143 protein-coding genes, 2 tRNA genes, 1 riboswitch and 1 other annotated feature (1 of these 147 only partly in view) are annotated in these 114335 nt (G+C 28.3%); of the genes, 25 read left to right on the plus strand and 120 right to left on the minus strand.

Features of this window, described 5'->3' with window-relative positions:
• Window positions 1-159 precede the first annotated feature (159 nt).
• The 4 genes from EQF90_RS06115 (at window position 160) to EQF90_RS06130 (ending at window position 3161) form a co-directional block, all read left to right on the plus strand.
• Complete coding sequence (locus tag EQF90_RS06115) at window positions 160-1098, plus strand: FAD:protein FMN transferase (RefSeq protein ID WP_134711836.1); 939 nt, start codon at window positions 160-162, stop codon at window positions 1096-1098.
• Window positions 1098-1715 (plus strand): NADPH-dependent FMN reductase, encoded by a 618-nt coding sequence (locus EQF90_RS06120; protein ID WP_134711837.1) that lies wholly within the window; start codon window positions 1098-1100, stop codon window positions 1713-1715. The genes EQF90_RS06115 and EQF90_RS06120 overlap by 1 nt, the downstream gene beginning before the upstream one ends.
• On the plus strand, window positions 1715-2368 hold the full coding sequence (locus EQF90_RS06125; RefSeq protein WP_134711838.1) for an NADPH-dependent FMN reductase: 654 nt from the start codon (window positions 1715-1717) through the stop codon (window positions 2366-2368). Before EQF90_RS06120 ends, EQF90_RS06125 begins: the two co-directional genes overlap by 1 nt.
• A 235-nt stretch (window positions 2369-2603) precedes the next feature.
• Window positions 2604-3161, plus strand: a complete 558-nt coding sequence (locus EQF90_RS06130) for a hypothetical protein (RefSeq protein WP_134711839.1) — start codon at window positions 2604-2606, stop codon at window positions 3159-3161.
• 78 nt (window positions 3162-3239) lie between these two features.
• Here EQF90_RS06130 and EQF90_RS06135 read toward each other — a convergent pair whose 3' ends face one another.
• From EQF90_RS06135 to pip, 3 genes are all read right to left on the minus strand, one after another.
• On the minus strand, window positions 3240-4781 hold the full coding sequence (locus EQF90_RS06135; RefSeq protein ID WP_134711840.1) for an ABC transporter transmembrane domain-containing protein: 1542 nt from the start codon (window positions 4779-4781) through the stop codon (window positions 3240-3242).
• A 618-nt stretch (window positions 4782-5399) separates the two neighbouring features.
• The gene (locus EQF90_RS06140; protein ID WP_134711841.1) at window positions 5400-6659 is read right to left on the minus strand and encodes an HlyC/CorC family transporter; all 1260 of its coding nucleotides are present in this window, start codon (window positions 6657-6659) and stop codon (window positions 5400-5402) included.
• 48 nt (window positions 6660-6707) lie between these two features.
• A complete protein-coding gene (gene pip, locus EQF90_RS06145) occupies window positions 6708-7646 on the minus strand; it encodes a prolyl aminopeptidase (protein WP_245152914.1) in 939 nt (312 codons plus the stop codon).
• A gap of 160 nt (window positions 7647-7806) precedes the next feature.
• On the opposite strand from pip, the gene EQF90_RS06150 reads away from it, so the two are divergent.
• Window positions 7807-8640: a thymidylate synthase gene (locus EQF90_RS06150; protein ID WP_134711843.1), complete on the plus strand. Its 834-nt coding sequence runs from the start codon at window positions 7807-7809 to the stop codon at window positions 8638-8640.
• 9 nt (window positions 8641-8649) lie between these two features.
• Window positions 8650-9153 carry a dihydrofolate reductase gene (locus EQF90_RS06155; protein WP_134711844.1) on the plus strand — a complete coding sequence of 168 codons (504 nt, stop codon included), beginning with the start codon at window positions 8650-8652 and terminating at the stop codon, window positions 9151-9153.
• A gap of 211 nt (window positions 9154-9364) precedes the next feature.
• Here EQF90_RS06155 and EQF90_RS06160 read toward each other — a convergent pair whose 3' ends face one another.
• Both EQF90_RS06160 and EQF90_RS06165 read right to left on the minus strand, forming a co-directional pair.
• Complete coding sequence (locus EQF90_RS06160; RefSeq protein ID WP_134711845.1) at window positions 9365-9781, minus strand: histidine kinase; 417 nt, start codon at window positions 9779-9781, stop codon at window positions 9365-9367.
• A 52-nt stretch (window positions 9782-9833) separates the two neighbouring features.
• A complete protein-coding gene (locus EQF90_RS06165) occupies window positions 9834-10046 on the minus strand; it encodes a hypothetical protein (protein ID WP_134711846.1) in 213 nt (70 codons plus the stop codon).
• Between the two features lie 352 nt (window positions 10047-10398).
• Here EQF90_RS06165 and EQF90_RS06170 point away from each other — a divergent pair, with 352 nt between their 5' ends.
• The gene (locus EQF90_RS06170) at window positions 10399-10629 is read left to right on the plus strand and encodes a hypothetical protein (RefSeq protein WP_134711847.1); all 231 of its coding nucleotides are present in this window, start codon (window positions 10399-10401) and stop codon (window positions 10627-10629) included.
• 110 nt (window positions 10630-10739) lie between these two features.
• Here the strand turns inward: EQF90_RS06170 and EQF90_RS06175 are convergent, their stop codons facing one another.
• From EQF90_RS06175 to rlmD, 4 genes are all read right to left on the minus strand, one after another.
• Window positions 10740-11723 (minus strand): alpha/beta hydrolase, encoded by a 984-nt coding sequence (locus tag EQF90_RS06175; RefSeq protein WP_134711848.1) that lies wholly within the window; start codon window positions 11721-11723, stop codon window positions 10740-10742.
• A 99-nt stretch (window positions 11724-11822) separates the two neighbouring features.
• On the minus strand, window positions 11823-12794 hold the full coding sequence (locus EQF90_RS06180) for a tagatose 1,6-diphosphate aldolase (RefSeq protein ID WP_134711849.1): 972 nt from the start codon (window positions 12792-12794) through the stop codon (window positions 11823-11825).
• Window positions 12795-12856: 62 nt separating this feature from the next.
• Complete coding sequence (locus tag EQF90_RS06185) at window positions 12857-14461, minus strand: Na/Pi cotransporter family protein (RefSeq protein ID WP_134711850.1); 1605 nt, start codon at window positions 14459-14461, stop codon at window positions 12857-12859.
• Between the two features lie 186 nt (window positions 14462-14647).
• Entirely contained in the window at window positions 14648-15961 is a 1314-nt protein-coding gene (gene rlmD, locus EQF90_RS06190; protein WP_134711851.1) for a 23S rRNA (uracil(1939)-C(5))-methyltransferase RlmD, read from the minus strand.
• A gap of 159 nt (window positions 15962-16120) precedes the next feature.
• Between rlmD and EQF90_RS06195 the strand changes: the two genes are divergently transcribed.
• From EQF90_RS06195 to EQF90_RS06205, 3 genes are all read left to right on the plus strand, one after another.
• The gene (locus EQF90_RS06195) at window positions 16121-16477 is read left to right on the plus strand and encodes a DUF2089 domain-containing protein (protein WP_134711852.1); all 357 of its coding nucleotides are present in this window, start codon (window positions 16121-16123) and stop codon (window positions 16475-16477) included.
• A 9-nt stretch (window positions 16478-16486) separates the two neighbouring features.
• Window positions 16487-17659 (plus strand): DUF4097 family beta strand repeat-containing protein, encoded by a 1173-nt coding sequence (locus tag EQF90_RS06200; RefSeq protein ID WP_134711853.1) that lies wholly within the window; start codon window positions 16487-16489, stop codon window positions 17657-17659.
• A 164-nt stretch (window positions 17660-17823) separates the two neighbouring features.
• Window positions 17824-18990 (plus strand): G5 domain-containing protein, encoded by a 1167-nt coding sequence (locus EQF90_RS06205; RefSeq protein ID WP_134711854.1) that lies wholly within the window; start codon window positions 17824-17826, stop codon window positions 18988-18990.
• A gap of 130 nt (window positions 18991-19120) precedes the next feature.
• On the opposite strand, the gene EQF90_RS06210 is transcribed toward EQF90_RS06205, so the two are convergent.
• The 8 genes from EQF90_RS06210 to mvk form a co-directional block, all read right to left on the minus strand.
• Entirely contained in the window at window positions 19121-19750 is a 630-nt protein-coding gene (locus tag EQF90_RS06210) for an ATP-binding cassette domain-containing protein (RefSeq protein ID WP_134711855.1), read from the minus strand.
• Window positions 19747-20382: a hypothetical protein gene (locus EQF90_RS06215; RefSeq protein ID WP_134711856.1), complete on the minus strand. Its 636-nt coding sequence runs from the start codon at window positions 20380-20382 to the stop codon at window positions 19747-19749. Before EQF90_RS06215 ends, EQF90_RS06210 begins: the two co-directional genes overlap by 4 nt.
• A complete protein-coding gene (locus tag EQF90_RS06220; RefSeq protein ID WP_134711857.1) occupies window positions 20382-21179 on the minus strand; it encodes a hypothetical protein in 798 nt (265 codons plus the stop codon). Before EQF90_RS06220 ends, EQF90_RS06215 begins: the two co-directional genes overlap by 1 nt.
• A gap of 995 nt (window positions 21180-22174) precedes the next feature.
• Window positions 22175-22420, minus strand: coding sequence for a hypothetical protein (locus EQF90_RS06225; protein ID WP_134712037.1), 246 nt, complete (start codon window positions 22418-22420; stop codon window positions 22175-22177).
• Between the two features lie 289 nt (window positions 22421-22709).
• Complete coding sequence (gene fni / locus EQF90_RS06230; RefSeq protein ID WP_134712038.1) at window positions 22710-23759, minus strand: type 2 isopentenyl-diphosphate Delta-isomerase; 1050 nt, start codon at window positions 23757-23759, stop codon at window positions 22710-22712.
• Window positions 23752-24822 carry a phosphomevalonate kinase gene (locus EQF90_RS06235; protein WP_134712039.1) on the minus strand — a complete coding sequence of 357 codons (1071 nt, stop codon included), beginning with the start codon at window positions 24820-24822 and terminating at the stop codon, window positions 23752-23754. The genes fni and EQF90_RS06235 overlap by 8 nt, the downstream gene beginning before the upstream one ends.
• The gene (gene mvaD, locus EQF90_RS06240) at window positions 24822-25790 is read right to left on the minus strand and encodes a diphosphomevalonate decarboxylase (protein WP_134712040.1); all 969 of its coding nucleotides are present in this window, start codon (window positions 25788-25790) and stop codon (window positions 24822-24824) included. Before mvaD ends, EQF90_RS06235 begins: the two co-directional genes overlap by 1 nt.
• A 2-nt stretch (window positions 25791-25792) precedes the next feature.
• Window positions 25793-26719, minus strand: a complete 927-nt coding sequence (gene mvk, locus EQF90_RS06245; protein ID WP_134712041.1) for a mevalonate kinase — start codon at window positions 26717-26719, stop codon at window positions 25793-25795.
• Between the two features lie 351 nt (window positions 26720-27070).
• Here mvk and asnA point away from each other — a divergent pair, with 351 nt between their 5' ends.
• The 4 genes from asnA to EQF90_RS06265 all read left to right on the plus strand — a co-directional run bounded on the left by asnA (window position 27071) and on the right by EQF90_RS06265 (window position 30546).
• Window positions 27071-28084 carry an aspartate--ammonia ligase gene (asnA, locus tag EQF90_RS06250; protein ID WP_134712042.1) on the plus strand — a complete coding sequence of 338 codons (1014 nt, stop codon included), beginning with the start codon at window positions 27071-27073 and terminating at the stop codon, window positions 28082-28084.
• A 741-nt stretch (window positions 28085-28825) separates the two neighbouring features.
• Window positions 28826-29002 (plus strand): hypothetical protein, encoded by a 177-nt coding sequence (locus EQF90_RS06255; RefSeq protein ID WP_167554065.1) that lies wholly within the window; start codon window positions 28826-28828, stop codon window positions 29000-29002.
• Window positions 28986-29459, plus strand: a complete 474-nt coding sequence (locus EQF90_RS06260; protein ID WP_134712043.1) for an IS3 family transposase — start codon at window positions 28986-28988, stop codon at window positions 29457-29459. Before EQF90_RS06255 ends, EQF90_RS06260 begins: the two co-directional genes overlap by 17 nt.
• 193 nt (window positions 29460-29652) lie before the next feature.
• Window positions 29653-30546 carry a YitT family protein gene (locus tag EQF90_RS06265; RefSeq protein ID WP_167604129.1) on the plus strand — a complete coding sequence of 298 codons (894 nt, stop codon included), beginning with the start codon at window positions 29653-29655 and terminating at the stop codon, window positions 30544-30546.
• Between the two features lie 59 nt (window positions 30547-30605).
• Here EQF90_RS06265 and EQF90_RS06270 read toward each other — a convergent pair whose 3' ends face one another.
• The 47 genes from EQF90_RS06270 to EQF90_RS06500 all read right to left on the minus strand — a co-directional run bounded on the left by EQF90_RS06270 (window position 30606) and on the right by EQF90_RS06500 (window position 69258).
• Window positions 30606-31286 (minus strand): ABC transporter ATP-binding protein, encoded by a 681-nt coding sequence (locus EQF90_RS06270; protein WP_245151219.1) that lies wholly within the window; start codon window positions 31284-31286, stop codon window positions 30606-30608.
• Complete coding sequence (locus EQF90_RS06275; RefSeq protein WP_134712045.1) at window positions 31283-32368, minus strand: FtsX-like permease family protein; 1086 nt, start codon at window positions 32366-32368, stop codon at window positions 31283-31285. The genes EQF90_RS06270 and EQF90_RS06275 overlap by 4 nt, the downstream gene beginning before the upstream one ends.
• Entirely contained in the window at window positions 32365-33615 is a 1251-nt protein-coding gene (locus EQF90_RS06280; RefSeq protein ID WP_134712046.1) for an ABC transporter permease, read from the minus strand. Before EQF90_RS06280 ends, EQF90_RS06275 begins: the two co-directional genes overlap by 4 nt.
• A 67-nt stretch (window positions 33616-33682) precedes the next feature.
• On the minus strand, window positions 33683-34078 hold the full coding sequence (locus EQF90_RS06285; RefSeq protein WP_134712047.1) for a hypothetical protein: 396 nt from the start codon (window positions 34076-34078) through the stop codon (window positions 33683-33685).
• A gap of 441 nt (window positions 34079-34519) precedes the next feature.
• Window positions 34520-35224 carry a purine-nucleoside phosphorylase gene (gene deoD / locus EQF90_RS06290; RefSeq protein ID WP_134712048.1) on the minus strand — a complete coding sequence of 235 codons (705 nt, stop codon included), beginning with the start codon at window positions 35222-35224 and terminating at the stop codon, window positions 34520-34522.
• A gap of 97 nt (window positions 35225-35321) precedes the next feature.
• Window positions 35322-36605 (minus strand): M18 family aminopeptidase, encoded by a 1284-nt coding sequence (locus EQF90_RS06295; RefSeq protein ID WP_134712049.1) that lies wholly within the window; start codon window positions 36603-36605, stop codon window positions 35322-35324.
• 56 nt (window positions 36606-36661) lie between these two features.
• A complete protein-coding gene (locus EQF90_RS06300; protein WP_134744878.1) occupies window positions 36662-38371 on the minus strand; it encodes a hypothetical protein in 1710 nt (569 codons plus the stop codon).
• 70 nt (window positions 38372-38441) lie between these two features.
• Window positions 38442-38621, minus strand: coding sequence for a hypothetical protein (locus EQF90_RS06305; RefSeq protein ID WP_134711464.1), 180 nt, complete (start codon window positions 38619-38621; stop codon window positions 38442-38444).
• A gap of 43 nt (window positions 38622-38664) precedes the next feature.
• Window positions 38665-38844, minus strand: a complete 180-nt coding sequence (locus EQF90_RS06310) for a hypothetical protein (RefSeq protein WP_134711465.1) — start codon at window positions 38842-38844, stop codon at window positions 38665-38667.
• A gap of 226 nt (window positions 38845-39070) precedes the next feature.
• Window positions 39071-39502: a hypothetical protein gene (locus tag EQF90_RS06315; protein ID WP_134711466.1), complete on the minus strand. Its 432-nt coding sequence runs from the start codon at window positions 39500-39502 to the stop codon at window positions 39071-39073.
• Between the two features lie 612 nt (window positions 39503-40114).
• Entirely contained in the window at window positions 40115-41080 is a 966-nt protein-coding gene (locus EQF90_RS06320; protein WP_134711467.1) for a GH25 family lysozyme, read from the minus strand.
• 131 nt (window positions 41081-41211) lie between these two features.
• Window positions 41212-41589, minus strand: a complete 378-nt coding sequence (locus tag EQF90_RS06325) for a phage holin family protein (protein WP_134711468.1) — start codon at window positions 41587-41589, stop codon at window positions 41212-41214.
• Between the two features lie 14 nt (window positions 41590-41603).
• A complete protein-coding gene (locus EQF90_RS06330) occupies window positions 41604-42182 on the minus strand; it encodes a hypothetical protein (protein WP_134711469.1) in 579 nt (192 codons plus the stop codon).
• Entirely contained in the window at window positions 42160-45483 is a 3324-nt protein-coding gene (locus tag EQF90_RS06335; protein ID WP_134711470.1) for a phage tail spike protein, read from the minus strand. Before EQF90_RS06335 ends, EQF90_RS06330 begins: the two co-directional genes overlap by 23 nt.
• The gene (locus tag EQF90_RS06340; protein WP_134711471.1) at window positions 45480-46157 is read right to left on the minus strand and encodes a hypothetical protein; all 678 of its coding nucleotides are present in this window, start codon (window positions 46155-46157) and stop codon (window positions 45480-45482) included. The genes EQF90_RS06335 and EQF90_RS06340 overlap by 4 nt, the downstream gene beginning before the upstream one ends.
• Window positions 46154-49027, minus strand: a complete 2874-nt coding sequence (locus EQF90_RS06345; RefSeq protein ID WP_134711472.1) for a phage tail tape measure protein — start codon at window positions 49025-49027, stop codon at window positions 46154-46156. The genes EQF90_RS06340 and EQF90_RS06345 overlap by 4 nt, the downstream gene beginning before the upstream one ends.
• On the minus strand, window positions 49024-49326 hold the full coding sequence (locus EQF90_RS06350) for a hypothetical protein (RefSeq protein ID WP_134711473.1): 303 nt from the start codon (window positions 49324-49326) through the stop codon (window positions 49024-49026). Before EQF90_RS06350 ends, EQF90_RS06345 begins: the two co-directional genes overlap by 4 nt.
• Window positions 49327-49334: 8 nt before the next feature.
• Window positions 49335-49631 carry a hypothetical protein gene (locus EQF90_RS06355; protein ID WP_134711474.1) on the minus strand — a complete coding sequence of 99 codons (297 nt, stop codon included), beginning with the start codon at window positions 49629-49631 and terminating at the stop codon, window positions 49335-49337.
• Between the two features lie 18 nt (window positions 49632-49649).
• On the minus strand, window positions 49650-50228 hold the full coding sequence (locus EQF90_RS06360) for a hypothetical protein (protein WP_134711475.1): 579 nt from the start codon (window positions 50226-50228) through the stop codon (window positions 49650-49652).
• 2 nt (window positions 50229-50230) lie between these two features.
• Window positions 50231-50587, minus strand: a complete 357-nt coding sequence (locus EQF90_RS06365) for a hypothetical protein (protein ID WP_134711476.1) — start codon at window positions 50585-50587, stop codon at window positions 50231-50233.
• Window positions 50587-51087, minus strand: a complete 501-nt coding sequence (locus tag EQF90_RS06370) for an HK97 gp10 family phage protein (protein ID WP_134711477.1) — start codon at window positions 51085-51087, stop codon at window positions 50587-50589. The genes EQF90_RS06365 and EQF90_RS06370 overlap by 1 nt, the downstream gene beginning before the upstream one ends.
• On the minus strand, window positions 51081-51392 hold the full coding sequence (locus tag EQF90_RS06375; RefSeq protein ID WP_134711478.1) for a head-tail adaptor protein: 312 nt from the start codon (window positions 51390-51392) through the stop codon (window positions 51081-51083). Before EQF90_RS06375 ends, EQF90_RS06370 begins: the two co-directional genes overlap by 7 nt.
• The gene (locus EQF90_RS06380; protein WP_134711479.1) at window positions 51389-51691 is read right to left on the minus strand and encodes a head-tail connector protein; all 303 of its coding nucleotides are present in this window, start codon (window positions 51689-51691) and stop codon (window positions 51389-51391) included. The genes EQF90_RS06375 and EQF90_RS06380 overlap by 4 nt, the downstream gene beginning before the upstream one ends.
• Window positions 51692-51705: 14 nt before the next feature.
• Entirely contained in the window at window positions 51706-52596 is an 891-nt protein-coding gene (locus EQF90_RS06385) for a hypothetical protein (RefSeq protein ID WP_134711480.1), read from the minus strand.
• Between the two features lie 13 nt (window positions 52597-52609).
• Complete coding sequence (locus EQF90_RS06390) at window positions 52610-53101, minus strand: phage scaffolding protein (protein WP_134711481.1); 492 nt, start codon at window positions 53099-53101, stop codon at window positions 52610-52612.
• A 278-nt stretch (window positions 53102-53379) separates the two neighbouring features.
• Window positions 53380-54642, minus strand: a complete 1263-nt coding sequence (locus tag EQF90_RS06395; protein ID WP_134711482.1) for a minor capsid protein — start codon at window positions 54640-54642, stop codon at window positions 53380-53382.
• Entirely contained in the window at window positions 54632-56032 is a 1401-nt protein-coding gene (locus EQF90_RS06400) for a phage portal protein (RefSeq protein ID WP_134711483.1), read from the minus strand. Before EQF90_RS06400 ends, EQF90_RS06395 begins: the two co-directional genes overlap by 11 nt.
• The gene (locus tag EQF90_RS06405) at window positions 56029-57273 is read right to left on the minus strand and encodes a PBSX family phage terminase large subunit (protein ID WP_134711484.1); all 1245 of its coding nucleotides are present in this window, start codon (window positions 57271-57273) and stop codon (window positions 56029-56031) included. Before EQF90_RS06405 ends, EQF90_RS06400 begins: the two co-directional genes overlap by 4 nt.
• The gene (locus EQF90_RS06410) at window positions 57263-57697 is read right to left on the minus strand and encodes a terminase small subunit (RefSeq protein WP_330167158.1); all 435 of its coding nucleotides are present in this window, start codon (window positions 57695-57697) and stop codon (window positions 57263-57265) included. Before EQF90_RS06410 ends, EQF90_RS06405 begins: the two co-directional genes overlap by 11 nt.
• Window positions 57698-57756: 59 nt before the next feature.
• Window positions 57757-58158 carry a type II toxin-antitoxin system HicB family antitoxin gene (locus EQF90_RS06415; RefSeq protein ID WP_134711486.1) on the minus strand — a complete coding sequence of 134 codons (402 nt, stop codon included), beginning with the start codon at window positions 58156-58158 and terminating at the stop codon, window positions 57757-57759.
• A gap of 34 nt (window positions 58159-58192) precedes the next feature.
• On the minus strand, window positions 58193-58396 hold the full coding sequence (locus EQF90_RS06420; protein ID WP_134711487.1) for a type II toxin-antitoxin system HicA family toxin: 204 nt from the start codon (window positions 58394-58396) through the stop codon (window positions 58193-58195).
• Between the two features lie 182 nt (window positions 58397-58578).
• A complete protein-coding gene (locus tag EQF90_RS06425) occupies window positions 58579-59025 on the minus strand; it encodes a hypothetical protein (protein WP_134711488.1) in 447 nt (148 codons plus the stop codon).
• A 109-nt stretch (window positions 59026-59134) separates the two neighbouring features.
• Entirely contained in the window at window positions 59135-59419 is a 285-nt protein-coding gene (locus EQF90_RS06430; RefSeq protein WP_134711489.1) for a hypothetical protein, read from the minus strand.
• Between the two features lie 11 nt (window positions 59420-59430).
• A complete protein-coding gene (locus EQF90_RS06435; protein ID WP_167604067.1) occupies window positions 59431-59598 on the minus strand; it encodes a hypothetical protein in 168 nt (55 codons plus the stop codon).
• Window positions 59595-59801, minus strand: coding sequence for a hypothetical protein (locus EQF90_RS06440; RefSeq protein WP_134711490.1), 207 nt, complete (start codon window positions 59799-59801; stop codon window positions 59595-59597). The genes EQF90_RS06435 and EQF90_RS06440 overlap by 4 nt, the downstream gene beginning before the upstream one ends.
• A complete protein-coding gene (locus EQF90_RS06445; protein WP_134711491.1) occupies window positions 59798-60028 on the minus strand; it encodes a hypothetical protein in 231 nt (76 codons plus the stop codon). The genes EQF90_RS06440 and EQF90_RS06445 overlap by 4 nt, the downstream gene beginning before the upstream one ends.
• Window positions 60021-60179: a hypothetical protein gene (locus EQF90_RS06450; RefSeq protein ID WP_167604069.1), complete on the minus strand. Its 159-nt coding sequence runs from the start codon at window positions 60177-60179 to the stop codon at window positions 60021-60023. The genes EQF90_RS06445 and EQF90_RS06450 overlap by 8 nt, the downstream gene beginning before the upstream one ends.
• Window positions 60180-60652: 473 nt before the next feature.
• On the minus strand, window positions 60653-61060 hold the full coding sequence (locus EQF90_RS06455; protein WP_134711492.1) for a RusA family crossover junction endodeoxyribonuclease: 408 nt from the start codon (window positions 61058-61060) through the stop codon (window positions 60653-60655).
• 399 nt (window positions 61061-61459) lie between these two features.
• A complete protein-coding gene (locus EQF90_RS06460) occupies window positions 61460-63700 on the minus strand; it encodes an AAA family ATPase (protein WP_134711493.1) in 2241 nt (746 codons plus the stop codon).
• Complete coding sequence (locus tag EQF90_RS06465) at window positions 63687-65297, minus strand: DEAD/DEAH box helicase (RefSeq protein WP_245152883.1); 1611 nt, start codon at window positions 65295-65297, stop codon at window positions 63687-63689. Before EQF90_RS06465 ends, EQF90_RS06460 begins: the two co-directional genes overlap by 14 nt.
• The gene (locus tag EQF90_RS06470; RefSeq protein WP_134711494.1) at window positions 65297-65722 is read right to left on the minus strand and encodes a DUF669 domain-containing protein; all 426 of its coding nucleotides are present in this window, start codon (window positions 65720-65722) and stop codon (window positions 65297-65299) included. The genes EQF90_RS06465 and EQF90_RS06470 overlap by 1 nt, the downstream gene beginning before the upstream one ends.
• An 11-nt stretch (window positions 65723-65733) precedes the next feature.
• Window positions 65734-66912, minus strand: coding sequence for an ATP-binding protein (locus EQF90_RS06475; protein WP_134711495.1), 1179 nt, complete (start codon window positions 66910-66912; stop codon window positions 65734-65736).
• Complete coding sequence (locus tag EQF90_RS06480) at window positions 66912-68204, minus strand: AAA family ATPase (RefSeq protein ID WP_134711496.1); 1293 nt, start codon at window positions 68202-68204, stop codon at window positions 66912-66914. The genes EQF90_RS06475 and EQF90_RS06480 overlap by 1 nt, the downstream gene beginning before the upstream one ends.
• 8 nt (window positions 68205-68212) lie before the next feature.
• Entirely contained in the window at window positions 68213-68401 is a 189-nt protein-coding gene (locus tag EQF90_RS06485; protein WP_134711497.1) for a hypothetical protein, read from the minus strand.
• Window positions 68402-68474: 73 nt separating this feature from the next.
• Window positions 68475-68669 carry a hypothetical protein gene (locus tag EQF90_RS06490; protein ID WP_134711498.1) on the minus strand — a complete coding sequence of 65 codons (195 nt, stop codon included), beginning with the start codon at window positions 68667-68669 and terminating at the stop codon, window positions 68475-68477.
• Window positions 68666-68851, minus strand: a complete 186-nt coding sequence (locus EQF90_RS06495) for a hypothetical protein (RefSeq protein ID WP_134711499.1) — start codon at window positions 68849-68851, stop codon at window positions 68666-68668. The genes EQF90_RS06490 and EQF90_RS06495 overlap by 4 nt, the downstream gene beginning before the upstream one ends.
• Window positions 68852-69042: 191 nt before the next feature.
• Complete coding sequence (locus EQF90_RS06500) at window positions 69043-69258, minus strand: helix-turn-helix transcriptional regulator (RefSeq protein ID WP_134711500.1); 216 nt, start codon at window positions 69256-69258, stop codon at window positions 69043-69045.
• 65 nt (window positions 69259-69323) lie between these two features.
• On the opposite strand from EQF90_RS06500, the gene EQF90_RS06505 reads away from it, so the two are divergent.
• The gene (locus EQF90_RS06505; protein WP_134711501.1) at window positions 69324-69677 is read left to right on the plus strand and encodes a DUF2513 domain-containing protein; all 354 of its coding nucleotides are present in this window, start codon (window positions 69324-69326) and stop codon (window positions 69675-69677) included.
• On the opposite strand, the gene EQF90_RS06510 is transcribed toward EQF90_RS06505, so the two are convergent.
• Entirely contained in the window at window positions 69672-69914 is a 243-nt protein-coding gene (locus tag EQF90_RS06510; protein ID WP_134711502.1) for a hypothetical protein, read from the minus strand. The genes EQF90_RS06505 and EQF90_RS06510 overlap by 6 nt on opposite strands.
• A gap of 126 nt (window positions 69915-70040) precedes the next feature.
• Window positions 70041-70172, minus strand: coding sequence for a hypothetical protein (locus tag EQF90_RS06515; protein WP_280633467.1), 132 nt, complete (start codon window positions 70170-70172; stop codon window positions 70041-70043).
• 166 nt (window positions 70173-70338) lie between these two features.
• On the opposite strand from EQF90_RS06515, the gene EQF90_RS06520 reads away from it, so the two are divergent.
• The 5 genes from EQF90_RS06520 to EQF90_RS06540 all read left to right on the plus strand — a co-directional run bounded on the left by EQF90_RS06520 (window position 70339) and on the right by EQF90_RS06540 (window position 72691).
• A complete protein-coding gene (locus tag EQF90_RS06520) occupies window positions 70339-70968 on the plus strand; it encodes a LexA family transcriptional regulator (RefSeq protein ID WP_134711503.1) in 630 nt (209 codons plus the stop codon).
• A complete protein-coding gene (locus EQF90_RS06525) occupies window positions 70946-71206 on the plus strand; it encodes a LexA family protein (protein ID WP_245152881.1) in 261 nt (86 codons plus the stop codon). The genes EQF90_RS06520 and EQF90_RS06525 overlap by 23 nt, the downstream gene beginning before the upstream one ends.
• 10 nt (window positions 71207-71216) lie before the next feature.
• Window positions 71217-71741, plus strand: a complete 525-nt coding sequence (locus EQF90_RS06530; protein ID WP_134711505.1) for an HIRAN domain-containing protein — start codon at window positions 71217-71219, stop codon at window positions 71739-71741.
• A 124-nt stretch (window positions 71742-71865) separates the two neighbouring features.
• Window positions 71866-72246, plus strand: coding sequence for a KilA-N domain-containing protein (locus tag EQF90_RS06535; RefSeq protein WP_134711506.1), 381 nt, complete (start codon window positions 71866-71868; stop codon window positions 72244-72246).
• Window positions 72230-72691: a DUF6978 family protein gene (locus tag EQF90_RS06540; protein WP_134711507.1), complete on the plus strand. Its 462-nt coding sequence runs from the start codon at window positions 72230-72232 to the stop codon at window positions 72689-72691. Before EQF90_RS06535 ends, EQF90_RS06540 begins: the two co-directional genes overlap by 17 nt.
• Here the strand turns inward: EQF90_RS06540 and EQF90_RS06545 are convergent.
• Complete coding sequence (locus tag EQF90_RS06545) at window positions 72684-73436, minus strand: DUF1829 domain-containing protein (RefSeq protein WP_134711508.1); 753 nt, start codon at window positions 73434-73436, stop codon at window positions 72684-72686. The two genes, EQF90_RS06540 and EQF90_RS06545, sit on opposite strands and share 8 nt — an antisense overlap.
• Before the next feature lie 203 nt (window positions 73437-73639).
• Between EQF90_RS06545 and EQF90_RS06550 the strand changes: the two genes are divergently transcribed.
• On the plus strand, window positions 73640-74689 hold the full coding sequence (locus EQF90_RS06550; protein ID WP_167604071.1) for a tyrosine-type recombinase/integrase: 1050 nt from the start codon (window positions 73640-73642) through the stop codon (window positions 74687-74689).
• A 126-nt stretch (window positions 74690-74815) separates the two neighbouring features.
• Here EQF90_RS06550 and rpsI read toward each other — a convergent pair whose 3' ends face one another.
• The 39 genes from rpsI to EQF90_RS06745 form a co-directional block, all read right to left on the minus strand.
• Window positions 74816-75205: a 30S ribosomal protein S9 gene (rpsI, locus tag EQF90_RS06555; RefSeq protein WP_134711510.1), complete on the minus strand. Its 390-nt coding sequence runs from the start codon at window positions 75203-75205 to the stop codon at window positions 74816-74818.
• A gap of 10 nt (window positions 75206-75215) precedes the next feature.
• Window positions 75216-75644 carry a 50S ribosomal protein L13 gene (gene rplM / locus EQF90_RS06560; RefSeq protein ID WP_134711511.1) on the minus strand — a complete coding sequence of 143 codons (429 nt, stop codon included), beginning with the start codon at window positions 75642-75644 and terminating at the stop codon, window positions 75216-75218.
• Between the two features lie 198 nt (window positions 75645-75842).
• Window positions 75843-76571: a tRNA pseudouridine(38-40) synthase TruA gene (truA, locus tag EQF90_RS06565; RefSeq protein WP_134711512.1), complete on the minus strand. Its 729-nt coding sequence runs from the start codon at window positions 76569-76571 to the stop codon at window positions 75843-75845.
• The gene (locus tag EQF90_RS06570; protein WP_134711513.1) at window positions 76568-77365 is read right to left on the minus strand and encodes an energy-coupling factor transporter transmembrane component T family protein; all 798 of its coding nucleotides are present in this window, start codon (window positions 77363-77365) and stop codon (window positions 76568-76570) included. Before EQF90_RS06570 ends, truA begins: the two co-directional genes overlap by 4 nt.
• On the minus strand, window positions 77358-78218 hold the full coding sequence (locus tag EQF90_RS06575; protein ID WP_134711514.1) for an energy-coupling factor transporter ATPase: 861 nt from the start codon (window positions 78216-78218) through the stop codon (window positions 77358-77360). The genes EQF90_RS06570 and EQF90_RS06575 overlap by 8 nt, the downstream gene beginning before the upstream one ends.
• Complete coding sequence (locus tag EQF90_RS06580; RefSeq protein WP_134711515.1) at window positions 78215-79021, minus strand: energy-coupling factor transporter ATPase; 807 nt, start codon at window positions 79019-79021, stop codon at window positions 78215-78217. Before EQF90_RS06580 ends, EQF90_RS06575 begins: the two co-directional genes overlap by 4 nt.
• Window positions 79021-80463, minus strand: a complete 1443-nt coding sequence (locus EQF90_RS06585) for a L,D-transpeptidase family protein (protein ID WP_167604073.1) — start codon at window positions 80461-80463, stop codon at window positions 79021-79023. Before EQF90_RS06585 ends, EQF90_RS06580 begins: the two co-directional genes overlap by 1 nt.
• 111 nt (window positions 80464-80574) lie before the next feature.
• Window positions 80575-80916 carry a 50S ribosomal protein L17 gene (gene rplQ / locus EQF90_RS06590; RefSeq protein WP_134711517.1) on the minus strand — a complete coding sequence of 114 codons (342 nt, stop codon included), beginning with the start codon at window positions 80914-80916 and terminating at the stop codon, window positions 80575-80577.
• Between the two features lie 12 nt (window positions 80917-80928).
• Entirely contained in the window at window positions 80929-81900 is a 972-nt protein-coding gene (locus EQF90_RS06595; protein WP_134711518.1) for a DNA-directed RNA polymerase subunit alpha, read from the minus strand.
• Between the two features lie 26 nt (window positions 81901-81926).
• Complete coding sequence (gene rpsD, locus EQF90_RS06600) at window positions 81927-82514, minus strand: 30S ribosomal protein S4 (protein ID WP_134711519.1); 588 nt, start codon at window positions 82512-82514, stop codon at window positions 81927-81929.
• 16 nt (window positions 82515-82530) lie between these two features.
• Window positions 82531-82941, minus strand: a complete 411-nt coding sequence (gene rpsK / locus EQF90_RS06605) for a 30S ribosomal protein S11 (RefSeq protein WP_134711520.1) — start codon at window positions 82939-82941, stop codon at window positions 82531-82533.
• Between the two features lie 10 nt (window positions 82942-82951).
• Window positions 82952-83296: a 30S ribosomal protein S13 gene (gene rpsM / locus EQF90_RS06610; protein ID WP_134711521.1), complete on the minus strand. Its 345-nt coding sequence runs from the start codon at window positions 83294-83296 to the stop codon at window positions 82952-82954.
• Window positions 83297-83308: 12 nt separating this feature from the next.
• On the minus strand, window positions 83309-83422 hold the full coding sequence (gene rpmJ, locus EQF90_RS06615) for a 50S ribosomal protein L36 (RefSeq protein WP_005398614.1): 114 nt from the start codon (window positions 83420-83422) through the stop codon (window positions 83309-83311).
• A 9-nt stretch (window positions 83423-83431) separates the two neighbouring features.
• Entirely contained in the window at window positions 83432-83650 is a 219-nt protein-coding gene (infA, locus tag EQF90_RS06620) for a translation initiation factor IF-1 (protein ID WP_134711522.1), read from the minus strand.
• A gap of 3 nt (window positions 83651-83653) precedes the next feature.
• Entirely contained in the window at window positions 83654-83947 is a 294-nt protein-coding gene (locus EQF90_RS06625; RefSeq protein ID WP_134711523.1) for a KOW domain-containing RNA-binding protein, read from the minus strand.
• Window positions 83948-83952: 5 nt separating this feature from the next.
• A complete protein-coding gene (locus EQF90_RS06630; RefSeq protein ID WP_134711524.1) occupies window positions 83953-84594 on the minus strand; it encodes an adenylate kinase in 642 nt (213 codons plus the stop codon).
• Window positions 84595-84604: 10 nt separating this feature from the next.
• Window positions 84605-85888 (minus strand): preprotein translocase subunit SecY, encoded by a 1284-nt coding sequence (gene secY / locus EQF90_RS06635; protein WP_134711525.1) that lies wholly within the window; start codon window positions 85886-85888, stop codon window positions 84605-84607.
• Window position 85889: 1 nt separating this feature from the next.
• The gene (gene rplO, locus EQF90_RS06640; protein WP_134711526.1) at window positions 85890-86339 is read right to left on the minus strand and encodes a 50S ribosomal protein L15; all 450 of its coding nucleotides are present in this window, start codon (window positions 86337-86339) and stop codon (window positions 85890-85892) included.
• A 10-nt stretch (window positions 86340-86349) separates the two neighbouring features.
• A complete protein-coding gene (gene rpmD, locus EQF90_RS06645; protein ID WP_134711527.1) occupies window positions 86350-86532 on the minus strand; it encodes a 50S ribosomal protein L30 in 183 nt (60 codons plus the stop codon).
• A 9-nt stretch (window positions 86533-86541) separates the two neighbouring features.
• Window positions 86542-87045, minus strand: a complete 504-nt coding sequence (gene rpsE / locus EQF90_RS06650) for a 30S ribosomal protein S5 (RefSeq protein ID WP_134711528.1) — start codon at window positions 87043-87045, stop codon at window positions 86542-86544.
• A gap of 12 nt (window positions 87046-87057) precedes the next feature.
• Complete coding sequence (gene rplR / locus EQF90_RS06655; protein ID WP_280633468.1) at window positions 87058-87420, minus strand: 50S ribosomal protein L18; 363 nt, start codon at window positions 87418-87420, stop codon at window positions 87058-87060.
• 12 nt (window positions 87421-87432) lie between these two features.
• On the minus strand, window positions 87433-87969 hold the full coding sequence (gene rplF / locus EQF90_RS06660) for a 50S ribosomal protein L6 (protein WP_134711529.1): 537 nt from the start codon (window positions 87967-87969) through the stop codon (window positions 87433-87435).
• 21 nt (window positions 87970-87990) lie between these two features.
• Complete coding sequence (gene rpsH / locus EQF90_RS06665; protein WP_134711530.1) at window positions 87991-88383, minus strand: 30S ribosomal protein S8; 393 nt, start codon at window positions 88381-88383, stop codon at window positions 87991-87993.
• A gap of 17 nt (window positions 88384-88400) precedes the next feature.
• Window positions 88401-88586, minus strand: coding sequence for a type Z 30S ribosomal protein S14 (locus EQF90_RS06670; protein WP_005398628.1), 186 nt, complete (start codon window positions 88584-88586; stop codon window positions 88401-88403).
• A 13-nt stretch (window positions 88587-88599) separates the two neighbouring features.
• Complete coding sequence (gene rplE / locus EQF90_RS06675) at window positions 88600-89142, minus strand: 50S ribosomal protein L5 (RefSeq protein WP_134711531.1); 543 nt, start codon at window positions 89140-89142, stop codon at window positions 88600-88602.
• Between the two features lie 12 nt (window positions 89143-89154).
• Window positions 89155-89466 carry a 50S ribosomal protein L24 gene (gene rplX, locus EQF90_RS06680; RefSeq protein ID WP_134711532.1) on the minus strand — a complete coding sequence of 104 codons (312 nt, stop codon included), beginning with the start codon at window positions 89464-89466 and terminating at the stop codon, window positions 89155-89157.
• A gap of 10 nt (window positions 89467-89476) precedes the next feature.
• Complete coding sequence (gene rplN, locus EQF90_RS06685) at window positions 89477-89845, minus strand: 50S ribosomal protein L14 (RefSeq protein WP_134711533.1); 369 nt, start codon at window positions 89843-89845, stop codon at window positions 89477-89479.
• A 27-nt stretch (window positions 89846-89872) separates the two neighbouring features.
• Window positions 89873-90127: a 30S ribosomal protein S17 gene (gene rpsQ, locus EQF90_RS06690; RefSeq protein ID WP_134711534.1), complete on the minus strand. Its 255-nt coding sequence runs from the start codon at window positions 90125-90127 to the stop codon at window positions 89873-89875.
• 1 nt (window position 90128) lies between these two features.
• The gene (gene rpmC, locus EQF90_RS06695; protein WP_134711535.1) at window positions 90129-90335 is read right to left on the minus strand and encodes a 50S ribosomal protein L29; all 207 of its coding nucleotides are present in this window, start codon (window positions 90333-90335) and stop codon (window positions 90129-90131) included.
• A complete protein-coding gene (gene rplP / locus EQF90_RS06700; RefSeq protein ID WP_134711536.1) occupies window positions 90335-90769 on the minus strand; it encodes a 50S ribosomal protein L16 in 435 nt (144 codons plus the stop codon). The genes rpmC and rplP overlap by 1 nt, the downstream gene beginning before the upstream one ends.
• A gap of 48 nt (window positions 90770-90817) precedes the next feature.
• Window positions 90818-91540, minus strand: coding sequence for a 30S ribosomal protein S3 (rpsC, locus tag EQF90_RS06705; RefSeq protein WP_134711537.1), 723 nt, complete (start codon window positions 91538-91540; stop codon window positions 90818-90820).
• Window positions 91541-91549: 9 nt separating this feature from the next.
• Complete coding sequence (gene rplV / locus EQF90_RS06710; RefSeq protein ID WP_134711538.1) at window positions 91550-91885, minus strand: 50S ribosomal protein L22; 336 nt, start codon at window positions 91883-91885, stop codon at window positions 91550-91552.
• 9 nt (window positions 91886-91894) lie between these two features.
• A complete protein-coding gene (gene rpsS, locus EQF90_RS06715; protein ID WP_134711539.1) occupies window positions 91895-92179 on the minus strand; it encodes a 30S ribosomal protein S19 in 285 nt (94 codons plus the stop codon).
• Window positions 92180-92195: 16 nt separating this feature from the next.
• Window positions 92196-93029 carry a 50S ribosomal protein L2 gene (rplB, locus tag EQF90_RS06720; protein ID WP_134711540.1) on the minus strand — a complete coding sequence of 278 codons (834 nt, stop codon included), beginning with the start codon at window positions 93027-93029 and terminating at the stop codon, window positions 92196-92198.
• 14 nt (window positions 93030-93043) lie between these two features.
• Window positions 93044-93337 carry a 50S ribosomal protein L23 gene (gene rplW / locus EQF90_RS06725; RefSeq protein WP_129481407.1) on the minus strand — a complete coding sequence of 98 codons (294 nt, stop codon included), beginning with the start codon at window positions 93335-93337 and terminating at the stop codon, window positions 93044-93046.
• On the minus strand, window positions 93337-93960 hold the full coding sequence (gene rplD, locus EQF90_RS06730; RefSeq protein ID WP_134711541.1) for a 50S ribosomal protein L4: 624 nt from the start codon (window positions 93958-93960) through the stop codon (window positions 93337-93339). The genes rplW and rplD overlap by 1 nt, the downstream gene beginning before the upstream one ends.
• A gap of 14 nt (window positions 93961-93974) precedes the next feature.
• Window positions 93975-94607 (minus strand): 50S ribosomal protein L3, encoded by a 633-nt coding sequence (gene rplC, locus EQF90_RS06735; RefSeq protein ID WP_134711542.1) that lies wholly within the window; start codon window positions 94605-94607, stop codon window positions 93975-93977.
• A 52-nt stretch (window positions 94608-94659) separates the two neighbouring features.
• Entirely contained in the window at window positions 94660-94968 is a 309-nt protein-coding gene (gene rpsJ, locus EQF90_RS06740) for a 30S ribosomal protein S10 (protein ID WP_134711543.1), read from the minus strand.
• A gap of 447 nt (window positions 94969-95415) precedes the next feature.
• On the minus strand, window positions 95416-96648 hold the full coding sequence (locus EQF90_RS06745) for a dicarboxylate/amino acid:cation symporter (protein ID WP_134711544.1): 1233 nt from the start codon (window positions 96646-96648) through the stop codon (window positions 95416-95418).
• A 130-nt stretch (window positions 96649-96778) separates the two neighbouring features.
• Between EQF90_RS06745 and EQF90_RS06750 the strand changes: the two genes are divergently transcribed.
• Together EQF90_RS06750 and EQF90_RS06755 are read left to right on the plus strand one after the other, a co-directional pair.
• A tRNA-His gene (locus EQF90_RS06750) sits at window positions 96779-96853 on the plus strand.
• A gap of 1 nt (window position 96854) precedes the next feature.
• Window positions 96855-96939: transfer RNA gene (locus EQF90_RS06755), tRNA-Leu, on the plus strand.
• Between the two features lie 195 nt (window positions 96940-97134).
• On the opposite strand, the gene EQF90_RS06760 is transcribed toward EQF90_RS06755, so the two are convergent.
• From EQF90_RS06760 to EQF90_RS06785, 6 genes are all read right to left on the minus strand, one after another.
• On the minus strand, window positions 97135-97938 hold the full coding sequence (locus EQF90_RS06760; protein ID WP_134711545.1) for a MetQ/NlpA family ABC transporter substrate-binding protein: 804 nt from the start codon (window positions 97936-97938) through the stop codon (window positions 97135-97137).
• Between the two features lie 9 nt (window positions 97939-97947).
• Complete coding sequence (locus EQF90_RS06765) at window positions 97948-98589, minus strand: methionine ABC transporter permease (RefSeq protein WP_134711546.1); 642 nt, start codon at window positions 98587-98589, stop codon at window positions 97948-97950.
• Window positions 98582-99595, minus strand: coding sequence for a methionine ABC transporter ATP-binding protein (locus EQF90_RS06770; RefSeq protein WP_134711547.1), 1014 nt, complete (start codon window positions 99593-99595; stop codon window positions 98582-98584). Before EQF90_RS06770 ends, EQF90_RS06765 begins: the two co-directional genes overlap by 8 nt.
• Window positions 99596-99688: 93 nt before the next feature.
• Window positions 99689-99932: a binding site (T-box leader), on the minus strand.
• A gap of 29 nt (window positions 99933-99961) precedes the next feature.
• Complete coding sequence (gene udk, locus EQF90_RS06775; protein WP_134711548.1) at window positions 99962-100600, minus strand: uridine kinase; 639 nt, start codon at window positions 100598-100600, stop codon at window positions 99962-99964.
• Window positions 100601-100607: 7 nt separating this feature from the next.
• Window positions 100608-101309: a pseudouridine synthase gene (locus EQF90_RS06780; RefSeq protein WP_134711549.1), complete on the minus strand. Its 702-nt coding sequence runs from the start codon at window positions 101307-101309 to the stop codon at window positions 100608-100610.
• 11 nt (window positions 101310-101320) lie between these two features.
• Window positions 101321-101935 carry an ECF transporter S component gene (locus tag EQF90_RS06785; protein ID WP_134711550.1) on the minus strand — a complete coding sequence of 205 codons (615 nt, stop codon included), beginning with the start codon at window positions 101933-101935 and terminating at the stop codon, window positions 101321-101323.
• A 110-nt stretch (window positions 101936-102045) separates the two neighbouring features.
• A riboswitch (FMN riboswitch) is annotated at window positions 102046-102157 on the minus strand.
• Between the two features lie 117 nt (window positions 102158-102274).
• Between EQF90_RS06785 and murJ the strand changes: the two genes are divergently transcribed.
• Window positions 102275-103801, plus strand: coding sequence for a murein biosynthesis integral membrane protein MurJ (gene murJ / locus EQF90_RS06790; protein ID WP_134711551.1), 1527 nt, complete (start codon window positions 102275-102277; stop codon window positions 103799-103801).
• 1 nt (window position 103802) lies between these two features.
• The gene (locus EQF90_RS06795; protein ID WP_134711552.1) at window positions 103803-104813 is read left to right on the plus strand and encodes a sugar-transfer associated ATP-grasp domain-containing protein; all 1011 of its coding nucleotides are present in this window, start codon (window positions 103803-103805) and stop codon (window positions 104811-104813) included.
• 589 nt (window positions 104814-105402) lie between these two features.
• Here the strand turns inward: EQF90_RS06795 and EQF90_RS06800 are convergent.
• From EQF90_RS06800 to EQF90_RS06835, 8 genes are all read right to left on the minus strand, one after another.
• On the minus strand, window positions 105403-106413 hold the full coding sequence (locus EQF90_RS06800) for a sugar-transfer associated ATP-grasp domain-containing protein (protein WP_134711553.1): 1011 nt from the start codon (window positions 106411-106413) through the stop codon (window positions 105403-105405).
• An 83-nt stretch (window positions 106414-106496) separates the two neighbouring features.
• Window positions 106497-107558: a sugar-transfer associated ATP-grasp domain-containing protein gene (locus EQF90_RS06805; RefSeq protein WP_134711554.1), complete on the minus strand. Its 1062-nt coding sequence runs from the start codon at window positions 107556-107558 to the stop codon at window positions 106497-106499.
• Between the two features lie 25 nt (window positions 107559-107583).
• Window positions 107584-108666 (minus strand): sugar-transfer associated ATP-grasp domain-containing protein, encoded by a 1083-nt coding sequence (locus tag EQF90_RS06810; protein WP_167554067.1) that lies wholly within the window; start codon window positions 108664-108666, stop codon window positions 107584-107586.
• A 64-nt stretch (window positions 108667-108730) separates the two neighbouring features.
• Window positions 108731-109441, minus strand: coding sequence for a hypothetical protein (locus EQF90_RS06815; RefSeq protein WP_134711556.1), 711 nt, complete (start codon window positions 109439-109441; stop codon window positions 108731-108733).
• Window positions 109438-110820, minus strand: coding sequence for a MurT ligase domain-containing protein (locus tag EQF90_RS06820; protein ID WP_167554068.1), 1383 nt, complete (start codon window positions 110818-110820; stop codon window positions 109438-109440). Before EQF90_RS06820 ends, EQF90_RS06815 begins: the two co-directional genes overlap by 4 nt.
• Before the next feature lie 73 nt (window positions 110821-110893).
• Entirely contained in the window at window positions 110894-111859 is a 966-nt protein-coding gene (gene hprK, locus EQF90_RS06825) for an HPr(Ser) kinase/phosphatase (protein ID WP_134711558.1), read from the minus strand.
• On the minus strand, window positions 111852-113684 hold the full coding sequence (gene uvrC, locus EQF90_RS06830; protein ID WP_134711559.1) for an excinuclease ABC subunit UvrC: 1833 nt from the start codon (window positions 113682-113684) through the stop codon (window positions 111852-111854). Before uvrC ends, hprK begins: the two co-directional genes overlap by 8 nt.
• Window positions 113684-114335 carry the 3' portion of an aminopeptidase P family protein gene (locus EQF90_RS06835; RefSeq protein ID WP_134711560.1) on the minus strand. Its footprint extends 1106 nt past the window's final position, so only the last 652 of its 1758 coding nucleotides appear in the window; the start codon falls outside the window, past its right edge; its stop codon occupies window positions 113684-113686. The genes uvrC and EQF90_RS06835 overlap by 1 nt, the downstream gene beginning before the upstream one ends.

A 114335-nucleotide genomic window follows, 5' to 3' on the forward strand; every position in this document is an offset into this window, starting at 1 on the left:
ATATTTACATTTAATAAAATCCGCAAAATTGTTTATTTATCAAGTTTAACAAGTGTTTTTCTATCAAAATTATTCATTTGAATGAAACCGAAATTTAAGAGTATATATATTTATTATATTTTTAAGATTTTTGTATTATAATAATTATGGAGAAGATATATGAAATATAGCGAATTATTTACTTCACTAATGGGAACTAAGATACACATAAAAGTTTTACATGATAGTCCTGGTGAAATATTAAAAAAATGTAACAAATTATTAGGCGAATATAATAGAAGATACTCGATATACAACAATGACTCAGAACTGATGTATGTAAACTCAAATGCTCACATTCATCCTATAAAAGTTAATAATGATTTATTTGAGTTGATAAAATTAGGTAAAATGCATAGCGTAGACGAAAATAGTAATTTAAATGTTTGCATTGGTCCGATTGTAAAATTATGGAATATCGGATTTCATAACGCAAAAATTCCTTCAAATAAAGAATTATATGAGAAATTAAATATAATAAATCCTACTGACTTAATTTTAGATGAGGAAAACAAAACTATATTTTTCAACAAAAAGGGCATGGAAATTGATTTAGGGGCTGTAGCTAAGGGATATTTTGCCGATAAAATTTTAGAATATTTAAAATCAGAAAATGTATTATCTGCAATTATAAATCTTGGCGGTAACATTCTTACTCATGGATTTAATTTGGAAAGTCCTGATATAAACTGGAAAATCGGGTTACAGGATGCTCAGTTAACACGTGGAAATCATATTATGATGTTGGAAATAAATGATTTATCAATAGTTACATCAGGAATATATGAGAGAAAATTAATCATAAATGACAAATCTTATCATCATATATTTGATTCAAAAACAGGATACCCGATTGAAACGGATATGACTAGCCTTTCAATCATTTCAAAGAAATCTGTTGATTGTGAAATATGGTCTTCTAAACTTTTCGGAAAATCCTTTGATGAAATAGAAAAAATCTGTCTATCAGAAAAACACATAGAGGCAATAGCTCAATATAAAAATGGTGAGGTTAAATTTACCAAAGGCGTACATAAATACATTTTATGGAGGAAATAATGATTAAACTTGTAGGAATAGTTGGTACAAATAACCAAAATTCAACAAATAGAAAACTTTTAGAATATATACAAACTCAATTTTTTTATAAAGTTGATGTAGAATTAATTGAAATTAAGGATGTGCCCCTAATTGGCACCATAAAGGGAGATGAAATCCCCGAAATAGTTATGAATATTTCAAATAAAATTGAAAAATCTGATGGCGTAATCATTGCAACACCGGAATACGACCATTCTCCAACTGCATCTTTACTAAACCTATTGTCATGGCTATCGTATAAAATTCATCCTTTATATAAAAAGCCTGTAATGATAGTCGGCGCTTCTTATGGTGCTTTGGGTTCGTCAAGAGCTCAATATATGCTAAGACAAATATTAAAGTCTCCGGAACTTGAAGCTAATGTTTTAAGTTCTGAATATCTTTTGCCTTATTCAAAAAAGGCATTTGACGAAATGGGAGATCTAAGAGGTAGAGATAAAATTCGAGAAATGGAAAATATTTTTGATGAATTTTTAGCATTTGTGGATTTTGTAAATAAGTCGAATGCTGAAAATTTAATCAACATCCATGATTTTGATAATTTCAAATGGGATTCAATAAAGGAGGAAGAATAATGAAATTTGTAGGAATTGCCGGATCAATTTCCGATAAATCGTATAATAAAATGCTTTTAGATTATGCAAAATTCATCTTCAATGATGTAGTTGAAATTGAAATTTTAGATATAAATGACATTCCATTATTTAACCAAGATTTAAATCAAGACGATTACCCAAAAATCAAAGAATTATCAGATAAAATCGAATCATCTGACGGTGTAATCATTGTAACCCCAGAACATAACTACACAATACCCGCAGTATTAAAGAGCGTAATCGAGTGGTTTTCGTTCAATGTTCACCCATTAAAAAATAAACCGGTTATGATTTTAGGTGCATCTTATACAGAACAGGGAACTTCCAGAGCTCAACTACACCTAAGACAAATCCTTGATTCTCCGGGAGTTGATGCATTTGTAATGCCGGGAAATGAATTTCTATTATCAAATGTAAGAGAAAAATTTGATAAAGATGGCACACTTATCCACGAACAAACATCTGACTACTTAGAACACTGTCTTTTAAGATTTATGAAATACGCAGAACTAATTAAAAAATTAGATATAGACAACATTGAAAGCAAATTTACTCTAACACTAAAAGCCGGGGGATATGTAAACATAGATGATCCATATTCAGATGGTACAGCCGGAGCTTCAGAATATTAAAATAAAAATAAAGAGATTTCACTTACGGCACTGGTCCTCGGAGCTTGAGCTGACCTCCATAAAATTGATTTTGATTTTTCAACTTTTTAAGGTCAGTTCAACTATCGCTCCTGTGGAGGTGCCTAAGTGGAACTCTTTATTTTTTTGCGAAAACCATTAGATTATGTTAGAATATAAACAAGGATAACGATATCCTGTAGAGATTAAAATGGGATTTTTTAATAAGGAGTAAGATATGAATAAACAATATGATTTAAAGAAGGATATAAAATTTGAAATAATATTTCTTATTACTTCAATAATTTTAACATTGGTAAATTTTAAGTATAAATCAGATTATAGAGATTTAACGCTAATATTTGCAGCCATTTTTGTGGGATTAAAAACAATTATTTATTTTCTAAATAACAAAGCTGAAAAAACTAAAAATACTAAATTGCTCAAATCAATAAAAAAATATAATAAAATTATAAACAGAGTTTTTAGTGTTTGTATGATATTTATTTTAATTGGTGTTATTGTCTCAATTTTTAATAATGTAAATATTAAAGATAAAAAAGATATATCGGCTATTGTAATATCAATAATAATTATTGCTTTAGCTATTATATCAGCTCTATTAGCTCGTAAAATTTTAATAAAATATATCTTCAAACAAGAAATACATACAGCGTCTGAAAAATACCCATTTTTCTTACTATTAAATATTATTATTGGATTTGTGATTTTTGTAATTTTAGGAATGTTAATTTTATTAGCATTACCATATTTAGGCATTAAAATTTTTCAATAATTAAAAATAAATGGATCCCACGCAGGCACCTCCGCAGGAGCTTTTGCTCCGAGGACTAGTGCAGCTAGTGGAATTCCTTTATTTCTTAAATTTATACACTTCATCAAACATTCTTAAATATTCTTCATCATTATTATGAGTAACTATTATTATGGTCTTATTAGTTTTCAATAATAATTTCGTCAATTCTATTTCACTATTTTTATCAATATTTGCAAAAAATTCATCTAAAATTATTATTGGCTTATAGGAATTTATCGCTCTAGCAATATTCACTCTATCTTTTTCTCCCATACTCAATCCATTTATATCTTTAGATTTTAAACTTTCAATGATTTGTAAACTTTCAAAATTAGGTTCATTATTCGGGTTTGAAATTTTAATATTTTCCAAAGCACTATCATTTAATACAAATAAATTTGATACATACATTAAAATTTCGTTTGTATTTATGGTATTTATATCAATTCCATCTATAAAAATTTGATTGTCACTATTATTAAGTTTTTTAGATAATAGCTTCATTACAGTAGATTTTCCACTACCATTTTCACCGATAATTGCATATTTTTTTCCTTTTGAAAATGTCATATTAATACCATTCATACTAAAATCATTGATTGAATAGCTTAAATTTCTCAATTCTATTTTTTCAAAATTGATAATTTTTTCTTTTAGTAAATCTTCATTCTTGTCTTCAAGATAAAAATCCAGTTTATCGATGATTTTTGAAGATGATTTTATGGTAATAATCAAATAAATCATATCTCTTATAGGAATTGCAACTAAATCAACAAATCCAATAAGTGCCATGAATGAGCCTATTTCCATCATTCCCATTGATACGATTACAATACCAAGTATGAATGTAACTATGTTGATAAAATAAAGCGAACCACCTGAAAAAATATTTGTAAATGAAATATATTTCACTAAATTATACACACTCATTTCATGTTCAACATTATATTTATCAAATTTTTTCACGAATTCTTCACTTGTGTTATAGTCAAAAATTTCCTTGCCTTCCATTAAATTTTCAAATATAGATACAAATTCAGCATTTTTATCACTTTCAGCCCTTCTCTTGTCTTTCATCTTTTCCCCAACGATTTTAGGAATGAAGAATGAAATTGCTGAGCTTATAATAATTGCAATTGTTAAAATCCAACTTAAATAAAACATGTACGCTATGTAAACTAAAAATGAAATAATACTAATATATAGGGAAATGTAGCAATAAATGTAATTTTCATAAATTGTTTCAGTATCTCTAATTATTGAATTTATAATATCTCCAGTAGTTTTTTGATTTAACTTTTTCGCATTCATTTTGGTAATGGATTCAAAAACTTTTCCTTTAATATATATGGAATACTTAGCTCCAAACCATCCAATGCTTATTTTCTTCTTGTATTCAAAAAGTAAGAATAATAATATTGAAAATATGTACAATGTCCCATATCCAAGCGCTGTTTGTAAATTCAAATTTTTATAATTATCAATTACTAATTTAGTGCAAATCGGGATTAAAGAAATAAACAATATACTCAAAAATGTGTACAAAACAATCTTAAATACTGATTTTTTATTATTCGATATGTAATTTTTTATATTCATATTTAATCCTTTTATTGTTATTTTTTCTTTATATATTTTATATTAAAGTTAATTAAAAATAAAGAGTTTCCACTTACGGCACTAGTCCTCGGAGCTTGAAATGACCTCCTTAAAGTTGATTTTGATTTTCAACTTTTCATGGTCAGTTCAACTGTCGCTCCTGCGGAGGTGCCTAAGTGGAACTCTTTATTTTTTATGTATAGGAGTATGAATTATCTCAATTAAAAGAAAATTCAAAAAGAGATAATAAAATTTTTGCTAAAAATGTCCGCAAAAATTCGATTTTAAAATAAGCGATAACAAAATTTCAATGTAAAATTATCTCAAAAATTACATTCATAAAATTGAGATAACAAAATTTGTCAAAATATTGAAAAATTTCATATTGAAAATAATCTCAAAATAGAAAATTTCTAAAATGCGATAAAAATCAAACCGAAAAAATTACTCACAAAATTAAAATATTAAAATAAGCGATAATTTTTCAATAAAAAATAGTACCCACAATAATTAAAAATAAAAAAATGAGATAAAAAAATAAAGCATCCCACGCAGGCACCTCCGCAGGAGCTTTTGCTCCGAGGACTAGTGCCTTCAGTGGGAATGCTTTATTTTACTTTATTTTATTTTTTTTATAACCACTTTCTCAATCCTATTTCCTTCAATCTCTTTTACAGTAAATCTAAAGTTTTCAAAAACGAATGAATCTCCGAAGTGTGGCATTTTGTCAAGAATTTCAACTACAAATCCGGCTATTGTATTTGAGTTATATTCTTCTGCATCAGAAATTTTTAAAAATTCAAAGATTTTATCAAGTGAACATCTGCCACTTACTTCGTAAATTTTATTTCTTTCTAATACTTTTATTTCTGATTCTATTTCATCGGATTCGTCCCAAATTTCTCCAACTAATTCTTCAAGGATGTCTTCCATTGTTACAATACCTTCAAGGCCGCCATGTTCGTCTATGATTGCCGCCATGTGTTTCTTTTCCTTTTGCATCAATTTTAATAATTCGGATAGTTTAAGCATACCCGGAATGTATAGAATATCTGAAATTATGGAATTTATTGTTAAATCCGGTTCTCCTTTTTGTTTTCTTCTTAAATATTTGTGAAAATCTCTTTCTAAAATAATACCTAGGACTTTGTCTACTGTTTCTTCATATACAATAAGTCTAGAGTACGAATATTCATCAAATATTTTTTCTATTTCTTCATCTGTGTCATTTATCTCCACGCCAATAATGTCAACTCTGGGAATTAATATACTTGAAACGCTAACATCATCAAATTCAACAGCAGCTTTTACAAGTACGTGTTCATCATCTTCAATGCTTCCTCCAACTTTCGCCTCATCAATATATGTCAAAAGCTCTTCTTCACTTATTGAATGATCAATATTAACTTTTACAAATTTTCTAATTAATTTTTGCCATTGAGATAATGTCCATATTACGGGTTTTAAAATAATCATCATAAAAGAAAGTGGTTTTGTAAATTTTATAGCCAAACTTTCCGGCATGATTTTTGCTATTAACTTCGGTGTAATTTCTCCTAAAATCAATAGCAAAATTGTAGTTGCTACAGTTGAAACTAATGCTCCATAAACAGGAAATATCTTTACAAAAAATAGTGTTGCAATTGCAGAACTGCCTATATTTACAATATTATTCCCTATTAATATCGCTGAAAGTAGGTCATCATATTTTTTATTAATTTCTAATGTTTTCTTTACCTTTTTATCCCCATCTTTTAATCTAGTTTTTAATTTTGCAACCCTCAAAGATGTAAATGCTGTCTCTGAAGCTGAAAAAAATGCTGATAGTATAATACAAATAAAAAACAATATCACACTATATATCTGCTCAGAATCCATTGATTCATATTCCTCCCTATTTTATTAATCTTGTACAGTATATCATAATTATTTAAATAATTTTTTAAATTTATTTGTAGCTTCTATTAGTTCATGTGTGTTTTCTTCTTCTATTGAACTGTGACCGGCTATTGTAAATATCAATTCAGAATTATTAAGCTTTTTATCTAATAGATATGCCCCTATCGGTCTACAATCAACATCATATCTTCCATGCACAATTATGGTAGGAATGTTTTTAATACGGTCTACATTATCTAAAATATAATTTTCCGGCATGAAAAAATCATGATAGAAATAGTGACATTCCATAATTGCTATTGCTAAATCATAGTCTGAAATTTCTTCAGATAATTCTCTAGGATATAATGATACAATCGAACCTTCAAAATCCGCAAATTGTTTTGCATATTTTTTTTGAATTTCTTTATCATCAGATGTCAATTTTTCATAGTAAGAATTAATTAAATTTTCTTTCTGTTTTTCTGTGAAATTAGCTGTAAATTTTTCAAATAAATCCGGAAAAAATGAATCACTCCCCTTTTGATACAACCAATCAGAATCTTCTTTTCTCCCTAAAAATACTCCTCTAAGAATTATACCCAAAACTCTATCAGGATGATTTATAGCATAATAAAGCGAAAGGGTTGTCCCCCATGAACCGCCAAATAAAACCCATTTGTCTATTTTTAAATGCTCTCTGATTTTTTCCATATCATCACTTAAATATTTTGTAGTATTATCTTTAAGTTCTAAAAATGGTTTGCTTTTGCCACACCCTCTTTGATCAATAGTAATAATTCTATAAAACTCAGGATCAAAAAATCTATTTCCTAAAGTGCCACATCCGCCTCCCGGTCCGCCGTGTACATAAACTATCGGCTTACCATCTTTGTTTCCACTTTCAGAATAATAAATTTCGTGAATATCATCTACTTTCAAATACCCTTCATTATATGGTTCTAACTTATTAAATAATTTATACATTTTCACTCCTAAAATCTTTAATAAATATATTATAATCCTTTTTCATAGGTATAATCAACATCTCGCATAATATCATATATTTTTTTTATAAATGATTTTTACCTAGTAGAAAAATATGTTAAAATACTTATTAAGATTTAGTTAGATACAAGGAGTAATTATGAATTTAGCAGATAAAAATTTTATTAATTTATGTAAGGATATTTTAGCAAATGGCTACTCAACCGAAGGTGAAAAGGTAAGACCAAAATACGCAGATGGCACTCCATCTCATACAATTTTTACAACACAAGTTTTTGAAAAATATGATTTATCAAAAAATGAATTCCCTATTTTGACGATTAGACAAATTCCTTGGAAATCGGGGATTAAAGAAATTTTATGGATTTATCAAGATCAAAGCAATGATTTAAGCATTCTTAAAGAAAAATACAATATTCATTGGTGGGATGAATGGAATATTGGAGATGGGACAATTGGTCAAAGATATGGTGCAACAGTTAAAAGATATAATTTAATAAATAATCTATTAAATGGACTTAAAGAAAATCCTTATGGAAGAAGGCATATCATAAATCTTTACCAAGAAAATGACTTAAATGAAACTAAGGGCTTGCATCCTTGTGCAATGGAAACTCAATGGAGTGTAAGGGGAAAATACCTTGATTTAACTTTAATTCAACGTTCTTCTGACCTTCCGGTTGCAAATTCAATTAATAAAATTCAATATGTTGCCTTACAAATGATGATTGCAAGACACGTTGGTCTAGAGCCTGGGATGTTTTGCCATTATGTTAATAATGCTCACATTTATGATAGACATTTTGAACAGGTTAATGAGTTAATCTCAAGACCGGGTCAAGAAGACAGTGAAAATATCAGATTAGTATTAAATCCGGAAAAAAATGATTTTTACAGCTTCACAATTGAAGATTTTAAGCTTGAAAATTATAATCCAAATAAACCAAATCTAAAATTTGAAATGGCTATTTAAGGAGTTAAAATGTTAAAAAATATCTATATGATGGTTGCAATAACTAAAAATACCCACGCAATCGGAAAAGATGGTGATATGATTTATCACCTAAAGGAAGATTTAAAATATTTCAAACAAACAACTTCAAATAATGTAATTGTATGCGGGAGAAAAACTTATTTTTCCTTTCAAAAAAGACCTCTTCCAAACCGTAAAAACATTGTGCTTACACGTTCACATGATACTTACGAAGGAGCCATTTCCATGCATTCAAAAGAGGAAGTTTTAGAATATGCAAGAAATAACCCAGATGAGAAAATTTTTATAGTTGGTGGGGATAATATATATAAACAATTTATTGATGATGCTTATAAGCTATATATTACAGAAATTGAAGAGCCTATAAATATCGAGGCAGATAGCTTTTTCCCTAAATTTGATAAAAAAGAATGGAAATTAGAAAGCATTTCTGAAGAAATCGAATCTGATAATTCTCCAAATTATAGGTTTGCGGTTTATAGTAGAAAATAGGAAAATATTTTGAATTTTATTAGGAGCTTGAAAAAAGAGAATTAGAAATTTTACTCTCTAATTCTCTAAATATGTTAATTTAATTCTTCACCAACACTACTTGTGCCCTATGGGTATTTGACAAATAACCGTTTTTATTCTCTCTTTAAGTATGTATTTAACAATGAAATCAAAAATTATTTTCTTACTTAACAATCTAATTATATATTTTTTACATGTAAAAATCTTTTTCATTAAGTTCATAATACCTTTTTTTATTATCTTTTAAGTATTTTGTATTATCAAAAGGAACTTCGTATGAGTGTTCTTTTTGTAAATAATTAAAACTTATAATTGCTTTATTACCTTTATCATCTGATTTAAAATTTTTAATATCACACCATGAATGATAATTAAATTTAGATTTCATTGATGTGCTAATTTCTTTAATATAAATTCCATCAACATTAAAATATAAAATAAAAGTTCTACTAGAACTATAAATTCCCCACAAATTACTTATGAACATTTTTAGTAAAGATTTTGATGTTGAATTATATTTTGAAACTATTAAATAGTCTCTATCTGTACTAAAATCATTTTTTACAGCTGTTCTTAATTCTTCATTTTTATTAAATAATATTCCCATTTTTTCTCCTGTTAAATATCACAACATTAATTAATTTGATTTTAATAATTATTTATCCCCAAAATGTACATTTTACTCCTGAGTAAGCTAAACTTGCAATCAATGTACCAATATTAGCTTTTATACCGAATCTTAACATTTGTTTTCCAATTAGTTCTGCTACTTTTCCCCATGCTTTGCATTGAATGTAAGCCGCAACATCGCCACTTTCTAATAATTGATAAAAGTCCATTCCAGGAATCATTCCTACTAATTCACCTTTCATACAGTCAATAAAACCAGATTTTACCGCATATCTTTCAGTATAAATATCAGAATCAATAGCGAATAATTTATTAATTTTTTTGACATATAATCTACTTTTTATATTTATATTTTTTTGATAACGTCATCTTAGTTAAAATTATAACGATTAATCTCTTATTTTGCAAGTTAAAAAATTCATTCTTTTCCTTTAAGATATTCTATAATTAAATAGTGTTGGTGTATATATAAGTCAAGCTTATAACATTTTTTTGATTTATTATATATATTATGATAATATAAACATGTAAACATTTTCTTATTTTAAAAATCATGATTGTTATTACTAATAATTCATAAAAGGAGGTTGCAAAATGAAAAAAGAAAATAATTTATCATTTTATATTAAAATACTTTTATTCATCTTATTACCAATATTTACCATTGGTATTTCTATGTATATAATTGAATTTTTAAATTTATACGATTGGCAAGAAAAAAGACTTTTGTTTATAGTGTTTATTACATATATAAATTTAACGATAGGATTAGGTTTTGTAGTTGTGCGAGACTTAATTAAATATAAAAATAAATGTAATTTATAATTTAATTTTAATTTATTTCAACTGATAAAACCTGCTGCAACACACCCCTTTTGAATTGTTTTGCAGCAGGTTTACATTTCTAATATAGAATTTTTAATGAAGCTAAATTTTTAAAACCCCTTAATCCACTTTTCAAATTCATCAACATACAAGTCATCTGAAAACCCATGTTTTTCATTTGGTACAAATATTCTTGTAACACTTGTTTTATTTTCTTTAGCCACTCGAATATAGTCTTCAACACTATCTTGATTAATTATTTCATCCTTATTTGTGTAGGCTAAAAATTGTGGTATATTAGATGATGAAAAATGATTTTTTATATCTAATTTGTTTAATAAATTTTCTCTTTTCGATTCATCCATCAACTCATCGTATTTAACCACAGATGTCAACATCGGCATATTATATTCAAAACTTAATGCCGGATAAATAAATGATGCTGATAAAACTTTATCTGAAATCTCATCTATTTCATCTAAATCATATTCATCTGAAAAATGGTTTTGCCCCATATATTGATTTATAAAGCTTGAAGCGATATATCCTCCCGATGAAAATCCAATTAAAGATATTTTATCCGGATTAATATTAAATCTTTTCGCATTATATCTAATATATCTAATCGCTCTTTGTAAATCAAGCATAGGTATTGGAAATTTATAGGGATTTGAACGATAGTGTAATACAAAAACATTTATCCCCCTACTGTTTAACCTTTCTGCGATATTTTTACCTCCACTGGGACTTCCATCTATCGTTTTATATGCAAATCCACCACCGCAAATTGAAATCACGGTGTGTTCAGCCTTTTCCACTAAATATGGAATTATATATGGAATATCATTATAGTTTTGCGACTCGTATCCACCCTTAATTTCATGCATATATGTGAATGTATCCGCCAACCTACTTATATCTTCAAATTGTTCATTTACTATTTCCCTTGCATATCCAACAGTTACATCAAATCTGTTTGCATCAAAATCAATATTCATATCATCTAATTTACTTTTTGTTGAATATCCATACGGATTTACCCATATATCAATTTTATTTTCGTAATTGTGTACTCTTACACTATTTAACGCCATCAATACTCCTAGTAATTAAATTATACTTGAAACAGTATAATAAGTTTTATTTTTTATTAAATGTATCTATAAAAAAAGACCAGATTACTGGTCTTTTTTCTATTTTTCTAATCTTTTTGTCCATGGTTTGCATGTCTCTTTAAGAACTTCATTTAATGAAACAATATTTTCTTTACCTTCTGCTCTTAACCATTCTAAACATTGTCCTTCGCCTTTTTCTAATTCAGCAACTCCACCTTTCCATGTAGCTCTTCCACATAATACTCCGTGGAATTCTGCTCCAGCATTTTTTGCAAATTTCAATGTTTCTTGAAATAGCTCCGCACTAACTCCTGCACTCAAGAAAATGTATGGTAAATCTGTTGCTTCTGATTGTTCTTTGAAAAATCTTGCTGCTTCTTCTTTTGTGTAAACAGCTTCTTCACCAAAGCCTTCAACAAATTTCATATTTACAGGAACTTCCAATTTCAAAACATCTACCCCATATCTTTCATCAGAGAATATTTTAATCGCTTCATTTACTTTTCTTGGTTTTAATTTTGCAAATTCCTTTGAATTACCATCTTTGTATTCATTATCATATGTGATAATTTCTAAAAAGAATGGCATATCTAATGCTTTACATTCAGCACCGATTCTTTCAATTTGTGCTTTTTTAGGGTCATTGTTTTCATCTGTATCATCAACATTATAATATAAAAGTATCTTTACAGCATCTGCTCCTAATTCTGCAATTCTTCTAACAGAAAGATTTGGTGTCAATTCTAGTTGTCTATTATCATCTCTATAACCTGTAATTTCATAAGCCATTAAAAGTCCAGCATTTTCATCTATGTCTTTAATAGCTTCCACTCCATAAATAGGATCCAAAAGTATTGATGATGAATATTTTGTCAATTCCTTTGCTACTAAACTTTTATATTTTTTAATAAATGAAGTTCTTTCTTCTACTGATAATGACGGAACCATTTTTTCCATAGCTCCCCTTTGATCTATCGCCAAAGCTGCAATTACCTTATCTTCATTTGATAATTTTAAAAGTCTTTCATATTTTTTTTCTGATATTTTCATATAACCTCCATATATTTATTATATATTTATATTTTATCTCTAAAAATTAATGTTTTCAATTATTATTGATAAATAGTTTCATATTGTCTTGATATGTTTAATAAATGATCTCTTATTCTCATTAAATATGTGTATAATTTATCGTACATTAATCCCGCTTCTGCGTTTGAAATTTCTGATTTTAATCTTTGAATAGAATTTTCTCTATTTCTATCTGCTAATTCTGAAATTTTAAATGAAAATTTAGAAATTTTTTTCATATCAAATTCATTATCTCTTAAACTTTCATAAACCACATCAAACATTTTTTCTAATTCTGATGTAATTTCAATAATTTCCATTTTAGCTTCATTTGAAAATTTAATTTGTTTACTATACATTGCGTTTTCCAAATTGCTGATATTATATGCATAATCTCCTAATCTTTCAATATTAGCACAACTCTTTAAGTAATATGAGAGATGTTTATATTGGTATTTATTCAAATCATTTGTCATAGATTTTACTGTTACTTTTGTAATTTCTCTGTTTAAGTAGTCAATAACTTCCTCATTAAATTCTATTGTAGCTGCTTTATCATCATCATGTTTCAATAAATTCTTTACTGAAAGTTGAAGATTGCTTTTTGCATAATCAAGCATTCTTAAAGATTCTTGTTTTATCCCCGCAATAGTAGGAATAGTATCATGATATGCCGCCGGATTTAAATACATAAGACTCAATCCAATATCTCTATGGTCTTTACCTTGAATTATTTTCTTTGATATTTCTACTAATACATTTGATAAAGGTAAAATCAATAAAGTTGTCACAATATTAAATGCAGTATGTAAAAACGCAATTTGCTGTGCTACATTTGTTGTCCAAGACTGTATCCAAGGTATTACAGGAAGCACTAATGCAAATATAGTAAAAATAATCGTGCCGAAAACATTAAACAAAACATGAGATACTGCTACTCTCTTAGCATTTTTGCTTGTGCCGAAACTTGATAATATGGATGTAATACATGTCCCGATATTAGTACCTAAAACTAAATAAAATGCTGATGAAAATTCAATAATCCCTGTTGATGCAAATGTTATTAAAATACCTGTTGTAGCTGATGAACTTTGTATAATTGCTGTAAATAATGCACCTTCCAGTATCCCAATCACAGGATTACTGGATTTTGCCAACAGGGATGTAAAAGCCACATTTTTCGCTAAAGGTTTAACTGCTTCCCCCATTATATTCATGCCCATAAATAAAGTACCAAATCCAAACAATATAGTACCTGCGTATTTATATTTCCTCTTCTTTACAAACAACATCATTGCCATACCAACAAAAGTAATAACAGGAGCTACTAATTTAATATCTAAAGTAAGTAAAAGACCAGTTACCGTAGTACCAATATTTGCCCCCATGATAATATGTATCGCCTGTGTTAGTGACAATATTTTCGAATTTACAAATCCTACAGTCATAACTGTTGTAGCAGATGAACTCTGTATAATCGCTGTAACGATAGCCCCTATAAGAACACCAACATATTTATTACTTGTTAGTTTTTCAAGTATATCTTGTAATTTATTGCCGGCAAGAAGCTCCAACCCTTTCCCCATCTCATGCATACCGAATAAGAACAGGGCAAACCCTCCTAAAAGCATAGATATTTGCTGCATATATCCTCCAATTTAATTTATTCAATAAAATTATAACATAATAATTATTATTTGTGAGATTTCTTTTAATATCTTATATTCATACTTATATTGATGTATTCGAAATTTAGTATGCAGTTTTTTTGATGTTTCAAATAAAAAGCTATTTAGAATAAATCTTAATTTCACTTACAATATATTGACAATTTAATCCCTTGTGAGTAAGGTTAGAACTTCACTTTCAATAGTATTTACAAATTGGTCTATACCTGTAACTTCCACTAATCTGAATCCGTATTCCTTAAGTAATTTTATATCTCTAGCTAATGTTGAGGGATTACATGATATATAGATTAGATTATTTATTTTGGATTCTCCAATTTTTTGAATTATATTTTGATCTAAGCCTTTTCTTGGCGGGTCAAATAGAGCAACCGTATTTTCTCCATTTAATTCGATATTGTCAATTGCTCTTTCTGCCGAAATATCCATCCATTCAATATTTTCAATATTATTCAGTTTTGCATTTTCTTTTGCATCTTTTACTGCATCTTTGTTAATTTCAACTGAAACGATTTTTTTAGCATATTTAGCAAGTATAATAGATGTTGTTGAAACTCCACTGTATAAGTCAATAATTACTGTAGGATTCAGTGATTTTATATATTCTTGTGATTGTAAATAAATTTTATATGACATATTTTTATTTACTTGAAAGAATGCTTTTGGAGATATATTAAATCTATAATCTCCCAATTGTTCTGTAATCTTCTTTTTACCAAATACATGAACTACATCTTTAATTTTATAATTATTTTTTTGGGAATTCATACTTACATAGAAACTTGTTAAAATATTTGAGGATTCTAATGCAATATAGAATTTTCTCAGATTATATTCTTTATTCAATACGAATATGCCCATCGTTTCACCTAAAGATGTTGAACGAATAATTACATTTTTCAATAATCCCTCTCCGGTTAATGAATCATATCCCTTTAAGTTGTGCTTAAATATTAAATCTTGTAATTTTTCTATAACATTACTAATTTCTATTGTAGTCATTACACAATTTTCAATATTAATAAGGTCGTAGCTATTTCTATTAAATGAAGATAATTTCCCATCTAACGAGACTTTTAACTCTATTTTATTTCTATAGCCATATCTTTTATCAGCTTCTATAAATTTAATATCAGTTAATGACTCTCCTGCAATTCTATTTATTGTGTTAATAATATTATTCTTTTTCAATTCTACTTGTTTTGAATATTCAATATCATACAAATCATAAACTCCACAAAGTTGATTTTTATTTATTTTTGTATTTTCTATGAATGGTGATTTTTCAATAGTTTTAATTTTTTTAGCAATAATAAATGACTTCTTTTCTTTTATTATCGAAGCTTCAATGGTTTCACCGTATTTAGCATTTTCTACAAAATATATCATTTTGTCTAATTTAGCGACACCTCTGCCACTATCGTCTATATCAATTATCTCTAATACTATATTTTCCATATATTATCCTTTAAATTTTATTCATTAATATAATATCATATTTAATTAATAAATGAAATTTAACTTAATCTTAAAAAAAATTAATCTTTAAATTAATTTTTTTAAAAAACTTTAAAAATAATATTAAATATGTTAACATAAAAATAAAAAGGATTAATCATGAAAGAAAATTTATCAAAATGTCCGATTTGCGATAATGAATTAATAATCACAAAATACAAATGTAAGCATTGCAATACTGAGATAACAGGAAACTTTACGCAAAACATTTTTTCAAAATTAAGCGACGAACAAAGAAACTTTATAGAAATATTTGTACTTAAACGAGGAAGTATAAAAGAAATAGAAAAGGAACTTGGTATATCTTATCCCACCGTAAGAAATAAATTAGATGATGTAATTTCTGCATTGGGACACAAAGTAGACACAAATACAAGCAAAATTGAAATATTAAATATGCTTGATAATGGAGAAATTACATCTGAAGAGGCAACAAAAATGTTATCAGAACTATAGGAGGAATACATGTCTGAAGAAAAAAAATTAATATTAAAAATGTTAAAGGAAAATAAAATTAGTGAAGATGAGGCATTAAAGCTTTTAGATGCTATAGGAAGTAATAAAAATACCGAAAAAAATAAAAAGGAAGATAACACGGAATTTTCAACAGGTAATTTTGTTTCTAAGATTATAAACGGGGTAGAAAAAGCAATAAATATTGCAAGTAAAAAAATTGAAAATATGGATTTTGAACTTATAAATTTTTCTTCTCAAAATTTTAATGCAAAAACAGTAAAAAACTATTCTTATGATATAGAAAATGATATAAATCTATTTATTAAAAATAAAAATGGTACAGTAGAAATTATCAATTCATATTCTGATAATTTAGAAATAAAAGCTAATATTTCTTACGATTCAAACATTTTAGATGAAAAATATGAATTTATTGAATCCAAAATAGAAAACAATGATTACTACTTCGGCCTAAGAAATGAATCATCTCAATCAAATTATTCAGTAAATTTTCAAGTTTATATCCCTGAAGATTACACAAATAGTATTAATGTAATCAATTCAAATGCAGGAATTAAAATAAATGAAATAAATACTAAAAATATTAACTTAAAAACAAGTAATGCCAAAATATATTTACAGGAAATAAATGCTGATGAAATAATTGCAACGACTTCAAACGCAACAATATCATTGGAGGAAATTGAGTCAGACACAATTGATGTAACTACTTCTAATGCGAGAATAAATATTTGTGAGTGTAGTGCAGATAAATTAGTCGCTACTACTTCTAATGCTAGAATTACTTTAGACGATATAAGTATAGCTGATCTAATCACAAAAACATCAAATGGTTCAATACAAATAAATGATTTAGATTGTGCTACAATTGATGCTAAATCATCAAATGGCTCAATTTCCATTTCAGATTTTTCGGATAATATAATAAAAATAAAGGCAAAAACCAGCAATGGCTCAATCAGAATTGAAGATATAAATTTAGAAAGATCAGTAAAAGCCATTATGAGCGGAAAGGATTCAAGTGGGCTATCATCTTTATTTACAAATATAAACAAAAATAACAATGAAATAGTTGCAACTACTGAATTATACAACGGTTCGGATAATAATACATTGGATATTGAGGCATTTACATCAAATTCTAAAGTTATAATCCAGTAATTTCAATAAGTAGAGCTGATAAATCAGCTCTATTTTTATTTTAAAATAAATATAAATCTATTACTTTTTTGTAATATTTAACAATAAATTACAAATTTATTACAAAAAACTTGACAAATTATTACGATAAATATATCATATTAAAAGGTTCCAACGGAGGTATTATGAACTTTTTTAAAAAGAATAAAAAAGCTATACTCAGTGCATTAACATTAGTAACTGTTATAGGATTAGGAGAAATATCTATTGCTTCCAAACCAAAAAACATAGAGTTAAACATTGATGGTAACAGAAAAACTATTACCACTTCTGCAAAGACTGTAGAAGCTGTTCTAAAGGAACAAAATATAGCTACAAAAAACACAGAAATTTTAAATGATTTAAAGTCAGTTATTAATCAAAAAACTGTTATAACTATAAATAATAAAAAATCTATTTTATTCAAAAACAAAGGAAAAGATTTAACAGTTTCAACATTTAAGAATAATGTGTCAGATTTTCTAAATGAATATGGTATTAAACCTGATAGTGATGATAATGTAATTCCAAAAGTTACTTCATCAATTAAAAATGGGGATACCGTAACATTTGATGAAGTAGAAGTATTAAATTACAATAAAAAAGAAAGCATTAAGCACAAAACGGAAACTACATATGATTTCAATAAAAAATATGGCGAAAAAACAATAAGCATCAAAGGAAATGATGGTATAAAGCAAAACGAATATACAAAAATTACAATAAATGGTAAAGTAGTTTCAAATAATAAAAAATCTGAATCTATAATACTTTCACCTATTACAGAAAAGATTATATTAGGTTCAAAAGAAGTATTAAAAGAAAAAGTAAAATTTAAGACAGAAAAAAAAGCAAATAGTGATATGTATGAAGGTTATACAAGAGTAGTTCAAAAAGGTAAAAATGGACTATCCGAAAACACATACAAACATGAAAATAAAAATAAAACGTTAGTTAGTTCAAAACAGTTAGAAAAACCAACTAATGAAATTGTTGAATATGGAACCAAAGAAAGACCTTCAGTATCAAGCTCATCCTATCAATACTCATTAGGTCAATTCCAATTTAACGGAGTTATATATTGGGGCGGATACAAATTCACATATTACTCACAAAGCGTATTGCCTGGCGGCGGATTATACATACCTGGTAGACATATAAATGAAGATGGTTATGTAGCAGATGAAGATGGATATATCGTATTAGCAAATGATGCCCCAAAAGGCACTATAATAGATACACCTTTCGGATATAAAGGAAAAGTATATGACCGTGGCACATACGGAAATCATATTGATGTTTATATTAGATAATTTTAAAAAATAATAAAGTTATTACAGATCATTAAGGTGCCCCCAAAAAGTTGTACTTAAAAACCAACTTTTTGGGGCCGCTTAATTTTGTAATAACTTTTTTAATTAAACAATATGAGATAAAATTTTGCTAAATTTTTTTCATAACTCCATCTTCAAACAAATATTCTTCATCTGAAATATAATTAACATTATCATTTATATGTGTGCTTAGAATAATTATAGAATCTTTTTTTATATCAGATAAATATTCAAATGTTTTATTTACACTTTCAATATCTAAAGAGTTAAAGGGTTCATCTAAAATCAATAGCTCAGGTTCATGAATAAACGCTTGTATCAATAGTAATTTTTGCTTAGTTCCCAAAGAACAATTTTTATATTTTGTATTTTTAAATTTTTCTATTTTATAAAATCTAATCCATAAATCTATTTTTTCATCTGTGATTTTTTTTGACATTTTTTTCAGTAAATTTAGATTTTCTAGAACTGTTAAATGCTCTAAAAAACTTGGAGTTTCAATTATTATCCCTGCGTTTTGAATAAAATTATTTTTATCTCTTATTTTTATATTATCCTGTAATATATCTCCTGAATCCAAAACAAAATATCCACATAAGCATTTTAAAAATACGGTTTTCCCCGAACCATTTATCCCTTTAATTAAATAAAAATTGCCGGTACTAAATTCAACGTTTACATTATCAAATACAACATTTTCAGCAAAAGATTTTTTTGCTGATTTTACTTCAATTTTCATATACTTTCTCCAATCCTGCCCACAAATAAATAAACAAAAATTAATAAAACTAATACCAAACCTAAAATTATAATATTTCCAAAAAATATATTAAATATAAATATTTTAGAAACAAAAAGTAGTATAGCAGTCAAAGTATTTTTACTATAAATTGTAAAAACGTAACTCAAAAAAACATTAATAAATATAAAAACAATTAAATTAATTACATCATTAAAATTATAAAAAGCAACTTTGTTTATAAGTAATACTGAAAAAGCAAATAATATTATCCAATAAATTAATATATTCAATATATATCTCTTAAATAACAAAAATAATTTCAATATATAGTTAAATTTATTTTTTGAATGATATTTTATTATTTCCTTAAATCCTTGACTACAATCAGAAATAAATACAATTAAATCAAATTCTACTAAAATAAATAATGATAAACTGATTAAAAATTTTATAAAATCTAATCTATGATTTCCAAACATATCAAAAGCATATATTGAATTAAATCCATAATTTATAAACTCCGACATATTCATTTTCATATTTTCCTGATGAATCAAAATATTAAATAACATATTTAGTAATAAATAAATTAAAATAATTCTAAAAATACTATAAAAAATCTTTTTCACTATTTTACCTCATATTTCTTAAACAAAACAAAATACATTAAGATTAAAATAATTGAAGAATAAGGTAAAATAACTTTTAAGAATGTAAGTTTTCCATAAGCTGATATCATTATTGTAGACATAGGTACAATGTACTTAGGAAGTATTGGATAAATAATAAGAGATCCAATCCACATAACGCCTAAATACAATAAGACTCCATAGATATAATTTGTATAGTCTAATAATGTAAATAAAAACATACTGTTAATAAATACAGCTATCATAATAGTAAATGCAACAAAAAACAAATATTTATATCCGTCATTAAAAATATTTAATAATATGCTACCTTTATCAAAAACAAATTCATCTAATACCGGAACAGCTCCTCCTAAAATCTTCCCTATTAAAATTACAAAAAAGAAAACTGAAAAAATTACAATGGTATTAAATCCCGCTAATTTTAATTTCAAATTTAAAAGTAAATCATTATATTTATTATTTTTTCCTATATTAAATCTAAGGTTATTGGATCTTATCTTACTGTAATCATAACTTACTATAACTAAAAAAATTGGTATAATAAACGAGGCATAAAACATAAAATTAAATTTTAAAACAGTTAAATTAATGTTAGATAACATAATCTCTTTTTTCATTTTAAAAAGTGTACTATGAGCAAATTTAGATAAATCCGGTGAATTCATATCAAAAAATACTAATGTATTAAGAAAATCCTTAAATATTAAAAAAATAAACGCTATCATTAATATAAAAATATATTTCTTTTTTGTTAATAAATGTAAAAATTTCATAATTTATAAACTCTCCTTTGTAAATTTAAATAGGCTGTAAAATTTATATTATAATCTTAATTATCTCTTCCAGCTATATGCTACTCTAAAATTTCAAAATTCTACGATATTTCTTACAAAAACATAAGAATTTAATTAAAAATTATAAATATTTTTATCTCAACTTCTCCTCATTTTTTACAGCCTAATTAAATTTCTAAAATATTTATTGTTATTTAAATATTTTATTAAAATTATTTTATCATTTAATTTATTTTTTGCAAACTTTTTCTTTTATAAAAAATAGAATGGTTTTATAAAAAACAAAATGGTTTTATAAATTTTCCGACAACAAATCATACTTTCACTTTAGAATAGTATTAATTACTAAAAAAAAGATTTAAAAAATTAACAAAATTAAATATTTTCCTCTAATTTATTTAAAATATTTTTATTCTTTAATATCTCATTAACAACTTTACTATTATCATGTTAAAAAATATAAATATGAGTTTTAATAAATTTTATTTTAATAATTTTTAATGATAAATTTATAATTTTTTCCCAAAAAATAGAAACAAATTCCCTACAAAAATTAAATTATTAATAATAAAAAATTACTAGTAAATATTTTATGAAAAATCATGTATATTGTATTTTTTAAATTTTACAGGTAAATTTTTAATTATTTTTTAAATTTCACCTGTAAATAATCAATACTTTTAATTTACATGTAATCTACATGACTCCCAAAAAGTTTTTACCTGTAAATAGCAAATATTATTAATTTACATGACCTTTCAAAAACTTTTTTACCTGTAAAAGCCAGCATAATAGATACACATTTCTAATATAAAGGAAAGGTATATGACCGTGGCACATACGGAAATCATATTGATGTTTATATTAGATAATTTTAAAAAGAATATTAAAAAACTCAGATTTTAAAATCTGAGTTTTTTAACTTCTATATTTATTTGATATTTAGATATTTATAGTTTTTCTGTATAGTTATTTTATGTTTTTTTATTATAACTAACTCCTGATAAAATTAAATTTACATTTTCATCTAAATTATAAACACTAACTATTCTTCCAAAACCTACATCTTTATGTTGAATATGTTCAAAATCTTTCCAATCTATATTATAAACACCTTTTTCGTCAATAATATTTAATACATATTTTTTGTATATTTTTTTATTGCAACCTACAAAAAATATTAATAAGGAAAAAATTAATATAATTATTGATTTTTTCATATTGTGTACCCTATTTCTTCAATACTTTACAAAATAATAACCTGCAAAATCATAATAGTTAGAATGAATAATTCCTATTTGTAGTTCTAGAATTAATAATAAGCTTACCTAAAGCGGCTAATTTTGTAACATTTGATGAACCGGGTTTATGTTACTAATAGAGCAGAATCTTGTCTGTACCCATGGTAATCATTATTAGGTAAAACTAATGCTACTTTATATTCTACGCAAGTGTGTTATCAAATTAATATAAATATTTTTATTACACTATAAATAAAATTTCTTATTATCACTTTTTTCTATTAGCTAACTTTTTCACATCAATATTTCTAAGTTCTGCCCATTCTCTAACGTTATTTATAAGTATAATATCAGTATTTTGAAGTTCTGATATGTTTTTAGCTCCTAAAAGGGTCATAATTGATTTAATTTGATACTTCCAGTTATTAACTTCTTCTATAGCTGCTTCCATTTCTAATTCGTTTACAAGACTTAAAAATCTACCTGCCATAGCTACAGATTTAGCGCCCAAAGAAAGCGATTTTACAATATCCATGCTATTTCTAATTCCTCCAGATGCTATAATATCTGTGTTTTTAACATATTCTTGAGCTTCTAAAAGTGAGACAACTGTTGAATTTCCATAATTTTCTAAGAAGTTATATTTATAATTTGTTCGTCTTGAATTTTCTATCTTAGCGAAATTTGTTCCGCCTTTTCCGGACACGTCAATTGTCGTTACTCCTATTTCTTTAAGACTTTTGATTGCAGATTTTGACATACCGAATCCCACTTCTTTAATTAAAACCGGCAATCCTAATCCATCTACGATTTTAGAAATATTATCCAGCCATCCTGAAAATTGTCTTTCTCCCTCAGGCATAACTATTTCTTGACATACATTTACATGAATCTGTATGCCATCAGCATCTATAATTTCACAGGCTTTTTTTGCATCTTCTAAAGTTTTATCCGCACCCAGATTAGCAAAAATTATACCATTAGGATTTTCTTTTCTTGCGATTTTAAATGAGTCTTGTGTGGATTCATCCCTTAAAGCAATTGACAACGAACCCAGTCCCATAAGAGTGTTTGTTTCTCTAGCTAATATAGCCAACTTTTGATTAAACTTTTTAGTTAATTCAGAGCCACCGGTCATACCATTAATATGAAATGGATGACTTAAATCATATCCTGCAATATTTGTTTTTAAATCAACACTATCCATATTTATTTCTGAAAAAACATTATGAATAAAATCAATATTATCAAAATCTGATTGTTTCTCTTCTTTATGAAAATCTAATGCTAGATTTAAGTGTTCGTCTTTTCTATTCATCTAACCCCTCATAAACATTTAAATCTAGCAAATCTATATCTTTCATTTGCCATTCAAACTTTAATTTATTAATATCAAAATTATATTCACAAATTGCCAGTCCACAGTCTCCTCCTCCTGCTCCTGATGATTTTGAAGCAAGTCCTAAACTCTTTGATATTTCTATTAAACTTGATAGATTGTTTTTTTCAATTTCTATATTAAAATTTTCAGCATATAAATTTAATAATTTTCTGTTTTTTTCAATACTTTCCCTAATTTTATTAAAATCGGAATCAATATATGCTTTTTCAAATAATTCTACACATTCTTCACTTTCAAGTAAGAATGAATTATAAAAATCCATGTGTTTTTTTAAGTTTTTTCTTGAATGTTTGACTAAATTATAACTTGATGCAGGAGACTTAGTCCAACCAATAATAAATTTAAATTTGTCATTTAACTTAATTTTTTTTATATCTAAAAGTTCCCATTCTGAATTAACTATATTATTTATTTTTTCATTATTAAGTCTTTCAAAAATAGCTTTTCTATCAAATGATGTATATTTAATTAATCCATTAAATACAACTGCTGCTAAATCTCCACATGATCCACTTATATTTAAACTAAGTGTTGATAAAACAGCTAATTTAAATAATTCTAATTTTGTGTAATTTTCCCCATAAAAATCAAGCAAAGCTTTAATCACAGCTACTACTATCGAAGCACTTGAACCAAGTCCATATTTTAGTCCATCTTTAGATTCTAAATCACTCATTACTTCAATATCATAAAAATCAAGCATATAACCTTTCTCAAGTAAAAATCTTTCAGTTATATTCATTGCTGACAAAATATATTCAAATCTATCATTTTTTTGTTCTACAATAATTTCATCGCCTTCTCTAGACCATATCATTTTTATATTTGAATATGATTTAATAGACCCTGAATTATTTGATTTTTTTAATCTGATAGTAATAAATTTATCTACGGACATTACTATCGCTTTATGACCGGGTGATACAACTGCATATTCTCCTGCAATATACAATTTCCCCGGAACTTTAACTTCTATCATTATATCTCCCTTACATTCGCATCATTTCCAACTTTAGAAATAATAATTTGTTTTGAATCGAAATCTTTTTTCAATTTTTTAACTATATTTTCAATTTGAGAATCTCTACAAAGTATCTTTACATTTGGTCCTGCATCCATTGTATAATAAACCTCAAATCCATCTTTTCTTAGTTGTTTTATTTTTTCAATTGCTCTTATACTATCCGGTTTAAAATACATAATAGGAGGATTAGATGAAAGCATAGTTGCATGCATCTTCATAGCATTGTGTTCTGCTATTTCTCCCATTTTCTTAAAATCTTTGTTTTTTATAGCTTCTTTTATATTTTTAATATCTTCTGCTGAACTTTCTGTAAATCCCCTATATAAAGGTGAAGTTTCAATAGTCTTTTTCATAGCTTCTCGTGATGAAATATCTTTTTTGCTGTCATTTAAAACCAAAATTATCATTGCAATATCCCAATCAGCGTCATCTATTTTTTTCGCATGAGATGTGTAATCATCATAGCCTTTTTCCCATTCAACAAATCCACCAAAAATACTTCTAGAAGCAGAACCTGAACCTTTTCTCGCATATCTTGTTAGCTCTGTTTTATCTAAATTTAATCTAAATAATTTATTCAATGCTACTGCTAACGCTGAAAATCCGGAGGCTGATGATGCCAGTCCAGCTGCAGTAGGCACATGATTATAGCTCTTAACTAAAACTCTATCATGGTTATTTGATTTTTTTCTAAATAAATCAATAAATTTTGAAATCTTTAATGTATGTTTTTCATCTTGTAATTCATCATCAAGATAAAATATATCATCTTTACTATCTATAAACTCTACCTCTGTTTCTGTATACAAAGCATCCAGTGTAAGTGAAAGTGAATTATTTTTAGGAATTATCAATTCTTCATCTTCTTTTCCCCAATACTTTATTAAAGCTATGTTAGCATGTGCTTTTGATTTAAATTTCATTTTTATTCCTCATTTTTCAAACTGGAAATCCAAACATTTTTCTTAATTTTTTCTAAATTATACTTGATTTTATTAGCAATTTCTATATTTTCAGCAAGAGCAATCATACAGCCACCTCTTCCTCCACCTGTAAGTTTAGCTCCCAAAGCACCATTTGCCCTTGAAATATCTATCATTTTATCTAATTCCTCATCAGAAACAGACAACTTTGATAATAATTGATGTGCTTTATTCATTACTTTTCCCAATTCTTTAGGATTATTATTTTCAATTAAACCTTTAGCTTTTTCTGATAAAACTCCCAGTCTTGCAATATATTTTTCATAAACTTTATCAGATTCAACTAATTTTCTAACATCGGATAAAGCTTCTTTAGTTTTTCCCTTTATGCCTGTGTCAGCAATAATTAAATACGCATCTAAATTAATTGGAAATAACCGAATCTCTTGGTCTTTAATATAATAAATACTTTTATCATGTAAAACTACATTTACATCTATTCCGCTTGGATTTCCGTGTATAATTTTTTCTGAAACATTCGCCCAATACATTATATCACTATTGTTGTGATTTATTTCAAAATATTTAAATAAAGCTCTTGCAACACCTACAGAAGATGCCGCACTTGAGCCCATCCCTCTTTCATTTGGAATGTTCGAATCTATTTTAACACATATTTTTTCTTTAATTTTGTAAAAACTTAAAAACTTTTCAATTAATGTTTTAACTCCGAACAAATCTTCTGAGGTTTCATCTAAATTTCCATCAAAAAATTTACAAGTTAAATGATTTTTTTTACATTTTTTAATAGAAACTTCAAGGCTTGTCCCATGAAATGGAATTGCTATGGCAGGTTTGCCATAAATAACTGAATGTTCTCCTATTAAAATAATTTTACTAAAAATTTTTGATAATATTCTATTTTCCATATATTTGTCCTACAATATAAACCATTAGCCGCAGTGCTGCACAAATTAATTTAAAAACTTTTAGGTGAAAATTAAATTCAAAATTAGCTATTAGCCGCAGTGCTGCACAAATCTACATAAATCTTAACTCATAGTTATATCTTATACATATTTAATATTGTCTATTTAATATAAATAACGGTTTATTCCTTAAATTTTATATGTATATATTAACATATCCTTTATTGTTTTACAATAAATTTTTATGCTATCATACTAAAAATCTGTGAATTTCCTATATTTTTAAAAATTTGATAGAATTAATTAATTTGATATGTTAAAATAATAAAATCAAGAGAAACGGAGATAATTATGACAAAAATTTATATACCAAAAGATTATAAATCAAGCCTAAACTTGGCTCAAACACAATATTTTATTAAAGAAATTAAGGATTTTTTCCAACAAACCTTAGCAAAAAATCTTGATTTACTTAGAGTATCAGCTCCATTATTTGTCAGATCAGCAACTGGTGTAAATGATAATTTATCCGGACATGAATCACCTGTATCATTTAATATTAAAGAAAATGGTGGTGAAACTAAATTAGAAATAGTACACTCTTTAGCTAAATGGAAAAGGGCTGCTTTAGCAAGATACAAAATTCCTATGCACAAAGGTATCTATGCAGATATGAATGCTATCAGATCATTTGAAGAATTTGATAATACACATTCTATTTATGTTGATCAATGGGATTGGGAAAAAGTAATAAATAGTTCAGATAGAACTTTTGAATATTTACAAGAAACAGTCAATACAATATTCCAAACGATGAAAGATTTAGAAAGTTATCTTCAATTAAAAATTGACGGATATAAAAAGCTATTACCCGAAAAAATTACATTCATCAAATCTCAAGATTTAGAAGACCTATATCCATCACTAACTCCGGAAAATAGAGAAAAAGAATTTGCTAAAAAACATGGAGCAATCTTTGTTATGCAAATTGGGGGATTATTAAAATCCGGTGTAAAACATGGAGATAGATCTCCTGATTATGATGACTGGGAATTAAATGGCGATCTAATTGTCTGGAATCCAATTTTAGAAAACGCCTTAGAACTAAGCAGCATGGGAATTAGAGTAACACCAAAATCCCTAAAATCCCAATTAGAAAAAACTAATACATTAGATAGATTAAATAAGGAATACCACAAAAATCTTATAGAAGGAAAACTACCTCTTACAATTGGTGGTGGTATCGGCCAATCAAGAATCTGTATGTTTTTCTTACAAAAAGCACATATCGGAGAAGTACAAGTTTCCATATGGCCGGAAGAAGTTATAAAAGAATGTGAAGAAAATGATGTAATATTGTTATAGTAAAACAAATCTACCATTAACGCCACTAATCCAGACTTCTAAAGAAATTCACAAAAAATATAAATCCTTGCAACCCGATTGCTCTACAACTTTTACGAACTTTATGTAGATAGCTTGCAAGGATTTTTTATTTTATTTAATGTAATTAATACTACACAGGTTAATCTTTTTTAATAATCATGTATTATGGAATTTTTTTTATATTACAGGTAAATTCTTTTGAAAATCATGTATTACAATGATTTTTTTATATTACAGGTAAAAAAGATTAAAAATTATCATGTATTACAAATATTTTAATAATTTACATGAAAAATTTTACAAATCACTGTTTTGAATACATGTAATTCTTACATTATTAAAATTTACAGGTAGTTGTCCTAAAAAATTTACCTGTAAATATCGAATACTTTTAATTTACATGTAATATACTTGACTCCCAAAAAGTTTTTACCTGTAAATAGCAAATATTATTAATTTACATGACCTTTCAAAATTAAACTACTACCTATAAGCTGGACACATAAAATTACATTTTGACAGTATATATTAAAATAAACTTAAACTACTACCTATAAGCTGGTCACATAAAATTACATTTTGACAATATATATTAAATGGCCATACCAAAAATTATACAGTCATATGTAATAAATTTTATAAGAAATTATTGGTAATACCTTTTTATAGACTAATTAATTCTCTAGTGATATATTAAATTTATAGGAAAGGAAAATTATCATGTCAAAGAGAAGATATTATACCGATGAAGAGAAAGCTGAATTACTGAGTAATCCATATACTTTTAGAGTTACAAATATAACTGTAAAGTTCACTTTGGATTTCAAGAAATTTTTTATTAAAGAATTAGAGTCAGCAAAATTAAGTTATCCCAAAATATTTGCTAAGGCTGGATAATGTATTAAGTGAAAACCAAGAAGTTGACTTTGTTCTTGAAACAGTAGAAAACTTAATCAAAAATCATGAGATTGAGATAAATTCAAAAGCAATGATACACAGTAATCAAGGAAGTCACTACACTAGCACATCTTTTAGAGAATTATTAAACAGTTATGAACTTAGACAATCAATGTCTAGAAGAGGAAATTGTTGGGATAATGCTCCTCAAGAAAGCTTTTTTGGACATTTGAAACAAGAATTGGCTCCTTATGCACAACAGTGGACATGTTTTGAAGAAATTAAATCAAGAATTGATGATTGGATAGATTATTACAACAACGATAGATTTCAAATGGGGCTAGAAAAGCTACCCCCAAAAAGAATTCTATACTTATTCAAAAACCGGAATAAATCCTGGAGAATTAAATTAACTGTCAAAAATGACATAATGTCCTTGACATGGGTAGTAGTTTAAAAAGACTCAAAACATCGTCCAAAAACCGAAACTTTCTTTTTCATTATCTTACTAAACTTTTACATAAACTTACAAAAATAAAGTACAAACTTGAACAATCCGCAGGACTTCGTCCGAGGACGTGAAAGTTTGTACTTTATTTTTGTTTAGTGGTATAATCAAAATGTTATTACATATACTAGGAGCAATTATAATGAAAAAAATATCTCTTCGACCAAAATTAGGTCAAGAACATAAACCAATGTCTAAAACAAAAGAATTTGTTTTATTAAACATAGGGGTTATACTTACAGCAATCGGTGTTTATTATTTTAAATTTCCAAATCATTTTGCAATAGGCGGCGTGTCTGGTATATCTGTTATTTTACATGCTGTTTTTCCAAATATGAATGCGGCTACATTCAATCTTATATTTAATATGATTTTATTATTAATAGGTATATTTTTCTTCGGTAAAAATTTCGGTATTAAAACAGCATACGCAACAATAGTAATTTCATTGTTAGTTCAGTTTTTCTCAATTTGTTACCCTATAACTAAACCATTTACAAATCAACCTCTTTTAGAGCTAATTTATGCAGTTCTATTGCCGGGAGTTGGTGGTGGTTTATTGTTTAATTGCAAAGCTTCATCAGGTGGTACTGATATAGTTGCAATGATATTAAAAAAGTATACATCATTGGATATAGGTAGAGCATTACTTGTAAGTGATATTTTGATTACCGCTTTATCATTTAAGATATTTGGGGCATTAACAGGATTGCTTGCAATGTTAGGTTTGATTGCAAAAGCATTTTTAATTGACATTACTATAGAAAACATAAATAGAGTAAAATTATTTTCAATAGTTACAGAATATCCTGATGAAATCATAGAATTTATAAAAAATGATTTACATAGAGGCGGTACTCGTTTTAATGGTGTTGGAATTTACATGAATAAGGAAAAAACAATGATAAATGTTGCAGTAAGTAATTATGAAGGAGTTTTATTAAGAGACTTTGCAAGAAAACATGACCCTAATTGCTTTATTACAATATTAAATACTAGTCAAATAGTTGGTAAAGGATTCCATTTTGTAAGTTAAAAAAATTTGCTTAGATTTTCAAATTTTACTTTGATTATCTAAGCAAGTTTTTTATTATATTATTCTTTCAAAAATATCTTTCCATCTATAATTTCATATATCTTATCAGTTTTTTTAGCTACATTAATATCATGTGTTACCACAATTATTGAAATATTTTCAGAAATTAAACTCCTAAACAATTTCATAATTTCTTCTGATGTTGCTTCATCCAAAGCTCCCGTAGGCTCATCTGCTAAAATTAATTTTGGAGAACTCACTAAAGCCCTGGCAATACTTACTCTTTGTTTTTGTCCACCACTTAATTTCGATACTTTTTTATTATAATAATCTTTACCAAATCCGACTTTTTTTAATGCTGAATGAGCCATTTTATTAATTTCTTTTAATGAAATTTTGTTATTAAAATATAATGGAGTTTTTACATTTTCAATAACCGTATCTTCTTCAATTAACATATAATCTTGAAAAACATAACTTATCTTTTTTCCTCTAATATCTTCAATTTCTTTTAATTTTAATTTAGATACATCCCTTCCATTAAATAGATAACTCCCACTTTGAAAAGTTTCTAAACAGCCGATTATGTTTAATAATGTAGATTTTCCTACTCCACTAGTTCCCATTATAGATACATATTCATTTAATCCAAGTTCAAAATCTAAATCTTTTAAAACATGTAATTCGTTTTCCTTACCTTTGTTATAATACTTATTTATTTTTTTTATCTCAATCATCATACATTCTCCTTATAAATTTCTATAACTGATTTATTAAAGTATTTTCTAATTGCAAAATATGTAAATATAACTAAAAGAATTAAAAACAACACAAATATAAATATTATAAATTCTATCTTTAATGAATATCTATATAAATTAAAAATGTTTTTTAATATTATACTATCAATACATACAAATATTAAGCATGCTGCAATAAATGATAAAATATAAATTATAACAACTTCTGATAAAAGCATTTTATAAAACTGTCTCTTTTTAATACCTAAAAAATTATATATAAAATATCTTCTCTTTCTATTGTTTAAAATATTCCAATAAACAAATAATATATTAAATATTGATAAAAATAACAATATAGTGATTATAGGATACATTCTGGGAATACTTTCCATCATACCACCTGATGTATCAATATCTATAAAAACATTTTCGCCCATCAAATTATTTATTTCATTATAAATTTTAATTCTTTCTTCTTTTGATATATCATCTTTCAACTTTATTTCTGCTTCTACTGCTTTCATATTTAATTTTTTTGCAGTATTTAATGAAATAACAAACGCATTATTTCCTCCTGTATAATCTGTCATTCCAATTACTTTAAGATCCGTTCCATTAATATCAATATGATCCCCTATTTTCACTTCATTATTTAATGAATATGTAAGAGGAATAGATATTTCTAAATCATCCGATTTAAAATCCGGAATTTTCCCGGAATATATTTGAAATTTATTATTCATCTTAAACATTGTATAAAAAAATCTGTTAATACGAAATTCTCCCCTTTTATTCATTTCAATATTAAAGTTTTGAGGAAATTTATATTTTATATCAAATATATGTATATCTTTGTATTTATTTAATATTTCTACTGCATCCTTATATACAGATTTATATGAATCAGTAAATTGATATGTAGCTGTAATATTTTTATCTGTTAATGACCTTCTATTTTCTATCCTTACTTGATTTGATGATAGAATTTGAAAACAAAAAACTGTAGATAAAACTAATACAGTTATATATAAGTACATTTGTCTAATGTTTCTAAATATTTCTTTTAATATAAATCTCATATTTTACCTCTATTTTTTAATTGCTTTTTTATTTCTAATACCGGTAAAAGCGAAATAGCCGTACTTAATAAAATTGCAACGATAATTACAATAAAAAACGTTACTGTATTAAAACTTATAATAGATGAATTACCTATAGCATCAAATCCTCTTAAAATTGAAAAACCAGTCCAATAATATGCACCTACAATCTTATAAAAAATAATATAAAGTAATATGCTCATACTTAAAATTATAAAATAATTATAAAAAGTTATTAAATACAAATCTTTTTTGGAAGCACCATTGAAAATATAAATCTTAAATCTATTTTTTAATAAATCCTTATTAATATATGCCATTCCAACTATTGTAAGTATTAATATTCCGACAAAAGATATCATTATATCCAAATATCTTTGCATCATATTTAAAAACAACTTATATTGTTCTGATATTAAATCTTTTGTAAATTGATAGTATCCCAAATTATTTTCTTTTATATATTTTTCAAATTCATTAATTTTTTCTTTTTCTAAATTATCCTTAAAATATATTATATTATTTTCAATATATGATTCCCCTATAGTCTCAAATATTTTATACAAATTTTCATCATATTCAAGTATAAATATAGGTGCACCATTTGCCGTTCTAGAAAATAGTTCTGAAACAGGAAATGATTTATTTGTTATCATTTGCAATGAAGGTAGTTTTATATCTTTATCATAATATCCTTTAATTTTAATTTTAATATCTTTTTTATCATCTAAATAAATGATATCTCCGATTTTATATTCATTTGAATATTTGTTTTGAACTAAAGCCGGCACCAAACCTTCAAATTTTTTCAAATTTATCTTATTATCAAAATGTCTACTTAAAATATTTAATGTAGTTTTATCATACATCATTACATTTTTTTTAGTGTTTGAAAAATAAAAATTTATTTTTTCTCTAGTAAAATCCTTAAAATCATCTGTATGAGTTTCTATATATTCTTTTATTAAACTATAATTTCTTTTTATATCTTCAATATTTGATTTAGAATTATTTTCTTCCCTCTCGTTGTAAATCGGTTTATTCATATAAAATAATCCATTATTTAAAGAACTATTTTTAAGATAATTATATTCTGATATAGCCTCACTCATTTCGTTGATATTTTTAACAGAAAAAAATAGCATAATAAATATTTGACATATGATAACAAAATTTATAAATTTATTTTTTTTCAAAAGCTTTATACTAATCATTAAATTTTTCATAAAATTATCCTTATTTTTTTATTTAATTTTTCATAACAATAAAGAAGAGAATATATTTAATTATTTATTATTTAATAACATTTAAATCTTGTGTTATATCTCCTTCATTATATGCATAAGAATCTGCATCCAAATAATCATATCCGGAAGTATAATTTACATATGCAGCATCGTCATCATTAGTAGTCATCTTTTTTCTCTTAAAAGTACTTAATCCAGAATCACTATAATATATGGAAACATAATTTGTTTTACTTCCTTTACAATACGAATATATCCTTGCATCGTCAAAAGGAACTAATGTCCCATAGTCATAAAAAGCTTCTTGCTTAACACCATTTTTATTATATACTAAATGCTTTTTAGAATTTCTATGTACATAAACCGATTCTGCTTCAACACTATAATTAGTTAATAAAATTATTAAAGCTAAAATAGCAAATAAAATATTTTTTTTCTTCATTATTTTTTGCTCCTTTTTATATGTATATTTATATTCTCTTCTTTTTAAAAAAATTATACAAAAAAAAGAAATCGTTGTCAAAAAAATATTAAATAATAAGCGAATTTCATAAATATAATGGTTTTACAACAAATAATGTTAATGGATAAATTCAACTTCACTACTTGTGCCAATGGGTATTTGACAAAAAACCTAAAAAACTTGCTTAAATTTTCAAATTTTAGTTTGATTATCTAAGCAAGTTTTTGTTTTATACATAACAAAAGTCTTAAATAAATACTCTATCTTTATAAATACTTCTGTAATTTTTTTAAAGCAGACAACATCTTACCTTTTCTTAATTTCATCCGTAATTTTTCAGGATTTTATTCGAAAAAAGCAGATGAAATACGCTTTTTTACAATTTTTGTCCGTAATTACTTTTATCAAAACATATAATTTTTATGCTATCTCCAATGCCATTTCCATCATTTCTGTATAAGCTCTTTCTCTAACTTCCGCTGAATCTTCCCCTTCGCTATTGTCAGATACTGTACAAATACATAATGCTTGTTTCCCATTTTCCAATGCCGACATGTATAGTCCTGCTGCTTCCATTTCAATGCCTAATGTTTGATATTTAATCAAGTTTTCAATCACTCCATTTTCCCATTTTCTGTAAAATTCATCACTTGATAAAACTGTTCCAAAATATGCATTTAAGTTGTTATTTTTTGCATATTCATGAGCTTTTAACACTAAGTCAAATGTTGCTGTTGGTGAAAATTGAATTTCTCCAAATTTTCCTCTAACAACTGATGCCGGTGTATTTGCTGCAGTAGCTACAATAATATCTCTAACTTTAAGATTTGGTTGTAATCCTCCTGCTGTACCTACCCTTATTATTGTCTTCACATCATAAAATACAAATAACTCGTGATAATAAATCATTGCTGATGGAATTCCCATTCCTGAACCCATTACAGAAACTCTTTTTCCTTTATATGTCCCTGTAAATCCTAACATTCCTCTAACATCGTTAAATTGTTCTACATTTTCTAAAAATGTATCTGCTATAAATTTGGCTCTCTTTGGATCTCCTGGCATTAAAACTGTATCTGCGATTTGATCCTTGCTTGTCGCTCCTATATGTGGTGTTGGTATCATTTCTCCTCCTATTTTTTATAATTTTTAATAGATTAGATAAATTATCTTCATCTTATATTTTACCATCTAATATTATTATACGATATTTTCATAATAATTATTTTGATTCATAAAACGCCTTCATTAACTTAATCATCAATAATTGATCTTTTGTTCCTGCCATTTCATTTATAGAATGCATTGCTAACATTGGATTTCCGATATCAATATTTCTAATTCCTGTATTTGTTTCAATAATTGATCCAATCGTCGAACCACCTCTTAAATCAGATCTATTGTGAAAGATTTGCAGTTTAATATCGTTGTCCTTTGCTATATCAAGTAATACAGCTTTACCAAATGCATCTGTAGCATATGATTTTCTTGCTGAATCTTTAATAACCGGTCCCTCATTTAATTTTGGTTTATTTGTCGGGTCAGCCTTTGATATATAATTTGGATGAATTGCATGTGCCTGATCTGCAGAAATCATATATGATTTATAAATTTGATTTATAAAATCTTGTTCATCATTTCCTTGAGATAAAGATATTTTTTTCAAAACATCCTTAAACATAGCACTTGCTGCACCTTGTTGAGTTGATGAACCGATTTCTTCATTGTCAAATCCTACAAATATTTGAGTGCTGTCTGTAGCCTGAGCATTAATAATTGAAACTAAGCCGGCGTGAATCATCCCCAAATTATCAATTTTTCCTGATTGGAAAAATTCTCCATTAACTCCCAATATTTTAGCTTTTTCCCTACTACACAAGAATAAATCATGGCTTAAAATTTCATCCTTAGTAATATCTAATTCTTTTGCTATTAATTCATCTAAATCAAATTCTTCACCTAATCCAACTATTGGAAGTGCTTGTGTCTGTGCATTTGGAACTTTTCCTCTTTCTTCGACAGATGTCATATGTATCGCTAGTGAAGGTATCGTTACTAAATCTTTATCTATATTTAACAACCTAACTTCAGGAGTATATGAAGTCTTGCCTTTAACAAAAACTCTACCGGCAATCGAAAGAGGTCTATCAAACCAACTTTGCAAAATAGGTCCTCCGTATACTTCTGTATTTAATTGTAAATATCCGGATTGTTTAATAATCGGATTTGACTTAATCTTAAACCCTGGAGAATCAGTATGGGCTCCGACAATTTTAAAACCTGATTTTTCATTATTTCCCACAACAAATCCTATTACAGTTGAGTTATTTACTACTAAGTAATATTTTCCTTGTTTTTTTAGTTTCCATCTTTCGGTTAATTCTAATTTTTCAAATCCGTTTTTTTTTAACATTTCAACAGAATTTAATGTTGAATGATACATAGAAACTGACTTATCTAAAAATTTTAGTAAATCATCCATTATCTCTTTATCATTTAATTTCATATTTCCTCCTAAAAAATATAGGTGACAGAAAATCACCTATCACCTAATATTATATCCTATTTTGGGTTAATCCACATACCTAAATTATTTTTTTCTCTAGAAATGTTTACCATGCCTGAATTTGTTTTATAAATGAAATATTCTCCAGGTTGCAAGGTATTTACTTTATTAATTTTTAATAAAGCATCTTCAGCCCTAACATATCCATCTGTTTCTTTATCTAAAACAAACTTTTCATCTTTTTTAAATTTTGAATCCACAGTTGTTTTTTCTTCATCTAAAATATTTTCTTTAGGTTCAGTTATTTTTATATTTGAAACATCTATTTCAATATTTTTTTCTGATTTTTCCTTAAAATCTGATTTGTTTTCAATATTGTCAGTCTTATCCGATTTTTTATTTTTTTCTGATTTATTTGTACTGAAAATATTATCTTTTAGTGATACTTCATCCTTGAAATCATTAATTTGCGAATTACTATTTGTTGCAATTTCTTGTTTTACTTCTGATGAAATTTTCTTTTGACTCTCATGTGTTTCTTTAGCTTTATCAGATTTATCATGTTCTAAAATAACTTTCACACCATCTTTAGGCTTAGTAACCTTAACAACTTCTTCTTTTTTTTCAGATAAAAGTTTTTCCTTTGTCTTTTCTAAAATATTATCATAATCAAAACCTAAATCTTTAATTTCTTCTTTAGATACACCATTTTTAATATATTTATCGACAACATCTTCAACCTTATTATTTGAAGATTTTACAGATTCATGTATGAAATTAGAAACTTTTACTTTATTTATATTTTCATTTGGATTAATCCACAGCCCAGAATTTTTATAGTTTTTTGATAGATTAATCATACCATTAGAAGATTCTAAAACATAGTATCTTCCTTTTGGAAGAGTTTTTACAGAATTACCTTGTTTTTTAGCTTCATTCAAAGAATCATACCCTTTGGTGTCTTCTCTTAAAGTATAATCTCCTACTGGATTTTTTTTCGTTTCATATTTAATTTTTTCAGATTTTACAGTAGTTTTAGAATGTTTTTTTTCTATTTTTATATTTTCGGGATTTATCCATGCTCCCGGCTCACCTTTTGTCATAGTGATATTTACCATACCATTATAACTTCGATAAACGTGATATACACCAGGTTCAACAATAGTAACTCCATTTATAGAGTTTTTAGCATCGTCCGAGCTCATATATCCGTCTAATGATGATTCTATTTTTACCAAATCAATAGATTCACTTAAATTATCTATATTTATATTATCTTTTGGATTTATCCATGTTCCAGGTTGATCTTTATCTAAAGTTAAATTAATCATACCTTTTGATTTATTAAAAATATAATACTCTCCTGATAAAACACTATTTACAGAATTTTTTTCTAAAAGTGCATCATCTGAATTAATATATCCTGAAACATCTTCTAATAATACATACCTATCCCCAATATTTGATTTATCATAAAGGTTATTAATATTTAGTTCTATATTATCTTTTGGATTTATCCATAACCCTTCTACATTTTCCTCTTTAGAAATATTCAACATTCCATAAGTTTTCTTGAAAATATAATATTTACCTTTCGGATAAGTTTTTACACTATTTATTCTATTTTTAGCATTTAATGCTTCACTATAAACCTGAACACTATTATTTAGCTTATATTCTTCAGCAAATACTGTTGCTTGAGAAAATAATACTGCTGCTGACAGTGTAACTAAACTCCCCTTTTTTATATAATCTCTTGTATCCATTCTAAACTCCTATAAATTAAACAATTATACTTATTTATAGTATATAATAATATTTTTAAATATGCAAAATTTATTTAAACTTTAATAGTCTTAAACCATTTAATATTACAAGAATCGTTGAACTTTCATGGAAAATTACTCCTGTCGGTAAATCTAAAATTCCAAATAAATTTAATCCAATAAGTATGATTATTACAGAAATTGAAAAAATCATATTTTGTTTAATAATCTTACTTAATTTTTTACTCAATTTAAAACTGTGATATAGTTCCATCTACATTAAGTTTTTTATCTTAAACAGAACCTAAGAAGGTATTTTTAATAGCATAATATCCCCAAAAAATCATAGCAATGTAAAAGAAATATTTAGATATATCAACCTTCATAAATTCTAATATAAAGCCTATTACTGTAAATAAAATTCCCAGCAATAAAAATCTCCCTTGTTTTTCCTTAAATAAATAATTCAACATATTTTCGTCTCCCTTAAAAAATATTTTTACAGTTATATAAAAAAATCGCACTGTAGAACGATCGTGCCGTCCCACAGTGCGTTTAATTACACTCTGTTGTCATTACTTCAATGACCGGGCTAATATACAAATATTAGCTTGCTCAAATTTATTTATTTAAATCTATTATACAACAAAAATATAAAAAATCAAATTTTATCAAATTAATTATTAATTTCAATCAATATTATTGTGCTTTCTTATCATCATGGTCGTGATGATCGTCACCTTTATATTCTTTAACTTTTATATTTGGAAACATAGATGTAAGATCTTCATGAGTTATAAATTCGCTTCCATCTTTTGTTTTAATATGATAATGATCTCCATGTTTTTCAATTGACTTAATATCTTCTTCTTTTAATTCTGTTGGCATATCCTTATGATCATGTTTCTTGTCATCTTTGTGATCATGTTTATGATCATCTTTTTTGTCATCTTTATGATCATGTTTCTTGTCATCTTTGTGATCATGTTTATGATCATCTTTTTTGTCATCTTTATGATCATGTTTTTCAGTCACTGTTTCTTTAATTGTTTCTTTTGGCTTATTAGCTTGACATCCTGCAAAAACAACTGATATAGCTAAAACTAAACTTAATAATTTTAATTTTTTCATACTAACTCCTTTTTAAAATGATAATGATTCTCATTACTACTATAGTATATATCAAACAAAATTATTTGTCAAATTTTATATACAACTAAAAAACGTTGGAATATAAGCGTTCCAACGTTTTGTAATTTGTATGATATTATCTCTTTGAGAATACACTTATATGCATTTCTGCAGTTTTCAAGTGTTTTTGTAGGCTACTTGTAGGCTAACTTTTATCTAATCTAACTCTTTTTTTCTTTGTTCTATTAAATTTTCTAATTCTTGAATCTCTTCCAAAGTTGCATTTAATATATATTTTCTGCTCCTGATCTATTTCTAATATGATTCATTTTATCCTTATTTTTTTATTCCATTTAGTTGATGCTTTTAGTTGAGATTCTGATGTTTTATTTTCCATTTTCCCTCCTATCTAAATATTAAATATAATATTAAGAAAAATATTCCCCATCCAAAAATTCCAATTACTTTTTCTTTAGTAGTTGTTTTTCTAATTTTGGTTTTTATTTTCACTGCTAACTCCTAATACTTTTATATTATTATGTTATCAGATAATATTTTATTTTTAAAACAAAAAAAGAGCCTATATCAATTAAGATACAAGCCCTATTTTTATTAAAATCTTATCTCTTCAATTTGTCCGTCTTTATTAACTTTCAACAATGCTTCTTCTAACATTTTTCCATTGTCATCAAATTTATACCATTTTTTATTAATTTCTCTAAATTCATTTGATATCATATTGCCATTTTTCGAGTCTAAATAATACCACTTATCTTTATACTTAACCCAACCGGTTTTCATGTAACCTTTTTCATTAAAATAGTACCATTTATTATTTATTTTTTCCCAAGCATTTTTTGTATACGTTCCGTCAGCGTGTCTATACCACCAACCTTTCGCATCTTTTATCCATTCTGATTTTTGTATTTTTTTTGAGTTATATTGCCTATTTTTAAATCTATTTGGATAATCTCTATAATCAATATTTAGATCGATTTTCCCATTATATCCTTTTACTCTTCCTTCTGATGTGTATTGCCACATTCCCGCATCACCATAGCCATTATATCCTCTATAATCTGCTACCCATACAGCATGATCTAACTGTGACATATCCATGTTATTATTAAACCATGATGTAGATGCGTATATACCTGCAGAATATCCATTTTTTTCAATCTCTTCACAAAATGCTTTAGCTACATTTGTAAGTTCGCTTACTGATAAATGTTGATGTCCAATTCCATTATCACTTCCTGAATTTTCGCTATCAAAATATATTGGATATTTTATATCCAAATTATATTTTTTTATAATATCTAAACAAAATCTAGCTTCTTTCTTTGCGATTGATTCTGACATTGCTGTTGAGAAGTAATACAATCCTAAATTTGTTTTATTTCTTAAATTCCTAATATGTGTAGATAATAAAGAATCTTCATTACATTCTGTACCAGTTCCCCAACCAGTGAATCCAGCTCTTAAGATTACACCGTCTATATTTTTTGCGAATACATCATAATCAAAATTATCTTCGCTATTCCATACAGATATATCTGCTACTTTTCTTTCTGCCATATTTCACTCCTTTTTATATAAATAAGGAACTAGAAATTTTACTTCCAGTTCCTATATATTTTTTAATATTTAATTAAAAATTAGGCATATATTTATATGCTTAATCAAAAAAACTATGCTTAAAATCCATTTTATTGCTTATTATTTTCTATCTCTTTTATAAAATTATTAAACAGTGTAATATTTATTCCCATTTTTTGTAAATTTTCTAAAATTGATTTTAATTCCATTAGTAAATATCCTAGGTATAATACATATACTAAAGTTGCTCCAACCGCATTAGGAATAATTACCGAAAGCGGAATAAAGAAAATCATTACAATAATACTTATGAGCTTTCTTAAAATTCCATTAATTCCTTTTTTGCTTTCAAATTTTATATCTGGATTAATTTTTGCTGCAATTGTTCCCGAAACAAAATCAATTATCATAGCTATCGCTATTAATGTTAATATAAAAATTACTTTATTGTCTTCTGTAGCTATTAAGTGTCTTAAATATTCAAACATGTGTACCTCCTATTTTATTTTTTTACTTTTGGGATTAATATCCATCTACTATCTCTACCTGGTTCTGCATTATCTGTAGTTACTGACGCTTTGTATAAATTATTTATCCACTTAACATAAGTACCGGCCTTAAAAGATTCGTCTCTATTCCAAAATGTTGCATAATCATAGTTTTTTGTATATTCTTCATTTTCATTTTCTTTTGTTACTTTAGATACTTTTTCCCAAGTTTCGGAATTTATGTTCGGGATATCATCATAATCAACAACCTTTTCTTTTAATTTGAATCTATAAAATTCATTATTATATTCAACTAAATCATCTTTTACATATTTCACTCCTGTATTGAATCTAGGAACTAAACCTTTTAATTTATCAATGTTATCCGTTGATTTTTTTATTTCTTCTTTAAGAAAATTAGAAATTATTTCTTCTTTTTTTTCATCTACACTTTTTAATGCTTCAACTTTTTCTATTATTTTTTCAATTTCTTTTTTTAATATTGATCCAGTTACAATTTTTCCATTATCTTTTTCAGCAGAAAAATAATATTTATCTTCAACCATATCTTTAGTTATTGTTATGTTTCTCATTTTTAATCTCCTCTATCATTTTTTTTATTTCAGAAATTTCTTCTTTTAATTTTTTGTTTTCTTCATCTAATTCCTTAACTCCTTTAAGTGCAAGGCTTGCTAACCTTAGCGTATCTAGCTTAAGTATATCCCCATCTTCATATACAAAACTTTCATCTACTTCTTCAACTTCTTGAGCTATAAGTCCAATAATTGTATGTTTTGCATAGAATTTTCCCTTTTTCCAATCGTATTCTCTAAATCTTAATTTAGATATTATATCAATAGCATTATGTGGAGTGTCAATGATATTCTCTTTTAATTTTCTATCAGACGACTGATTTTTCACAACTTTCCATAGAGAGTAAGTAGTATTATTGTATTCATAATATATATCGTTATTATCTCCACCAAATCCCAATGCTACATTTTTAGACTCCCAAAATCCAATGCTTGCATAATCCTCACCTCCATGCTTACCTCTGTTAAATTTAATATATCCTATCCCCTTAATATCAGCATAACCTCTGATTGACATTAAAAAATCGTTAGAATCTTGCGGAAGTGAACCACTTGAAAAATCGTCATCTTTATATATATAGAGACCTTGTGGAATGAACATGCCTGATTTTTGTTCAATTTTACGTCCCACAATTTGAAGACCAATTCCTCCTTTAGATGCGAGTGATCTTGGAACATTGATTTGAAGCCCATTAGTAGTAGCTTGAATTTTTCCATATTCTCCAACTTCAATTATAGAACCCGATTTTATTCTTCCTTGTATTTCTGCTTCTCTTGCTGTTAATTTACCGTTTTTTCTCACCACAAAATTATAAATATTTTCATTAGCAATTCTTTTATACCCAGCCCAAAATACAGCTTGATGTTCTGAATTTGCCGCAGTTCCTATTCCTACAGATTCATCTCTTGGCATAATATAATTTTTAGAAATGTACCAATTCCCAAGCCTTCCCTCGTCTGCTTTTAAAAATCCTTTTATAATAAATTCTTTTGCAATAGCTTCTATTTGTGTTGATGATAATTTAAATGACGTAAATTTAGAATCGATTCTCGTGTTATTCCTATCATATATGTCTCGACTTACTTTTAACTCTATTGAGTTTTGCAGTTGTTTAAGTTCAGAAGAGTATTGTTGTCTGAATTGTGTATAGTCAGCATCTTTCCCATCTTCACCTTTAATTTTTGTCCATTTATATCTATCAGGATAAAAACTATCATATTCGTTGAAGTCTGTATATTGGCCAATGTATGATTTACCCGCACTGTCAGATATGCTGAACCCTCTTCTTCCATCTTCGCTGTTAGCGTATGCTATATGAAGATAAGGGGTCTTGCCATTTTTCCCCGGAGCCCCTTGAATCCCCTTAGTTCCATCCGCCCCTTTGATTAAACTCCATTTATATTTATATGGGTTTTCGCTATCTTTTTTCATGTCGTCTACATACATCCCGATATATGATTTGCCTCTACTATCAGATATGCTGAAGTCTTGTCTTCCATCTTCGCTGTTAGCGTATGCTATATGTGTATATGAAGAAGTTCCATCCGCCCCTTTGATTCCATCTTTACCATTTTCACCTTGTAATCCTTGAAGCCCCCTAGGTCCTCGTTCTCCTCTTAGTCTACTCCAAATATATTTTTGGTAATCTTTAGATTGTTCAGAATTGTTATCTACTAATATTCCTATATACTCCCTTTCACCTGGTTTAAGACTAAAATCAAGAGAACCATCTGCATTCCTTGCATATGCAATATGAACATAAGTGCTTACTCCATCTTTTCCGTTTATTCCTGGATCACCTTTTAAAATCGCTTTATTTGCTGTTACATATTCTGTGACTTGACCTTTTACCGAACTTATTATACTTTTATTTGATGACAAATCAAGACTTTGCCCAATGTCTGAAGCCAGTTTGTTTGCGGTGATTGAATGTGCTCCTATAAATTCTGTGTTGAATTGACCATCAATAGTCCAGCTGAATTTATAAGGTCCGTTTATTCCTGTTGAAGAATGTCCTATTCCGTTTTTATTTATTTGCCATACATTCTTTGCAGCGGTTTCGCTATCGATGTCCATGATTAATATCTTATCTGGATAATACTTCACAAAACCACCAAAACCATTATTTATTAAATTAGTTGAAGTTTCTATCGCTTTTTCTAAAAGAGATTTTTGAATATTATTCTTTAATTCTTCTACAGAACTTAAAGCCTTATCCGCATTACTAAAAGCCTTTAGCATTGTATTTTCACTATTACCTAGAGTTAAATTTATATAACTATCTGATAAAGGATCGTATTGATAACTTTCAATTTTTATTTTTACATCAACATCTAATTTTGGATGGTAAACTGTTACGGTATCGCCAATGTACACTTCTTCTAATTGCTTATATTGCTCATATTCAACAGTTTGACTTAAATCTACAAATTCTACATCACATGTTATTTTTGGCTTATCAACTCCTTTTTCAAATTCTTTTTTAGCTTTAATTCTTAGTTTTTCCAAAGCTTGGTTATGGTCTATAGCATTTTCATTATCTTTGCTTTTTTCGTTTGAGATTACATCACTATACTCTATTTTAGCGATTTTAGGCATGTGATAATTATCGATAATTGGAGATTTTACATATTTTTCAGGGAGCAATAACCCATCATATCCTTGTGGCATTATTTGAGTAATTACGTTAAATTCATCACTCTTAAAGTGTAATCCGACAAGATTTTTTCTGTATTTAATTTTAACCCCTCTATCTTTACCAATAGACGGTTTCCAATTTATTTGAAAATTATCCCTTTCAAATTCTCCACCACCTCTAGATAATAAAGAATTTTCATCATTTCCCATTATTGCAGATAATAGGTTTTTTCTAACTAATCTAGTACTTATAAATTCTTGAACAGTTGATGTTGACTTAAAATTATGTGGTATTATAGCCTTTTCTAACACTTGACTTAATGCAGCCTCTCCACCTTTATTTTGAACAAATGTATCTTCGATGAAGTTATAAGCTAAGTCATACGAAATATGAAAAGCATGGACAAATATTCCTAAAAAATCATCATTTTTTGTTATAGAATTAATTCTAAAAGCTTGATATCCTTTTTTTGTCTTCGCTCTAACTATATTACCTTCTTTAATCTTTTTTATTAACCTACCATTTAAGGGATAGTAAAAAGATAAGTCAAACACTCCATTTATTTGTTCGGTAATAACTGTATCTGATATATCTTTTAAGACACCCAATCCTCTGTGTAAGAAGTTTTTTTCGTTAGATTTATATAAATATACCTTACTCATATAGTCCTCCAGTTTGGTGTGATTTCAAAACTTGTAGCCCCTTCTATTCTCACAGTTGTACTTGTATTTCCAGGCAAGAAAAAAGTATCTCCGCTAGATTTTTCATCATAGCTTTGATACTCTCTAAAAATCATATCTTTATCACAATCAATTTCTACATAATCTTTTACATCTTTTATTTCTAAAACCTGTCTGCCGTTAAGATAAATTTTAACATTACCTTTAGCTATAACCTTAATGTAAGGATACGCATTAGTATTGTATTTATTTTTTAATGTGATTTCATCTTTAGCTGTTTGTTTCTCTTTACCCTTTATCAAATACTTAAATGGTTCTAATTTTAATGTAACATTAAACTCTAAAAGTTGCCCTCTATCAAGAATTTGTTTAGTATCGATATTGATTACTCTATACTTCCAAAAAAACTCATCTGAATCATCAAAAGTTAATTCGCCTTGAAACCCAAAATAATCAATTAAATCACTTCTATCACATTCTGCATGACCATTAAGTGCAATCTCAATATTTCTATAAGTTCCTTTGTCTATAATTAAACACCCATCTCTACCACTTACTTGCTTTTCTTGAATATCTCTAGTAGGAGATGGAATATTAGGAAAAGAAGCAAATGTTATTTTATATTTTTCTATATCTTTATTTAATATTTTAATCATGCATATTGTCCCCTTCCTATTTTTTGTCTTTTCATTTCTTCCCCTATTCTTTTTAATAAACTTCTAACATCTTCTTTAGTGTTATTAGCAAAATTTTCAATATTAATATTAATGTTTCCATTACCTTTTGAAGAATATTCTTTATTTTCTTTAGCTGTTAAAACTCTTTCCCCTCTGTGTAAGTGGGCTTTATATCCATCATAAGGTACATAATCTAACCCAGAAGCATGGTATCCATATCTTGCTCTATCACTAGCAGTTAAACCGTAATGGATAGCATTGTATCTGGTTTGGTCGTCCATTTGTCGTATAGACCTGTGAATTTCTGTTGTAACACTTTCAATATGATACTTAGCATACTTGTCAGTAAGAGGAGTTGCATTTAATCTCTCGATTTGTTTTTCCACGCTATTTAATGAAGAATTAACATTTCTTTTAGCTTTTTGCCAAAAGTTCATTTGTTTTCCAGTCTCAAAGTCTACAGTCTTAGTTAATTCCCCATGATCTTTTATAAGAGTTTCAATCCCTTCTTTTCTCAAAAGTTCACTTGCTTTAATAGTCTTAGCTGCGTTATCTTCTGCGTTTTGCACCATTTTATCATAAGTTCTTTTTTGACTTTCGGAAAGTTTCCCATGTGCCAATTCAATATCAGTTTTCCACTTTGTTGCAAACTCGATTTGTTTATTATATTGTTCTTCCGCAGATTGAATTGATTTATCTCTCATATCATTCATTTTTATAATAGTATCTTCAACCATTTTTTGAGTGACTTGTCCTCTTGTGCTACTCAAATTATTTAATAATACTTCCTGTTCGTTTTTAGATTTTGTAACGCTTCTTATTTGTTCTTTCGCCATTTCTTGATAAAGTTTTTCAACTTCTTTTTTTTCTTCGGTGGAATTAGACACCCCTTTTTTCTTTATTTGCTCATATAATTCGACCAACCTATCTCGCATTTTTTCAATTTTTTTCTTGCGTTCTTCCGCCATTTTTTCAACATCTTGTAAAACTTGAGTTTTTTCATTAGCGGTAAAAGTTGTAGATTGACTAAATATTTCTTGGAAACCTTTAATTGTTTCCGTCTTTTGAGTGTTTATAGCTGTTACAGTTTGATTGGACATTTCTTTTACGTCAGATGTTATTTTACCTAAATTTTCTTTATTCATAGGAACAATACCTGTAAACATTTCCATTGTAGTTTTTTGAGCTCCATCAGATAGTTTATAGTATGATTCCATTTGTTTTTTTGTAGATTCTGAAATTTTAACAGCGGTGTAGTCTGCAACTTCAACCATTTCTCCGTTGATTTCTTGAATTTTTGTACCTGTTTTTATCATGCCGTCTGCTAATTTATCTACAGCTGGAGTTGCTTTTTCTTGTAATGAATCATAAATTAAATATCCAGCTCCAGCTATTGCTGCTGCTCCTGCTACCCATGGTGCTGCTGCAAGTGCTGCTGATCCTAATCCACCAGCTAAAGTTCCTGCTCCTGCTCCTGCTCCTACTAACGCTCCACTCGCTCCGCTTGCTGCAGTCCCTATAGTTCCTAACAATGGAGTTGCTGCTTTCGCTCCCACTCCTAAAAGCTTCATACCCGTTCCAACTTTACTTATTCCAGATAGAAGTCCACCGAAAGTTTTAATAATTGGTCCTGCTGCAATAGCTAGCCCCCCAAATTTTAATATCATTGATTGCGTGCTATCATCTAAACTTGTGAACCAATCAACAGCTTTTTCAACTTTTGTAACGATTTTATCAAATACTGGTAATAACTTTTCTCCCAACTCAATAGCTTTATTTTTAATTCTATTAAGCATGTCTGCCATTTTAGCAGCTCTTGTGGAGTTCATTTTTTTAAATGCGTCATTTGTTGCTCCTGCACTTTTATCCATAGACTTTAATATCTCATTAAACTCTTTGCCCTCTCCACTAGCTAAAACCATTGCAGCTGAACCCGCTTCAACAGAACCAAATAAATCTTTTAATGTTTTTCCATTGTCTTTAGCATATTTATCTAACATCTTAAATATCTCAGTTGTTGATTTACCTTCTTTTTTTAGGTCTGCAAAACCCTTTTTCGTTAATTTTCTTAAAGCCTTATCTGTCTCACTTCCTGATTTAGTTAATTCAGACAACATACTTCTTAAATATGTACCTGATTCAGCAGTTGCAATACCGTTTTTAGTTAATACCGCATAAGATGTTGATAATTCTTCAATCTCAAAGTTAGCAGCACTCGCTGTAGGTATTACTTTACCCATTGATGAAGCTAATTCATTAACGGTTGTTTTTCCCAAATTTTGAGTATTGATAAGCAAATCAGACACCCTATTTGCATCTTCCGCTTTCAATTTATAACCGTTTATAGCAGTTGTTAAGATGTCTACAGCACTTGCACCATCTGTAAAACCACCTTTTGCAAGTTTCATAGCATCGGATGTAAACTTTATAGCTTTCCCAGATTCTACACCCGCAGAAATCGAATTGTAAACAGCTTCCGAAAATTCTTCAACCGGCACTTTTGCTTCTGTAGACCCTTTCAATAAATCTTTTTTGTAAGCATTAAAATCAGTTTTACTAGAATCTAAAAGAGTTGATACTTTAGCAAAACTTTTTTCAAAATCTATAGCTAACTTGCCTACCCCAATCCCAACACCTACAAGGGGTACAGATACATATTTTGTTAAATTACCACCTACTTTTGATAAATTTTTCCCAGCATCTCCCACTTTGTCAAAGTGACCTTTGATAGTTTTAGCTCCTTTATCAATTTTAGTTGCAGCAGTTTTCATTCCTTCATCAATTTTGCTAGTATTTACAATAATATCCGTACTTATTGCTGGTAATTGCATTGTTCCAACATTTGTCATACTTGTTTAACCCCCTTTTCTCTAACTTTAGTTAAATCAGCTTTAGTTTGTCCTAATCTCCATAAATCTTTTAAAACTTCCCTGCCGTCTTCCGTTTTATTCATGCTATCTAGCCATGAATCTCTTTTTATTAATAGAAATACTGGCAATGGCAAATTAAGCAAATCAAAAAGAGAACATCCCGCATAATCAGACATTCTCTTTAATTCACTTGAAGATTGTAAGAAGTTTTCTTCCCATTCTTCATTCTTAAAATATTTTTGTTTAATTGCTTTTCTAACTATTGTATTTTGAGGCAAGGGGATTGTTAGTTTGGGTCTACAGTATAATCAATGGAACGGGTTAAAAACAATGTCCATAAAGCTATTACAGCTGGTCTTGTCATGTTTTGTACAGACTTAACATCAAAATTAACTCCATCAACATTATTATTTAAAATTTCGGCTATAATTTCTATTTGACCTTTAGAATCATTATTTTGTTCAATTTCTAGCATTCTTTCAAATTGCTTTACGGTAATATCTTTAACTTTAACTATTGTATCATTAATCTTGATTTCAACAGTTCTGTTCATCAACTCATTTAAATCAATACGTGTAATCATTCATTCCCCTCACATTCTCTACATTTCAAAGTTTTTTTCTTTCTTCTTTACTTCTTTATCAGTTACTTCTTCTTCTATTTCAGCTAAAAAGTTTTTAACTTTTTCAATTGCGTGAATTTCCGCGTCAATAACTAACTCTTTATCAGCAAATTCCATACTGAATCCGTTTCCGGCTTGTCCAATCATTGTAAATCTTAATTTTTTACCATCTTCTTTTTCGTGTACAAATCTTAATAATACAACATCTAGTGCTTTTTTCGTCCCCCCGAATGTCAATTTTTTTATATTTTTCGATTTATCTTCTGTAAATTTTGCAGTTGATAATTTTTCTAAATTTTTTAAATCCCAACTTAATACTCCTGTTTTTACAGAAATATCTTCTCCTTTTATAAAAGTTTTAACAACTTTTCCATATTGATTTTTTACATCATATTTTTCAGGTTTATACTCAACAGTGAACCCCCCCTGACAGTGACCAACATGATTGTCAGCAACTTCAATTGTCGTATGTTTTGGAATTTCATCCCCTGTATAATTCGTAATATAAACTTCACCCGCTCCGAATATTATTTCATCCATATTTTTTTTATATTCCATCTTCATTCTCCTTTTTTGTAATATTTCACATTAAAGAATTGTGTACTTTCAAAATATTCTTCATCTCTTAATATTCCACCACCTGTTGGTTTTATTCTTAAGATATAATTATCAACTATTTTTCCAGATTCATTTTCTTTACTGCATATATGTTTTTTTATCTTCTCTCTTAAAATCTCTATATTGTCATAGTCTTCATCATATATCCTAACTTCCAATGTAGCGTTGTTAACCACTTCATATTCATTATCTTGTATGCTATAACTACATATAGGTATTTGTTCGCTTATTCCTATTACAGGGCTAAAGTCAAGCCCTGTGGCTTCATCTAATAGCTTTTTAATTGCATGACTTAACATTATTTAATCCCCAATATTTTTTTAATACTTACCATATTCTTACTTTTTGCATTTTCTAAAAATGGTTTTGGCTTTTGTCCGTTAGTGTAGTAAGCTTCTAATCCTTTTTTTCTAAGTATAGCCATTACTTTTTTAGCTTCTGCTAATGAATAAGTTCTATTGCTTTTTTTAGATTTTTTTCCACTTGAACCTTTTACAAATATCCAATATCCACTTCTTCCTTTACCATCTTTAGCGTATTTTCCCGTTCCTTGATGAACGTATGGAGCATATTCTAAAGTATTTCCAATAGTTCCTACTATAGAATTTCCGTCAACTTTTACATTTGCTGTCATATTTACTCTTAATAGCCCCTGATCTGATGGAGTTTCTTCTATAGCTTTAGCTTTTACAAGCTGTGTTGCCATATTAACCCTTTCAATCATTAGTTTTTTTAATTCACTAGACGCATTAGGTAAAGAATTTTTAAATGCCGTAGTATCAATTTTAATATTTACCATAATTTTACTTCCTTTAGGCTAATTACTGCCAATCTATGATTATTATCAATACTTAAGACTTCATATTTGTTATCGCCTTGAATAACCCTATATTTTCTAGCAATCAATCCCTTATAATGTGTTAAAGCTTGATGCGTTGTTTCGACATTTCTGTAATTATCCACGGATGTAAATTGATTAGCTTGATATATCGAAGCAAGTATAGTTTTTATTTTATTCCACTCTTGTTTTTTCGCTCCAGATTTAGAAGTTTGTTCTGTTAATTCATAAATATCAACTTCTTTCATTCTTGAATTTACACTCATGGTAATCTCCTAAAAGACCTTAATTTCTTTTTTATTCTTTCAGGTATATCATCGTAATATCCTGTAGATACTCCTGAAAAACTTTCTGATTTAATACCTTCCACTCCTAGAGTATTAAATCTAAAAGCCATCAGGTCTTTTATAATTGACCCAATGGCTAATTCTTTTAATTCATTTTCTGTTAAGTGAGTGAAATGGCAGATGTCTTCTACCGAGTCTTGATAAAGACTTTCAACATCTGCTAATTCCATTCCTGGTCTTTTTCTCATCTCACTAATTATTTTATCTTTATCAATCATTTTAAATCCTTAAATTACATTTCAAAGTTTTTTTCTTTCTTCTTTACTTCTTTATTTAGTTCTTTTGTAGCGTGTACATAAATACCATCAACTTTATTTTCATAAACTTGACATACTCCAACTAATCTATAACCAAATTTCCATGCATCCGCATTTTGATTAGCCTCAGGGGTTACGATTTTTGGTGCGACGTGTTTAGGATATTGTATTATTGCTGATGGATGTACAATCATGAAATTTAGTGGGTTAGAATTTTTATTTTCAATACCACCATCTTTCTTCAAAGTAATTCCTGCATCAAATCTTGACACTGGCACTTCAACCACTTTAGCAAATTTATCTATTACCGCTCTCGATTTATTTGTATCTAAATCATCAATCAAGCCTTTTAATGTTGGGGTAATGAATAAGATTCTACCTTCTGCTGGTACTTCTTTTTCATCCATTGCTGTTGTTGCAGCTCTTAAAGCTTTAATTACATTTGCACCATCTGAAAGATTTCCATGTGTGTTTCCTATGTTTTCTGTTTTAGCATATTTAGAAAATCTCCATGCATCTATTTCTGGAGTTACTTTTGTCCTTATAAATTCATTTGCAAGTTGTCCAAAAGCTAAATCAGCAGAATCTTTATTTTCTACATTGTCTACTGTAAACATTCTACCTCTGTCATAATCTGCTTTGATAGTTTCCCACTCTAAAGTCACATCGCCATCTGTATAGCCTTTAGCCTTATCATAATCAGCCATATCATCTACTTTGATTTTAGCGACTAATAATTCTCCCGCATTTGCTCCTTCTTTTGCTAGCTCTGGATTACCATCAAGAATTGATGTTAATGATCCTAATTTATAAATTTTATCTAGTGTTGGTATATATTTTTTTGCGTTTTCTATTTTGTTTGGCATATTTTTTCTCCTTTTATTCTATATTTGCCCCTACTTCAAATAGGTTTTTTACCGAAGCCCCTTGTCCCTCTGGATTATTAGGCTCCTTACCTGTAACTTCCGATGTAAATAAATCTTTGTAGGTTTCTTTGAATGAGTTTAATTGTTCGTCAATACCCTCAATATTTCCATCTTTAGTTATCTTAATTTTCCCTTTATCGAACTTCCCGATTAATAAGTCTGAATGTTTAGCTTTCGCATTAGTTAAAGCCTTTTCGATTGCACCGCTTATCTTCATATCACGAATTTGATTTTCATATGTATTCTTTAAGTTTTCGTTATCTTCTTGTAATTTCTTGATGTCGACACCTTCAAACGATTTTAAAGAATCTTCCAAACTCTTTTTATCTTCTTCCAACTTACTAACCTTATCCTTTAAGCTATTAACATCATTACCATATTCAGCCATGATCGCTTCAATAGCTTCTTGTTCTAATCCTAGCCCTTTCAAAAAAGTTCTATTCATACTCTTTCCTACCTTTCTTCTCTACGCTTTTTACGATGTCGCATATCGTGAGTGCTTGTCTTTGTTACAGTCGCAAGCTAACTGAATTTTAAACATTAAAAATAGACAGTTTTATGTCTTATCTAGGACAATAAAAAAGCACTACCAATATTTCTACTAGTTGTGCTTCTAAAATAATTTTTAATTTTTAGATAGGTAGGACTGCCATCTCCTACATCTGCAACCTTTCGGTCCGTGAACGACAGATTCTTCACCTCTATCTTTATTTATATTATACCCTAATTCTTGGAATTAAACAACATTTTATGCTTTTCTAATATTTTTCCCTTTCTGATATTATTCTTCATTAAGAAGTGGATAATATGATTATCATTTTTTTTAACTAATATTAACTCTGTAAAATGATTTCTATCGCCCGGTACACTATTCAATATCATAATTCTATTGTCACCTTTATTTTTGATTTTCAAAATTTCCTGTGGGTTAAGTATAGATTTATTTAAGTTATTCATAGCATTTTCGGATATTTCGCTTCCATGCCTGAATAATATACGACTAATATCATACTTTGTAATATAAACACTTTTATCACTCGGGAAACCTTCCACACTTATAGGTAATTTCCCAATATAATATTTATCTTTACTAAAATATTTGCCTATCTCTTCAATTTTATTAGCCTTAAAGTTTTCGGATCTATAAGCATCTATCTCCGACTTCAAAATTATTTCATCTTCTCTCCTATCAAACTCATCAGCAATTTTATCCACATCCACATAAGGCACTAATACACATCTACAGTTAGGATGTCTTGGTAATATTGGTGCTTTGTCTATATCATGTATTTTTTTGTTATGAGGACTACATTCATTGGAAGTTCTCTCATCAAGAGTAACTATTTCTTGAACTTTATTTATACCAGCTTCTTTCATGCTAACTTTATTGATTTCATTCATCTGATGCATGGTTTCGCTTCTAATCAACCTTGAAGCATTATGAAGTCCAGTATTCATTCTTGAATTTAATTCCATAGCCATTTGGGCTGTAGGTTTACCAGTTATAATACCTTTAGTTAATATATCATTTAGTTCTTTATGGAGCTTATTTTGATTTTTCCATACTCTCCCTGAAAAATTAGCCCCCCGCCATGGTTTTTGATATAGTTTCTTTGCGGTATTAGGATTGTATTTAATAGCAATTCCAACATTTTTTAATAAATCGCTAGTCGTTGCAACAATGTCTTTCCCAGCTTTTAGTATTGTTAATTCTCCTGTAGATTCTACCTTTTCTCCCAAGTCTTTTAATACATTTTTGTATTGCTCACTTATTTTTTTTAAGTGATTAGCTTTGTAAACTTTAGACCTTGATATAACTCCGTTTTCAGAAAAATCAGTTTCCAACTTATACAACTCTTTAAGCACGTCATCGCTTGCTCTTTTATATATTTGAATTAATTTCTTATGATCCTTATTAGTTCCGTTGAACGTATCCCAGTACGAATTAGCAATTCTTTTAGCAAAGTAATCATTACTATTTTTCATTATCTCCACCTTCTTCTAAAGTAGGTGCTGTATTAAATAGTTCTCCAGATTCTTCTTTTTCTTTTTTTAGTTTTTCAATTTCGCTTGATACATCTCTTACCCATGGATGATTTGCTATAATAGTTTCTTCGGATATAATACCTCTTGAATTATTACAATTTTGAATTGCTTCCGTTTCATTAAGTGGTATATCTCTAGCAAAAACTATTTCAATTTTTTCTTTTTGCAAACTAACATTCTTTGTTTCTAAGTATTTGTAAACAAAATAAATTAATTGGTTAAACCCCCTCTTAAACTCTGATTCAATTTGATTATTTTTTAAGTCTAGTCCACTAAATAAAAACTTTAGAGCTACCCCAGATGGAGCAGAACCAAATTTATCAAGGTCTCTGTTTACACCTTGCCCAATATCAAATATATCCCTCTTAATTTGTTCATAGTGTTGTTTAATAGCTGCAATATCCATTGTAGGATTTAAAGTGCTTACTCCTGCGTTTTCATCATCATCTATCTTGATACCTCTGTATTTTTTAAGGTCTCTTAAAAACTCCTCTAAGGATTCTCCGTTATATCCTTTTAACACAAAAATAAGGTTTCTAACTTCATCCACAAAATTTGCCACTTCACTTCTTGATAAATCATAAGAATCAATTAATTTTTTTACAAAAGTTAAATCAGACACTTCAACTTTATTATTCTTAAAAGCAACCCAAGGAACTACACCCCAATTTTCAGGAGCACCATCTTTGAAGAAATGCCCCTCATCAGTGTTTATTTTGATTAATTGCCTACCATCTAGCCTATAATATCTAACCTCATCAGCAAACCAAACCTCAACATTTGTTACAGTCTTAAATTTTCCAAATCTAAAAACTTCTGAATCGTATACTCTGATAAGATAATCTAAATCAGTATGTGTTGCGTCTTTCCACCCCGGAATAATCTGTTCTGATTTAGCTATAAATAACTTAAACTCTCCATTCACACTTATATAAGGTCTAACCCAAGCAATACCTTTTTTACTCGCTTCATAGGCTAAAGATTCTAAATCATATCCTAAGTCACCACCTATTATATCTGTTATAGTTTCTCTAATTTGTTCATTTTCGCAAGTTAGAGATGGAGTATTTGAAAAACTATATGATACTTTTTCATCAACTAAATTCTTAAATAATGAATGTGGTATCTTTATTTTTTTATCGTCATTTATAGATTCTAAAATATCATTTTTCCCTAGATAATAATTATCTCCCTTAATCATGTACTTAATTTTATCTGAATTTCTATGCTTATTTATTAACTCAATTATTATAGATTCATCTAACTTATCTTTTTCAAACAGCATTGTTATGTATTTACCCCCTTTTTTTAATTTGTCTAATATGCTCATTTTAATATCCTCATTCCTTGTTTCGCTTTTCTCCACCTTTCAACACCATATCTTAAGGCGGCCATTGCATCATCAAAAAAAGCAACTGGTTCATCTAAATACTCTCCTGTTGCTTCGTCTTTTTTCCACTTCCACTGGCTTATTTCTTTAATTGTATTCGTGCAAGATGGATTTATAAAAATCTTTCTTTGCTTTAACCAGTCAATCTGTGTTGCCTGATATTTTTTTATTGTAGTTTTTTCCTTTTTTACTTTTTTAGCCTTATATCCTGCTTTTTTCCAAGTTTTTATTCTGTCGGATTCCGCAGAATCACAAAACATTTCAACATCTTTAGGTATTTTCCCCTCAGAATACTCTATAATCTCTGATGTATCTTTGTTATATAAATATATTTCTTTCAAAATATAAATATCTCCATCTTTACACCCTAACAGTAATATTGCATTTGCGTGGTTAAAGCCAAAGTCTTGCCCTAAAGCAACATCATCATAATCATTTAAGTCTTGTGATACTTCTTTAGCTTGCCAATTACTCAATATCAGCCCGCCGACTTCCCCCCAATCACCAAGTCCATAAATCCTATAGCCGTCAGGATCTACCTCTTTACGTCTTAACATACGTTCTTTATAAGCTTCGTCTATAAATCTATTTTGTAAATATGTAGAATGGTGAGTTAATACATTTTTATCCTCAAAATCAAAAAAGTGTTTTTTTATCCAATGATTTTTTGATACCGGGTTAAATGTCATTCTAATTTGATAAAATTGACCATCAGGCAATTGTCCTCTTAAACGGTCGTCAATAATTTCAAAATCAGCTTGAGTGAGTTCAGTAGCTTCTTCAATCCATACATCTGTTAATTTCCCTTTTTTGAATGTAATAGATTTAAGTTTTTCTCTTTGTCTTTCATCATTCATTCCTCTGAATATGATTTGGTTGCCGTTAGCTCTGCATTCAATTTTAAGAGGGCTTTGTATAACCTTAAAGTATTTGTCTGCTTTTTCCCCAAACATACGATATATGGCACCTGAAAGCTCTGCATAAGTGCTATAACGGTTAGTTATATCCGACTTTCTTATACAAACCAAGTTTCTGCCTTTATCTTGTAATAGCCTTAAAATATAATTTTGTGCAGTATCGACAGACTTCCCGCTACCAGCAGAACCTTTCATAACAATATATCTTTTTTTTGATTGATTTACTTCTTTAAAATTAGGATTTGCTTGAATCTTAATCTCCATAATCAATCCTAACTTTAAGTTCCATATCAATATCAGCGTTGACGTCAACTTTTTCAGTCCACGTTCCGTATCTCTTACCTAAAAGTTCAGCTGCTTTTATTCTGTCTTTGCCAGATAATTCTAATCTAGTCTTGCCTTGCATACCTTCACCCATTCCGTATAAGACTTCTTCTGTTTGTTCGTTTCTTAAAACGGATGTTAAAAACTTTAGTACTTCATCTTGCTTAGCTATTGCTTTATCTTCTAATTCTTGTAACCTCTCGTCTATGTAGGATTTCACACCAACATTTGCCAACAGCTCATGTGCTCTTTTCCTTGCATAATTTTTACTATATCCAGCACTTAATGCTGACTGTTCTATATTCCCGCTGATGATATATTCATCAGCAAATCTCTTTTGTTTAATTGTTAATTTATTCATCATCAGCTCCTTTCTATGTACTAAAAAAGCACCCTGTTAAGAGTGCTTTGAGTTTATTTAGTTTATTTTGATATTTGTAATTCTTTTTTTAACGCTTCTTGTAAAATAAATGAAAAATTCAAATCTTTTTCTCTAGCCATAAAATCTAACCATTGTGGAATTGTTAAAGTCTTTTTAATAGATTTATTGTTGATTGCTTTTCTTATTGTTGGCATCCAAACACTAATTAAAACTGTTTTTTGATTAGTTTCAATTTTAATATCGTTAAGTTTACTTGGCTCAGGTATCTCTTCTTTATCTTCTTCCAAATTTAACATCCATAAACCTAAGACATCTTCCGCCATATATAAAGCTTCTTCATCAGTATCTGCACAACTTAAGCAACCCGGTAAATCCGGAAACTCAATACTTATTCCATCATCTGCATAATCAAAAATAGCAGGATATACATATTTATCTTTCACTTCTAAAACCTCCTTAAAATATGAGAACTAGGGGTTATAATTTAACCCCTGTTTGTTTTTGAATACTATCAAGTGTTTTTCTTGGATAGCTATCTCTTGGTTGAGGTATTGTAACCTTGCCAAGTTCTGGTTTGTCTGGATTAATCATATACAAGTGACTTCCTCTAGCTTTGCCTTTTTCTACCCAACCATTCTTTTTAAGTATTCTAATTAGTTCTCTTGAGTTATAACTCTTCATAAGAAGCGTCCTCCTTACAAATATTATTATACGTGGTTTAACACGTGTTGTCAAGTTTTTTATTAAAAAATAGACACAAAAAAGACAACTTCAAATACAAAAAAATATGAAGGAAATATGTGTGATATTTTTTGAAGTTGCCCGAAAAATTGTTATATTTAATTGTCTATATTTTTACAATACTAGTATAGCACATTATCTTGTTCATTTTGTATTTTTTCAACGATACAAGTCAGTAACGTAATTCCTTTATCATGAAGATGTTGAACTTTTCCAACACTCATATAACACACACTTGCAATATCCCTAAATTTAAGGAACTGTAAGTACCTGTAATCTAGCACTTGTACAATCTCATTGTCCGAAACAGAATTAATCGCTTCATCAATCTCCATTTTGATGTTGTACCTTTCGACAATTCTGTTGTTTAATTTTCTTCGTTGTTCATCAATCTTAAATACTTTATTTTCAAAATTAGCACTTAATTTTTTTGATGTTTGAACTTTTTCGGATATTGGAATACAAGGGGCCACAGTTGCTAATTCTTCTAACTTTCTTTTGTCAATTTGTATTAATTCATCAATCTTGTAAGCTCTGTTAAGCCATTTTTTTACTTCATCTACATTCAACTTTTAATACCTCTCACAATTAATATTTTAACTCCTAATCAATTTATTTAGTTTAGACTACTAATTATATATCTGAATTAAAAAACCTCTTAAATCGCAAATAAATGCGTTATTCTGAAATTTCTTTACATAAATTAATAAAATAGTCCCTCTCCAAATCAATATCGAGACCAAATGATTTTAAGTCTTTACAAATATCTTCAAAGTCCTTTTTGCACATCCTAAACTTCAACAAGTCGCAAAAAGCATAAAATAACTCTTCAAACTCATCAGTGTCGCAACTAGTAAGCATAATATCACTATCTCCACATTGTTCGCATATCTCTATATCAAGGTCATCTCTTTCTGATACGTATATCCCATCTAAATGGCTTTCATAAAAATATAGTTTCATTTTTTACCTCCCTATTCTTCCGCAAACTCAAACTCTAACTCTATTTCTTGTTCCTCGTGTTCCATTCCAAGCATATATTTTGCTTTATAATTTTTTACTTTAATGTTGTTAATATAAATGTCTTTACACTTTCTCAAGAAGCAATTGAACTCATTCAAACTGTCAAATTTTATCTTCATTCTTCCACCTCAATTTCTTCCTCTTTCCAATTTTTCTCTGCTAAATCTATCGATAACTTAAATATTCTATACTTACCGTATGGATTGTATGTTTTTAATATTTTAATTACTTCCCTAGCTTTGATTATTGTGATGTTACTATCCTTGTCACTTCTCCACACTACTTTACAATTTGCCATTTCTCCCACAGTGACCACAATCATAATTCCACCTCTTCAATCCTCACGTGAGGGTCAGCATGCATAAAGCATTCTTTAACACCATCCAAATCAAATATCATGTAATATTTTCTATGTTCTATTAATTTTGCAAAAAATTGCAATGTTTGATTAGATTCTCTATTACTAACTTTAAATTCATTAGTTAATCTTGATGTTTTGTATTTTTTGTTTAATTCTAGTTTTTTTCGTTGATATATTAAGCTATTCATATTCCGTTATCTCCAAATTTTTATAATACTTTTCATCAGATTGTAGAAACTTAATTATAGTGTTTTTCACTTCCTCTCCATTTTCTGATATTTTAATTATTTTGTTTAATTCCTTAATTCTTTCCTTTGTCGTAGGAAAGAATCTATCCAAAAACGATAGTAAATTCTCCGTTTTTGTATTTTAATTTTGTTTTCATTGGTTTTTACTCCATTTTTTAAAAAGATCTGTTACCTATCAAGTTTGTTCATTTTTCAATACTTTGACTATTGTTTTAATTCAAAAAGGTAACAGATCTCGGCATATATATATATATATATTATTTTTTACACTATATTTTATTTTTTATATATTAAATTTTATATAAGAAGTTAAAAACATCTGTTAATCCGTTACCTTTTCCGTATAAACGTTGATATTTCAACGTTTATAGTACTTTTACATCCGTTACCTATAAAACTGTTTATAAACGTTTATTTTTCAACATTTCCATGAGGTAACGAATCTTTTTTAAGATCTGTTGTCTAATCCGTTACCTTTTTATAAATTCTAGAAACTTTACCTTCAATTTTTATTAATTAATGCATTCTTAATTTTTATAAGATGTTTAATCACTTCTTGATTTGTCATGATAGTTCCTCAATTTTTACATAAATCCCAACAATATCGTTCCAAAACTTCTCAGTAATTTCACTTGCAATTTGTGAATCATCTTTCCAAAATCTCAATTTAGTCATTTGATCCTTAAAAGCTTTGATGATATTATCCGTGTCAGGCTTGGTATATTTGTAAATTCCTATTTTATTTTTATCTTTAGTACCATAAAGCCATTTTGTAGTTAGCCTAATCGCTCCGCTAAGAGGTTCTTCCGGTGTATGCTTATAAAGATTAGCTTTAAATATTTCTTTAGCTTCTCTAAGCAATAGTGCGTCGTAAATAATAGGTTTGTTCGCTTTATGACTCCAGGTAATTTTTTTTTGTTGTCCTGTTGCTGTTGGAATTTTTTCTAAAGGTATAAAAAATTCTATAACCATTTTTCTACTCCTTTACTTTGATATTTTTTTATCTAACTTTTTATCTCTCAAAAATTTTCTTAGGTGATGGTCGTGCATGAATAAAAGGGCGGAGCTTAACGCCCTTTTTTCATTCACAATCACCTGTGCCGAACTTCACCTGTGAAGAAAATAATATATATATATATATAGTTTTTGCTTCGCATGAAAAAACTATTGATTTTTCTTTCTTCACACATTAACTGTGAAAGGAAAAAACTATTGTTTTTTCACACTTAAGCCTAAAATTGACCTATGAAAAAACTATTGATTTTTCTTTCTTCACACATTAACTGTGAAAGGAAAAAACTATTGTTTTTTCACACTTAAGCCTAAAATTGACCTATGAAAAAACTATTGATTTTTCTTTCTTCACACATGTTACTTTTCTTCCTTTAGGGTAACAATTGATTCTTTTTGTCCATCAATTTTTTTAGTTTCAAACCCCTTATGTTCTTTAATCCTGTTCCAAACAGTCCTATTAGTTACGCCTAAATAGTCAGATAAATCTTCTATAGTAACATCACCTTCAACTGAACAAGCCTTAAAAGCAACTTCTAGAGCCTTCATTCTTTCTTCTTTCTTTTCTTCTGGTGACTTAATATTTTCTTGAGCCTGCTGCCATGCTGGTTTTTCACCTTGAGGAATAACTTTTTCCAACACCTTTTTGTCGTCTAATTCATGTATTGGATACTTAAACCAAATATTTACAGGATCAAATGACCTAAACTCTCTTAGAGTTCCTTCTATTCTCCACGCTGTTTTATGCCTTGCATCATCTTTAATTTTAAATATTTCTTTTTCGATTTCCTCAAGTTCAATCTTAGAATATATCTGTTCAGCGTGGTATCTCATTTTAGTTTCTAGTTTTTCGTCATTTGCGGTAATTTTGTTTGTGTAATACTCAAGGTTTCTTTGCTTAATTAATCTTGATAAGAACGATCCTGTAAGTCTTGATTCTTCAATATCTTTCATTTTTTCATCGTACTCTAACTGGATTACATCAAGTAATGCGTCAGGATCTCTAGCGAATACTCCTGAACCACTAGCCCTGTCCATTGACCTTTTACTCCCTTGACTACCTTTACTATGGTGATGGGCGTATATGACCGCACATCCCAGTTCTGTAGCCACCTTATCAAATTGGTTGGTGAAATTTGCCATCTCACTGGCTGAGTTCTCATCCCCTGTGATTACTTTATATATAGGATCTATCACTACAGCTATATAGTTTTTTTTCTGAGCTCTTCTAATAAGCTTTGGAGCTAATTTGTCCATTGGTACTGCCTTACCTCTTAAGTTCCAAATTTCAATGTTTTTAAGGTTATTAGGTTCATATCCTAAAGCCTTATAAACATCCTTAAATCTATGAAGTGCAGAGGCTTTATCAAGTTCTAAATTGACATACAATACTTTACCTTTAGCACAATCCCAACCTAGCCATTTCTTGCCTTCTGCAAGGGCTATTACAAGTTGAATCATCAAGTAAGACTTACCGGCTTTTGACGGTCCTGCAAGTAACATTTTATGCCCTTGTCTTAATACTCCATCAATAAGTGATGGAGATAATTCAGGCAAATTATTAAAAACCTCTTTAAGGCTTTCAGGCTCCGGTAAATCATCATTTACACCCTCAATCCACTCTTCCCAATCTTCAAAAGAAGATTTTCCAATATTTTTATCAATAATAAATTGTTTGCTGTCTCCTCTAATAATTCCAGGAAGTCTTGATAATCTAGATGGATTTCTGTTTTGTTTATCAATTCCAAATCCGTTTTTTTCGCATACTTTATAAAGATAATCAACTCTTTTTCTATACTCTTCATAAGTATTAGCATCTATCCTTACAATTGCATGAACGGATTTTCCTCCACTATAAACAAGAATTTTTATTGGAAGTTCTAGTTCTCTTAATATAGCTTCTTGCTTTCCAATATCTATATTGTCAGACTCTACAAGTGCATATCTAAAATCAGTAACATTTTCATTTTTAACTCCTTTACCATCTAAAGGATTAAATCTAACCCAAGCTCCAGCTATTTTGTTGTATGTTCCTATGACACTTTCTATATCATTATATTTATTTAGTTCTTCTAAAATTTGACCTGCAGTTTTTGAATATACTCCTTTTGTTGGAAGTAACTTTCCGTCATAATCATAAGTTTCTGTCACATATCCTACATAATCGGTTGCTTCAAACAAAGTTTCAATATATGTTTTAATTTCTTTAACAGGATTAAATTCATCATTACTTGGGATTTTAAGTTCTTTTTCCTCCAAATAGTTATAATCAACTACAACAAGTTCATCAGATATAGTATCAGTCCAATCGAGTGCAAAATCTTCTTTTTTATTTTGAAATTTATATCCTTGTTGTTTAGCATATTCAACTATTGTCCCACCTGTAACAGGTGATGAATTCCCATTAAAAGTGTTCCATTTAATGTAACACTCCCCAGGTTTATACCTTTCTGTATCTCTCTTACTCCACTCTTCCCAATCAAATGCTGAGTAGCCCTCATGTTGAAGTGCCATTCCTACATTTAACCACTCTTGATAATCAAGCATGGAGGGATCTACATTTTTTAAAAATCCCTTAAAATTTATCTTATTGTTGTTCATTTACCCCTCCAGGCATATATGTTTTAGGGTCAATCCCATTTGGTACAACCCAATTATTCATAGATATTCTTGAAATCATTTTACTTGCACTTTCAAAAGTCCATTTACCAACATGTAAAAATCCTTTATTTTCCAAAAATCTAATTTGTTTTGGAGTTGTTAACCCTTGTTCTCTTCTTTTCGACAATTTATCTAATATCATTGCAGCTTTACCTGCATTATCTATACTATCAGGAAGTATTCCTAATTTTTCTAAAGTATCGATTTGTTTTTTTGAAGCAGGAGCCATTTCCCACCCAAAATTAGGCACATAATTTTCTAAGTCAGAATCCATAATTGACATTTCAAATTGAATTGGATCAACAAGTTTTCTTTTTCTTTTTCTCATTTCTTTAAGTTGTTCAGCTAAAGCTTGCTCTCTTTCTTGGATAACTTCTTCTGCTGATTTTGATTCAAGTTCTTCAATATCAAACTCTTCGTTTGGATTTTCTTCAGTTTTTTCATCCATTTTTTTCTGAACTTTTTCATTTGTAGTAATTAAATGCGAAGGTCTACACAATTGATGCCTTTCTGTATGCCATAAAAAATCTAACAGCAATAAATGTTCTTTACCCGGATAAAGTCTTGTCCCACGACCTACCATTTGACTATATAAACTTCTAACTTTTGTAGGTCTAAGTACAACAACGCAGTCTACAGAAGGACAATCCCACCCCTCAGTAAGCAGCATTGAATTGCACAAAACATTGTATTTTCCTTTTTCAAAATCATTTAATATTTCTTCCCTATCCGGACTACTACCGTTTATTTCTACCGCATTAAATCCAACCTTGTTTAATAAATTAGTCATTTTAACAGATGTATCAATCAAAGGTAAAAAAACTACTATTTTTTTATCTTTAGCAACTTTCCACATTTCATTAGCAATTTGCTCTAAATACGGATCTAAAGCAGAACCTAAATCTGAAACTTTAAAATCCCCAGCTTGCCCTCTTACTTTTGATAAATCCAATTCTAAAGGTATTGTAAGAGCTTTTATCTTTGATAAATAACCATCTTTTATCGCTTTAGGAAGTGAATATTCATAAGCTAAACTTTCAAAAAATGCACCTAAATTTTTCATATCTCCTCTATCAGGTGTTGCTGTAACTCCTAATATTTTTGCACTTTTAAAATGATTTAACACTTTTTGATAGCTATCACTCATTACATGATGAGCTTCATCTATAATAATTGTTCCAAAATGATTTTTATCAAAATTTTTTAACCTTTTTTCTCTCATCAAAGTTTGTACAGAGCCTACAGTTACTCTAAAAAAAGAGCCTAAAGAAGTTTCTTCCGCCTTTTCTGTGGCAGTTACAAGTCCGGTTGTTTTTTTTAATTTATCACTTGCTTGTTCTAATAACTCTCCTCTGTGGGCTAAAATTAAAACTCTATCTCCTTTTTTTACTCTTTCTTCAATGATTTTTGAAAAAACAACAGTTTTTCCTGTACCTGTCGGAAGTACAAGGAGAGTTTTATCTCTCCCTTCTTCCCATTCTTTTAATACTTTTTCTTTAGCTTCTTCCTGATAAGGTCTAAGCTTTATTTCTGTCATTAAAATGTACCACCTGTCCAACTTTGACTAGCTTCCGGCTCTAAAAATCTATTAACCTCATTGTACTTTTGACCTTTATATTCTCTATGACTCAATGTCAATCTACCTGTGGCACCTTGTACTTTAGTCCAATTCATTTTTAGTGGTTCACCTTTTTTCTTAAGACCAATTGAAACAAAAAATTCTGAAAGTTTCCATTCTGATTTTGTGTTTAAGAATAAATTTGTTTTTAATCTCACTTGATCATTTACTATTAAATGAATTATTGCTTGTGGGCATGGAGCCATTTTTTCTGATCCATTAAAATAAGTTTTTTCAACTTGTTCTACTTTATAACTATAATCCCCTTCATCAAGCAAAATAAATTCACTTTCTTGACTAATTTCTTCATCCCAACTTAATGCTCTATCTTGTAATTCACTCATTTTTTATCCTCCTAAATATTATTTTCTTTTATAAATTTAATAATTTGTTCAAAAGCTCCTACTAATACTTGATTTACAAATTCATCAGGGTAATTGTTAATTCCTGTTCCCTCCGGGAAATATCCTCTTTTAGTAACTGCTTTTTCTACTTGTTCTACTGTTAATCCATTTGCTTGCATTAAATCTCGCAGTGATTTATTTTTTACATCTAATTTATTTTCAAACACATTTACTTGTCCTTTAAACAAATCATCTTTCACTTCATCAAATGGAATTTTTTGTCTTTCATCATCCTTTAATAAAGTAAATTCATTTTCTGAAATTTCTCTATTTTTTTCTTTAACCGGAAGCTCTTCATTTATTTTTTCTATAACTTTATCTTCTTTACTTCCAACCTCTACCTTAAACGCTTCATTTTCATTATTTACATAAAATTTTTCTTTTTTATCTTTATTAAAAATATGAGAAATCATTGAATAATCAAGCTCTAATTCATCAGATAAGCTATGACGATTTTTAGCATCATAAGCCGGATGATTAGTCGTAAACATTTTTCTTTCTTGACCTGTACCTTTTCTTTTAGTTGTCATTCCATCTTTTATAGTTGTAACTTCTGTTTTAAAGTTTAAGAATAAAAGCAAATCTGCCCATTCTTTTGTTAAAGAAGCTGTTTTTTTCTCAAGTTTTAATTCGTATTTATCATAAGATCCTAATTGGTCCGGACTATCTACTTTTCTTTGAGTAGAATGAGCAAGTAACACAACATTTATTCCACTATCTACCACTTCTGACAACTTATTTAATAAATCTTTTCCCCAAACATCAGCTAAGTGCTTGTATCCTGCACCATATCCGTAATCTTCAATATTTTTAACATATTGTCCATTTGAATTTGGTCTACTTGCCACAACATAAGGCTTACATAAATACTCTTCTAAAAAATCAAGCGTATCTATTACTAAAGTTTCACATGGTTTTTCTTTTTTTATCCAATCTAATTGTTGTAAAAATATATTCCAAGATGTAGGGCTTTGTATCCTCTTAACATCCATGTTATTGGTTGACCCTTCTAAATCTATAAACAAAGAATTTGGAAATTTACTTGCAAGAGTTGATTTTCCTACCCCCTCAACACCATAAATTACAACTTTTTGTGCTTTTGCTATTTTTCCTGAATTTATTTCAAACATTAAAATGCACCTGCCTTCCAATTATTAGTATTATTTTCTATCTTTCCATCTTCTATAATTACGCTGCACTCTTCGCCTTTAGAAACTCTAGTAGCAATAACTTGCAAGTCTTGCTTTTCAATCCAAGCCCCAAATTCTTTTAATGTATCTAAATCTAATTGTTCTAACTTGTCCATAAGCACGAATCCACATTCAGGATTTAACGCTTTTACAATTGATGTAGCAACAACTAACTGTTCACTACTTGACATCCCATCCCATTTTTGTCCGTTAAAAGTAAGTTCTCCGTCTTCTATAGATAAGCCATTTAATGGTAAATTTGCATTTTTAAGAAGCGACATTTTTTTATTTCTAATATCAGCAAGTTTTTCAGAAAGTTCATCATATTGCATTTTAAATTTATTTGCTTCATCTTGAGCTCTATATTTATTTAAATTTTCATCAATCTTTTTGTTTATAAGTTCAATATTATTTATTGAATTTACTATTTCTTCTGTTGATTCATCTTTAAGTTCTTCAACTGTTTTTTTAGCATTTAAGATATTATCAACCCTATTATTTAACCTTGATAAAACTTCATCTTTTTTAATTTGGAGCTCTTTTATTTTTTCTTCTAAGTTTTTATATAACTCTTGGTCTGATTCTTGACTTCTTACAAGCTCTTTAAGATTTTCTCTATGTTTTTGATTTTCTCCGTTTTTATAAAGTATAGATTGTTGCTCGTTTATCAAATCAATTACTGATATTTTTTCTCTTGGAACATCTTTATGTTCAATAAGCTCATCTGCATACTTTTGTTTTTGGTCTTTTATCCGACCTATCTCGTATCTTTCATTGTATGTTCTTTGTTCTTGATTTAATAATTTTTGAAATTCTTCTTCAAGCCCTATTAATCCTAAAAGCATTCTTCCTTTTTCTAAATTACTTGCTTCCATAAATTTTGGAATATCTAAAGCAAAAGTTGAGATAAAACTATCTAATAATTGCTGACCTGCTTTTTGTCCGCTAGGGTCTGTTACTTTTAAATCTGAATTTTTTCCTTTTCTTTCAACTACCAATCCATTTGTTAAAGTTAGTTTTAAGTAAGGATCCAAAACAGAATCATCATTTTTGGGATTAGTAGGTTTATATTTATTTCCACCTAATACCCACGCTATACTGTCAAGTATTGAAGTCTTCCCTTGGCGATTATTCCCACCTATTATAGTTAGACCATTTTTTGATGGTTCTAATTCAATAGCTTTAATTCTTTTTACATTTTCTAGCTCTAAACTATTAATTTTTATTGACATATAGCCCCCTAATCTACAATTCGAACATGGCCTATAGCCCAATCCATGATTAATTCTGCTATATCTCCAATATTCATATTTGATTCATCTGCAAGTTGTTTTATAGTGTTATAAGTTTCTTCTGATACTCGAACTTGTCTTCCATCACGAACACGATTATTTTTTATTTTTCTTATTCTTAATATATTTTCTTTCATTTTTTCTCCTTAATTATTTTATTTGTGTTATAATTAAGTAAATAAGGTGGTGCTTATTTACTATGCTGGTGTTTTACATCGGCTTTTTTCTTTTTTTCATATCTGTGTACAAAAATCTAATCAAAAATATCAGTGGCACTATAAATATCTCTCCACCTATCGCAAAGTAACCTCTATTATTAAAACCATCTATCATCGCTATAACTGTTATTAATACACATACTAGAGCTAATAAGATGTAATGCTTGTCAATTTTTCGTTTTTTCATAATTCCCCCTTTAAATATTTCTCAAGCCTAATTTTATAAATGTAGTATTCATAATTTTTAGGATGCTTGACTGCTACCCCGAACGGAAATACTCCTTGTTGAAGTGCAAGTCTGAGTGCTTGTTCTGAAATATTTAGCTTTTCAGACGCTTCTTTTATATTTACTGTTTGCAAATCTTTCATTGTTTTATTTCCTTTTGTTAATTACCAATTTTCATTAGAATTTGAATAATTTTTACTGAGGCTAGTTCGCTAGTCTCTTTCTTTATATTCAATAACTGTATATTCTCCATCTGCTTTTATTGTGTAATTGCTTCTATCGTCAAATATTTCTTTTTCTTCCATTCTCTCTCCTTTCTGTGGTTGGTGTTATTTTACGGTTTAACCGTGTTATCGATTAAAAAATTAATGGAATCATAAGATATTCCATAAAGCTTTTCTATTTCAGGTAATTTATTAACTTTTGGGAATGTTCTTCCTTTTTCCCAACTTATCAATGTAGGTTCAGAAACGTTTAGCCATTTAGAAGCTTCCAACGTGCTTAACCCTTTATTAACCCTTAACGCTTTTAAAGTGTATTTCTTTGTCACTCTCTCACCTCCTTGTGTGTTATTTTTTTATCCTTTGCTATAATAGTTATAGAAAGGAGGTATATATGAAACTTGATTTTGATATTGTTCGTAAAGTTTTAATTGAAATAGAAAATATTGACTCTTTGAATAAGGAATTAATTTATAAACCTAATTCTGATGGAGAGAACGTTATATACGCTCTTATAAAACTTGAAGAAGCCAATATGATTAATTGTCATGTGATTCGTGCAGATAACGGAATAGTTATGGTTAGAGTGTTTTCGTTAACATGGCAAGGTCATCAATTATTAGATGATATTAGGTCTTCAAAAGCTTTTAATTTCGCTAAATCAAAATTAAAAGACGTCGGGTCATTTTCAATCTCAATATTAGGACAAGTTGCTAGTCAATACTTATTAAATCAGTTAGGCTTATAGTCCAAATTTTCTTTTTTCTATAAGCTCTTCCAACGAGGTGTTTTTTATATATTCAAAAGAATATATAGGACATCTCGCATTTTTTTTAAATGAAAATAAATCTATAAAATTCCACTTGCTTTGTTGAAAATTATTTGATAAAAGCCAAATTTTCTTATGTTCTCCAAGCTCTTCAAGTAAATCTCGTTTATTTAATTCTTCAATCAATTCTTCGCTTGATATTTTTGATAAGTCCATATTCCCCTCCTTTACACAAAATTCATTATTATATTAATCACAGTTAAAGCAATTAATATATAAAGTAATATCTTTATTGTCTTTTCATTATTTTTCATATATAATTACAAGTGAGATAGTTAAGGCTTATCGCCCTAACTTATCTACTATTTTTGAGATGATGTCAATCACTTTTTCAATTATCATCAGTATCGTTAGTGCTATGATTAATTTGTGATTGTCATCTTTTTTTATATCTCTTTTCCGTTTTCTTCTCACTTGTTTGCCCCCTTTCTTCAACTTATGAATATATATTATCACGGTTAAAACGTGTTGTCAATACTTTTTTAAGTTTTTTTTATATTTTTTTATGTTCTACTTAAATTTATTATTGTTTTTACCGTGAATATGTGATATATTAGTAATTAATAAAGGAGATGTAATTATGAAAAATTTAGAGAACAAAGAAATTTTTGCTAAAAATCTTAAATATTATATGGATAAAAACAATTTAGATAGAAATAAATTATGTGAAGACCTAGATTTAAAATATATGACTTTAAGCGATTGGATAAATGCAAAAACATATCCAAGAATTGACAAAATAGAGTTATTAGCCGACTACTTCAAAATTAATAAGTCCGATTTGATAGAAGATAAAACCACTCCCCCACTCCCTAAAGAATTTATCCCTTTAACAAAAATAAAGAAAATCCCAATACTAGGATATGCTCCATGTGGCTCATTTAGTTGGGCAGAAGAAGATTTTCAAGGATATTTTGTCGCTGATGAACTTATAAAAGCTGATTATTGTTTAGTCGCAAAAGGCGATTCAATGATTGACGCTGATATAAATGACGGTGATATTGTATTCATGAAGCATACTCAAGAGGTTGAAAATGGACGTATAGCAGTAGTTAGGATTGATGATACTGTAACACTTAAAAAGGTAATAAAACTCTCCGATAAAGTCATTCTACAGCCTTATAATAATGAATACGAACCTATTATACTTCAAGATGAACCTAAAGCAAGTATCGTTGGAGAGATGGTTGGGGTTTATAAGGTTAGGTAGGTTGGTTGGAGATACAGTTTTTCTTAAAAAAACTCCTGATGTTGAGAATGGGAAAATAGCTGCTGTATTAATCGACAATGAAGCAACACTAAAAAAAGTAATTAAAACAAATGATGTTATAATTCTTCAACCTTGCAATTCTAATAGCAACCTATATAAGCCTATTCTATTAGATGGAAAAGAAGATACAATGATATTAGGTGAAATGGTGGGTGTTTATCACCCTTACAAGAAATAGGAGAAGTAATATGTTTAAAAATAAAAGTTTTTTGTGGTGGATATTAGTTGGCTGGTGGATATTTTTATTATACATAATATCAATTGGTTGGATAATAGAACCTGTAAAATATTTTTCTAATAAAAATAAAAATATTCCTAAATATAATAACTTAAATTTAATAGTTGCTGGGACATATTTTAGAAAAAAAGAAATTGAAGAATTTATGAAAAAAAATAGCGAAAATTTATGGGATAAAATTTCTCCAAATTCTAGAACTTTATTTAAATATAAATCCATACGTAACTATTCTAATGTTGAGCTTATTAGAGAACCCAATAATGAATATGATTCTAATGCAATAGCTGTAATACTTGATGGATTTAAGGTTGGGTATATTTCTTCAAATGATAATATTCAAGTTGGTTCAATTCTAAAAAATATTAAAAATATTTCAGCTGATATAAATGGTGGTGATTTCAAAAAAATTGACAAAGATGGTGATTTAATAAAAATTTTAAATGATTATAATATTACAATACATTTAAGTTGTTAGAAAAAGAAAGAGATCCTCTTTTTGAAAATACTAAAGAACAATATGCTAATTTATTGGGTGTTAATAAAGAGGTATTAGAATATATAGTATAGTGGATAATGAATAAAAAAGATAGGAGTAGAAAATGCAAAATGAGTTAATAGAAGTGAACGGAATACAAATTGGTCTTTTTACGGAAGATCACAAGAATGATTATATTAGTTTAACTGACATAGCGAAATATAAAAACAGCGAAGATCCCAGAATAGCTATCTCAAATTGGATGAGTTCTTATTCAACTATAGATTTTCTTGCTGTTTGGGAAGAGATAAATAACACTAATTTTAACCGTATGGAATTCCATACGGTTAGAAGTGAAAAAGGTAGATTAGTGATGACTCCTAAAAAATGGATTGAAACTACTAACGCAATAGGCTTAACCCTCAAAGTTGGGAAATACGGAGGAACATACGCTAAAATGGTAAAAATCAAAAAGGAGACGAATACTTATGAATATAGAAAGTAAATATCTACAAAAAATTAAAATAAATAAATCCTTTACTGCAAATAGAATAGAATTTCCTATGGCAAATGAATATGTAGCCTTAGAGTTAATTGATGAAGAAAATGACGATAATTATTTATTTGATATAAATAGAAAGCAAGCAATAGAAATAAGATGCACTTATCAAACAAGATATAATAAAACAATTCAATTATTAAGACTAGATTTAAATAGTAAGCCTCACAAAAATCCTGACGGTGAAATAATTAAAGAGGCACATATTCATATATACACCGAAGCTTATGGAACAGCTTATGCGGTAAGGCTAGATAACCCTATTTTACATGAAATAAATCCCACATTTGATTTAAAAAAACTAAAGACTGAAAATATTCAAGAATTATTTGTTGCTTTTTCAGAATTTTGCAACATCAAAAATATTCCAGCCTTTAATACAGTTATTTAAGTATATTTATTTCTTTTTTAATTAACGACCATAAAATAGGGTATATCCCATATTCTTTTAGTGCATTTAAAGAATCTTCATTAATTTTGTTTTCATCATTTATGATTACAATATTTAGTGTACCTTTTTTTCTTGTACTAACTATATCATTCCACGAAAAGATTATTTGTTTTGATTTATTTATATCTAAACTATTAACAACATCAATAATTCTTTCAGGATTGTTGCTAGTTCTAGGCAAAACGTAATCATAACTATTTTGCAACCTAGACTTCCCAATAAAGCTTATATTTTCAGTAAAAATTATATTGTTTTTCTCGAAAAAAGCATTCACTTCTTCAAAGAATATATTGCTAATATTTGATCTATTTAAAACAAACATATCATTAATAGAAATTATCGTTTGTAATAATTTGTGCTTTGCTTCTGGTAATTCTTTTAAGGAATTTACTTTTACAAACAACACCCCATTATTAAGCATTACACCGTTTCTGTTAATAATTATATTCATTAATTCTTTTCTTTTATTGGAATTAAACTCAAAGCCAGACATTAATAAATCATTAATAGTATAACCCATATCACTAACTTGAGCAGGAACTCCGTTTTTCGTTTTTATATATACTTGAGTGTAATCATTGTGTCTGTCAAGAAAAGGAGTAGTTATTTCTATTAAATTATCGTTTATACTTGTTTGAGTGATGTTATTATACAACCAATCAGTATATTCTTTAATATAATCCATTATAATCTCCTTTAACTTTATTTTAATATATACATATTATACCATCTAAAATTAAATTAATAAACAATAAATAAAAACACCCCTACCACTCTCACCTGGTAAGGGATATGTGAATAGAGTATATTGCTATACATCTCTTAACAACAATATTATAGCATATACTCGTTTCGTTGTACACAAAATACATGAAAGGAGTATTTTTTATGGCTAAAAGATTAAAATTACCTAATGGATTCGGTAGTGTTTATACACTAAATGGTAAAAGAAGAAAAAAATATGCCGCACGAATTACTATTAACTCAAGTCCAGATGGCAAACAAATTAGGAAATATATAGGCTATTATGCAAAATATGCTGATGCATTAAATGCTTTATCAGAATATAATACAAATCCCTATGATGTTGATCTAAGTAAATTCACTCTTTTAGAGTCTTATGAAAATTACAAAAAATGGAAATTTCCAGATTTATCAAATAGTTCTATATTAGGCTATCAAGCTGCTTTTAATCATGTATCAATTCTTCATAATAAAGCACTGATATATATTACATCTGATGATTTACAAAATATACTTGATGATAAAAGTATAGGTAATGGAATTAAAAGAAAAATCATAGTGTTGTTTAATCAGTTATATTCATACTATTGCGAAGATATACCTCAATTAAAAAAAATAACCAATAAACTTAGAATTAAATCATTTGTTAAAATTGATAATGCTGATGTAAAAGAAAAAGTATTTACAATGGACGAAATACAAACATTATGGGATAACATAAATAATTTTAATGATTTAGATATAATATTAATACTTTTATATACTGGATTTAGAATAAATGAATTATTAATGTTAAAAACAAAAAATGTTCATTTAGAAGAAGGTTATTTACAAGGTGGAAATAAAACAAAAAATAGTATAAATAGAAAAATTCCTATCCATTCCAAAATTAAAAAATTTATTGAAAAAAGATATGATCCTGATAAGGAATACTTGATAAGAAATAAATTTGATGAAAGGTTTAAGTATAGTAATTTTAAAAGAGAGAGATTTGAAAGAATAATGACATCATTAAATATGAAACATACTCCTCATGATACAAGGCATACAGTTGCAACATATTTACAAATTAATGGTGCAGACAAAATTGCTATAAGACAAATATTAGGACACGCAGGTAAAGATATAACTGAAGAAGTATATACTCATGCAATAATAGAAAATCTATCAAAAAATATAGAATTATTAAAATAAAATTTTGTAGGCTACTTGTAGGCTACTTGTAGGCTACGTACAAAAATGCTCACGAATTGTGAGCTATATATACAACTAAAAAACGTTGGAATATAAGCATTCCAACGTTTTGTAATTTGTATGATATTATCTCTTTGAGAATTGTGATGATTTTCTTGCTTTCTTTAAACCTGGTTTCTTTCTTTCCTTCTTTCTTGAATCTCTTGTCAAGAAACCTGCTCTTTTTAATACTGGCTTTAATTCTTCATCAACTTCTAATAAAGCTCTTGATACACCATGTCTGATAGCTCCTGCTTGACCTGTGAATCCACCACCTTTAACGTTAACTTTAACATCAAATTGTCCTAATTTTTCTGTTAATTTTAAAGGAGATTTTGCTAATTCTTTAAGTGTTTCATATCCAAAATATTCTTCAATATCTTTTCCATTAATTGTGAATGTTCCTTGTCCAGGTAAAAGTCTAACTCTTGCTACAGCAGATTTTCTTCTTCCTGTACCGTAAAATTGTTCGCTCATGATACCTCCCTTAAATTTCTAATGCTTCCGGATTTTGACCACCATGTTTGTGATCCGGTCCTGCATATACATGTAATTTTTTAAACATTTGTCTACCTAATGAATTTTTAGGCAACATACCTTTAATTGCATGTTCTAAGATTCTTTCTGGATGCTTTGCTAAAACATCTTTATAAGGGATTTCTCTTAAACCACCAGCATAACCTGTGTAGTGCTTGTAAACTTTATAGTTTGCTTTGTTACCTGTTACTCTGATTTTATCAGCATTTACGATAACTACGTAGTCACCTGTATCTACGTGTGGTGTGTAAATTGGTTTTGTTTTACCTCTTAAAATAGAAGCAACTTTAGATGCTACATCACCCAAAACTTTATCTGTTGCATCAATAACATACCATTTACGCTCAACTTCATTGTGTTTTGCTAAAAATGTGCTCATTTTTATCCTCCTGTTTCTTTTTTATATCTAGCCTCATTAATTTAGAACTCGCCAAATGAGGTGGCGATTTTGTACATTCGACGATTTCTTTATCGCACATCGACGCTGCGATTTTAGATCGTAGATATCTAAAAAGAATCAAGATTCTCTTTAAATACCTATATATTATATAGTTTTTATCACTATTTGTCAAATTATTTAGTATTTTATTTCTACTAAATATAATCCTTGTGGTCCATAAGTTTTTGCGGCTCTTTCAATTTTTTTTTCAAAAATTTCATTTACATAATTTACTTCTCTAAACCCTCTACCTATATCTATCAGCAATCCAACCATAATTCTTATTTGATTATGTAAAAAAGATTGAGCTTCAAATTCTAAAATAATATCCTCATCTAATCTATAAATTTCAATGTTTGTAATATTTCTTACAGGATTTTTATCTTGCCCCAACTTCATAAATGCTGAAAAATCATGTTCTCCTTTTAATAAATTTGCAGCTAATTTCATATTATTTATATCTAAATCATGCTTTATATGAAGTTTATAATTCCTTTGATGTGGATAGAAAACTTTCGAATTGCAGATTACATATCTATATTTTTTCGATTTAGCATCAAATCTAGAGTGAAAATCTTTTTTAACCTCTTTCGATTCAATAATTGATATATCAGATGGTAAATATTTTTTTAATTTAAATTTATATGCTTCTGCCGGTAATACTGAATTTGTTAAAAAATTTGATACATGCATTGTAGCATGTACTCCGGCATCTGTTCTACCCGCTGAAATAATTGATATTTCCTCTTTGTTTAATCTTTTCAAAGCTTTTTCAAGCTCTCCTTGTACAGTTCTTACATCTGGTTGAATTTGAAAACCGTTAAAATTTGAGCCATCATAAGCTACTGTCAACTTTATATTTTTCATAAAAACATTCCCGCTACAACCAAAGAAACAAAAAATATAGCTACAATTGCAAATACAATATAGTCCATTTTTTTTAACTTTAATGGATTCAATCTTGTACGCCCTTCAGATCCTCTATACCCTCTGGATTCCATTGCAATAGCTAATTCTTTAGCTCTTCTAAATGAATTGATAAATAATGGCACTAATAATGGTATCATGCTTTTAGCTTTTTTCATTATATTTCCTGAATCAAATTCCGCTCCCCTTGCTAATTGAGCTTTTCTTATTTTATTTGCTTCATAAAATAACGTAGGAATAAATCTCAAGGCAATAGATATCATCATTGCCATCTCATGTGCCGGAAACTTTACAATTTTTAAAGGACTTAATAAAGCTTCTATTCCATCTGTTAATTTAGTTGTACTAGTTGTTAAAGTTAAATATGATGTACCGATTACTAAAAGTATAAGTCTAACGCCTATATATATCGCTCTTTCTATGCCTTCCCAAGTAATAGTTAGACCTATAAATCCAAATAATTCTCTTCCCGGAGTAGAAAATATATGAATTATAGTTGTAAAAACTAAAATAAATATTATAGATTTTAGTGATTTTAATATGCTAATAAAGCTTAGGTTTGCAATTTTAATAGTTAAATATACAAATAAAAACATTGGAATATAATAGATTAAATTATTAATCAAAAACAATGTAATCATGTACATAAATACTAAAATAATCTTAATTCTAGGATCTAATTTATGAACAATTGTATCTCCCGGAACATATTGCCCTAGTGGTGAATTATTCATCTTTACCTCCTAGCTGTTTTAACAATATTTCATATGCATCTTTTACATTTATAATTGTTTTATCAAAATTATAACCCTTATCTTTTAATAAACTCGTTACTTTCGTTATCTGAGGAATATCAAGTCCTATATTTTCTAATTTTTCTCCATTGCTATATATAATTTCCGGGATATTGTCATCAAAAACTTTACCATCAGACATTACTATAACTCTATCTGCAATTTTTGCAATATCCTCCATAGAATGTGATACCACAACAACTGTAAGTTCATCATCTGATTCATAAATTTTTCTTAATTCCCCTAAAATTTCATCTCTTCCTTGTGGATCTAATCCTGCAGTAGGTTCATCCAAAATTAAATATCTTGGTTGCATTGCTAAGATAGATGCTATGGCAACTCTTCTTTTTTGTCCTCCAGATAGGTCAAATGGAGATTCATCTTTATATTTTTCATAATCCAAACCTACTAATTTCATAGATTCTTTTACCCTTTTTTGCACTTCTTCTTCAGGTAAATTTAAATTTTTAGGTCCAAATGCTATATCTAAAGCTATAGTCTCTTCAAATAATTGATATTCCGGATATTGAAAAACTAAACCTACTTTTTGTCTTACTTGCTTTAAATTTGATTTATTAGATTCTGATACATCTTCTCCATCAACATTAACTGTACCTTCTGTAGGATAAATTAACCCATTAAATAATTGTACCATTGTAGATTTACCGGATCCGGTATGCCCAATAACTCCAATAAATTCATTTTTATTTATTTTTAAATTAACATCATCCAATGCATACTTATCATCGGATGAATTATATTTGTATTTTACATTTTTTAATTCTATACTCATAAAGCATCTACCAACTCATCAATTGTTAAAATATCACTAGAAATATTTATTCCTGATTTATTTAATAAATAAGCCAATTCTGTTACCTGAGGAACGTCTAACCCATAGCTTTTAATTTTTTCAACATGACTAAATACTTCTCTTGGACTACCATCCAAAACTATATTTCCTCTATCAATCACTACAACTCTATCAGATAATACGGCCTCATCCATATAATGTGTAATATTAATCACCGTCTTTTTCTCTTCTTTATTTAGTTTTAATGCATGATTCATTACATCTTTTCTTCCCGTAGGATCAAGCATTGATGTGGGTTCATCAAATACAACAATCTCGGGTTTCATCGCCAAAACCCCTGCTATTGCAACACGTTGTTTTTGTCCGCCTGATAGCATATGAGGAGCATGTTTTCTGTATTTATACATACCAACAGCATTCAAGGATTCATCAACTCTATGCCTTAATTCAGGATTTGGTATTCCAAGATTTTCCGGTCCAAATGCCACATCTTCTTCAACAACAGTAGCAACAATCTGATTATCAGGATTTTGAAAAACCATTCCTACTTTCTCACGTATTTTCCATATATCTGATGTTTTTGTGTTATCTTCATCAATAATAACATCTCCTTCAACAGGTAATATTTGTGCATTTAATAATTTTGCTAATGTTGATTTACCTGATCCATTTCTCCCTAAAATAGACACAAACTCGCCCTTTTTTATATTTAAATTTATATTTTTTAAAACATATTCTTCATCATCACTATATTTAAAATTTAAATTTTTAATCTCTATCATTAATCTACATCCGCCTTAGCTTCACCTTTTCTAATCATTTCTTGCTTTTCAAACTCTGTTGGTGATAAATTTGTACTACTTTCATATATAACTACAGCAGTATTAATTGGTACATTTTCAAATATTTTTTTCATAGCAGCCGGTGGTGTATTTATACATGAACTACTTCCCCATGTTTTATATATACTTCCACCATATTCTTCTCTTGTACTTGTATCATGTATACCTGAGCCAGTCCAACCAACCGGCATCCAATATTCAACAGGATATACATAATCCTCTCCGGTAATAGCATTTGAGCCTACAAGTTTCTTTCCTCTTTCTTTAGACCATATTTTGTTTACACCTGTTGGAGTAGTGGCATTTCTTGATCTTGCATCACCAGATATTATATCCGTATCAACTAAAAGTTTTCCATCTTTATAAAACCACATATGTTGTCTGGAAAGATCTATTTCTATATATGTATTTCCTATATCATCTTTTCCTCTATGCATTGCTTCCATCTCATATACAATTTTAACTCTACCACCCTCATTTGCACCTATCATTTTGATAAGATTTTCGACGGTCTTATCTACATCCATTTTCCATCCATAAATTCCTCCCGGAACAGTAATTTCTCCCAATCCAGTAGCCTTAAATTTATGTTCTTTAGCATAAGTATTTGTTTGTCTAGCTATTTTAATTACGTATTTTTCTATTTTTTCTTTGTCTAAAACATATTTTCCATTCTCTACATTATACATTTCAAAAATATCTTTACCTTTTAATTCAAATTTTCTATCTTCAAAATCAAATAAGTAATTTAATTTCGCAATTTTCTTTATTTTATTTAAATCTTCTTTAATTTGTTTAGAATCAGATAATAATTTTGGATTAATATACTCTTTATCAAGAATAAGCTTATTTTTTCCTTTAACTAATGCATCATTTATGGATAAAATTGTTTTATCAATATTTAAATTATCTCCCAATTTATGATCAGTAACAATATAATCTTTTCCATTATATTCAATTTTAGCATCAACAGGATTTATCGTATTTTTTTTAAAATCTGATGATTTTAATATATTTTCTAATGCTTTTTTATTATAAACAACATCATACTCTACACTATAATTATGACTTTTAAAAATATCAATTGGCCAAATTAAGGCGTTTTGATTAGGGGCATTATTAACCTTTTTTATTTTTTTATTAAGTTCAATATCAGAATATCTGATATCCAATTTTTTATTATTTCTACCCTCAATCTGCAATTTAGATTTTAAATTGCTATTTTCTTCATTTTTAAATAAGTTATTTAACAACACAAAACTTTTGTTATTTCCATTTATTTTGGTACCTGGATAAGAAAATTCGCTAAAAATAAATACTCCTATTAGATAAATAATTATAAATGAAATAAATATATATAATAAATGTTTTTTATTTTTCATTTTTCCCTCCATACCTATACTAATATATATTACCACAAAAGTTTTATTTAAACAATTACTCTTAAATATAAAAAAAGGACAGAATACTCTGCCCATACATTATAAAATTTATTAAACTAATTCTAGGATTGCCATTTCTGTAGCATCCCCTCTTCTTGGTCCAAGTTTTAATACTCTTGTATATCCACCATTTCTTTCTTTATATTGTGGACCATATTCGTCAAATAATTTTTTTACAACATCTGTTTTATAGATATAAGCTAACGCTTGACGTCTTGCATGTAAGTCACCTCTTTTAGCTAATGTAATCATTTTATCAGCAATTCTTTGAGCTTCTTTAGCTCTTGTTACTGATGTTTGGATTCTACCATTTTCTAAAAGTGATTGAACAAGGTTTCTTAACATTGCATTACGGTGGTCAGTTCTTCTACCTAATTTTCTTAAATTTGACATAATGCCTCCTAATTACTCATCCTCATTATCATCTAATAATCTTAGTCCTAAACTTTCAATTTTTTCCTTAACTTCAACAAATGACTTTTTACCAAAATTTTTAATTTTAGCTAGTTGATCCATTGGAACTTCAAGTATTTGTTCTACTGTATTCAAACCTGCTCTCTTCAAGCAATTAAATGCTCTTAAATTTAAATCAAGTTCTTCTATTGTTAAGCTTAGTAATTGTTGAGTTTCATCTTCATTATCTTCTTCATCGTCTTCAGTTACTACAACTTCTTGATCAATATTTGGTAATTCTGTAAAGAAGTTTAAATAATTAATTAAGATTTTTGAGCCATCAGCAACAGCTTCCTGAGGTGTAATTGTACCATTTGTTGTAACTTCTAATATTAATTTATCAAAATCAATTATTTGACCAACCCTTGTTTTTTCAACAATAAAGTTAACCTTTGTTACCGGTGTGAATGATGAATCTATAGAAATTAATCCAATTGGAGCATTTTCCATTTTATGTTGTTCAGCTACAGAATATCCTGTACCATCTACAACAGTTAAATCCATATGTATAGATCCTTCATCATTAATTGTTGCAATATAATGATCTTTATTTACTATTTCTAAATCAGAATCGCCTGTTATATCTCCGGCTGTTACAATTTTTGGTCCTTCAACATCTAATCTTAAATTAATTGGTTCGTTGTTATTCGAAAGTTTTTTTATGGCTATTCCTTTTATATTTAAAATTATTTCCGGAACATCCTCTATTACACCCTTTACTGTTGTAAATTCATGTAATACACCTTCATCAAACTTAATACTTGATATTGCTGATCCTGGTAGTGAAGACAATAGTACTCTTCTCATACTATTTCCCAAAGTTGTCCCGTAACCCCTTTCTAATGGAGAGATTACGAAACGACCTAGATTTTTTTCTTCGTTTATTTCTAAAATTTCAATCTTTGTATTTAGCTTTTCTATCACGGATTTGCCTCCTGTGCTTTAAACTATTATCTTGAATACAACTCAACTATTAATTGTTCATTTATTTCAAAATCAATATCTTCTCTATTTGGATTAGATTCTACTTTTCCTTCTAATTTTTCTGTATCAACGCTAACCCATTTAGCTTGATTCCATACTTTATCTTCTGTATATTTAAATATTCCATTTCTTCTTGATTTTTCTCTTACAGTAATTACATCACCTTGTGCTAATCTATATGAAGGAATATCAACTTTGCTTCCATTTACTAAGAAATGTCCGTGTGAAATCAATTGTTTTGCTTCATTTCTAGTTTTAGCAAATCCCATTCTGTAAACAACATTGTCAAATCTTAATTCTAATAATTGTAAAAGATTTTCACCTGTAATACCAGACATCTTTTCAGCTGTCTTATATACTTTTCTAAATTGTTTTTCTAAAATTCCGTAAACAAATTTAGCTTTTTGTTTTTCTTTTAATTGTAATCCATATTCACTTAATTTGTTTTTTCCTTTTCCAGGATTTTTATTTGATTTTTTATTAATTCCTAATACTTGTGGTGCTAATCCTAATGCTCTAGCTCTTTTAAGTACCGGTCCTTTATATCTTGCCATATCTTAAATCCTCCCCCTATACTCTTCTCTTCTTTGGTGGTCTACAACCATTGTGAGGTATTGGAGTTACGTCTTTAATTCTGTTGATTGTTAAACCTACAGTTTGTAAAGCTCTTATTGCTGACTCTCTTCCTGATCCTGGTCCTTTAACAAAAACTTCTACAGTTTTTAAACCATGTTCCATAGCTTTTTTAGCTGCTTCTTCAGCTGCTTGTTGTGCAGCAAATGGAGTAGATTTTCTAGAACCTTTAAATCCTAATTGACCAGCTGATGCCCAAGAAATAGCATTACCATTCATATCTGTTAACATAACCATTGTATTGTTGAATGTTGAATTGATATGAGCTTGGCCTCTTTCTATTTGCTTTCTATCTCTTTTTCTTACACGAGTTTGTTTGCCACGTGCATTTTTAGTTGCTTTTGCCAAATTCTACCCCCTATTTTTTCTTACCTTTACGAGTTCTTGAATTATTTTTAGTATTTTGACCTCTAACAGGTAGATTCATTTTATGTCTACGTCCTCTATAACTGTTAATTTCACGAAGTCTTTTAATATTCATACTAATATCTCTTCTTAGATCTCCTTCAAGTGTATACTTTTCAATTTGATCTCTAATTGCTGATAATTCGCTTTCTGTAAGATCCTTAACTCTTGTGTCAGGATTTACTCCAGCATCAGATAATATTTTATTTGATCTTGCTCTACCAATTCCGAAGATATATGTTAATCCAATTTCTACTCTTTTTTCTCTTGGTAGATCAACGCCTGATATTCTTGCCAAAGTCCTGCCTCCTTAACCTTGCTTTTGTTTGTGTTTTGGATTTTCGCAAATTACCATTACTTTACCTTTTCTTCTGATAATTTTACATTTTTCACACATTTTTTTTACTGATGGTCTTACTTTCATAAAATCCCCCTATTTCTTTCTCCAAGTAATTCTTCCCTTGGTTAGATCGTAAGGTGACATTTCAACTGTAACCTCGTCACCCGGAAGAATTCTTATATAATTCATTCTTAATTTTCCTGAAATGTGAGCTTGTATTTCATGTCCGTTTTCAAGTTCTACAATAAATATTGTATTTGGTAAAGCTTCCTTTATCTTACCTGAAACTTCTATTACTTCTTTATTTGACATAGATTAAGCTTCCTCCTGTAATTTCAATTTAATATTTCTTTTAATTAACAAGTCATCAATTTTATCAATAGATTTTAATTTTTCAAAATCTTCAATACTTTGATTTACTATTTGTAAATGTTTTTTATTCTTCTTTTTTGGATTATTGATTTTTTTATCTTTTCCATTAACTAATAGAATATAATCCTCATCTACAAACTCATACACGATATATACTTTTCCTTTGTCACGTCCCTGCTTTGATACACAAAGCTGACCCAAAACAAATTCACATCTATTTTTTTTCGTTAAGCTCATATGAATTACTTCAGAGAATTTTCTATTTCTACATAAACTTCATCAATTTCATTATTACCATTAAATTTTTGTAATTTACCAACTTTTTCGTAATAATTAATCAATGGTGAAGTTTGTTCTTCATATATTTCTATTCTTTGTCTAGCGGTTTCTTCATTGTCATCTGGTCTTTGAACTAATTGTGAACCACAAACATCACATATTCCCTCAACTTTTGGAGGAAGATTTGTAACATGATATGTTGCTCCACAGTTTTTACATACTCTTCTTCCAGATATTCTTGAAATTAAAACTTCTATATCTGCATCTATATAAATAACTTTTGTAAGCTCTCTACTATTTTTTGACAACCATTCGTCCAAAGCTTTTGCTTGATTAATATTTCTAGGATACCCATCTAACATAAATCCAGCATTTAAGGTTTCATTAGATAAACGATCAAATACTAATTCATTTGTTAATTCATCAGATACCAAAGAACCTGATGCGATTATCTCTTTAACTTTTAATCCAAGTTCTGTTTCTTCTTTAATATTTTTTCTGAATATATCTCCCGTTGAAATATGTGTTACTCCAAAATTATTAATGATTTTTGTAGCTTGGGATCCCTTACCAGCTCCCGGAGGTCCTAATAATATTAATATCATAACTTTCCCCTTATTTATTTAAGAAACCTTTATAATGTCTCATTTGCATCATTGCTTCTAATTGTTTTTCAGTCTCAATAATTACACCAACAGCGATAATTATTGATGTACCACCTAACATTAATGCAATACCCATAAAATGTCCAAATAATCTTGGTGCAGCGGCAATAATACCTAATCCTAAAGCCCCTATTAATGTAATTCTGCTTACTATTTTTGCTAAAAAGTCTGTGGTTGGTTTCCCAGGTCTAATACCTGGAATAAATCCACCATTTTGTTGTAAATTTTTTGAATATTCATATGGGTTAAATTGTATTGAATTATAGAAGTATGCAAATACTATAACTAGTAAAAATTGTACAACAACTAACGTCAATACACTTATAGTTGAATTTGAATTCAAATACTTTTGTACGAAACTTGCAAATCCACCACCAGTTATCAATGCTATTGTTTGAGGTAATGCTAATAATGATGAAGCAAAAATTACAGGCATAACACCACTCATATTAACCTTAATTGGAATATGAGTCGATGATCCACCGTACATTTTTCTACCAACAACTCTTTTAGCGTATTGTACTGGAATTCTTCTTTCACCTTGTGTTAGTAAAACTACAAATACTACTGATAATAATGTTATTACTAACAGAATTAATGCTTTCCACCATACTTGTGAAAATTGTCCTGATAATAATGTTCTTACCCATCCAATAATTGAATCCGGTAATCTTGAAATTATTCCTAAGAAAATTATCATAGAAACACCGTTACCAATACCATGTTCTGTAATCATTTCACCAATCCATACGATAAATTGTGAACCGGCAACTAATGCGGTAATTACAATAAATTTAGGTAAAAATCCTTGAGCAGTAAATACTGTACTAAAAATACCAATAACGATACCGTATGCTTGTAAAATTGCTAACACTAATCCTAAAACTTTTGTTATTTTTTGAATTTTCTTTCTTCCTTGTTCACCTTGTTTTGATAATTCTTCCAATTGAGGAATTGCGAATGTTAACAATTGAACAACAATTGATGATGTAATATATGGTCCAACCCCTAAAGCAAATACTGATAAACTTGCTAGTCCACCACCAGTTATTTGGTTAAGTATTCCAAGTATTGAACCTGCTGCTCCAGAATAGATTTGTTTAACAATTTTGATGTCAACAAAAGGTAATGGCAAAACATTACCTAATCTGAATACAACTAACATCAATAATGTAAAAATTAATTTTTTTCTTAAATCTTCAATTTTCCAGGCATTTGCAAATGTTCTAAACATCTTAAATCACCTCTGCCCTTCCCCCTAGAGAATTAATTTTCTCTTCTGCAGATTTAGTAAACTTATGGGATTTAACAACTAGTTTCTTTTCTAATTCTCCAGAACCCAAAATCTTAATACCGTCTTTAGCTTTTGCTCTTTTTACTAATCCAGCTTCAAATAATAATTCTGGTGTTATTTCTGTTCCTTCTTCAAATCTATTCAATTGAGATAAGTTAACTTCACCATATTGTTTTGCAAAATTATTTGTAAAACCTCTTTTTGGTAATCTTTGGAATAAAGGCATTTGGCCACCTTCAAATCCTGGTCTTACGCCACCACCTGATCTAGCCTTTTGTCCTTTTTGTCCACGTCCAGATGTCTTTCCCCATCCTGAAGCGTGACCACGTCCAACTCTTTTCTTTCTCTTAACTTCTCCACCTGGTGCCGGTCTTAAATCATGTAATTTCATCGTACACCTCCTATTTCACTTCTTTAACTTCAAGCATAAAGTCAATTGACTTAACCATACCTAATATAGCTGGTGTTGCTTCTTTAACTACAGTTTGTCCAATTCTTCTTAACCCTAATGCTTCAACAGTTCTAATATGTTTTTCTAATCTACCGATTTTACTTTTAATAAGTTTTATTTCTAATTTAGCCATTTTATCCTCCTAGTTTAGTATTTCATCAACACTTTTACCACGAAGTTTAGCTACTTCTTCAACTGTCTTGATTGCTTTTAATCCAGCTATTGTTGCGTTAACAACACTCTTAGCATTTGATGAACCTAATGATTTAGCACGAATATTTGTTATACCAGCTAATTCACATACGGCACGAACTGGACCACCAGCGATAACACCAACCCCTTCTTTAGCAGGTTTTAACAGTACTAAACCAGCACCTTTAGCCCCGTAAATTTCGTGAGGAATTGTTCCGTTAACTACATTAATATTTACAGCATTTTTCTTTGCATCTTCAACACCTTTTCTGATAGCTTCTGGTACTTCATTTGCTTTACCCATACCAACTCCTACAGAGCCTTTTCTGTTTCCAACAACTACTAATGCTGAAAATCTCATTGTTCTACCACCTTTAGCTACTTTAGTAACTCTAGCGATATCAACAACTTTTTCTTCATATTCTGATAAGTTTTGTTTTTTATCTTTTCTCATGTTTCCTCCCGACTAAAATTTCAAACCAGCTTCTCTTGCTGATTCTGCTAGTTCTTTTACTTTGCCGTGATATATATAACCTGATCTATCGAATACTACTTTTTCTATACCTTTTTCTAATGCACGTTTTGCAACTAATGCTCCAACTTTTTTAGCTGATTCAATATTTGCCCCTACATTTTCACCTTTTAATTCTTTGTCTAATGTTGAAGCACTTACTAAAGTTACTCCATTAACATCATCAATAATTTGAGCATAGATGTTAGCATTACTCTTATACATATTTAGTCTTGGTTTGTCAGGAGTACCACTAAGTTTTTTTCTAACTCTTAAATGTCTAGCTTTTCTATTTTCTTTTTTACTGAATTTTGACATAATCACTCCCTCCTATTTACCAGTCTTACCAACTTTTCTTCTAATGTATTCGTCAGAGTATTTAATACCTTTTCCTTTATATGGTTCTGGTGATCTAAATGCTCTTATTTTTGCAGTGTAGTTACCAACTAACTGTTTGTCGATACCACTAACAATAATAACTCTTTCATTAGGTACTTCAGTTGTTATTCCTTCTGGATCTTCTAAAATTACAGGGTGTGAAAAACCTAAGCTTAAGTTTAACTTATTACCTTGTTTTTGTGCTCTATATCCAGTACCAATTATTTCTAATTGTTTTTTATATCCTTCAGTTACCCCTATAATCATGTTTGCGATTAATGTTCTGTATAATCCGTGCAATGATCTATGTTGTTTTGATTCTGAAGGTCTTTTTACTGTTACTTGATTTTCTTCAAATTCTAATTCGAATCCTCTGCCTACTTCTTGTGTTAAATTTCCTTTAGGACCTTTTACTTCTACTAGTCCATCGTTAAATTTAATTTCAACACCAGCAGGGATTTCTATTGGTTTTAATCCAATTCTTGACATATCTTCCTCCTTGTTGAAATACTACCAAACGTAGCAGATTACTTCGCCACCTACATTTTCTTGTCTTGCTTTTTTATCTGTCATCATTCCCTTTGATGTAGAAACTATTGCAGTACCTAAACCGTTCAATACTTGAGGTATATCTTGTGCTGCAACATATACTCTACGTCCAGGTTTTGAAATTCTCTTTAATCCTGAAATTACTCTTTGTTCATCAACATATTTTAAGTCAATTGTAATAATTCCTTGTTTATCATCTTCTGTTACGTAAAAACCTTTAATATATCCTTCGTCTAATAAAATTTGAGCAAGGTCTTTTTTAATATTAGATGCTGGAACTTCTACTGATTTGTGTTTTGCTAAATTACCGTTTCTAATTCTTGATAGCATATCTGCTATTGGATCAGTCATCATAAGTATATACCTCCCTCTTACCAACTTGATTTTTTCACACCAGGTATTTCACCCTTGTATGCAAGTTCTCTAAAACATATACGACAAATTCCATATTTTTTTAATACTGAATGTGGTCTACCACATAGACTACATCTTGTGTATTCTCTTGTTGAGAATTTTTGTTTTCTTTGTTGTTTTGCAATCATTGACTTTTTAGCCATATTATCTCCTTACTTACTTCTTAAAGGGCATACCTAATTTTGCTAGTAATGCTCTACCTTCTTCATCAGTTTCAGCAGTAGTTACAACAATTATATCCATTCCTCTTATTTGTTCAATTTTATCAAATACGATTTCTGGGAAAATTAATTGTTCTTTAATACCTAAAGCATAATTTCCTCTACCATCAAATGATGTTGATGAAACACCTCTAAAGTCTCTAACTCTAGGTAATGCAATATTAACTAATTTATCAAAAAAGTCTTCCATTCTTTTTCCACGTAAAGTTACTTTACATCCGATTGATTGTCCTTCACGTAGCTTAAAGTTAGAAATTGATTTTTTAGCTTTTGTAATTACTGGATGTTGTCCTGTAATTGTTCTCAATTCTTCTACAGCTGATTCTAATAGTTTTACATTATCTTTAGCTTCACCTAAACCAATGTTTACTATTATTTTTTCAAGTTTTGGAGCCTGCATAACATTTTTATATTCAAACTCTTTTACTAACGCAGGTAAAACTTCATTTTTATATAATTCTTTTAATCTTGAAGCCATTGTTTCTCCTTCCTACTTGTCTAACTTATTACCAGATTTTGTTGAAACACGAACTTTCTTTCCGTCAACGATTTCTGTTCTTGTTCTAACACCTCTGCCTAATTTTTCATCAAATAATAAAACGTTTGATGCGTGAATTGCACCTTCGGTTTCAATAATTCCACCTTGTTGTCCGGCTTGTGTAGGTTTTTTATGTTTAATTTGAACATTAACACCTTCAACAACAACTCTATTTTTCTTTGGTAATGCTTCTAATACTTTACCAACTTTACCTTTATCTTTACCTTTAATAACTTGTACTTTATCACCAGTCTTAATATGCATTTTAGCCTCCTTATAAAACTTCCGGAGCCAATGATATTATTTTCATAAATCCATTTGCTCTAAGTTCTCTTGTTACAGGTCCAAAAATACGTGTACCAGCTGGGTTTTTATCATCTTTCACGATAACTGCAGCGTTGTCATCAAATTTGATGTATGAACCATCTTCTCTATCAATACCACTTACTGTTCTAACGATAACTGCTTTAACAACTGCACCTTTTTTTACAACTCCACCTGGAGTAGCACTTTTAACTGAACATACTACTACGTCACCAATGTTAGCGTATTTTCTTTTTGATCCGCCTAATACTTTTATAACTAGTAGTTCTTTTGCACCTGAATTATCTGCAACTCTCATACGTGTTTCTGCTTGAATCATTCAAATTCTCCTTTCCAGAAATAAAAGTTATTTAGCTTGTTCTAATACTTCAACAAGTCTAAATCTTTTTGTTTTTGATAAAGGTCTTGTTTCCATTAATAGAACTTTGTCGCCTATATTAGCAACATTATTTTCGTCATGTGCTTTTACTTTTTTACTTCTTGTTACAAATTTCTTATAAATTGGATGCTTAACAGACTTTGATACTTCTACTGAAATAGTCTTATCCATTTTATCAGATACTACTAAACCGATAATGGTTCTTCTATTATTTCTTTCCATATTAAGCCTCCTTATTTAAGTTTAATTTTCTTTCTGTTATGATTGTTTTTACTCTTGCTATATCTTGTTTAATTTTTCCGATTGAACTCATACTTTCAATTTGTCCTGTAGCTGCTTGGAATCTTAAGTTAAATAACTCTTCTTTTAAGCTAAGTAATTTATTATTAAGTTCTTTATCAGATAATTTTCTTATTTCTGTAGCTTTCATTATTTATTTCCCTCGCTTTCTCCAGAACTTGCACGAGTAACAAATTTTGTTTTAATAGGTAATTTTGCACTTGCAAGTCTCATAGCTTCTCTAGCTACGTCTTCAGCAACTCCACCCATTTCAAACATAATTCTTCCCGGTTTAACAACTGCTACCCAATATTCAGGAGCACCTTTACCGGAACCCATTCTTACTTCTGCAGGTTTTTTTGTAACTGGTTTATCTGGAAATATCTTAATCCAGATATTACCACCTCTTTTAATATATCTTGTCATAGCTCTTCTGGCTGCTTCAATTTGATTTGAAGTTATCCAGTGTGGTTCTAATGCTTGTAAACCATAATCACCATATGCAAGTTGGTTACCTCTTTGAGCGTTACCTTTCATTCTGCCTCTATGAACTCTACGACGCTTTACTCTTTTAGGCATTAGCATAATTTATCCTCCTTCTACCAATTAAAAATAATTGGAGCGTAAATTCTCTTATCTATTGTTTTTTTCTTTTCTATTTCTATTTTTAGAATTTCTGTTGTTATTTTTTGAATTTTGTGGTTTAACTTCTTCTACAGCTTTTTGTCCTGGTAAGATTTCACCTTTATAAATCCAAACTTTAACACCTAATTTTCCGTATGTTGTATCTGCTTCTGCAAATCCATAATCGATATCAGCTCTTAATGTTTGTAGAGGAATATTACCTTCCGAATATCCTTCTGTTCTAGCCATATCTGCTCCACCTAATCTACCGGAAACTTGAGTTTTAATACCTTTTGCTCCTGATTTCATTGTTGTTTGGATTGCTTGTTTCATAGCTCTTCTGAATGTAATTCTTCTTTCTAAATCACTTGCAATTTTTTCTGCTTGTAATTGAGCATTAACACCTGTATTTTTTACTTCTTCGACATTAACAATTACTTGTTTTCCTGTCATTTTTTCAATAGCAACTTTTAAGTCTTCTACTCCAGCACCACCTTTACCAATAATCATACCAGGTTTAGCTGTGTAAACTGTAACTTTCACTTTATTTAATGTTCTTTCAATATCAACTTTAGAAACTCCTGATTGATATTGTTCTTTTTTAATATATTTTCTAATTTTATTATCTTCTGCTAATAATTTTCCGAAATCTTTTTTATCTGCAAACCATTTGGAATTCCAATCTTTAATAATCCCAACTCTCATACCATGTGGATTAACTTTTTGACCCATACATTCCTCCTATTCTTCTTCTCTTACAACAACACCAATATGTGATGTTCTTTTAAGTATTGGATAAGCTGAACCTTTTGCTTTAGGTCTAATTCTCTTCATGGTTGGACCATCATTTGCCCAAGCTTTTTCTACAACTAATAAATCTCTGTTTAAATTATGGTTGTTTTCAGCGTTAGCAATAGCTGATACTAATACTTTTTCTAATAATTTAGCACCTTTTTTTGGTGTAAATCTTAAAATATTTAATGCTTCATCAACATTTTTACCAACTATTTCTCTACAGATAAAATGTACTTTTAATGGTGAAATACGTACGTATTTTGCTTCTGATCTTACTTCCATTCTATCCCCCTATTTCTTAACTTTACTTGTTTTGTCATTTTTTTCATGTCCTCTATATGTTCTCGTTGGTACGAATTCACCTAATTTGTGTCCTACCATGTCTTCTGTTACATATACTGGAACATGTTTTCTTCCATCATGTATAGCTATTGTATGGCCAACAAATTCTGGAAATATTGTTGATCTTCTTGACCATGTCTTAATAACTTTTTTATCATTTGCTTCATTTAAAGCTTCCACTTTTTTCATTAAGTGGTCATCACAAAATGGTCCCTTTTTTAGAGATCTACCCATTCTTTACCTCCTGGATCTATTTACCTTTTCTTCTTCTTATGATATCTTTATTAGATTGCTTCTTTAAGTCTCTTGTCTTAACTCCACGAGATTTCTTACCCCATGGTGTCATTGGTTGTGGTCTACCTACAGGTGTTCTACCTTCACCACCACCGTGTGGGTGATCTACAGGGTTCATTGCTGAACCTCTTACGTGAGGTCTCTTGCCCATATATCTTGATTTACCGGCTTTACCTAAAACTACCAATTCATGTTCTAAGTTACCAACTTGACCAATTGTTGCTTTACATCTAATATCAACTCTTCTAATTTCCCCGGAAGGTAATCTTACGATACCATATTTTCCTTCTTTACCAGCTAATTGAGCTTCTGCTCCAGCTGTTCTAGCCATTTGTCCACCTTTACCTGGTTTTAATTCGATATTGTGGATTGTTGTACCAACTGGTATATCTTTTAATTGTTTTGCATTACCGATAATAATATCAGCATTTTCACCAGCTTCAACTGTTGCTCCTACTTTTAATCCTTTTGGAGCTAAGATATATCTTTTCTCACCATCAACATAGTGGATTAAAGCTATATTTGCTGTTCTATTTGGATCATATTCTATAGAAGCTACTTTTCCTGGTATATTTTCTTTATCTCTCTTAAAGTCTATAATTCTATATTTTCTTTTATTTCCACCACCTCTAAATCTTGAAGTAGTTCTACCTAAGTTATTTCTACCACCTGATTTTTTCAATGGAGCTGTCAATGATTTTTCCGGTGCTTTCTTTGTAATTTCATCATAAGATAAAACTGACATTGAACGAAGCCCAGCAGAAGTTGGTTTATATTTTTTTATAGCCATTTCATCCCCCTATCTTACATATTTTCGAAAAATTCAATTGTTTTTGAATCTTCTTTTAATGTAACTATTGCTTTTTTCCAGTCAGATTTTTTACCTACTTTATTACCATATCTTGTAGTTTTTCCTAACATATTAATTGTGTTAACTTTTTCTACTTTAACACCATCAAAAATCTTTTCAATTGCTTCTTTAATTTCTGACTTATTTGCTTTTTTACTTACTTTAAATACATATTTTTTTTGTTCCATTAACTCCATTGATCTTTCACTTACTATCGGAGTTAATATAATATCAAAAGGTGATTTCATTATGCGAATACCTCCTCTGCTTTTTTAACAGCAGCTTCTGTAATGATTAATGAATTATGTCTAATTAAATCATATACATTCATGTTGTTTACCACTACAACTTCAACACCAGGAACGTTTCTGAATGATTTATATACATTTTCATTAGCTTCAGCAACAACAACATATGCTGTTTTGTCTGCTTTAATTGCTTCTAATATTGTTTTAGCATTTTTTGTGCTAATTTCATTTAAGTTTAATTCGTTTAATACTATAATTTCATCTTCAACTACTTTTGAAGTTAATAAAGATTTTAATGCTAATCTTCTAACCTTCTTTGGTACTGCATATGAGTAATCTCTTGGTTTTGGTGCAAATACAATACCACCACCTCTCCATTGAGGAGATCTTATAGAACCTTGTCTTGCTCTACCTGTACCTTTTTGTCTCCAAGGTTTTTTACCACCACCACTTACTTCTGCACGAGTTTTAGCTGATTGTGTACCTTGTCTTTTGTTTGCTAATTGATTTTTTACTACTTCATAAACAACGTGTTCATTAATTTCAACACCAAATAAAGATTCTGGTAATTCAATGCTTCCAACGTTATTTCCTTTAATATCTAATACATTAACATTAGCCATATACTATCTCCTTCCTATTTTGATGCTTTTCTAGCTTCTTGAACAGTTACTAGTCCACCCTTAGGTCCTGGGATAGCACCTTTAATAAGTAGTAGATTTCTTTCAAGATCTACTTTAACTATTTCTAGATTTTGTACTGTAACTCTATCGTGACCCATTTTACCCGAGCCTTTTCTACCCTTAAACACTCTAGCCGGATCAGAACCTGCTGATCTTGCTCCTGCAACTCTATGTGATTTTGAACCATGAGCTTCAGGACCTCTACTGTAGTTATGTCTCTTGATTGAACCTTGTGTTCCTTTACCTTTTGAGGTACCGATTACATCTACGATTTCTTTATCATTGAAAACATCTACTTTAATCTCTTGTCCTAGAGTATAATCATCAGTATTATCTACTAAGAATTCTCTTAAGTATCTCTTTAATTCAACATTAGCTTTTGCAAAATGTCCTCTCATTGGTTGGTTTGAATGTTTTTCTTTTCTTTCTTTGAAACCAACTTGAATTGCCTTGTAGCCGTCATTTTCTTCTGTTTTAATTTGAGTAACAACTACAGGACCAGCTTCTACAACTGTAACTGGTGTAACACTACCATTTTCATCGAAAATTTGTGTCATACCAAGTTTTCTTCCTAATAAACCTTTCATTTTTTCCCCTTTCTTACAGTGGATTATGCATTTTGCACAATCATACTAAGTTTTATAGCTTAATTTCTATATCTACACCAGCTGGTAGATTTAATTTTTTAAGAGCGTCTAATGTTTTACCATTTGGGTTAACAATATCGATTAATCTCTTATGTGTTCTTTGTTCAAATTGTTCTCTTGAATCTTTGTACTTATGAGTAGCTCTGATTATTGTTACCTTTTCAATTTCTGTAGGTAGTGGAATAGGACCTGATACGTCTGCACCACTTCTCTTACATGCATCTACGATCTTAGCTGCTGATGAATCAATAACATCATGATCGTAAGCTCTTAATCTAATTCTTATTTTTTGTTTAGCCATTTTTCCTCCTATATTCTTGATAGCCATACTCTCTTCCGGGTGTACTAACCGTTTTAATTAAAAAAAGCGAAGCTATCTCGCTCAAATTTTTATTTGAACTAACTCAGTGTGAATTCCCTTAAACCGCTTAGAAGCAGCGTTTCAAGCAACCTCTCACTTCCTTGCTAAAATTAGTACCTAAATATAATACTAAAAATGATGTTATTTTTCAAGTTATATATTAAAATAATATTATTTTAATATAAAATATTAAAATTTTTTAACATATTATGTAACATCGATTTTTCAATTTATTTGATAATACCTTTCTTTAATATTATATATACCTAAATACAAATTCTGATATAATCATTTTCTAAATCCTTATTGTACATATAAAAAACTGAAATTATATTAAAATTGAAAGCCGTTGCAAAATAACCAAAAATAATTATTTTGCAACAGCTACTAATTTTTATGATTTATTTTATTTTCAGTATTGGCAACTATAACCGAGCAAGTAATATCCCCTGTTACATTTACTACAGTTCTCATCATATCAAGAGGTCTATCGATACCAGCAACTAAAGCAATGCCTTCAACAGGTAACCCTACACTTTGTAAAACCATCGCCAGCATTATCATTCCTGCCCCGGGAACTCCTGCTGTACCTATAGAAGCTAATGTTGCAGATAATATTATTACTAATTGTTGACCAACTGTTAAATCCACCCCAAAAACTTTAGCTATAAATATTGCACATACTCCTTGATAAATAGCTGTCCCATCCATATTTATAGTTGAGCCTAAAGGTAATACAAACGATGTTACAGTTTTTGATACCCCTAATTTTTCAGCTACATTCATCGAAACAGGTAATGTTCCAGAACTCGATGATGTTGAAAAAGCTGTTAGCATCGCAGGGATTACAGTTTTAAAAAATCTTAATGGATTTATTTTTCCTATTAGCTTAACGGATAATCCATAAACTAAAATTATATGTGCTATTGATACAAAATAAGCTACCAATATCAATTTCAATAGCGAACCTATAACAACTGCTCCATTTGTAGCTATAGCAGGTACGATTAAAGCAAATACTCCTATAGGTGCAAGTTTCATAATCCACGAAATTATCTTATACATAGCATTTGCAATAGTTTCAAATATACCAAATACTTCTCTTCCCTTTTCTCCCGATTCCAACAATGCAATGCCTAAAATAATAGCAAAAGTTATAATTTGTAACATGTTCCCGTCCACCAATGACTTAATCGGATTTGACGGAATAATATTTATAATAGTCTCAGCAATTGTTGGGGCTTTCTTCATTATAACATCAGATTTATTTATAATATTTGTATTCATAGAAAATCCGGAGGATACATTTAATAAATTAGATAAAACCAATCCCAACATCACAGCAATACTGGTTGTAAACATGAAAAATATAATAGTTTTAATTCCAAACCTTCCCAACTGTTTAATATTATTAAGCGATCCGACCCCTACTAATAAAGAACAAAAAACTAATGGTATAACGACCATTTTAATTAGAGCTAAAAATCCATCACCAAATGGCTTAATATATGTAACAGCTATTTGAGAATTCCCTGTCATAGCAATTCCAAATAAGACCCCTAAAATTAGTGCAATAAAAATTTTAAATGGTAGACTAAGTTTACTTTTGTATTTAGTCATAAGCACCTCCCTTAATGATAAAATTTAAAATATTCTATCACTTTTTTAAATAAATGTAAAACATTTTAAAAAACATTGACAAATTTTAAAAATTATAATATATTATATAGGTATTCAATAAATTTATGTGGTGAGTATGGCCAAGTGGCAAGGCACAGGGTTGTGGCTCCTGGTATCGTGGGTTCGAATCCCATTACTCACCCCATGCGGGTGTGGCGGAATTGGCAGACGCGCTAGACTTAGGATCTAGTATCTTCGGATGTGGGGGTTCGACTCCTCTCACCCGCACCATACAATTATATGTTTATAAAAAAGGGTGCTATTACAAAATAACTTTTTTAGTTATTTTGCAATAGCCCCTTTTAGTTGATTAATCATGATAAGAGAGATTTTACTAAAAAATAATTAAAAAAATTATTTTGTAACAACCCTTTTTAAGATTTTTATTAAATTTTAAATATTAAAAAATATTATATATCTTAATAATTAAAACGCTGGCACAACTGCACCTTTGAAGCTCTTTTCGATATATTCCTTAACTTCTTTTGATTGAAATGCTTTTATTACTTTCTTAATTACTTCTTTATCTTTATTAGATTTTTTTACTGCAATCACATTTGAATATTTACTTTCAGACCCTTCAATAATTAATCCATCCTTTAATGGATTTAATCCGGCTTGTATTGCATAGTTTGAGTTAATTACAGCACCATCCTTTTCTTTATACGCCTTAGGTATTAAAGCTGCATCAATTGGTGTGAATTTAATATTTTTTTTGTTTTCTAATATATCTTGTTCTGTAACTAGATTTTTCAAACCTTCTTTAAGCTTTATTAATCCATTTTTTTCAAGTAAGAACAACGCTCTTGAACCATTTGAAGCATCTGCCGGAATTAATATTTCAGCTCCATCCTTAAAGTCATTTATATTTTTAACCGATTTTGAATATAAAGCAATTGGTTCTACATGAACTGAAGCAACACTTACTAATTTTGTATTTTTTTCTTTATTAAAAGTTTCTAAATATGGTAAATGTTGGAAAAAGTTAGCATCTAGTGAGCCATCATTTAATGCTAAGTTTGGTTGAATATAATCATCAAAAACTTTAATTTCTAATTCAATGCCTTCTTCTTTTAATAGTTTTTGTGCAACTTTTGTAATTTCTTCATGAGGAACCGGACTTACACCAATTTTAACTTTTTTCGTTTTATCCAAATCATTTACTTTTGTTCCACATCCTACTAATAAAATAACAAAAACCAATAATAAACTTAATAATTTTTTCTTCATAATTTCCTCCTATATTTTGTTTAATTTTTTTGATAATTTAGTTCCACCATACTGAATTAATTGAACTAAAATAATTATTGTTACAACTGCTGAAAATAAATAGTCAGCCTTAAAATTATATAAACCAAATCTAATCGCCATATTACCTAGCCCACCTCCACCAAGAGAGCCTGCCATTGCAGAATATCCAATTAAATTAATAATTGTAATTGTAATGTCATTTACAATATTTGGTAAAGATTCCGGAATCAATACCTTAAATATAATTTCCGATATTTTACTTCCCATTGATTCTGCCGCTTCGATTATTCCTTTCTCAACTTTTAAGAATGAAGCTTCCAAAAGTCTAGCAATAAATGGAAATGAAGCGAATGTCAGCGGCACTAACGATCCCGTTGTTCCGATACTTTCACCAAATATTAATGAACTTAAAGGCATCAATACTATCATTAGTATTACAAAAGGTACAGAACGCAATACATTAATTAATATATCTAAAAACCTAAATAATGCGAAATTCGGTTTTAAGCCATCTCGTCTTGATATAAATAATAATATGGCTAGTGGAGAGCCTATTAAAAATGCTAAAAATATTGATATTGAAACCATAAATGTCGTTTCTAAAATAGAATTAAATAAAATCTTAATCATCTTTCTCCTCCACTATAACACCCAAACTTTGAAATATTTCTATAGCATTTTTTACACTACTATCTGAACCTATTAATTCTACCTCCAAAAAACCAACTGCTTTTTCACTTAATCTGTTAATTTTACCTGAAAGGATATTTACATCTATATTTGTTTTTTTTATCACTTCACTAACTATTGCTTTTTTTGAGATAGTGTGATTGAAATTCAATACAACATATTTTGAATAAAAATTATTATCTTCATATTCTATATCGTTTTTAGATTCTTCAGCATTTCCTCTTATAAAACTTTTAGTAATTGCATGTTTAGGATTAATAAATAATGCTTCTGTAGTATTTTCTTCAATAATTTTTCCATTTTCCATAACTGCAATCCTGTCACATATATCTCTGCAAACTTCCATTTGATGAGTAATTAAAATAATTGTCAAATTGAATTTTTTAACAGCTTTCTTTAATAAATCAAGTATTACTTTTGTGTTTGCAGGATCTAACGCTGAAGTAGATTCATCAGAAAGTAATATTTTTGGATTTACCGCCAAAGCTCTAGCAATGGCAACCCTTTGCTTTTGTCCACCTGATAATTTTGATGGATATTCATCCTTTTTTGAATTCAAATCTACAAAATTTAATAATTCTTCCACTCTACTTTTTATATCCTTCTTACTAAATCCTGCTATTTCCAAAGGATATGAAATATTTTTATATACTGTTTTTTGATTAAAAAGATTAAATGTTTGAAATATCATAGACATATCTTTTCTTTTTTCATTCAATTCTTTTTTTGATAATTTTACTATATCATCACCCTGTATTTTAATACTTCCGCTATCAGGTTTTTGTAATCCATTGATACATCTAATAAGTGTTGATTTACCGGCACCACTTAATCCTATTATCCCAAAAATTTCACCTTTTGATACTTTCAAACTTACATCATCACAAGCCTTAAAAACACTATTTCCATTTTCAAATGTAACATTTAAATTTTCTATTTTAATCATATCTTTCTCCATTTCATTTATAAGCTAAAGAAATTATAAATACTTTGGAAATCTTAAAGTTCAAAAATAAAAAAATCCCTATATGCCTAAGCATATAAGGACGTCCATTAACGTGTTACCACCTTATTTCAAAATAACTTCACAGCTATTTCCTTAACAAGTAGCGTATTCACTACTTTCTTTTGATAACGGAAAGAACTCCGGATATATCTAAAGTTTCCATTCGATATATCAAACTCCAAGACCATGTTCGTAAATATGCTTTTTAGCTCTCTCAGCAAACGAGCTTTCTCTGTAAAAAATTAATATTTACTACTCTTCTTTTCTTCGTCAGTATTTATAAATAATATACTATTATAATTATTTTTATTTGTCAATCTTTTTATTATGACTTTTTACAATTCTAGAAATTGTATTCATTAACATTTCTATGCCGATAATGTTTTGTCCTCCTCGAGGAATTATTATATCAGCATATTTTTTAGATGGCTCAATAAAAGTATCATGCATTATCTTTACAGTATCACGATATTGATTTATCACTGATTCGAGGCTTCGACCTCTTTTCATTACATCTCTTTGAATCCTGCGTAATATTCTTTCATCAGCATCAGTCTCAACAAATACTTTAATATCCATCATATCTCTAAGTTCTTTATTTTCAAGTATCAAAATACCTTCTACTACAATAACAGGCTTTGGTTTTACCAAAACAACTTCATCAGATCTATTATGAATTGTATAATCATATACCGGCCTGTAAATTTCTTCACCATTTTTTAATTTTTTTATATCCTCTATTAATCTGTCCGTATCAAAAGCACTTGGATGATCATAATTAAGCTCAGCTCTTTGAGAGTAGCTTAGTTCATTATGAGCCTTGTAATAAAAATCATGACCTAATACAACTAAATCATTATCATATTGTTTTTTCAATTTATCAACTATTGTTGTTTTTCCAGATGCTGAGCCACCACAAACACCTATAATTGTAACATTATTCATAAACCCTCTAATTTTTTTTTAATATTTCAATTTCTTTTTCCGTTAATTCTCTATATTGTCCTGAATCTAAAGTTTCATCCAGATTTACATTTCCCATTGAAATTCTCTTTAGATATAAAACTTCCTTACCACAAGATTTCAGCATTCTTTTTACTTGATGATATTTCCCCTCTTTAATGTAAACGTAACATTCATAATTAGAAATAATTTCTAATTTTGCAGGCATTGTAAGATACTGTTCTTTTTCTAAATAAATACCATCTTTAAATTTATCAATATCTTCTTCACTTAGTATATTATCAACTTTAGCATAATATTTTTTATCAACCTTTTTTTTAGGTGATAAAAGTTCATGTGCCAATTTACCGTCATTTGTTAAAATTAATAAACCTTCTGTATCTTTATCTAATCTACCCACAGGAAATATATCCTTATTTTGAAATTTCTCATCTAGAAGATCTAAAACAGTATCGTTATAATCTTTAGTTGCAGAAATATATCCTTGTGGTTTATTCATCATTAAATAAATGTATTTTTTATATATAATTTCATGATTTTTAAATTTAATCTTATCTTTATTTTCATCAACTTGTTGAGTAGATTTCAAAACTACTTTATCATTTAACAAAATCAAACCATTTTTAATATATTGCTTAACTTCTTTTCTCGTACCTATTCCACTATTAGATAAATATTTGTCTATTCTCATATTTTATCCCATTAAATTTTTTTCATTGCTTTTGAAATTTTTTTATAAACTAAAAAAGTAACTATTGCATTTAAGGTTCCTTTTACTATATTAAATGGTAATACAGATAAAACCATTAAATCATAATAATTTTTCACAATATTATATGATTTTGGTACAAATTTTACAAAACCGTCTACCCGTATATGAAAAATTTTTGCATAAATTGGAAATATTACAAAATAATTTGAAAACGTAGCTATAAAGCTCATCCCAATTATGCCAAATACTAGACCTAAAATAGCTGCTTTCCTAGTTTTTTTACACCAATAAATTAAGGATGAAATAACTACAAATGTAACACCAACTATTGTATTTGATAACTCTCCTACATAAGCTGTAGTAGTACCATTTAACATTAGATTTATTAAATTTTTTAATATTACAGTTATCCCCCCTAATACCGGTCCTAATGTAAAACCACTTAAAAGTGTTGCTACATCGCCAAAATCTACCGTCATAAATGATGGAGCTATAGGTATTGGAAACTTAAATAACGCAAGTAATCCTGCCATAGCTGCAAAAATTGATATTTTCACCATATTATTAATTGAAAAAATTTCAATCTTATTTTTAATTACTTTCATAAAATCCCTCCCTAAATATCTTTTTGGAGCAATTTTAAAAATAAATCACCCCGATACTTCGGGGCATTAAAAAACATAACTAATAACAGTATTTAAAATACCGCCAATTAATATACCTTCTTTCATCCAGACTATACTGTCGGTATCGGAGTTTCACCGATTCTGCTTACGCTCGCGGACTTTACCGCCGGTAGGGAATTACGCCCCGCCCTGAAGATCTATAACTATATGTTATCACTATTATATATTATTATCAAATTATTTTTTCTATCATACTTTAATTTTATATCTTAATTTTTTTATATATAATATGCTATAATCTTGTATAGAGAGGTTAAGATGAGAAAAACTACAATTATTTTAATGGTAATAACATTATTATCCAAATTAACAGGACTTATTAGAGAGCAAGCTTTCGCTTATTTTCTTGGAACAAACAGTATTATGGATGCATATAGCACAGCTTCCACTATTCCATTTATTTTATTCGGGTCAATTTTGACATCATTGGTAGCAGGCTATATACCGATTTATACTGAAATAAAAACAAAACACGGAGAAAATAAAGCAAAATTATTTACATCAAATTTATTAAATATTATTATGCTTATCTCAACAATATTTATAGCAATTATTATATTCATAGCTCCTATACTTGTATCAATATTTGCACCAGCATATTCAGGAGAGAAAAGAGAAATAAGCATACAATTTACGCGTATTTTTGCATTTTCACTATATCCAACGATGATTTCAGCAGTATTCATTGCATTTTTACAAATGAAAAACAGATTTATAATAGCTGAAACTCCTGGGATAATTATGAATTTTTTTCATGTAATTACTTTAATTATTTCTATAAAATTAAAAAATTACTACATAATAGCTTACGGAATATTAATTACAGAATTTTTAAAATATTTCTTATTCCCTTCAGCTATAAAATCTGAATATTATTCCCATAAAATAATTTTAGATTTTAGGGATAAATATATTTATAAACTAATTAAATTTGCTATACCACTTTTAATTTCAATATCGGCAATGGATTTATTAACTATTACTGATCAATCATTAGCTTCAATAATAATGCCAAATGGTGGTGTTTCATCAATGAAATATGCAACTTTAATATTTCAAATAATATCCGGTGTTATAATTGTATCAATTACAACATCAATTTATCCTTCTATGAGTAATCTTGCAAGTCAAAATAGAATTGAAGAAATGAAAAAAACTATGATGAGTGGTTTGACAGCATCATATATACTTATTATTCCTTCAATGATTGGTATTATGATTTTATCTAAACCATTGGTAAAAATATTACTTGAAAGAGGTGTATTTAATAAAGAATCAACTACTATTATTTCAGGAGTTTTATTCTTCTATGCACCAACCATTTTAGGATTATCTATCAAACAAATAGTAAACAGAGGATTTTACTCTCTTCAAAACACTAAGATTCCTATTTATGCTACACTTATACAAGTAGTATTAAATATTGTTTTAGATGTAGTTTTATCATATTTCTGGGGACTAAACGGATTATCTATCGCTACAGCAGTAGCATCTATTTCAGCAGCTTCATATGAAATATATTCCTTCAGAAATCACTACGGAAAAATTGAATTTAAGTTGTTTTTAAATAAAATAATTAAAATATTAATAATAAGTATTATCATGGGAATATTTACCATGTTAATTTACAATTCAATACAGAATATAAACTTTATATTAGCTTTATTAACTTCGATAATTATGTCAATAATAATATTTGGCATCCTAATTATTTTCGCAAGAATTCCCGAAGTAATGGAAATTGTAAATAAGTTATATCATAGATTTATAAAGAAGGTTAAGTAGAATGTTAAAAAAATTATTTAGTGCAGATTGGAAAAATATTTGGTTAGTTTTAAGAGATATGTCGAAAAGATCCGGTCGAAATAAATTAGATTTATTTATAGATATGTATAAGTCATACAAAAATGATGGAAATACATGGATGACATATTACAGCAGTAATTTTGACAGAGTTAAGGATAAAGAAATTAGAAATAGTTATTTTACCCTGTATAAAGATAATAGTAAAATTTATAGAGAATTTATAAATGAAGATTCATACAAATACCTCACAGATAAGGATGAATTTGTTGAGGAATATAAAGAATTTTTAGGAAGAGATTTTTTAAATCTAAAAAAAGCAAATATTTCAGATTTTAAAATTTTTGCAAGTAAATATAATGTAGTATTCGCCAAAGATCCTTTTTCTTGTGGCGGAAAGGGAGTAGAAAGAATAAACATTAAAAATATAGATAACTTGGATGATTTATTCAATAGACTATTAAAAGAAAACAAATATTTAGTCGAGGAAGGCATTGAACAACACGAAGAAATGAATAAACTTTCTTTAAACTCAATTAACACTATTAGAACAGGTACAGTAATTAACAAGCAAGGTGAAGTTAGTATAATATATATGGTTTTAAGAGTTTCTCAATCAGATAGTTATCTTGATAATGGCAGCTTAGGAGGATATTGGACTTTATTATCAGAAAATGGAGTTATAGATAAGCCCTTATATACGAATATTCCTCTAGAGTCAATAATTACCAAAAATAGATTGACAGGATTTGATTATATGGGATTCAAAGTTCCTATGATAAAAGAATTGAAAGAATTAGCAACTAAGGCAGCCGGCTTACATAAAGAGCTTAAATACATCGGATGGGATATTGCAATTTCAAAAAATGGTCCTCTTATTATAGAAGCTAACGAATTCCCGGGTCCAGATTTATTCCAAGCATATGTGCATATGAAAGACGGAAAGGGATTTGTAAAGGTTTTTGAAGAAAAAATGGGGATTAAACTTAGATAAAATGGAAAAACAGGATTAGAAATTAGGAGATTTCTGATCCTGTTTTTTACAAAGATTAACAGAGTATTAAAAATTTTTTTGAGACTGTGTCTTTGATTTTATTAAATTCTTAATTAAATATCATTATACACACGAATAGTAATACAGATACATTATAAATCAACACTAATTTATTATAGGTGCTTCTTTTCATATTTTAAATTTAATTATTATCAAGTATATATATGTTTTAGGGTTAATGTCTTTTAGGCTTATAAATAGAAATTTGCAACTTAATTAAATTACCTCTCAAAAATTGAAAATCGCAAAAATGAGATGTAAATAAGTTACATCTTATTTTTGCATTTTTTAACTTTTAGGTGGTAATTTAATTAAATAATTTATTCTATGTAATTTACTACTATTACTAATAAAAACACAAATAGAACAGCTTTACTACTATAGTTTTAATGAATGCTATAATGATTAATTGAGACAATGATATAACTCATATAATTTATGAATATTTATTATCAGAAATAATGAATTCTATTAGAAAAAAATCTGCTATAAAACAACTATAAAGTTGTTTTATAGCAGATTTTAACTTCTACCTCAACTTAATCCCCAATTTTTCTTCAAAAAGTTTAACTTTACCTTTCCCATCTTTCATATGAACATGGGCTTGGTAGAGTTCTGTGGTTGGAAAATCGTTGCCTTCTATTAGGATTGGTCCTTTTTCAGTAATAGCAATATCCCATCCTACGTATTTTAGATCTTTACATATAGAAGCAGCTTGTACAGCAAGGTCTTTTACTTTTTCAAAGTATGGTATCTTAAATCCAATATAATTAAATTTAGTAATTGGGTTTATCTCAATTATATCTTCCTTTGGCAAATCTCTATATAAGGGTTTATCTATAACCCCATTTTCATTTAATAAAGTCCAATACCCTCCCTGACTTGCATTATCTAGATAGCTGTCATTTCCAGATACTCTTAACACATTGTATAATATACTTATATTTCCGTCTTTATCGATGGCTGTTCCTATTCTAACAGTATTTAGTGAATTTAAAGATAATTTTTTCATTTCCGGATGTTGAATTACTGATTGTTCTAAAATTATTTTTCCATCTGATAACAATCTTTCATATAACTTATCCACGCTATCATTTTCACTATAAACCACTCTCTCTACACCTTTACCACCCATTAACACAGGATCTTTAGCAAAAAATATCGGATTTCTTTGAATAAACGATTTAAATTCATCAAGATTACTATCTTCTAAATTAATTATTTCTCTACCTAGAAATTCAGTAAATTTTTTATTAAATTGCATCTTATCCTTAAGATATTTAATATTCTCTTTTTTTATAAACTCTCTATAAATTTTACTATTATCACCATATTGAGATAAAAAAGTCCTTCTAATTTCTAAATTTTTTACTCTATCAAAATTGTAAGTGTAATAATTTAACCATGTATATCCATACTTTTTATACATCTTATACATATCAACAAATATATCTATTCTCAATCTTTTAGATCTTTTAGACATATCATTTAATACAGTTAATATACCTTTCCAATTAGAATTTAATATTTTTTTAATCATATGACCTCTTAAAATAGTTTAATCTTAATGAAACTACTAAATAAAAAACCCTTGTAATACATTAACTTATTAAACTAAAAATATTATTTTTTTGATTTCTTGTATTCTAAATACTCATCTAAAATTTGTGCTGTAAAATCTCCTAATGCAGGTCCATATTGTCTTTGGTTATTTACAGGATATGCATTTAATTCAATGAATACAGGTTGATTATTTTGATCAACTGCAAAGTCCCATCCTATATATCTGGCGTGTGAAAATCTAGGGTGTAATTTTTTTGCAAGAGCTAATGCTTCTTTAAATCCTTCTAGTTTTTCAGATTTAAAATCTTCTGTGGTAAATAATTTTTCGTGAATTTTAGCTTGTTTTGACATGTATCCATCTTTATCTAAAACTCTAGATATGCCTCCTCTAGCCATATTATCAACAATAGAACCCTCTTGACCATATCTAACAATAGAAGATACAAACTCAACTTTATCATTAATTAATAATGTTGTAATTCTAAATGTATTAACACTTGATTTATTAAGTCTATTCATTTGGTCTGATTGTTTTACCAACTCTTGAACAATAAAATCTCCTAATTTTACTTTTTCTTCAAAAAGTTTTTTTGCCTTTTTTTCATTATCAGTAAAATTAAGTATTTCAACACCATTACCTTGCATATCATCTGAAGGTTTTACGATAACTTTCCCTTCTTTTTTCAATGTTTGTAATGCTTCTTCTTTAGTTAAAAACTCATTATTTTCACTTACAAAAAGTTTATTTTCATATTTTAATACAGCTCTAGGTCTATTTACATCATGCAACATTGAATCTAAAAATATTTTATTTTGTAATTTTTCATCAAAATTTACATCATTTAAGAATTTATATAAATCAGTATAAAAAAAGTCATCAGGAATAAAATGAGGATTAAATTTCTGGTCTTTGTATCCAAAAAATTGAAACCATCTTATATCAGGCTTCATTCCGTATTTTTCCCAAAATGGTAATACAACTTTTTCATATTCCTCTTTTGAACCTTCATAATACTCATAATCTTTCATATTTTTATTTAGTATATCTCTTTGTCTTTTTCTATATACCATATATCTTAGTTCTAATAACAGTTTATTAGCAAAATTAGTAATATTCACCATACTTTCCTCTCAAAATATCTTAAATCTATATTTTATTTTTTTTGTTTTCAAAATACTCGTTTAATACTTGTTCTGTATATTTTCCAAATGTTCCATGGCCATCTTCTCTTTGATTATCTCCAACATATCCATTTAATTCAATTAGAACCGGTTCATAATTTTCATCAATCGCAAAGTCCCATCCAATTATTCTTAAATGTGGAAATTTTTTATGATATTGTTTTGCTAATAATTCGACTTTTTCATATCCAATTAATTTTTCTTTTTGAATTTTATTGCCATTTACATCAAAATCAACTTTTCTATCATTTACAAACTCGTAATCTTCTAAGTATCCTTCATCATCAATAGGTCTGGATTTTCCCCCACTAGAGTAATTATCAACCAAAGCCCCTTCAGCACCGATTCGCAAAATCTTTGATAAAACAACAACCTCGTTATTTATAATAAAAGTCATTGGTCTAATAGTATTTACACTTGAAGGATTCAACTTATTCATTTGTTCAGATTGTTTGATTAATTCTTGAGCAACAAAATCTCCACCTTTAACTTTTTCTTCAAATTTTAATATCGCTTTTTCTTCATCAGAACTAAAATCAATTAAATCTATTCCTATACCCTTCATTTTATCTGAAGGTTTGATTATGATCTTACCATATTTTTTTAAAATATTAATAGCTTCTCTTTTCGATACTAATTTATCTTCCTTCGTTCTATAAAACCCATGAGCATATTTAATAATTGTATTTGCTTTTTTTGCTTCTGGTAAGAAATATTCAAAATAAATTTTATTATCTAAAAATTCATCATATCTTGAGTCATTTAAGAATCTATTTAATTCTGCATAATAAAAATCATCCGGTATCATATATGGATCAAATTTCTGTTTTTTATATCCGGAATATTGAAACCATTTTTTATCCGGCTTCATTCCATATTTGGACCAAAACGGAACTACAACTTTATTATATTCTTCATCAGAACCTTCATAATATCCATTTTTTTCCATTTTATATTTTAAATAACTTCTCTCTTTGTTTTTTAATTTTATAATTCTTAACTTCTCTTGTAATCTTACAAGTTTACTTCCAAAAGTATTTTTTTTCATCATTTTCACCTTTTAAATTAAATTTCAAAATTTAATAACAGTATTTTATTAATTTCAAATAATTTTATAATGTTGTCTTTGAATCCTTAAATTCTTCTAATCTTATATTAAAAGCTTCTTTCATTTCTTTATAATACTCCAATTTTGGATTTTCTACAAAATTTTTCATGAAATCTATTGTGAAATCAGGATTCATAATCAATAGCGGTCCTATTAAGTATGTTCCATAAAAGTTTTTGTAATGGATACCTTCATTTTTAGTTTCTTTATCCATTCCAAGTCCTCTTATTGTTTCAAATAAATACGGCACATTAGCCTTAATTGGATGAGCATATGTGAATTGTGTCTTAAATCCAATTATTTCTATATCATTTTTATACTTTCCATGATATAGCGAATTAATACGGCTCATCATCTGTCTTTTTGCATAATAGGAAAATATACCCAATCCATTTATTTTTTCACCGTTATCTTTTTCGATATATTCAAATAATACTTCCATAGCATTTCCAATAAACAAAAATATATTTCCTTCTTCAATCTTTTCATTTATTTTAGCTTTATAAGGCAGCCATTTTTCTATAATTTGTTCTTGATATTTCTCAGCCATAGGTCCTAAATAGATTAAATCTATTTTTTCTGTTAAAAATCTGGGTTTTTCTGTAATATGTGTTTTTACCAATTGAGCATATGGAAATATATTTCTTATAAAGTCTATATGTCCCATTTCTCCAAATAAATTTGCAATATCAGGATATAATACTTCTATTTTCATTTTTCTAACCTCTCTTGCAATATATTTTCTATTTCTTTTTTTACTTTACCTGTCAAATCTAATGTATCAATATCATTTAGTAAAAATATTGTATCAATATTGTCATAATCTATTGCTTGAGCCACACCATTCCAACCTTCAATACTTACTATCTTATCCTTTTTAATGCCGGATAATAGCAATGCTACTTCTTGATCCTTAAATCTCTTACCACATGTAATATATTGTTTTATATTTTCTGAATCTTTTAAGTATCTAAAATCTAAATCGTACAACCATGATGTGTTTTCAGAATTTTTATAGCCTATATCATGTTTCGAATTTCCAAAAATAACAGCTATATTTCCTGATTGCTTTCTAATATAATCGAAAGTTCTCGATGCAGATATTGGGTTTATTGCTTTAGCCATTATGTAAACTAATCTTGTATTTCCAATCATACAATCATTATATCTGGATTTAACTACTTCAACATCTTCAAAATTTTCACTTAACTCACTCATAGAAAATCCCGTTTCACTTAAGACCGAAATAGCCGCTAATAAATTATACAAATCAACAATATTACTGCTTTGTAAATTAAATTTGTATTCTTTAGTGTCATGTTCGATTACTGCAACTCTATTTTCTAAATCTGCACTTTTAACTAAATAGTCTGATTTGAAATTTTCAAACCCACAGTTATCGCAATGATATCTACCAATATGATTATATCTAATAAATTCAGGAGTTAATCTGTGATTACATTTCGGACAATTTTCTATATCTTTTATCCTAGAATTTCTTTCCTCTTCTTCTCCATCAAGTAAATTAATTGAAAAGAATGTCTTTTCTCTATTCTTATCTAATAATGAGCTTATCAAATCATCTGAATTTAATATCAATTTAGTTTTTTCAGATACGGAATCTTCTAAAATATTAAAAATATAATCTGCATGAGCATTTCTCTTTGATGAATCCCTAAAAAGATTTGTTACAATCAAATAATCAGGTGTAAAATACTCATAAACTCTATATGATGACCTCTCATCAACTTCTATGATTCCATATTCATAATCTAAATTTCCCTTTAAATCTGAAAATTTAATAAACGATGCTATTATACCTTCAACCGTATTTGATCCATAATTATTGTGAATAAAAGAAATATTTTTCTTTTTCAAAAAATCAGAAATCATATTTGCAGTAGTTGTTTTTCCATTCGTTCCTGTAAGGGCTATAGTAGTTTTAGGCACTTTCATATATTTTAATATATCAGGACACATTTTATATGCTATCATTCCCGGTAAATATGTAGCTCTTCTACCTATAAAATTCATAAATTTAATTATAAATTTAGTACTCCACAAGGCAACATAAAATCTAAAACTTTTTTCCATAATCTGCCTTTCATTTGTTATTTTTTTAAACATAAACATTATATAACATTTAAATATATATGGCAATTAAAAATTATAAATTTTCATACATATTTACATAATGATTATTTTTTGTTTCACTAGGATTCATATCATTAAATAATCGGCTTGTTAAATATTTTGCTGAATTATATCCTAAATTCTTTTGTCTTAAATTTCTAACGGCAACTTCTAGTATCATAGCAATATTTCTACCAGGTTTTACCGGAACAGTTAATTTTGGGACTTCTACACCTAAAATAAAGTCAGAATCATCTTCTAAACCTAATCTATCGTATTCTTTATTTTCATCCCATTTTTCAAGTTCTATAACTAAATCAATCCTAGAATCAATTTTAACAGACCCTACACCATATAATCTTCTAATATCTAAAATTCCTAAACCTCTTATTTCCATAAAATGTCTAATGTTTTCAGGAGAAGTACCATATAGTTGGTTATCTATCTTCTTAATATCTACCACATCATCCGCTACAAGTCTATGTCCTCTGATTACTAAATCTAAAGCTGTTTCAGATTTTCCTACAGACGATTGTCCTTTTATTAAAACTCCGGAACCATAAACTTCCATTAATCCGGCATGAATTGTTAATTCTTCAGCTAAATGCTTTTCAAGTGACATACTCAATTTACTGATTAATTTTGTTGTAGCATATTCAGAAATAATTAAAGTTTTATTGTAATAGTTTGCTAAATCTAAAATATCTTGTGTAACTTCTCTATTGTATGAAAAAATTATACACGGAATTTCTTCTGATAAAATCCCTCTAAATCTTTCATATCTTAATTCAGGTGTCATTTGCATGTAGTAGTTATATTCTACGTTACCAATTATTTGAATTCTTTTATATGGAAAAGCCTCCATAAATCCTGATAATTGTAACCCGGGTCTATTTACATCCCCATTTGATATTTCAATTTTTTCATAATCCTTTGCAGGCATGATTACTTTCAAGTCTAATTCTTGTACTAATTCTGATAATTTAACACTTTTAGCCATTTTTCTCTCCAAAATATTTTATAATATTGTTCGCCACACTTTCATTTATATTTTCAACCTCAATTAAGTCTTCTTTTGTTGCATTTTTAATATTAGAAATAGAGCCAAACTTTTTTAATAATGATAAAATTCTTTTTTGCCCTAAACCTTGAATATTTTTAAGTTCAGATTCAAACATTTTTTTCTTATGAACTGTATTGAAATAATTTATTGCAAATCTGTGCACTTCTTCTTGAATACCATATAAAAATCTATAAATCGCCGTATCATTTTCTATCGGTATTTCTCTATTTTCATAAATTATTGCACGGGTTTTATGTTTATCATTTTTCACAAGTCCAATAACTTCAATATTTTGATTAAATTCCTTTATAACTTGTAATGCAACATTTACCTGACCTTTACCCCCATCCATTATTATAAGATCAGGTTTTTTAGAAAATCCGATATTAGTATCATCACTTATAAGTCTTTTTAATCTTCTGGTAAGTACTTCCCGCATTGAACCATAGTCATCCGGTCCTTCAACAGTTTTAATTTTAAATTTTCTATAGTCTTTTTTAGATTTTTTTCCTTCTTGATAAACAACCATTGAACCTACAGAATCTACACCGGATATATTCGATATATCATATGCCTCAATCCTATCAATAGGAAATATACCTAAAAATTCTTCAAGCCTCTTTAGTCCTAAATTTTTATTTTTTTCTCTATTATCCATTTTCTTTAGATATTCTAACATCATTTTTTTGGCATTTTTTGTTGCCATATCTAAATAACTTACTTTTTCTCCACGCATTGGAACTCTTAAATTGACTTTTGAACCTCTTTTTTTTGTAAGAACTTCTTCTATTACCTCATAATCCTCAGGTAATTCCAATAAAATTATCTCTTTAGGAATATATGTCATATCAAAATAAAATTGTTTCATAAATGATGACAAAATTTCAGCATCATTATTATCAAATTCATTTTCAATGATAAAATGCTCTCTATCAACAATTTTACCATTTCTCATAAAAAATACTTGGATAGTTACATAATTTCGTGCCCTAGATAAAGATACTATATCCATATTTTGGGCACTTACACTTGTAACTTTTTGTCTTTCCATTAGACTTTCAATATTTATTATATGATCTCTGTATTCCTTGGCTCTTTCAAATTCTAGGTTTTTAGAGTATGATAACATCTTTTCTTCTAATTCTTTAATAAATTCTTTTACATTTCCTTTTAAGAACTCTCTTACCTTATCCACATTTTTCATATATTGTTTTTGGTCTTTATAGTCATGATTAGGATCATTGTATTTATATAAAAATTGCTTTAGGGAAGGTCTCTTAATACTATTATAATTTTGTTCAATTTTATCAACTCTCAACTTAAACGTATTTTGCAAAAGTCTTATTACATCATTTACAGCATAAGCATTTGGATATGGCCCAAAATATTCATTTTTATCATTTTTTACCTGTCGAACTTTTTCTATCCTTGGAAAAGCCTCATTTGTAAGCATTATATATGGGTATTGTTTATCATCTCTTAATAAAATATTATAATGTGGTCTATGTTCTTTAATGAAATTAGACTCTAATACAAGTGCCTCAACTTCATTTTCAACAATGATATACTCAAAATGGTCAATTTTCTCAACCATTTTAAGTACTTTCATTGATTTATTTTTTTCTCCATTAAAATATGATCTAACACGTTTTTTTAAATTTTTAGCTTTACCCACGTATATTATATTGTCATCCTTATCTTTCATCAGATAAACTCCAGGCAAATCCGGCAACCTTGATAAATCATATCTTAAATCATTCATTATAATTCTCTTGTAATCTTTCTTAAATAAATTAAATCATCACCATCTAATTCTTTAGATAATCTATTGTAACATTCTTCATTATAGCTATTTAACCAATCTAATTCCCAAGCTTCCAATAATTCTTTTAATACCGGTCTTGTATCAATTGGCAAATATAATAATGTTTTAATTTCTAGCATATTTGGCTCTTGAGCATCTTCAACATACACAATATTTTCTATTCTTATACCATGTGCCCCCTCAATATATAGTCCCGGTTCAATAGAAAATATCATACCTTTTTGTAAAACTACACCATTATCTTTTTTTGAAATGCTCATAGGCCCTTCATGAACTCCTAAAACGAATCCTACCCCATGACCTGTACCATGATTAAAATCTAGTCCATATCTATATATAGGATTTCTTACAATTGAATCTAAAAAATATCCTGTAGAGTTGTTTTTAAATTTAGCTGACAATCCTGCAATAAATCCTTTTAATGTTAATGTGTAATGTAATTTTTCATCATATGTAAGTTCCCCAAGAGCAATAGTTCTAGTAATATCTGTTGTCCCTTCTAAATATTGAGCTCCACTATCTACTAAATATAAACCTTTTGTTTGTAGTGTTGCAGGTATTACCTTTTCAGGGTCATAATGCGGCATT

The organism is Helcococcus ovis, from assembly GCF_004524775.2.
Lineage (GTDB): Bacteria > Bacillota > Clostridia > Tissierellales > Peptoniphilaceae > Helcococcus > Helcococcus ovis.

What these genes read in the sequence shown, in the direction of transcription:
- EQF90_RS06115 (WP_134711836.1), top strand. Translation starts at nt 160, where the DNA reads ATGAAATATAGCGAATTATTTACTTCACTAATGGGAACTAAGATACAC.
- EQF90_RS06120 (WP_134711837.1), top strand. Translation starts at nt 1,098, where the DNA reads ATGATTAAACTTGTAGGAATAGTTGGTACAAATAACCAAAATTCAACA.
- EQF90_RS06125 (WP_134711838.1), top strand. Translation starts at nt 1,715, where the DNA reads ATGAAATTTGTAGGAATTGCCGGATCAATTTCCGATAAATCGTATAAT.
- EQF90_RS06130 (WP_134711839.1), top strand. Translation starts at nt 2,604, where the DNA reads ATGAATAAACAATATGATTTAAAGAAGGATATAAAATTTGAAATAATA.
- EQF90_RS06135 (WP_134711840.1), bottom strand. Translation starts at nt 4,781, where the DNA reads ATGAATATAAAAAATTACATATCGAATAATAAAAAATCAGTATTTAAG.
- EQF90_RS06140 (WP_134711841.1), bottom strand. Translation starts at nt 6,659, where the DNA reads ATGGATTCTGAGCAGATATATAGTGTGATATTGTTTTTTATTTGTATT.
- pip (WP_245152914.1), bottom strand. Translation starts at nt 7,646, where the DNA reads ATGTATAAATTATTTAATAAGTTAGAACCATATAATGAAGGGTATTTG.
- EQF90_RS06150 (WP_134711843.1), top strand. Translation starts at nt 7,807, where the DNA reads ATGAATTTAGCAGATAAAAATTTTATTAATTTATGTAAGGATATTTTA.
- EQF90_RS06155 (WP_134711844.1), top strand. Translation starts at nt 8,650, where the DNA reads ATGTTAAAAAATATCTATATGATGGTTGCAATAACTAAAAATACCCAC.
- EQF90_RS06160 (WP_134711845.1), bottom strand. Translation starts at nt 9,781, where the DNA reads ATGGGAATATTATTTAATAAAAATGAAGAATTAAGAACAGCTGTAAAA.
- EQF90_RS06165 (WP_134711846.1), bottom strand. Translation starts at nt 10,046, where the DNA reads ATGAAAGGTGAATTAGTAGGAATGATTCCTGGAATGGACTTTTATCAA.
- EQF90_RS06170 (WP_134711847.1), top strand. Translation starts at nt 10,399, where the DNA reads ATGAAAAAAGAAAATAATTTATCATTTTATATTAAAATACTTTTATTC.
- EQF90_RS06175 (WP_134711848.1), bottom strand. Translation starts at nt 11,723, where the DNA reads ATGGCGTTAAATAGTGTAAGAGTACACAATTACGAAAATAAAATTGAT.
- EQF90_RS06180 (WP_134711849.1), bottom strand. Translation starts at nt 12,794, where the DNA reads ATGAAAATATCAGAAAAAAAATATGAAAGACTTTTAAAATTATCAAAT.
- EQF90_RS06185 (WP_134711850.1), bottom strand. Translation starts at nt 14,461, where the DNA reads ATGCAGCAAATATCTATGCTTTTAGGAGGGTTTGCCCTGTTCTTATTC.
- rlmD (WP_134711851.1), bottom strand. Translation starts at nt 15,961, where the DNA reads ATGGAAAATATAGTATTAGAGATAATTGATATAGACGATAGTGGCAGA.
- EQF90_RS06195 (WP_134711852.1), top strand. Translation starts at nt 16,121, where the DNA reads ATGAAAGAAAATTTATCAAAATGTCCGATTTGCGATAATGAATTAATA.
- EQF90_RS06200 (WP_134711853.1), top strand. Translation starts at nt 16,487, where the DNA reads ATGTCTGAAGAAAAAAAATTAATATTAAAAATGTTAAAGGAAAATAAA.
- EQF90_RS06205 (WP_134711854.1), top strand. Translation starts at nt 17,824, where the DNA reads ATGAACTTTTTTAAAAAGAATAAAAAAGCTATACTCAGTGCATTAACA.
- EQF90_RS06210 (WP_134711855.1), bottom strand. Translation starts at nt 19,750, where the DNA reads ATGAAAATTGAAGTAAAATCAGCAAAAAAATCTTTTGCTGAAAATGTT.
- EQF90_RS06220 (WP_134711857.1), bottom strand. Translation starts at nt 21,179, where the DNA reads ATGAAATTTTTACATTTATTAACAAAAAAGAAATATATTTTTATATTA.
- EQF90_RS06225 (WP_134712037.1), bottom strand. Translation starts at nt 22,420, where the DNA reads ATGAAAAAATCAATAATTATATTAATTTTTTCCTTATTAATATTTTTT.
- fni (WP_134712038.1), bottom strand. Translation starts at nt 23,759, where the DNA reads ATGAATAGAAAAGACGAACACTTAAATCTAGCATTAGATTTTCATAAA.
- EQF90_RS06235 (WP_134712039.1), bottom strand. Translation starts at nt 24,822, where the DNA reads ATGATAGAAGTTAAAGTTCCGGGGAAATTGTATATTGCAGGAGAATAT.
- mvaD (WP_134712040.1), bottom strand. Translation starts at nt 25,790, where the DNA reads ATGAAATTTAAATCAAAAGCACATGCTAACATAGCTTTAATAAAGTAT.
- mvk (WP_134712041.1), bottom strand. Translation starts at nt 26,719, where the DNA reads ATGGAAAATAGAATATTATCAAAAATTTTTAGTAAAATTATTTTAATA.
- asnA (WP_134712042.1), top strand. Translation starts at nt 27,071, where the DNA reads ATGACAAAAATTTATATACCAAAAGATTATAAATCAAGCCTAAACTTG.
- EQF90_RS06255 (WP_167554065.1), top strand. Translation starts at nt 28,826, where the DNA reads ATGTCAAAGAGAAGATATTATACCGATGAAGAGAAAGCTGAATTACTG.
- EQF90_RS06265 (WP_167604129.1), top strand. Translation starts at nt 29,653, where the DNA reads ATGAAAAAAATATCTCTTCGACCAAAATTAGGTCAAGAACATAAACCA.
- EQF90_RS06270 (WP_245151219.1), bottom strand. Translation starts at nt 31,286, where the DNA reads ATGATGATTGAGATAAAAAAAATAAATAAGTATTATAACAAAGGTAAG.
- EQF90_RS06275 (WP_134712045.1), bottom strand. Translation starts at nt 32,368, where the DNA reads ATGAGATTTATATTAAAAGAAATATTTAGAAACATTAGACAAATGTAC.
- EQF90_RS06280 (WP_134712046.1), bottom strand. Translation starts at nt 33,615, where the DNA reads ATGAAAAATTTAATGATTAGTATAAAGCTTTTGAAAAAAAATAAATTT.
- EQF90_RS06285 (WP_134712047.1), bottom strand. Translation starts at nt 34,078, where the DNA reads ATGAAGAAAAAAAATATTTTATTTGCTATTTTAGCTTTAATAATTTTA.
- deoD (WP_134712048.1), bottom strand. Translation starts at nt 35,224, where the DNA reads ATGATACCAACACCACATATAGGAGCGACAAGCAAGGATCAAATCGCA.
- EQF90_RS06295 (WP_134712049.1), bottom strand. Translation starts at nt 36,605, where the DNA reads ATGAAATTAAATGATAAAGAGATAATGGATGATTTACTAAAATTTTTA.
- EQF90_RS06300 (WP_134744878.1), bottom strand. Translation starts at nt 38,371, where the DNA reads ATGGATACAAGAGATTATATAAAAAAGGGGAGTTTAGTTACACTGTCA.
- EQF90_RS06310 (WP_134711465.1), bottom strand. Translation starts at nt 38,844, where the DNA reads ATGTTGAATTATTTATTTAAGGAAAAACAAGGGAGATTTTTATTGCTG.
- EQF90_RS06315 (WP_134711466.1), bottom strand. Translation starts at nt 39,502, where the DNA reads ATGAAAAAATTAAAATTATTAAGTTTAGTTTTAGCTATATCAGTTGTT.
- EQF90_RS06320 (WP_134711467.1), bottom strand. Translation starts at nt 41,080, where the DNA reads ATGGCAGAAAGAAAAGTAGCAGATATATCTGTATGGAATAGCGAAGAT.
- EQF90_RS06325 (WP_134711468.1), bottom strand. Translation starts at nt 41,589, where the DNA reads ATGTTTGAATATTTAAGACACTTAATAGCTACAGAAGACAATAAAGTA.
- EQF90_RS06330 (WP_134711469.1), bottom strand. Translation starts at nt 42,182, where the DNA reads ATGAGAAACATAACAATAACTAAAGATATGGTTGAAGATAAATATTAT.
- EQF90_RS06335 (WP_134711470.1), bottom strand. Translation starts at nt 45,483, where the DNA reads ATGAGTAAGGTATATTTATATAAATCTAACGAAAAAAACTTCTTACAC.
- EQF90_RS06340 (WP_134711471.1), bottom strand. Translation starts at nt 46,157, where the DNA reads ATGATTAAAATATTAAATAAAGATATAGAAAAATATAAAATAACATTT.
- EQF90_RS06345 (WP_134711472.1), bottom strand. Translation starts at nt 49,027, where the DNA reads ATGACAAATGTTGGAACAATGCAATTACCAGCAATAAGTACGGATATT.
- EQF90_RS06355 (WP_134711474.1), bottom strand. Translation starts at nt 49,631, where the DNA reads ATGATTACACGTATTGATTTAAATGAGTTGATGAACAGAACTGTTGAA.
- EQF90_RS06360 (WP_134711475.1), bottom strand. Translation starts at nt 50,228, where the DNA reads ATGGAATATAAAAAAAATATGGATGAAATAATATTCGGAGCGGGTGAA.
- EQF90_RS06365 (WP_134711476.1), bottom strand. Translation starts at nt 50,587, where the DNA reads ATGTTAAGTCATGCAATTAAAAAGCTATTAGATGAAGCCACAGGGCTT.
- EQF90_RS06370 (WP_134711477.1), bottom strand. Translation starts at nt 51,087, where the DNA reads ATGGTAAATATTAAAATTGATACTACGGCATTTAAAAATTCTTTACCT.
- EQF90_RS06375 (WP_134711478.1), bottom strand. Translation starts at nt 51,392, where the DNA reads ATGAGTGTAAATTCAAGAATGAAAGAAGTTGATATTTATGAATTAACA.
- EQF90_RS06380 (WP_134711479.1), bottom strand. Translation starts at nt 51,691, where the DNA reads ATGATTGATAAAGATAAAATAATTAGTGAGATGAGAAAAAGACCAGGA.
- EQF90_RS06385 (WP_134711480.1), bottom strand. Translation starts at nt 52,596, where the DNA reads ATGCCAAACAAAATAGAAAACGCAAAAAAATATATACCAACACTAGAT.
- EQF90_RS06390 (WP_134711481.1), bottom strand. Translation starts at nt 53,101, where the DNA reads ATGAATAGAACTTTTTTGAAAGGGCTAGGATTAGAACAAGAAGCTATT.
- EQF90_RS06395 (WP_134711482.1), bottom strand. Translation starts at nt 54,642, where the DNA reads ATGAAAAATAGTAATGATTACTTTGCTAAAAGAATTGCTAATTCGTAC.
- EQF90_RS06400 (WP_134711483.1), bottom strand. Translation starts at nt 56,032, where the DNA reads ATGAGCATATTAGACAAATTAAAAAAAGGGGGTAAATACATAACAATG.
- EQF90_RS06405 (WP_134711484.1), bottom strand. Translation starts at nt 57,273, where the DNA reads ATGGAGATTAAGATTCAAGCAAATCCTAATTTTAAAGAAGTAAATCAA.
- EQF90_RS06410 (WP_330167158.1), bottom strand. Translation starts at nt 57,697, where the DNA reads ATGATGAATAAATTAACAATTAAACAAAAGAGATTTGCTGATGAATAT.
- EQF90_RS06420 (WP_134711487.1), bottom strand. Translation starts at nt 58,396, where the DNA reads ATGAAGAGTTATAACTCAAGAGAACTAATTAGAATACTTAAAAAGAAT.
- EQF90_RS06430 (WP_134711489.1), bottom strand. Translation starts at nt 59,419, where the DNA reads ATGAAACTATATTTTTATGAAAGCCATTTAGATGGGATATACGTATCA.
- EQF90_RS06435 (WP_167604067.1), bottom strand. Translation starts at nt 59,598, where the DNA reads ATGAAGATAAAATTTGACAGTTTGAATGAGTTCAATTGCTTCTTGAGA.
- EQF90_RS06440 (WP_134711490.1), bottom strand. Translation starts at nt 59,801, where the DNA reads ATGATTGTGGTCACTGTGGGAGAAATGGCAAATTGTAAAGTAGTGTGG.
- EQF90_RS06445 (WP_134711491.1), bottom strand. Translation starts at nt 60,028, where the DNA reads ATGAATAGCTTAATATATCAACGAAAAAAACTAGAATTAAACAAAAAA.
- EQF90_RS06455 (WP_134711492.1), bottom strand. Translation starts at nt 61,060, where the DNA reads ATGGTTATAGAATTTTTTATACCTTTAGAAAAAATTCCAACAGCAACA.
- EQF90_RS06460 (WP_134711493.1), bottom strand. Translation starts at nt 63,700, where the DNA reads ATGAACAACAATAAGATAAATTTTAAGGGATTTTTAAAAAATGTAGAT.
- EQF90_RS06465 (WP_245152883.1), bottom strand. Translation starts at nt 65,297, where the DNA reads ATGACAGAAATAAAGCTTAGACCTTATCAGGAAGAAGCTAAAGAAAAA.
- EQF90_RS06470 (WP_134711494.1), bottom strand. Translation starts at nt 65,722, where the DNA reads ATGAGTGAATTACAAGATAGAGCATTAAGTTGGGATGAAGAAATTAGT.
- EQF90_RS06475 (WP_134711495.1), bottom strand. Translation starts at nt 66,912, where the DNA reads ATGTTTGAAATAAATTCAGGAAAAATAGCAAAAGCACAAAAAGTTGTA.
- EQF90_RS06480 (WP_134711496.1), bottom strand. Translation starts at nt 68,204, where the DNA reads ATGTCAATAAAAATTAATAGTTTAGAGCTAGAAAATGTAAAAAGAATT.
- EQF90_RS06485 (WP_134711497.1), bottom strand. Translation starts at nt 68,401, where the DNA reads ATGAAAGAAAATATATTAAGAATAAGAAAAATAAAAAATAATCGTGTT.
- EQF90_RS06490 (WP_134711498.1), bottom strand. Translation starts at nt 68,669, where the DNA reads ATGAAAAAACGAAAAATTGACAAGCATTACATCTTATTAGCTCTAGTA.
- EQF90_RS06495 (WP_134711499.1), bottom strand. Translation starts at nt 68,851, where the DNA reads ATGAAAGATTTGCAAACAGTAAATATAAAAGAAGCGTCTGAAAAGCTA.
- EQF90_RS06505 (WP_134711501.1), top strand. Translation starts at nt 69,324, where the DNA reads ATGAAACTTGATTTTGATATTGTTCGTAAAGTTTTAATTGAAATAGAA.
- EQF90_RS06510 (WP_134711502.1), bottom strand. Translation starts at nt 69,914, where the DNA reads ATGGACTTATCAAAAATATCAAGCGAAGAATTGATTGAAGAATTAAAT.
- EQF90_RS06520 (WP_134711503.1), top strand. Translation starts at nt 70,339, where the DNA reads ATGAAAAATTTAGAGAACAAAGAAATTTTTGCTAAAAATCTTAAATAT.
- EQF90_RS06530 (WP_134711505.1), top strand. Translation starts at nt 71,217, where the DNA reads ATGTTTAAAAATAAAAGTTTTTTGTGGTGGATATTAGTTGGCTGGTGG.
- EQF90_RS06535 (WP_134711506.1), top strand. Translation starts at nt 71,866, where the DNA reads ATGCAAAATGAGTTAATAGAAGTGAACGGAATACAAATTGGTCTTTTT.
- EQF90_RS06540 (WP_134711507.1), top strand. Translation starts at nt 72,230, where the DNA reads ATGAATATAGAAAGTAAATATCTACAAAAAATTAAAATAAATAAATCC.
- EQF90_RS06545 (WP_134711508.1), bottom strand. Translation starts at nt 73,436, where the DNA reads ATGGATTATATTAAAGAATATACTGATTGGTTGTATAATAACATCACT.
- EQF90_RS06550 (WP_167604071.1), top strand. Translation starts at nt 73,640, where the DNA reads ATGGCTAAAAGATTAAAATTACCTAATGGATTCGGTAGTGTTTATACA.
- rpsI (WP_134711510.1), bottom strand. Translation starts at nt 75,205, where the DNA reads ATGAGCGAACAATTTTACGGTACAGGAAGAAGAAAATCTGCTGTAGCA.
- rplM (WP_134711511.1), bottom strand. Translation starts at nt 75,644, where the DNA reads ATGAGCACATTTTTAGCAAAACACAATGAAGTTGAGCGTAAATGGTAT.
- truA (WP_134711512.1), bottom strand. Translation starts at nt 76,571, where the DNA reads ATGAAAAATATAAAGTTGACAGTAGCTTATGATGGCTCAAATTTTAAC.
- EQF90_RS06570 (WP_134711513.1), bottom strand. Translation starts at nt 77,365, where the DNA reads ATGAATAATTCACCACTAGGGCAATATGTTCCGGGAGATACAATTGTT.
- EQF90_RS06575 (WP_134711514.1), bottom strand. Translation starts at nt 78,218, where the DNA reads ATGAGTATAGAATTAAAAAATGTAAAATACAAATATAATTCATCCGAT.
- EQF90_RS06580 (WP_134711515.1), bottom strand. Translation starts at nt 79,021, where the DNA reads ATGATAGAGATTAAAAATTTAAATTTTAAATATAGTGATGATGAAGAA.
- EQF90_RS06585 (WP_167604073.1), bottom strand. Translation starts at nt 80,463, where the DNA reads ATGAAAAATAAAAAACATTTATTATATATATTTATTTCATTTATAATT.
- rplQ (WP_134711517.1), bottom strand. Translation starts at nt 80,916, where the DNA reads ATGTCAAATTTAAGAAAATTAGGTAGAAGAACTGACCACCGTAATGCA.
- rpsD (WP_134711519.1), bottom strand. Translation starts at nt 82,514, where the DNA reads ATGGCAAGATATAAAGGACCGGTACTTAAAAGAGCTAGAGCATTAGGA.
- rpmJ (WP_005398614.1), bottom strand. Translation starts at nt 83,422, where the DNA reads ATGAAAGTAAGACCATCAGTAAAAAAAATGTGTGAAAAATGTAAAATT.
- infA (WP_134711522.1), bottom strand. Translation starts at nt 83,650, where the DNA reads ATGTCAAATAAAGAAGTAATAGAAGTTTCAGGTAAGATAAAGGAAGCT.
- EQF90_RS06625 (WP_134711523.1), bottom strand. Translation starts at nt 83,947, where the DNA reads ATGAGCTTAACGAAAAAAAATAGATGTGAATTTGTTTTGGGTCAGCTT.
- EQF90_RS06630 (WP_134711524.1), bottom strand. Translation starts at nt 84,594, where the DNA reads ATGATATTAATATTATTAGGACCTCCGGGAGCTGGTAAGGGATCCCAA.
- secY (WP_134711525.1), bottom strand. Translation starts at nt 85,888, where the DNA reads ATGTTTAGAACATTTGCAAATGCCTGGAAAATTGAAGATTTAAGAAAA.
- rplO (WP_134711526.1), bottom strand. Translation starts at nt 86,339, where the DNA reads ATGAAATTACATGATTTAAGACCGGCACCAGGTGGAGAAGTTAAGAGA.
- rpmD (WP_134711527.1), bottom strand. Translation starts at nt 86,532, where the DNA reads ATGGCTAAATTAGAAATAAAACTTATTAAAAGTAAAATCGGTAGATTA.
- rpsE (WP_134711528.1), bottom strand. Translation starts at nt 87,045, where the DNA reads ATGAGAAAAGATAAAAAACAAAACTTATCAGAATATGAAGAAAAAGTT.
- rplR (WP_280633468.1), bottom strand. Translation starts at nt 87,420, where the DNA reads ATGTCAAAATTCAGTAAAAAAGAAAATAGAAAAGCTAGACATTTAAGA.
- rplF (WP_134711529.1), bottom strand. Translation starts at nt 87,969, where the DNA reads ATGTCAAGAATTGGATTAAAACCAATAGAAATCCCTGCTGGTGTTGAA.
- rpsH (WP_134711530.1), bottom strand. Translation starts at nt 88,383, where the DNA reads ATGATGACTGATCCAATAGCAGATATGCTATCAAGAATTAGAAACGGT.
- EQF90_RS06670 (WP_005398628.1), bottom strand. Translation starts at nt 88,586, where the DNA reads ATGGCTAAAAAGTCAATGATTGCAAAACAACAAAGAAAACAAAAATTC.
- rplE (WP_134711531.1), bottom strand. Translation starts at nt 89,142, where the DNA reads ATGGCTTCAAGATTAAAAGAATTATATAAAAATGAAGTTTTACCTGCG.
- rplX (WP_134711532.1), bottom strand. Translation starts at nt 89,466, where the DNA reads ATGCATATTAAGACTGGTGATAAAGTACAAGTTATTAAAGGTAAAGAT.
- rplN (WP_134711533.1), bottom strand. Translation starts at nt 89,845, where the DNA reads ATGATTCAAGCAGAAACACGTATGAGAGTTGCAGATAATTCAGGTGCA.
- rpsQ (WP_134711534.1), bottom strand. Translation starts at nt 90,127, where the DNA reads ATGGAAAGAAATAATAGAAGAACCATTATCGGTTTAGTAGTATCTGAT.
- rpmC (WP_134711535.1), bottom strand. Translation starts at nt 90,335, where the DNA reads ATGAAAGCTACAGAAATAAGAAAATTATCTGATAAAGAACTTAATAAT.
- rplP (WP_134711536.1), bottom strand. Translation starts at nt 90,769, where the DNA reads ATGCTAATGCCTAAAAGAGTAAAGCGTCGTAGAGTTCATAGAGGCAGA.
- rpsC (WP_134711537.1), bottom strand. Translation starts at nt 91,540, where the DNA reads ATGGGTCAAAAAGTTAATCCACATGGTATGAGAGTTGGGATTATTAAA.
- rplV (WP_134711538.1), bottom strand. Translation starts at nt 91,885, where the DNA reads ATGGAAGTAAGATCAGAAGCAAAATACGTACGTATTTCACCATTAAAA.
- rpsS (WP_134711539.1), bottom strand. Translation starts at nt 92,179, where the DNA reads ATGGGTAGATCTCTAAAAAAGGGACCATTTTGTGATGACCACTTAATG.
- rplB (WP_134711540.1), bottom strand. Translation starts at nt 93,029, where the DNA reads ATGGCTATAAAAAAATATAAACCAACTTCTGCTGGGCTTCGTTCAATG.
- rplW (WP_129481407.1), bottom strand. Translation starts at nt 93,337, where the DNA reads ATGAAATCACCTTTTGATATTATATTAACTCCGATAGTAAGTGAAAGA.
- rplD (WP_134711541.1), bottom strand. Translation starts at nt 93,960, where the DNA reads ATGGCTAATGTTAATGTATTAGATATTAAAGGAAATAACGTTGGAAGC.
- rplC (WP_134711542.1), bottom strand. Translation starts at nt 94,607, where the DNA reads ATGAAAGGTTTATTAGGAAGAAAACTTGGTATGACACAAATTTTCGAT.
- rpsJ (WP_134711543.1), bottom strand. Translation starts at nt 94,968, where the DNA reads ATGGCTAAACAAAAAATAAGAATTAGATTAAGAGCTTACGATCATGAT.
- EQF90_RS06745 (WP_134711544.1), bottom strand. Translation starts at nt 96,648, where the DNA reads ATGACTAAATACAAAAGTAAACTTAGTCTACCATTTAAAATTTTTATT.
- EQF90_RS06760 (WP_134711545.1), bottom strand. Translation starts at nt 97,938, where the DNA reads ATGAAGAAAAAATTATTAAGTTTATTATTGGTTTTTGTTATTTTATTA.
- EQF90_RS06765 (WP_134711546.1), bottom strand. Translation starts at nt 98,589, where the DNA reads ATGATTAAGATTTTATTTAATTCTATTTTAGAAACGACATTTATGGTT.
- EQF90_RS06770 (WP_134711547.1), bottom strand. Translation starts at nt 99,595, where the DNA reads ATGATTAAAATAGAAAATTTAAATGTTACATTTGAAAATGGAAATAGT.
- udk (WP_134711548.1), bottom strand. Translation starts at nt 100,600, where the DNA reads ATGAATAATGTTACAATTATAGGTGTTTGTGGTGGCTCAGCATCTGGA.
- EQF90_RS06780 (WP_134711549.1), bottom strand. Translation starts at nt 101,309, where the DNA reads ATGAGAATAGACAAATATTTATCTAATAGTGGAATAGGTACGAGAAAA.
- EQF90_RS06785 (WP_134711550.1), bottom strand. Translation starts at nt 101,935, where the DNA reads ATGAAAGTAATTAAAAATAAGATTGAAATTTTTTCAATTAATAATATG.
- murJ (WP_134711551.1), top strand. Translation starts at nt 102,275, where the DNA reads ATGAGAAAAACTACAATTATTTTAATGGTAATAACATTATTATCCAAA.
- EQF90_RS06795 (WP_134711552.1), top strand. Translation starts at nt 103,803, where the DNA reads ATGTTAAAAAAATTATTTAGTGCAGATTGGAAAAATATTTGGTTAGTT.
- EQF90_RS06800 (WP_134711553.1), bottom strand. Translation starts at nt 106,413, where the DNA reads ATGATTAAAAAAATATTAAATTCTAATTGGAAAGGTATATTAACTGTA.
- EQF90_RS06805 (WP_134711554.1), bottom strand. Translation starts at nt 107,558, where the DNA reads ATGGTGAATATTACTAATTTTGCTAATAAACTGTTATTAGAACTAAGA.
- EQF90_RS06810 (WP_167554067.1), bottom strand. Translation starts at nt 108,666, where the DNA reads ATGAAAAAAAATACTTTTGGAAGTAAACTTGTAAGATTACAAGAGAAG.
- EQF90_RS06815 (WP_134711556.1), bottom strand. Translation starts at nt 109,441, where the DNA reads ATGAAAATAGAAGTATTATATCCTGATATTGCAAATTTATTTGGAGAA.
- EQF90_RS06820 (WP_167554068.1), bottom strand. Translation starts at nt 110,820, where the DNA reads ATGGAAAAAAGTTTTAGATTTTATGTTGCCTTGTGGAGTACTAAATTT.
- hprK (WP_134711558.1), bottom strand. Translation starts at nt 111,859, where the DNA reads ATGGCTAAAAGTGTTAAATTATCAGAATTAGTACAAGAATTAGACTTG.
- uvrC (WP_134711559.1), bottom strand. Translation starts at nt 113,684, where the DNA reads ATGAATGATTTAAGATATGATTTATCAAGGTTGCCGGATTTGCCTGGA.